Genomic DNA, 111,800 nt, shown 5'->3' on the forward strand with positions numbered 1-111,800 from the left:
CTACGAAGGACCGGGTCCTCGGACCATGACGGGCGTCAATCAACCGCGAAGCTCGGGGGTCAGGCCTCCGCTCCGGCGATCTCCGCCAGCCGGCGCGGGTCACGCACGGCAGTCCAGCGGCGGCCGGCGTCGATGACACCGTCCTTGCGCCACCGGCTCATCACCCGGGAGACGGACTCCGGGGTCGACCCGGTCATCCCCGCCAGATCCGCCCGCGACAGCGGCAGCTCGATCAAGGTCCCGCCCTCGCGGGCGGGCTCCCCGAACTTCTCCGCCAGGCGCAGCAGGACCGCCGCCAGTCGCTCGGCCACGGTGGCCGTGGACTGCCGGGTGACGTCGGTGCGGGCCTGGGCGAGCAGCGCTGTGGTGTCCTCGAGCACCCGCAGCCCCACCTCTGGGTGCTCGCCGAGGATCTGGCGGAACGCGTCGTCGCCGATCCGCAGGGCGCACACGGTGGTCAAAGCCTCGACAGTCTCGGCGTAGGCTTCCTGGCCGAGGGTGCGCAGCCCGCCGAACAGGTCTCCCGGCCCCAGTAGCTCCACCACGACCTCTTGCCCATTCGGGGCGGTCCGGTAAGCCTTGGCCCGTCCCGCGGCTACGAGGTAGAGGTGCTCAGCCGGTGCGCCCTCGACGTGGAGCGCGTCCCCCTCAGCCCAGGACAGGGAGGTCATCCTCCGGTCGATGTCCGCCAGCTGCTCCTCGACCAGCCCGGCGAACATCGGTGTCCGGGACAGCACCCGCATCCGCACCGGCGCCGGACAGACGTGGGGCTGCGCGCAGGTCGACCGCAACGGGATCCGCCGCCGAGAAGACACCGGGCTAGCATCCGGGGACATCCGCGCCGGCGACCCCTGCAGGCCCTCGGCGTGCGAGGAGGTGCTCATGCTGTTCCCTTCAGGCCAGGTAGGGGAAACGGCACCAGGTACGGGGCGCCCACCTGGTCACCGGATCGCGTCGTTCGAATTCCACCGTACTCCCACAGCATTCGGCCCCGGCCCCGCGTCCCGCTTTCACGGACCCCGGCCCGCATCAGCAACATGGCTTCTTCCCCCAGACCTTCTCCAATGGGGGTGCATCTCACAGACACCACCAGTGCGCGCAGAGCTTTCCCCGCTGACGTGTCGCTGGCGCCCGTTCGGCGTGGCGCGCGGGGAGTCCTGCAGCTTCCAGGAGGAGCGTGGACGCTGTGAACACCTCACGTCCCGAATCGACTCCTCCAGCCCATCAGCAGCGGAAGCCGCCCCGGGACTTCGCCGCCGTCCTGCCGCTGTTGGTGGGCTCGGCTGTGGGCGCGGCCGGGGGCAGCACCTTCGTGCTGGCCAACGCCTCCGCACTGGTCCCACCGCGGCCCGGACTGACCCTGGTTGCCTGGGGCGTGCTCGCGCTCGGATGGTTGGCCGCGACACTGCTGCACCGGCACGACCCCGCCGTAGCACGGCCGCGCCGGCATGCCCTGACGATTTACGTGACGAGTGTGGTGGCGACGCTGGTGCTGATCCCACTCGCCACCACGGCCTTCGGCACCCTCGAGGCAGAGCCCCTGCGTCCCGCGGCCATCGCCGCGGCGGTGGGTCTTTTCGTCACTCCCACGGCAGGGCCCGCAGCCGCAGTGCTGGCCGGGTTGACGATGCTGGCCTCGATCACGCTCTACAACCTCCGTCACTAGCCAGCACTCCACGGCCCGGAAAGCAACCCACAGTGCATCAGACCCGCCGGGTTCGGCGTGAGGTCGTTGCACGGAGGCTGGACTATGGACGAGGAGGTTCAGGAGGTGTCTCCGTCGACGGGTTCGACCTTAGGGTCCGTTGCCGGGGTGCAGCGAGTATGTGGGGGCAGTGCTGCGCTCAGGTGCGGGGCGATGTGTGCCAGGTGGGCGAGATAGCCGTGGGCGTCCAGCTCGGTCAACGCGAGGCGAACCTGGGCCTTGGCCGTGCTGGCGCGGGCGGCGAGCTCGGCCAGCGCCAGGGTGTGCTCGGGGCGGGTGCGGGCCACCGCGCGCAGCACCCGACGGGCCTCCGGGCTCAGCCGGGAGTCGGCGCTTGCCTGGTGGATCAGGGCCTCCAGGGCCGGGCGCAGGGCGGCAAAGGCCGCCGCCCGGGACAGCGGATCGGCCACGGGAGTCGCCCAGTTGGCGTGCGCTGCGGCAGGGTGGGCATCGTTCATGCGGGCCTCCTCAACCGGGGCAGCTACCTGCGATTGGACGATGTGCTGCCACAGGGACGGAGGGACGGTCATGAGTGCCGTAAGGGGCCGCCGGCCCGGCGGCAGAAGCGTCGCCCCCCGTTACCTTCTTCCCAACTCCTCGGTCCGACAGGATGGAGGGGTGCTGACCGGCCGGTCCTCGGCATGATCGTTTGCCCCCAGTCATCCATGATCCGGGGGGTGTAGTCACCGAGGACCGGTCCGGTGATCGCGGATCGCTAATAGAGGCAGGGCCCGCTGGATTAGGGCCTTCGTAACGTGGATGCCGAGCGTGATCACCATCCGGCCGGCCAGCATGCTCGTACAGCAGCGGATGAGAAGGGGCCCGGCCATGTCAGAGCAACCACAACCGGCGGTGTTCGTCGGCCTCGACGTCGGCAAGTCCGACCACCACGCCGTGGCGGTGACGGCTGCGGGGAAGACGGTCTACGACAAGGCCCTGCCTAACGACGAGACCCGGCTGCGGGCCATCCTCACCGACCTGGCCGCGGCCCATGGGCCGGTGCTGATGGTCGTGGACCAGCCGGCCACGATCGGGGCGTTGCCGGTGGCCGTCGCCGAAGGCACCGATGGCGTACAGGTGGCCTACCTGCCCGGGCTGGCGATGCGCCGGATCGCCGATCTGCACCCGGGCACGGCCAAGACCGACGCCCGCGACGCACTGATCATCGCCGAGGCCGCCCGGACCATGCCGCACACCCTGCGTGACATCCAGGTCGATGAGGCCCAGATCGCCGAACTGGCCGTGCTGGCCGGCTTCGACGACGACCTCGCCACCCAGATCACCGCCACCTCCAACCGCCTACGGGGCATGCTCACCCAGATCCACCCCGCCCTGGAACGGGTCCTGGGATCGCGGGTGACCCACCCGGCGGTCGCCGATCTGCTCAGCCGCTACCCGACCCCGGCCAAGCTCGCCGCGGCCGGCAGGGGCCACGTGCGGGCAAGGCTCAAGAAGCACGCACCCCGGCTGGCCGAGACCCTCACCGAGGAAATCTTCGACGCTCTGGGGCAGCAGACCGTGGTCGTGGCCGGCACCGAGGCCGCCGCCACCGTCGTGCCGATCCTGGCCGGGCAGCTGGCCGGCCTGATCCACCAACGGGCCACGGTGGCCGCCCAGGTCGAGGCCCTCGTGGAGGCCCACCCTCTTTGCCCGGTCCTGACCTCGATGCCCGGGATAGGGGTCAGGACCGCCGCGAGAATCCTCACCGAGGTCGTCGGCAAGGACTTCCGAGATGCCGGGCATTTGGCCTCCTACGCCGGGATCGCCCCGGTCACCCGAAGGTCGGGAACCTCGATCCGCGGCGAGCACGCCGCCAAGGGCGGCAACAAACGCCTGAAGCGGGCACTGTTCCTCTCGGCCTTCGCCTCACTCAACCACCCACCCTCGAGGGCCTACTACGACCGGAAACGCGCCCAGGGCAAACGCCACAACCAGGCGATCATCGCCCTGGCCCGCCGACGGACCGACGTCCTGTTCGCCATGCTGCGCGACGGCACCCTCTACCAAGACCCCACCGAGCCCCAGAACACGTCACCGGTGGCCCTGGCCGCTTGACGGAAACCATAGAGGCACCCCCCCCCGGCGACGGAGCCCAAGGCCCCAGCTCTTCTGCCGCCAGGACGGCGGCTATTCGACCGGTCTGGAATGGGCCAGCCCCCCGGCTGCGCCCTCTGACACGGTCCACACTAGGTGGCCCAGCCCCCCGACTGAGCACCGTGCGCGATACCCCAACCGTACCGACCGGTAAGGAAAAGATCGACTTTCATAATGTCCCCACTTCCGCCGGTGGGACGCCCCGCCGTGCTGACGAGGCGGTCCGGGGCCGGGTTGTCCGCCCAGAGGCGGTTTCCGCCGGCGCGTACGGCAGGCTGGAATTGCTGGGCCCCCCGGTCCTGCGGACACCGACTCCGACCGCATCGGCTAAGCCTTCCCCTGGGGATGCCGTCTGCGTGGTGCTGGCCCGGTGCCTGTTATGGGTTCCAGGCCATGACGCCATCGGCTGCACGTCCGGGGACGTCGACGAAGCCCTCCGCCGCATAGAGCTTCTTGGCGTAGTTGTCGGCCTCCACCGACAGGCTGAGCCGGGGCACCCCTCGAGCTCGCGCGTCGTCCTGCACCCGGCGCAGGAGCGCCCTGCCCACTCCCCGGCCACGCCAGTCGCCCCGCACCCACAGGCTCACCTCCGGGGTGTCCTCGGCGAGGAATCCGTAACCAGGATCATCCGGGGGCAGGAATTGGGCCCAGACAACGCCGATGGCGCCCTTCCCGACTTCGGCCACCCAACCGAAGTCGCCGCGCTGGGGATCAACGACCGTGTAGTGGGCGAACTCCGACCGCGTGCGCACATCGGCCGCTATGAACCGCTGCCCGCACCAGTTGAGGTTCCCGAGCGTGGCCGCGGCCAGCAACGCGTTCTCCGCTGCCATCAACGGTCGCAAGGAGAAGTCATGGAGCACGGGGTCATCGTAGGGCCGCAACCAGATGCCGAACCTCAACTGCATCATCATTCCCGCGGGCAATGTCCGGTAGCACCGCAGCCACCCTGATGCTCACCGAAGGCTGGGACGTGAAGGTCGTTGCCCAGCTGCTGGGTCACGCTTCGGTGACCACCACCTCCAAGTACCTCGACGAACGGGACTGCCGCACGAATAGGTGACAGGTTGACCTGACCTACGGTTTGGTTTCCAGTGGCGGTCGCTAGTCGAAGGCCTTCATGGAAGGCTCACCGCTATGCCCCGCCCCTACCCTCCTGAGTTCCGTGCACGAGCGATCGCTCTCGTGCGCGAGGGCCGCCAGGTCAAGCAGACCGCGGCTGATCTTGGTATCCACCCTGTCACGCTCCATTCCTGGCTGCGCCAGGACGACATCGACCAGGGCCGCCGGCCCGGGCGCAGCACCCAGGAATCGGCTGAGCTCCGCGCGGCCCGCGGCCGGATCCGCCAGCTCGAGCAGGAGATCGCGATCATCCGCCACGCGGCCACCTGGCTCGATGAGGAGGACGGACTCCCCCCAAAAGGGCGCACCCGGTGATCGACCGTCTCGTCGACGCCGGGGCTCCGGTCCACACCTGCTGCCGCCTCCTGGGCGTCTCCCGCCAGGGCTACTACCGGTACCGCAAGCGTCCGACCAGCGCCACGGAACTGCGCCGACGCTGGCTCACCGGGCTGATCCGCGAGATCCACGTGGCCTCTCGGGGCACCTACGGCTACCGCCGCATCCACGCGGAACTCACCATCGGCATGGGCATCCCCTGCTCCAGCCGGCTCATCTCCGCGCTGATGACGCGCGCCAGCATCGGCGGACTGCCCGGCCCGGCGCGCATCAAGCGGCTTCGAGGCGTGGCGACCGCAGACGACCTCGTCAACCGGAAGTTCCACCGCCTGGCGCTGAACGAACTGTGGGTCACGGACATCACCGAGCATCCCACCCGCGAGGGCAAGGTCTACTGCGCAGCGGTGCTCGACGCCTGCAGCCGCAAGATCATCGGCTGGGCCATCGACTCCAAGCAGGACTCCACCCTGGTCATCAATGCCCTGGACATGGCCATCCGCGCCCGGAAGCCCGGTGCCGGCGGAATCGTCCACGCCGACCACGGGGTCCAGTTCACCTCGTGGGTGTTCACGCAGAAGATCCGCTCGGCCGGGCTGCTGCCCTCGTTCGGCACGGTCGGCGACGGCCTCGACAATGCCATGATGGAATCGTTCTGGTCGACGATGCAGATCGAACTGCTGAACCGTCGGAAGTGGAAGACCCGGATCGAGCTGGCGAACGCGATCTTTGAGTACATCGAAGTGTTCTACAACCGACGACGACGCCACTCCGCACTCCAGTACGCCACCCCGCACGAATACGACCTCGCGCGAACACCACAGGCACTCACCACCGCTGGAAGCTAGTCACCACGAGTGGAAACCAAACCGTGGGTCAGGTCAGACTGTCACCTATCGGTGCATCAGTCCCTGGAGTGCGGTGTCAGTTGGGCGTGGACGACGTTGCGGAGGAGCACTTCGACATGTCCGATGAGCTCAAAGAACGCCCCCGTCAGTTCCGCGTTCCACATGTAGAGCGCCACCGTGTCCTCGGGAGCGGCGGCGTACTTGGACAGCCGATCGGTACTGACCCACCCCTCGAGCTGAGCCTGGCTGAGAGCGAAGGGCACTTGATGCCTCACTTCACGGTGGATAGACTGGACGGCGAAGACCCCAGAACGATCCCTGCTCTGAAAGATCGAGCACATCGCTGGGGTTTCAGCTTTTAACCCAGGCTATCGAGGTGCCGGCACATCCCTGGGATCAGGATGGCCCGACCAGCGCCTTCCTCGGTTCCCGCGGTGACGTGGAGCAGACGTGCACGATGTGCACGCCGGAACCGCAATTGCATCACCAGATCCGTGCATCGGAGCGGGTTCACGGTGCACGGCTGAGCGTCAGCTGCTGACGGTGGTGGTCGTAGTGCTGGGTGCCGTAGTGGTAGATCTCGGCCAGGCTCATCCAGCCCCGGAAGTAGGGATCCCCGTGCACCGGCATGTGCACCCCGCAGGCCAGCGCATCCTCCGACTCGGTCTTGAGTCGGGCCTGCAGAATGTCGAGTGTGCGGTCGAACCACCGGATCAGCCGCGGGCCGTGGATCACCCGGGCCGCACCCCGGTCGCTCTGATAGTTGATGACGTGGAAAGCTCCGGTGCCGGCCTCCAGTGCTCCGGCGAAGGTGCGGCTGACCGGATCGGGCAGCCGGCCCATCAGGCGCACCAGGGGTAGCAGGCGGCGCACGATGAGGTAGCCGAAGAACATGTGGAACAGCAGCTGCCCGTTGGCCCACCGGGTGCCCAACGAGAGCCGGCGCAGATCCGCAGGGGTCGCTTCAGTGACCAGGGCATGGAAGTCCGCGCGAACCCGCTCCAGCTCCTCATGGATGGCCCCGGGGGTGATGGGCGCGTTGCTCATCGGCTGCTCCTGGCAGTGATGTCGTGGCCGGGAGCGTCCTGGGCATTGCCCGGCTTGTGAGCGATAAAGCGCAGGACCCGACCGCCGAAGGACAGCCGGAGGGCGAGTGGGTCCAGGCCGGCCTGGTCGAGGACTGGTCCGAACGCTCCCGGTTCGATGAGCCGGTGCGGTGACCGGTCGGCACGGTGCACCAGGGATGCCATCGGTGAGGCCAGCAGGTCGTATCCCACGAAGGCCCCACCCGGTCGCAGGACTCGGGCCGCCGCGGTCACCGCGTGTTCCCACTCGATGACGTGGTGGAGCATCAAAAAGCTCACGACCGTGTCGAACGACTCGTCCTGAAAGGGCAACCGGGTGGCATCGGCCTGACGCGCCTGGGTCAGGGGGAACCCGGCCAGGCGGTCCTGGGCGGCCTGGACCATCACCGGATCGGCGTCGGTCGTGGTGAGCCGAACCCGGGAATGGGCTCGGGCGATGGCTTCGGCCATCGCACCGCTGCCTCCACCGATCTCCAGCACGTCCCCGGTGAGAGGGAACCCCTGGGTCGCCCACGGAACCATCCGCCGGGCCACAAGAGCCCATGGCGCGCTGCGACAGAAGGAGGCTTCCAGGGCGGACATCTTTGGCATGGTCTCCACCTTTCGGCGCACGCATCGTGTGCGCCGAGCTTAGTTCCACGATCGACGGCAGTGAACCGTCCGGGCAGGAGCGAGGCAATCTGGCCGTTCACGCCGCCCGGGGGCGGGGCCCGATGAAGCCGGGGTCCCCTCGTGGGGCTGAGCTCAGCCGGCAAGTGGGTTAGAGGCCGAAGGCGCCGCCTTCGAGGAGGATGACCACGTCCAGGCCTATCAGCACGATCGGGAACAGGATGTGCTCCCACCGTTCCAGGACCTCGGCGATGGGTTCGCGGGTGGCCAGGTACTTGGCGATGGCCACCAGCACCGCGACCATGGCCAAAAAGGCGATGCAGTAGGCCACCATCGTGGTCGGGCCCACGGTGACGAACACGGGCACGTAGACCCCGATGTTGCCCCCGCCGTTGGCGAAGGTGATCAATCCGACCGGGGCCAGATACGGGGCCTCAGACGCGGATGTCCTCGTAGAGGAGGGTGGAGATGTAGCGCTCGCCGAAGTCGCACACGATCGCCACGATCAGCTTGTCCCGGTTCTCCTCCTTGGCGGCCTCCTGGAGGGCGGCCCACACGATGGCTCCCGAGGAGATCCCGCCGAGGATGCCCTCCTTGGTGCCGAGCTCGCGGGCGACCCGCACGGAGTCCTCGACGGTGACGTCGTAGACGTCGTCGTAGATCGTACGGTCGAGGTTGTCGGGGATGAAGTTCGCCCCCAGGCCCTGGATCTTGTGGGGGCCGGCCTTGCCCTCGGTGAGCAGCGGCGAGTCGGCCGGCTCGACGACGACGAGGCGCACGTCCGGCTTCTGCTCGCGCAGGTAGCGGCCCGCGCCCGTGATGGTGCCGCCGGTGCCCACGCCCGAGACGAACACGGCGACCTCGCCGTCGGTGTCCTCCCAGATCTCCGGGCCGGTGGTCGCGTAGTGGATCGCCGGGTTGGCCTCGTTGGCGAACTGCTTGGCCAGGACGGCGTTCTCGGTGCTCTCGACGATCTCCTGGGCCTTCTCGACGGCGCCGCGCATGCCCTCCGCGCCCGGGGTGAGCACGATCTGGGCGCCGTAGGCGCGGAGCATGACCCGGCGCTCCGTGGACATGGTCTCGGGCATGGTCAGGATGACCTTGTAGCCGCGGGCGGCGCCGACCATGGCCAGGGCGATGCCGGTGTTGCCGGAGGTGCCCTCGACGATCGTGCCGCCCGGCTTCAGCTGCCCGGACTTCTCGGCGGCGTCGATGATGGCCACGCCGATGCGGTCCTTGACGGAGTGGGCCGGGTTGTAGAACTCCAGCTTCACGGCGACGTTGCCGGGCAGGCCCTCGTCGAGCCGGTTGAGGTGGACGAGCGGGGTGCGGCCCACGATCTCGGTGACGTCGTTGTAGATCTTCGGCATGTGTGCTCCTCGGGGATGGTGCGGTGGGTTCGTGGCTGCTGACTGGACAGTGAGTGGTTGTCAAAGGATCGCTGCGGGCAGAGAACCGAGAACATCTGGGGCGCATCGGTGCACTTCTTGAGAGCCCAGCCACATCCTTGCCGATCCCTGCGGTTCGTGCAGCCAGACCCAGGGATCAGACAGGCGTGAGATAGGTGCCGGAAAGGTTCTGGAGCTGATAGATCCACTGCACCCAGATCCCGGAGACCATGAGCACTCCCACGAGGATCAGCACGGAACCACCGGCGAGGTTGAAGGCGCGCATGTGCCGGCGGATGAACGCCAGGGTCTTGGAGACCCAGCCAATGCCCAGGGCGACCAGGACGAAGGGAATGCCGAGTCCGAGGCAGTAGACGAAGGCCAGCAGCGCCCCACGCCAGGCGGTGCCAGTGGTGGTGCTCAGGGCCAGCACCGCACTCAGGGTCGGTCCCATGCACGGGGTCCAGCCCAGGCCGAACACCACGCCCAGCAACGGAGAGCCGGCCAGGCCTCGGCGCGGCTGCCAGGAAGGCTTCGTCGTTCCCTGCAGGAAGGGCAGGCGCCCGATCAGGGCCAGGCCCATTCCGATGACGAACACGCCCAGGATGCGGATCATCAGGTCCTGCCACCGCAGCAACCACCCGCCGATGGCCCCGAACGCAGCCCCGTAGAAGGTGAAGACGAGCGCGAAGCCCAGGATGAACAGGCCCACACCGGTCAGGACCCTGCGCCGGTTACCGGGGGCGGTGGGATCAGTCAGCCCCGAGACGTACCCCAGGTAACCGGGCACCAGGGGCAGGATGCACGGGGAGATGAAGGAGACGATCCCCGCGATGAGCGCCAGGGGGATCGCTACGAGCAGGGCACCGGACTGGACGTTCTGGGCGAAGAACTCTCCGATGCTCAGCAGGATCACCGGCCGCTCCCCTCACGGGCGGCGCGGCCGGTGATGCAGGGATACGCCATCAAGTGCGCTTACTCCGCTACCGGAATCGTGGTGGAGAAGGTGGCCCCGCCGTCCTCGGAGAACTCGACACCTTCCTCGGTGGCGACCCAGATGTGCAGGCCCCCGTCTACCACCTCGGCGGCGACGGCCGCCGGCTGGGCGGTCTGACCTCCGGCCTCCTCCCAGGTCAACCCGGCGTCGCGGCTGACGTGCACGGCACCGTCCGGGTCGACCCCCACGGCCGTGTCCGCGTCGGCGAACCCGGTCACCAGCAGCACCGGGGCGCCCTCGGGCAGCTCCCAGGTGCGGCCGCCGTCGGTCGAGCGCTGCACGCCCGGTTCGGTCGTCGCCAGCACGACCGGGTCCTGCGGGGAGGCGGCCAGGTGTGCGGGCTGGATCTGCTCGTCCACCTCCGACCACTCCTGCCCGTCGGGAGTGAACCGCAGGGTCCCGTCGAAGCCGATGACGCCTTCGGAGGAGACGGCCATGGCGTGGAAGTCCGACTCGCCTTGGCGGGAGAGCACCTGCCAGGTCTCCCCACCGTCGGTGGACTCGATCAGGCCCGCCGGATTGGGCAGGTCTGATTCCGGGCCGGGGTGGCCGGAGGCGTAGTAGTGATCGGGGCCGGCAACGGCGAAACCCATGTAGTCGTTGGTCTCCCCGATTTTCTCTGGCTCCTCGCCACTGAGATCGAACAGACCGTTGTGGCCGGCGAGCAACAGCTCGTCGGTGCCCGGGTCCACGGCGAGACCATGGACATGGCCGAACGGGTTCTCCGATTCGCTCGCCGCCTGCTCGGAACTGGCTCCCTCGTCACCGCTCCCCTGGGCGCAGGCGGAGACGAGCAGGACGGTGACTGTGGCCAGCCCGGCGAGGCGGGCCGTGCGGCCGCCAAGTGCAGAAGTGTGTCGGATCATCGGGTCACTTTCAGAAGTTCAGGAACAAGAGACTGCGTAGACGCGCGCTTACTGCATGCCCATGTCGGAATCGCCCTCCATCATTCCCCCACCCATGCCACCCATCATCCGTTCGTGCATCTGGGCCATGTCGGGGTGGCCGGCGCTACCGTCGTGGCGGTGCTCCTGGGACGCTCCCAAACCCTGGGGCGGGTCCGTGGGCCCGGGTGCGGAGGTGCCGATGAGGGCCCCTGCGGCGAGTACGGCCGTGGCGGCCAGGGTCGACGTTGCAGCGGTGAACATGAGAGGTCTCCTTCGTCCTGTGTGGTGCCGGTCAACTTATTACTATGCCACATAGTAGTGCTTGGCGAGGGGCAGACTCAAAGCGCCCGTCAGGCCGACCTGCGCCCCGGTGGACGAGGGGTCGGCTATTGCTCTGCGGCCGATGCATCGCACCCGACCCTCGACCACGTCTCCGTGCCGAGCGACTCAGGACTTCTCGCGCGAACCGACCGGCACGGGTTCGACTGGCGCGGCGCATCAGGGCATTGATCGTGAGATGCAGTGAACGGCTGAGCTGCCAGGCAGGGGTCCCCGAGCGCTGCCGAAGTGAGGCTCTCATGATGGGAGAAACTCGGCGGGCCACCAGGAACCTCATGCTGGGCCTTCAAGGCCCGAAGGCGAGGGAGGCCCTACCCTCGCAGGTTCCGGATCTCCTGGCGCAGCTGCGCGATCTCTGCCTCATGGCTCATCGACGTGCTGGTGGGCATGCGGGACGTCATGGCGCATCGACCGCGCTTCATCGGGCGCAGGCAGAAGAAGTATGTGAAGACCACAGATGTGGCAAAAATGGCTGCGGCGATCCCGGTGCTGATCATCGGAGCATCCCGCTCCCCGTGCTCGATGCCTGCTGGGCCGCCCGCAGCTGATCGACCTCGCGGCGCAGCAACTGCAGCTCGGCCTCGGCGACAGGGTCACCGGCCGGGGCCGAGGCAGGAGCGGCCTGGTTGTTCCCCATGCCCCGCATCATGAACCACATCATCGCCCCCATGCCCAATGGGCACGCCAGCACAGCCAACCCCAACAGCAGTTCCGACATCTTCATCTCCTTGATCCACAAGCAGGCGGCCAGTGGCGGGATCCACCACCTCGTCAACGTCCTACTATGTAGAATAGTAGCAGTGGGTTTCACCGAGGACCATACCGGTCACCGGCAACCACGGACCCACCCACGGATCCCTGGTTGCGCCGCCGGCAGCAGGCGCTGGTGACGCCGGGACGTTGCCGGAATGCTCAAACGCCGTGATGCGGGGCCCAGGCCGCTGCCCTCGTTGTCACCCATGGCTGCGGTGGACCCGAAAGCTGTCACAGGGAAAGGAGACACGTCGTGACGAATGGATGGGACATGGGCGGTACGGGGTGCGCGGGCGGTATGGCCATGATGTGGCTGGCCGGGCTGCTGCTGCTCGGGGGCGTGGTGGTGCTGGCGGTCGTTGTGGTGAGGGCCTTCTCCGGCAGGTCCCAGGACAAAGGCAGGACCGGAACCGGCGCGGGCTTCGGCCGGGGGCGAGAGGTCCTCGAGGAGCGCTACGCCCGTGGGGAACTGAGCACCGAGGAGTACCGGGAGCGGTTGCGAGTCCTGGAAGACGACGGACGGTAAGCCCGTCGGTGCACCCTGCGCCCGCCCCTTTTCGAAAGGGGGCGGGCGCAGTCGTGCCGGGGTTGTCAGGCGGGGACGGTGGCGGCGGGTTCGTCGACGCCGCGGCCGGCACCCGGCCCCGGGCTGGGGTCGACGGAGACGGCGCGGAAGCCGCGCAGGCGCAGGCTGTTGCTGACGACGAACACCGAGGAGAAGGCCATGGCCGCCCCGGCGATCAGCGGGTTGAGGAAACCGGACACGGCCAGGGGGATCGCGGCGATGTTGTAGGCGAAGGCCCAGAACAGGTTGCCCTTGATCGTCGCCAGCGTCCGCCGCGACAGCCGCACCGCGTCCACGGCCGTGCGCAGGTCTCCGCGGACCAGGGTGAGGTCGGAGGCTTCGATGGCCACGTCGGTGCCGGTGCCCATGGCGATGCCCAGATCCGACTGGGCCAGGGCGGCAGCGTCGTTGACGCCGTCACCGACCATGGCCACCACCCGCCCGGATTCCTGCAGCCGGGTCACCACGTCGACCTTGTCCTCGGGCATGACCTCGGCGATGACCTCCCCGATCCCGACCTCGGCGGCGATCGCCCGTGCCACACGGGTGTTGTCACCGGTGAGCAGCACCGGGCGCAGCCCGAGGCCCTTGAGCTCGGCCACGGCCTGGGCGGAGGTGGGCTTGAGGGTGTCGGCCACGACGAGGACGCCGCGGATGCGCCCGTCCCAACCCACGGCCACCACGGTGCGCCCGGCCGCCTCGGCCTCCTCCAGCGCGGCCTCCAGGGTGGGATCGACGAGGGCCAGCGCCCACTGCTCGACCAACCAGGAGATCCGCCCGGCGGCCACGGCGTGGCCGGCGACCACACCGGTCACCCCCAGACCCTGGGTGCTGGTGAAGGACTCCACCGCCGGCAGGTCCCCAACCCTCTCGCGGGCACCGGTGGCGATGGCTTCGGCGATGGGGTGCTCGGAGGCGTCCTCCAGTGCCCCGGCCAACCGCAGCACCTGCTCGGCCTCGGTGTCCGGGGCGGGGACGACGTCGACCAGGCGCATCTTGCCTGCGGTGACGGTGCCGGTCTTGTCCAGCACGATCGTGTCGACCTGGCGGGTGGACTCCAGGACCTGCGGGCCCTTGATCAAGATCCCCAGCTGGGCCCCGCGCCCGGTGCCCACCATCAGCGCTGTGGGGGTGGCCAGTCCGAGCGCGCACGGGCAGGCGATGATGAGCACGGCCACCGCGGCGGTGAACGCCATCTCCGCCCCGGCCCCCACGAACAGCCAGAAACCCAGGGTGGCCAGGGAGATCGTGATCACGGTCGGCACGAAGACCGCCGAGACCCGGTCGGCCAGCCGCTGGACCGGGGCTTTGCCGGTCTGGGCCTGCTCCACCAGCCGCGCCATCTGCGCCAGCTGGGTGTCCGACCCCACCCGGGTGGCTCGTACCAGCAGGCGTCCGCCGACGTTGACGGTGGCCCCAGCCACCGCTTCGCCCGGGCCGACCTCCACGGGCACCGGCTCCCCGGTGAGCATGGAGGCGTCCACCGCCGAGGTGCCTTCGACCACGGTCCCGTCGGTGGCGATCTTCTCACCGGGGCGCACGAAGAACTCATCCCCCACCGTCAGTTGCTCCACCGGGATGCGCACCTGCTCACCGTCGCGGACCACGGTGACGTCCTTGGCGCCCATCTCCAGCAGAGCCCGCAGGGCCGCTCCGGAGCGCTTCTTGGCGCGGGCCTCGAAGTAGCGCCCGAGCAGCAGGAAGACCGTCAGGGCGGCGGCGACCTCGAGATAGATCTCATGGGCTCCCATGCCGCGTTGGGGGATGAGGGTGAAGTCCATGCGGAAGCCCGGCTGCCCGGCCGCACCGAAGAACAGGGCGTAGAGGGACCAGCCGAAGGCCGCGAGCACCCCGAGGCTGATCAGGGTGTCCATGGTCGCCGCACCGTGGCGGATGTTGGCCCAGGCGGCCCGGTGGAAGGGCCAGGCGCCCCAGGTCGCCACCGGAGCGGCCAATGCCAGCGACAGCCACTGCCAGTTGTCGAACTGCAAGGGAGCGATCATCGCCAGGACCACCACCGGCACCGTGAGCACAGCCGAGAGGATCAGTCGCTGCCGCAGGGGCGCGGTCTCATCTGAGCCCGCCACCTGCTCATCGGCCTGCTCGGCCCCGGGGGCGGCCGGCTGCCGCACCTGGGCGGTGTAGCCGGTGGCTTCCACGGTGGCCATCGCGTCTTCGGCCGTGGTGCCTTCCGGCAGGTCGACCTGCGCCTTCTCGGTGGCGTAGTTGACGCTGGCTTCCACCCCGGGCATCCGGTTGAGCTTCTTCTCGATGCGCGCCGCGCAGGAGGCGCAGGTCATGCCGCTGATCTCGAGCTCGAGGTGTTGCTGGTTCATCGACCCCTCTCCTTTCTGGTGTGGCCGTGGCCGGCCGAGCCGGCCGGTACTGACTCAGGCAGAGGTGTCCGTGAGTTCATATCCGGCCTCGTCCACGGCTTCCCGGACGTCCTCGCGCGCCGGTGCGGTGTCGCTGGTGATCGTCATTTCCGAGGCCCCGCCGGGGACCAGATCGACCTCGACGTTGCGCACGCCGGCGATCCTGCCCACTTCCTCGGTCACTGAGTGGACGCAGTGCGAGCAGGTCATGCCGGTGACGGTGTAGGTGGTGGTGGTGCTCATGCCAAGACTCCTTCGTTTCCGTGGTCGGTGCTGTCGGGGCCAGTTCGCCCCCACTTCCTTTATACCCCCTGGGGGTATCTATGTATACCCCGGGCGTATGTTTGTACCCACGTCCAACCGGGCATGGAGGGACTGGTCATGAGGTCACTGCTGAACGGGTGACCGGACATCGGCAGCAGCGGCATGATCTCTGCCGTTGCGGCGCCGACGGGTGCAGGTCATCAATACTATGGTTGATAGTATAGCTGGTAATGTTCACCAGCCGCAGGCGATGACGTCCGGCACAGCGAGGGGAAACGCGCATGGAAACGACCGTCGAAGACCGCAAGTGGACCTACACGCCGGGTCGCGGCCCGCGTCGGGGACCTGCGCGGTCCGGAAGTCCGCGCAGGCTGTGGAAGGCCTCTGCGTTGCTGGTGGTCTCCTCTTTTCTGCTGGCAGCATGCACGACTTCGGACCCGCTGGCCGAGCAGGCTTCGGCGGCGAACACGAACTACGTGGCGGGGGACGGCTCGGTGGCCGAGTATCCCCCCGGTGAGCGTGCTCCGATCAGCAGTTTCGAGGCGACCCTGGAGGACGGGACCGTCATCACCACGGCGGACCTTGAAGGGCAGGTCACCGTCTTGAACTTCTGGTACGCCGCCTGCGCCCCGTGCCGGGTGGAGGCTCCTGATCTGCAGGCACTGCACGAGGAGTTCAGCGCAGCCGGCGCTGCGGCCGAGAAGTCCGCGGCGAAAGAGGACCTGGACGCCCTGGACCAGGCGTTCGGCGGGCGGGAGGTGCAGTTTCTCGGCATCAACCTTCGGGACCAGCAGGCGACCTCCTCGGCGTTCGAGCGCAGTTTCGGCATCACCTACCCCAGCGCCCTGGACACGGACGGTTCGATCGCGATGGGGCTGAGCGAGTTCGTGCCCCCGCAGGCGGTTCCAACCACTGTGGTCATCGACAAGGACGGACGCATCTCGGCCAGGGTCCTGGGAATCGCCGAGAAGAGCACACTGCGCGCCCTCATCAACACGGCATTGGAGACCAGCGGCTGACCCCGGCACTGACCCCGTCCAGGTCTCCGGCCGCGTCTTGCGCCGCCCTCGGGCCCGATGAGACGGCGGCGACGGCACCGATCGGCCCGCCGAGAATGGTCGGGCGGACCCCCTCGGCCTAGGACTGAGCAGGCGGTGCCAGGGCCGTAGTCGTTGTGCTCGGCAGCCGGCTCGGGCGCTCGGGTGAGCCCAGGGTGCGCGTTGCGCCGCTGTGAGCTGGATGTGGGATACCGCGCGAACGGGACCGGGCCCGGACAATCCTCCTGCATCTTGGGATCGACAACCGTGGTGGTGCGAGCCTGATAGGTCAGGTGATCTCCGGCAGTTCCAGGGGGCACATCTGCGCCTGAGCCGTGGCCATGGCCGGTGTCGCCGCGACCCCCACGGGTAGGGCCAGCACGGTCGTGGCCGCGGCCACGGTCAGCGCCACCCGCACCCGGCGCAGCGGAGCGGCCGGTGCGGCCAGTCTGCGCACGCGCACCACCGTGGCCGTGCCGCTGGCGGCCAACGCCGAGGCCGGAGCACTTCCGGCCTCGGCCAGCCGTACGAGGGCAGTGGCCACGGCGAGCCGGTTGTTCTCTCCGGCAGCCGCTTTGTCATCGGCGATGAGTTCCACCAGCCGGCCCATCTCCGCGCGTGCGACGACGAAGAGGGGGACCTTGGGGAAGGCCCGAACCAGCGCGTCGGCACCCCCGAGAATCACGTGGTGCTGCCCTCGCAGGTGCGCCTGCTCGTGGCGCAGCACCGCGTCGCGCTGCTCCGCGTCCAGTGCGCCCAAGGCGGCGGTGGTGAAGACGATCTCGCTGCGGCGCCCCGGCAGGCAGTACGCGGCCGGCACATCATGGTCGACCACCAGCACGCCCGTGACCGGATCGCGGCGGGAGATCAACGACAACGACCCCAGCTGCTTGAGCCGGTCGCCACGTGCAGACAACAGCTCGGCGACCAGGCAGTAGAGCACGCGCCCCAGTACCAGGATCACCAGGATCGCCCCGGCCGTGCTGAGGGCGGCACCACCGGGGGTCGAGTACTGCTGACGCAGCACGAGCGCGCAGGCTTGCAGGAAGTCGGCCACCCCGGTTGTCGTGGGCATCACCGGCATCGCCAGAGACACGCCGGCCAGGATCACGCTCAACACGGCAGAAACGCTCACTGCCTGCCAGGCAAAGATCGCCAGTCGCGGCGACCGGTCAGCCCACGTCCCCTGGCGCAGCAACGGGCCTGCCACCACGGCCAAGACCGCGAAGCCGACGAGCAGCAGCGGCGCCGTCACGGGGCCGTCTCAGCCTCGGGACCGGCACCCCGGTTGAGCACCTCCCGCAGCTCGGCCAGATCCTCGGCCGGGATCTGATCCAGGAAGTGCAACAGTGTGGCCTTGCGGTCGCTACCACCGGCGAGGACCTCTCCCATGTGCGCGGCGGTGTACTGCTCACGGGTTTGGGTCGGGCGGTAGCGGAACGCGCGTCCATCCGGCTCCCTGGTCAACAGCCCCTTGCGGCGGAGGGTGTCCATGACGGTCTTCACGGTCATGTACGCGATCTCGCGCTCACGCTGCAGATCCACCAGGATGTCCCGGACCGAGGCCGACTCCGACCGCGACCACATGCGTTCCATGATGGTCGACTCCAACTGCCCCAAACGATGCACCGTGGCCCCTTTCCCGTGTCGCGCCGTTCCTCCGACACTAATCCTAGGCTCCATAGTAGAGCACGGTGGCGAACTGATATCTGGCACCGGTAACGCCAGGCAAATCACCGGACCAAGATCCGTGCTGGGGGGATGCCATCGGCGGGACGAGAGTTCACGCCCGTCGGTGCTCGCAGCCCCAAGGCCCTCAGATTCAGCGCCCCAGCAAGAGCGAGTTCCATCGGCGGTTCCGGACGGCGGGGCAGACGACGGGGTGGACGAGTCCGGCTCACAACCCGGAGTAGGAGTGCAGGCCGGTAAAGACGGTGTTGACCACGGCGAAGTTGAAGATGACGCACAGGTACCCGACGATCGACAGCCACGCCGAGCGGGTGCCGGTCCACCCGCGGGTGGCCCTAGCGTGCATGTAGGCGGCGTAGACCACCCAGATCACGAACGTCCACACTTCTTTGACGTCCCAGCCCCAGTACCGGCCCCAGGACTGCTCGGCCCAGATCGCACCGGCGGCCAGAGTGAAGGTCCAGAACGCGAAGCCGACAGCGTTGAGCCGGAAGGAGAGATTCTCCAGCGCCTGGGCGGAGGGCACCATCCGCAGAAATCCCATGCCCGGGGTCTCGCCGCCCAGGATCGCCTTCTCCCGGCGGGCCTGCAGCAGTTGCAGGATGGCCATGGCGAAGGTGATGGTGAAGATCCCGGAGGCGGCCACGGCGATGGACACGTGGATCACCAGCCACCAGGACTGCAGCGCCGGCACCAGTGGGCCCACCGGGGTGGGGAACCCGATGGTGGCCGCGGTCAGCATGATCACCACGAGCCCGGACACGAGCGTGCCCACGAAGCGCAGGTCGCGCACCACCAAGGAGACGAGGTAGACCCCGGTCACCACCAGGGCCCCGGTGGTGGAGAACTCGTACATGTTGCCCCAGGGCACCCGCCCGGCAGCAACCGCCCGGGTCACCACGGCCACGGCGTGGAGGGTGAAGGCCAGGACCATGACGGTCACGGCCGCCCGGGCCGCCGGGCGGCGGGTCCCGGTGTAGCGCATGGAGGAGTCAGCGACGTGGTCGGCCAGCACCGCCTGGGCGGAAGCCTGGTACCCGCGGCCGCGTTCACCGGTGCCCAACCCGGCCCGGGTGTCGGCGGCCTCCACCGTGTTCACGGTGGCAGTGGTCGCCGCGCCGACCAGCTGCCCTTCCTGTCCGCTGTGTTGCTCGGCTCGACGCAGGGTCTTGGAGTGGGAGGCCATGTCCCAAGCGAAGGCCACGAAGGCCACCAGGTAGGTCATGGCGGCCAGGAGCATGAACAGTGCGCTCCAGGCACCCAGGCTCTCGTTGACGGTCATCGGTGGTGTCCTCTCAGTCGTGGGCCGGACCGCTGCGGGCCCTGCTCGTCTTGTGGTGTGTAACAGCGCCGGCGGGCGGACGCGCGCTGCCCCACTGTTCGGTGAACAGCTCGCCCAGCCGCTGCGCCTCGGCCGTGAGCCGCGGGTCCTCCCCGCGGGCCAACAGACCGTACTCCAGGATTGTGGCTGGCTCCCCGTCCTTGTCGACGCCTTCCGATGCCCTCACCCACACGCGGCGGCGGGAGATGAACATCGACATCAGCAACCCCGTGAAGGCCAGCACGAAGGACACGAAGGCACCCGTCCTGCCGGGGTCGTAGACGATGTCCAGGCCCACGTAGCGCTTCACGTCGAGGAACTCCACGGTGCCCTTGCCTTCGGGCAGCTCGTAGACAGGGTCCGCGGCGTCCAAGGTGATCGGCCCGTCCGGGGCGAGCATGCCGTTGAGCTCGGTGAGACCTTCGACGTCGAGCACGTAGACGTTCTGCGGTACCCCCGAATCCAGCCCCAGGTCCCCGTAGTAGGAGGACAGAATCAGCTTCGGGTTGGCCAGGCCCGGATCCGCCGACCGCGGGAGCCCGTCTTCTCCGGTTACCGCGGTGGGCAGCAGCAGGCCGGTGAAGCCCAGCTGGTCCGGGGCGGCGTCCGGTGCCTTGAGCACGAGTGAGGAGGTATAGACCCCGTCGGAAGGAATTCCCACCACCGGCCCCTCGAAGGCGACGTCCCCGTTACCGTCGGTCACCCGGATGACCGGGGCGTAGCCGTTGCCGATCAAGAACGACTTCACCCCGTCGACGTTGACCGGGGCGTTGACCTTCAGGGTCTCCTGCCGCGGCTGTCCTCCGGGTTCCTGGACGGTGACCTCGGCGGTGAAGTCCACCGGGGTCCCGTACTGGCTGGGATCGACGGTGTCGCGGTAGAACTCGACCTCGAAGTTCTCCAGGGTGAGAGAGAACGGCTCCAGCTGGTCGGCGTCGTAGTTCGTGCCCGGGATGAACGCGTCGTAGTTGATCAACGAGTTGGCGAAAGACTCGCCCTCCACCAGAATCTTCTGCCCCTTGTAGCCGAACAGGGACCCCACCGCCACGGAGACCAGCACCCCCAGCAGCGCCAGGTGGAAGACGACGTTGCCGACCTCCTTCCACATCCCGCGCTCGGCGGCCACCGACGGCGCCGGTCCTCCTGTGTCGCGCACGACCACCCGGTAGCCGCGCTTGCGCAGCAGCCGGGCGGCCTCAGCCACGACCTTGTTCGGGGCCGGGGCATCCGCGGGCCCACCGAGGACCAGGCGGTGGTGCTCGGGCAGCCGCCCCAGCCGCTTAGGTGTGATGTCCAGGGAGGTTGTCCCGCCGCAAGGCGGTGAGTCGGGCTGACACGGGAAGGCCTCCGGTAGTGAAGTGGAGCTGTCTAGTTCACCGCTTCACCCACCGGAGGCCTTCATGTCCCACGTTAACGCCGTCCTGACCCCTCGTACACGCCTACGCCTGGCCCGGCTGATCGTCGAGGATCAGTGGACCTACGCCGCGGCGGCCAAGATGTTCATGGTCTCTGCCCGCACGGCCAAGAAATGGGCCGACCGCTACCGGGCCGAAGGCCAAGCCGGGATGGCTGATCGCAGCTCTCGCCCGCGCACCAGCCCGACCAAGACCGCCCCCGGGGTGGTCCGGAGGATCGTGGCCCTGCGGTGGCGACACCGGCTGGGCCCAGTGCAGATCGCCGGCCGACTCGGAATGCCGGCCTCGACCGTGCATGCGGTGCTGGTGCGCTGCCGGATCAACCGGCTCTCCCGCATCGACCGGGTCACCGGCGAACCCCTGCGCCGCTACGAACACGACCATCCCGGATCACTGATCCACGTCGACGTCACCAAGTTCGGCAACATCCCCGACGGAGGTGGCTGGCGCTACCTCGGTAAGCAGCAAGGCGACCGCAACCGCGCCACCACCGATACTCAACGCCGCAAAGGCCCAGTACGTGGCCCCCTGATCGGGACCGCCTTCGTGCATACCGTGATCGATGACCACTCCCGGATGGCGTACGCGGAGATCTGCACCGATGAGAAGGCTGCCACCGCGATCGGGGTGCTGCGCCGAGCCAGGGCGTGGTTCGCCGACCAGGGCGTCACCGTGGAGCGGGTGCTCTCGGACAACGGGTCCTGCTACCGCTCCCATGCCTGGGCCCAGGCCTGCGCCGAGCTGAGCATCAAGACCAAACGCACCCGCCCCTACCGGCCCCAGACCAACGGCAAGATCGAACGCTTCCACCGCACCCTGGCCGATGGCTGGGCCTACGCCCGGTTCTACCCCTCCACGGCAGAGCGCGACGATGCCCTACCGGGCTGGCTGCACTTCTACAATCATCATCGAGCCCACTCCGCACTTGGAGGCCAGCCACCGGTCACCCGCCTGACCAACCTCCCTGGACATCACACTTAGGGGTCCGCGGGGGCTGCGCCCGCCAAGCCCGCCAGTGCTTGGCGGCCCGGGGCAGCACGCACCCGACCAGAGAGACGAACAGCAGGATGTAGATGGCGGAGAACCACGCCGAAGAGAACACGTCGAAGAACTGCAGCCGATCCAGCCACGGCCCCAGGGTTGGGTTGGCATCGATGTAGTCGGCCACCGCACCCGGGTCCTGGATCCGCTGCGGGAAGATCGAGCCCGGCACCGCCGCGACCGCCAGTAGCAGCAGCAGGAACAGGGCGGTGTTCATCTTCGTCAGCTGCGTCCAGGCCCACCGGGCCATGCCCAGGGGCCCCAGCGCGGGCAGCTGGGTATCGTCTGCACGCTGCCCCGGGTCAGGGAAGGAGGGCCCCTCAACACCGTTGTCAGTGCCGTTCCGCCCGCTGCGGGTGGGAGTGCTCATATTGGCCTTTCAACTTTCGACAGGGGGTCGATGCTCGATTTCACTGAGGACACACTGGTCACTGGCCCCGCAGAGAAACCTGATCGTTCGTGAGTCCAGGCCATATTCCGGTGATAGATGAACAACCGGGTGGCCAGGCTCGCCACCTGAACGATGCCGAGAACGAGGATGTACCAGCCTCCGATCTGCTGATCCGCCAACGGATCAATGCCCCACGGCCGTTCCATTGCCGCATACCAATCCGCCGACAACAGGTGCGTGCCCGAAACCATCACGCCACCAAACAGAACGTAGAACCCAGCCACCAATAGCAGCGCGGCCCAGCAACGCCGCTGCTTCTGCGTCGAACCGTCGGGGTAGCGGAGCATCGACGTGGTGAACAAGCATCCGAGGGCCAAGAAGTAGATCACCGTCCACTGGTGGCCCAGAAGTTCCCGGGCGGACCATTCGACCAACGCTGAGAAGTAGAACGCCAGCACTGAGATCACCAGCACAGCGGTGGCCGCGGAAGGACGGACCAACAACTGGCCGAGGCGAGAGCCCCCTGCGATCTGGACCCATTCCCGCAGGCCCCGGCTGCCGTCGCGGCGGGCGTGTACCGAGCGCAGGATCAGTGTCACCGGGCGCGCTAGCGCCAGCAGCAGGCCAATGATCGCCATCAGTGCCATCTGGAGCAGTATCTGGGCGCTGAGCAGGAAGTTCTGGTACTGATTGACGCCGCCGTTGGTGACGTAGAACAGCGCCACCATTCCCGTCAGCCAAGACGTCGTCCTGGCCACGGGCCAGGTTCCGCCCTGGCGATGGATCCGCCGCACGCCGAGCCCATAGCAGAGCACGCCCGCCACAACCGCAGCCGACCACAGTGGGTCGAACGCCGTCTCGCTGAAGAACGTGGAGGCCTCGGGGGCCGGCGGCAGTGGTTCGTCGGCCATTTTCTCCGCCAGGAGACGGTAGTTCACCACCGGGTCGTCCGGGACGGGCTCATCCCGGCGCAGCAGTGTCACCGCGGACGCCGAGGCAGCACCCATCAGGACCAGGTCAAGGCCCACCAGAGCCCAGAACCACCGGACGCTGCCCGGAGCGCTACGGCCCATGCGAGTCAGAATCCACCGGCGCTGGAGGTATCCCGCCAAGCCCACGGCAGTGGCAGCGATGATCTTGATCAGCACGAGCACTCCGAAGGGGGTGAGCAGGTTCTCCGCGACCCCGACGGTGGCCTGGGCCCTGAGGTAACCCGAGAACACCAGGAGAAAGAAAGCGAACAGCGCCAGGGTCGAGTAACGTCCGGCCACCACGCGCAACCGCTCGACATCCAGGACCGGGCGCAAAACGACCAAGGCAATGAGCCCGCCCAGCCAGGCGGCGGCCGCGATGATGTGCAACGCGAAGGCGAGGATCCCGGCTTCGTGACCCTCTCCGTAGTTCGGGTGACCCATCAGCGCCAGGGGTACCCACCCCGCCAGTGCCAGCAGCGCCGCTACGGTCGTCACCGTAAGACTCCGGGCCCCGAGGCACAACAACGGGATGAGAGAGATGATCACCATGGTTGCCAGCCACAACTGACCCAGGCCCACGTGGGTGAAGAAGTAGCCCAGCTGGCGGGCGAAGGACTCGGTGAACGCCACCGGTTCGCCCCAGTTGTCCAGATAATCCATGAAGCCCGCCACGACCGCGGCAAGCATCCACACCACCGCCGATACGCCCGCAAGATTCAGCGCCCGGGCGTGCTCACGGCTGCCCGGCGCCAGCGCCAGACAGGCCAGGAGCAGGGCGCCGGTGACGGCCGCGCCCGAGGCGTTGAACACGAACTTCGCCGCAGGCAGCGCCCAGAACACGAAGTCGTTCGTTCCCCCGGACATCGATGAGTCACCGTGCGCAGGGATCAGCGCAGTGACCGCAGAAGCGGCAAGCCCAGCCCAGAGCACCGGTTGCATGAAGTGTTCGACTCTCCCCACGGTCTATCTACTATAGAAAACAGTAGTTGGATGGGTTTCACCGCACCAACTCGGGCGAGGAAGGAGCAAAGGAAGACCGGTCCTGGTGGAGGCCACCCATGGCTTATCCACGATCGACGTCCTCTTCGCCCTCTATGGCCCCGGGCGGCTGACCGAGGAGGCCGCCTCACCAGGGGGCCGCGGGCGGCCACGGGTCAATCCCAGATTCTGGTGGAAGAATGGGGAGGGCAACCAGCTACATCATCCTCCCCATCCCAGTGCGGCGGGACCGCAGGGGTGTCGCCACCGTGGCAGTGGTCTGCTCCGGTGGCCTCAGGTCGAGGGCGGTGCCGTCGCCTCCAGGCCGGTCCGGCGACGACGCATGGCGACGGCAATGAAAATGACAATGCCCAGCAGCACGAGACCCAGGGCAGTCCACACGTGCACCCGCAGACCCAGGACCATCAGGGCCGGGTCGATGCGCAGGAACAGCTCGATGAGCATCCGCCCGACCCCGTAGTGGATGAGGTAGAGGGCGAAGAGCCTCCCGCCGTCCAGACGGAACTTCCGGTCCAGCACCAGCAGCAGCACCACCCCGGCCAGGTTCCAGAGGGACTCGTAGAGGAAGGTGGGGTGGAAGAGGGTGTCGGCGGGTAACCCGGCGGGGAAGTTGGCGTTGGCGGGGTTGATCTCCAGGCCCCACGGCAGGGTCGTGGGGCGGCCGAAGAGCTCCTGGTTGAACCAGTTGCCCCACCGCCCGATCGCTTGGGCCAGCAGTAGCCCTGGAGCGGCGGCGTCGGCGAAGACCCACAGGGGGATGCCGTTGCGGCGGCACACCCACCACGCGGCCAGTGCCCCGAAGGCCACCGCCCCCATGATGCCCAGCCCACCCTCCCAGATCTTCAGGGCGTCCACGGGATTGGCGCCGGGGCCGAAGTAGCCGGCCGGGTTCGTGATGAGCACGTGGTAGACCCGGGCCCCGATGATCCCGATCGGGACCGCCCACATGACCACGTCCCACACGATCTCCGGATCCAGCCCGCGCGCTTTCCAGCGGCGCAGCGTCAGCCACATCGCCGCGGCGATCCCGGTCAGGATGGCCAAAGCGTAGGCGTGGATCGTCAACGGCCCGACCGAGAACCCCTGCCAGTCCGGGGATGGGATGCCCTGTCGGACGGGGACGGACATCAGGGCATGGATCGGGGAAGTGGCGCTCAGCAGCATGCGGGTTTCGCCTCGGCTCGTCGTGGGGTGGCAGATGGTGGAGGTCGTATGCCTCCGGACCGCCCGCGGCCGGTGCCGGCCGCGGCTGTGGGGTCGGGTCAGCGGTAGGTGTAGTAGCCGTCCAGGGGCATGTCGTTGACGGAGTGGACGAAGGTGCCCTGGGTGGGGTTCAGGGCAGAGATCATCTTGCCGCCGCCGATGTAGATGCCGATGTGGTTGCCTCCGCGCATGGAGACCAGATCCCCCGGCTGAGGGGCCGTGGTGGGAGTGGCTGCGGCGATCTGCTGGAAGCTGGTGCGGGGGATCTCGATGCCGTTCTGGGCGTAGGCCCACTTGGTGAAGCCGGAGCAGTCCCAGGCGCCGAAAGCGGTCCCACCCCAGACGTAGCCGGTGCCGGCTCCCTGCATCGCGGTGGCCACGATCCCGGAGGCGCCGGTGATCTCGGTGATGTCCGCCGACTGGGTGGACACCGTCGCGGTCGAAGCAGCCTGCTCGGGTGCCGCCGTGGCCTGGGAGGCGGTGGTGACGGTCTGCGGGGCGGCCACGGCCGGGGAGGCCGCCGAGGAATAGGTCGCCAGTGCGGAGGCGGGGGCCGCGTAGGCGGTGGCCGTGGCCGCGGGGACCTCGGCGTAGGCCTGGGCCGGAGCAATGGAGCCGATGAGTGCGGCACCGGCGGCGGCGGCGATCGTGGTGGTGCGCACCGCGTGCGAGGTGGTCTCGGCGCGGTGGCGGGCAGCGTTGTGCTTGAAAAGCGACATGGGTGAGTTCCTCCCTTTGCCTACGAGGTGAGCTGTCGGATGCGGGTGGGAGACACCCGGTCACTCCGGACGCATACGTCCTGGGCGACTTAACCCCAAGGCCCCGGATCACCGGGACCGAAAATGGTTCCCCCGCTTCTGCCAAGCGATTTCTCTTCAGGAACCTCGGGCACCGGCAGAATTCGGCGATGTGCACGAGGGCGCCGACCGGATCGATCATCGGCACAGACCGGATACTATCGGAGATAGTAGACAAGTGTTACACCCCGATAAAGACCGACATGGCGACCGTGCCGCAGGGCCGGCCACCCATTGGCGCAGGCCGCCGTAGCGCCACAACGATTGTGAGGCCAGGCGGAGGGGCAAGATCAATTTGGTCGCATGCATCGTCACTTACTTCGCGCATCCCCAGAGAGCTGCACCGACCGCACCGACGCACGCCTGTCCGCACACACCGTGCCGCATTGGCACCAGGACCGCCGCCGGCAACATATTTGCCCGGCACACCGATTCCGACGCCAGTCTTACTCGGCCGGCGCTCAAGACCTGCCAGAACGCATTCAACCCCCGCAACGAGGGGAGCGACAACCGCACGGAGAAGCATGCGCGCTGCCGGCCCCGGGCAGACCAACGAGGGATATGCGAACCCAGACGACCGTATACTATCTTCCGTAGTAAAAGCGGTCATCTGTTGAACCTCAGATCCTCGGAGAAGAAGGGTGGTGCCGGCATGGGCGGGACAGGCCTCGGGTCCTCCCCCGCCGATCCGGCTGGGACCTCTGCGTGGTTGGTCGCGGACAGGGATCTCAGCGAGGTCGATCCGCGGGGGTTACCCTCACAGATTCGTCGGATTAGGATCCTGGCCCCGGAGGCAGCGATCAGCTTTGCTTCGAGCTGCGCTATCGAGCTCGAGGCCGTCTGCGTGGGCCGGTTGAGCTGGGCCATCGACTACAACGGCAGCACCGGGTCCGGTGCGTCTTCTCGTCATAGACGAGGACTGACTGAATCCTTGAGGAGATCACACCATGGGTAGTGCCAAGAATTCCGGGCCGGCGAGGCAGGACCGTGCTGCCCTGCTCGAGGCGCACAGGGCCGCCGAAAACAAAGCGGCTCGCAAGCGGAAAATTCTTACGGGAACAGGTGCGGTTGCCGCCGTCGCCCTGGTCGGTTCCTTAGAGGTCATTTCATAATGAGTTCGACGTAGCCCTTGAGTGCTGACGGGGTCCTCGGTGACCCTGGTGGGCATGATGGGGGATCTCGTACCGGACTCGCTGTGGGAGCGAGTCGAGCCGTTGCTGCCACCACGCCCACCCCGGCGCCACCAGCACCCAGGGCGCAAGCCCGCCGATGACCGGACAGCTCTGGCCGGGATCGTGTTCGTGCTCAAGACCGGGCTCGGCTGGAACCAGCTGCCCCGGGACCTGCTCGGCGTCTCCGGAGTGACCTGCTGGCGGCGCATGAGGGACTGGACCGAGGCCGGAGTGTGGCCGGCGGTACACGAAGTGCTGTTGGCTGAGCTGCGCGCGGCCGGGGCACTGGACCTAGACCGGTGCGCTGTGGACGGCTCGCACGTGCGGGCCCTCAAAGGGGGGACCACATCGGGCCCAGCCCCGTCGATCGCGGCCGGCCCGGTTCCAAGCACCACCTGATCGTTGAGGCGAACGGCATCCCGCTACAGGTCACCCTCACCGGCGGCAACCGCAACGACGTCACCCAGCTGTTGCCCCTGGTCGACTCGATTCCGCCGATCCGCGGGTTGCGTGGTCGGCCCCGCCGCAAGCCCCGGGAACTGTTCGCGGACCGTGGCTATGACCACGACAAGTACCGGCGGCTGCTGCGCGCCCGCGGGATCACTCCGCGCATCGCCCGTCGAGGCGTCGCCCATGGTTCCGGGCTGGGCCGGCATCGCTGGGTGGTGGAGCGCGGCTTCGCCTGGCTGCACTCCTACAAGCGACTCCGGACTCGGTGGGAACGCCGGGCCGACCTCCATCTCGGACTGCTGCAACTGGCCTGCGCGCTGATCTGCCACAGACGCCTCACCGCATTATGAAACAAGTTCTTAGTGACCGTCGCGGTGATCAACGACCCGCCTCCGCCGGCGCGCCAGGACATTGAGATCGCGGGGCTGGAGACCTTCGAAAACCTCAATGCCGAGCATGTGAGCACCCCCGTTGACTATGAGCAAGAGCCTCCGGTGGGCGGTGATCACGCCAGCACCTGGCTCAACTGCGGGGTCTACACCCAAGAAGTGCCCCAGGAGAACGCTGTGCATGCCCTGGAACACGGCGCTGTCTGGGCCGCCTACGATCCCTCGGCCTTGACTGAGGACGAAGTCACCACCCTGCAAGAAATCTTGCCGGACACCCACGCTGTGGTCTCCCCCTCCGAGGGTCTGGACTCGCCTATTGCCCTCTCCGCCTGGGGCGCCCAGGTAACCGTGGAGACGCCCGATGACGAACGCATCGCAGATTTCGTCGCCAAGTACTGGCAGTCTCCCCAGGCGCCCGAACCCGGAGCAGCCTGCACCGGTGGACTCGACGGTCCCGGCCGCGTCGCATGAGTACGCAGGACGTGGCCAGCCGGCCAGCAGGACGCGGATCCCAACAGGCCCTGCTGGCTATCACCGCCGCCATACTCTTGGTGGCCGGCGGCTGGGCCGTAGGGCGACTGAGCGCCCCGATGCCTTCTGGCCTATCTGGAGGAAGCTCGGAGGCTGATTTTGCCCGGGACATACAGGCCCACCATCTGCAAGCCGTTGAGATGAGCATGATGATCCGGGACCGCACACAGGACCCGGAAATCCGTCAGCTGGCCTATGACGTCGCCCGCACCCAGCAACACCAAGCCGGGCAAATGTACGGATGGCTATCGGTATGGGACCTGCCCCAGGCCTCTCCCCAACCGGCCATGGCGCGGATGGAGGGAAGCGCCGGCCACAGCACCTCTCACGCAACCACGCAGGACGCACCCGCGATGTCGGGCATGGCCACGTCTGCCGAACTCGAAGCCCTCGAGGAGGCTGAGGGCCTTGAGGCCGAACGGCTCTACCTTGAACTGATGATCCCCCATCACAAGGCTGGCGTCACCATGGCCGAGGCCGCCTTGGCGGAGACGGATTTTCCAGCCGTCCGGTCGCTGGCACAGTCCATCGTCGCCAGCCAGCAGTCAGAAATCCGTTACCTGGAACAGTTGCTGTCGACCCGCTGAAGCCCGGCCCCACAACGCAGCGCCTGACTCCTCGGCCCATGTGGCTGCTCAACCGACATCGTTGACACGGACACTCCCGGCGTTGGATCCGCCGCCAGAGCTCTTCCTCGAACCCGTCTGGTCATGATCATCTGGTGGTGAACCGGCGTGTCGGCGGGGCCGGTGTCGCGCCGTTGGTGGGATGCCCGCGCAGCGAGGTGGCGCAGGCGACGCCCGCGGCGGCACCCTTGCCGATGGCGATCGGCACCAGCTGCAGTCCCGCGGTGATGTCCCCCGCGGCGTAAACTCCGTCCACGCTGGTGAGCTGGAACCCGTCGACGAGGATCCCTCCCTCGTGGTCGAGCTCGCACCCCAGGTCCCGGGCCAGGTGGTTGACAGGGTGGTGGGCGTAGGAGAAGAACACCTTGTCGCCCTCCACCAGCTCCCCGTTCGTCAGTTGCACCCCCACCAGGGCGCCAGGTGCCCCGACCAGCGCCTCGGCCACCCCGTCCACGACCTCGGCCCCGTGGTCGGCCAGCACCGCCCGCTGGTCCTCGTCGAAGGCCTGGCCGGTGCTGTCGGTGACGATCCGCACGGTGTCGGCCCAGTCGAGCAGTTCCGCGGCGTAGGCCGGCACCTGCTCGCCCGAGCCCAGCACGATCACCACCTGATCCCGGGCGGTGTACCCGTCGCAGGCCGGGCAGTGGTGCACGTCGGTGCCGTAGTGGTCGTGGAGTCCGGCGAGCTCCGGGAGCCGGTCCCGGACTCCGGTGGCCAGCACGACCCGTTCCGCGGACACCTCCGTGTCGTCGACGGTAGCCCGAAACGTCCCAGCCTCGTCCCGGCGCAGGGCCGTGACCGCCCCGTGATGGAGGGCCACCTCGGGGTACTGCTCCACTCCGGCGCGGGCCTCGGCCAGGAACTCCTGCGGGGTGGTCGGGTCCCGGCCCAGCAGGCCGTGGGCGCGGTCGGCGGGCAGGTTTCGCTGCTGCCCGGCGTCGACGACCAGTGTGGATCGCTGGTACCGGCCCAGCCAGGTCGCCGCCGACAGGCCGGCCGGGCCACCACCGACCACGAGGACGTCGACAGCGGTGGGAAGGTCGGTGCTCATTGGTACTCCTCGAGCTGTGGTGGGCCATTCGTCGTTTCCGGAGACCTGAGGTGAGACGCGCCGACACCCGGCGGCCCGCCCTACCCCAGGGCGCAACCCACGGGGGCGGTCCTCAGTGCGAGTGCCGGTGCGGCAGGTGCCGCACCGGTTGCTCCGGAGATCTCTGCTCAGCCGAGGGCGTCGACGAGCTCGGCGCAAGCCTGCGCGCAACGCCGGCACGCCTCGGCACAGATCCGGCAGTGCTCGTGCATGTCCGCGTGCTTCTCGCACTCGTCGGCACAGGCCTTGCAGGCGATCCAGCAGGCCTTGATCGTGTCGAGCGTGATGTTGGCGTCGTAGCCGGTGTGCCGCGACAGGGCCCGGCCGGTGGACTCGCAGATGTCCGCGCAGTCCAAGTTGGTGCGGATGCACTTGGCCAGCTACGCGACCATGTCCTCGGACAGGCACGCGTCCGCACACGCCGTACAGGTCTGGGCGCACTCGAAACAGGCGGCGATGCACGCGGCCAGCTTCTGCCGGTCCACCCCGCCCAGGTCCTTCGGGTAGGTCGCGAGCATCGAAGTCACGTTGTCGATCATGGCTTGCTCCTTCGTCGGTTAGATCCGGGAGACGAACCCGCTGGAGCCAGTCCGCCATGTGATCGACCGTAGACTGCCGATCTGGCGATTTGAAACGCTCGTCTTTGAAGATTTGGTGAAGATGCACCCCGGCCGTTCCCTCGGTGCATGCAGGGAGCACCTACCGCAACAGTTAAGGCTTGAAACGTGTGACAGACGGTATGGGTTAAGTAACGTCAATCGCGACGGTGCAGGCCCCGAAGGCGGCCGGCCGTCGCAAAGTCGTCCCGGGCGAACTTAGGAGTATCTCCTGCCGTCGGCGATCGATCCTGGTGAATGAACCAGGTGAAGGCTTCGGGCGGGGCCTGCTGCTCCGGGGAAGCTGTCTCGTGACTGTTCAGTGGGGATCGGGGCGAGTCCGGTTCCCTACCACGGTGCGGCCGGCTCCCTTGGCGGCCATACTGACGAGGCGTTCCAAGGGCCCTTGCCCGAAGGCACGCTGCCAACCCACCGCGAACAGGGCAGCCAGGAGGAGATAGGCCAGGAACCAGATCTCGGGCTGGTCGTAGTGCAGCTCGAAGGACAGCAGCACCAGCTGGGCCGAGTAGAGAGTCAGGGTCATCGCCCCCATCGCCGACAAGGGCAGCAGCCACGGCCCAATCGTGCGGGCCAGGAGAAGGAAGATCCCCAGCACGACCAGCCCGATCCCCAGGCTCCAAGCAATGGCCAGCGGCATGTTCGCGTGCGGGGTGGTGACAGCCAGCCACCAACCAGTGCTGGTCGGCAACCCCTCGTCGGTTCCCCACACGAGGATCTCGTCCACCACTTCCTCACTCTGTTCCGGGACGCTGGGCAACAACTGGTGGTAGCCCTCGGCAACGTAGAGCAGAACGTAGGAGCTCAGGTAGGCGAATGCGGCGAGCCCGGCCCCCACCAGCACGAGCAAGGTTTGGACCTGCGCATTGCGCAGGTTCAGACGCCCCAGGGCCAGGCCGGTCAGCAGATACGTCATGTACGGCAGGGCCGGGTACGTGCCGGTCAGCAACAACTGGGCCGCCGTCGCCCCAGGATCGGTGACCACGTCGTTGAAAGTGGGGTTGTAGGCGGTGAACTCCGGCAACCGACCCCGCAGGGTCTGCATCAGCACTGGTGCGATGACCCCGAACAGCACCGCGCACATGAACAGGGTCACGGGACGCAAGTGGAGGAAGGGAATGGTCAGCAGGAAGAACACCCCGTAGTAGACCAAGATATTGACGGCCGGGGGGTCTTCAGGCATCAGGTACCCGATGGACAGGCCCACTGCGGCGATCAGCAGGGCCCGGACCGCCACCCCGACCCGGGCGGCCGTCATCAAAGGCCCCTGCCGACGGGTGCGCCCACCCGAGCCGAAAGCCAGCCCCACCCCGGCCAGCAAGGCGAACAACGCCGCCGAGTCCCCGGCGAAGAGGATCCAGGACCAGGTCGGCTCGTGTGTCTCCTCATTGGAGGCGGGCAGGAAATGGATGGCAGTCAACCCGATCAGCGCCAGCCCCCGGGCAGCGTCGATCGCGACCAGCCGACCCCGCGTGGGGGGATCCTCTGGTGGAGTGGCCCGGTCGGGGGTTTCAGTTCCATGGCGGTCGCTCATCGTTTTCCTCGTCACTGTCCTCGTCGTCTCCCGAACCGCCACGTCCGTGGCGGAATCCGCTGTTGTTCCGCGGCAAGAGCGTGGGTGTTGCCCGTTACAGCAGTTGCTCGACGGTGTTTCCTCCGTCGGTGATGCGCAGGACGGTGGAGCCAGTCACTAGAAGGGTCTCCGCCGCCCCGTCGCCGGTCATGCTCGCCCCCAGGGCGGTGACCTCCCCGAAGGTTTTCCTGGTGGCTGTCCAGGTCTGCCCGGAGTCGTCGCTGATCAGCAAGCGACCGCCGGGCCCAGCACCCACCACCGTGTGGTCATCGGCCCAGGCCACCAGGGACATCAACTGCGGGGTGTTCACGCTCGTCCAGGTGGCCCCGTCGTCGGTGGACCGCAACAGGCCGTCCTCGGTGGTGGCCAGCGTCGCCCCGCCGCGCGGGGCGATGGCCAGGGCCGACGGGTCCGAGGGGATCGCGACGGTTCCCCAGGTGCGCCCGTCGGTGCTGGTGCGCAGTTGCCCGTCGAAGGCGAGAATCCGATCCGGGCCTGCGGTCAGGGCGTGGAAGTCCGACTCCCCGGCCCGCGACAGCACACTCCAGGTCTGGCCGCCGTCGGTGGACTCGACCAGTCCCAGCGGCTCGGGCAACTCCACCCCGGGTCCGGGGTGGCCCGAGGCCAGGTAGCGTCCGTCGCCGGTGGAGGTGAAGCCCATCAGGTCCACGGTCGGGCCGATCTGGGTGAGTTCCTTGTTCTCCAGCAGGAACAGGCCTTGGTGGGTGGCCAGCAGGATCACCCCGGTTGCCGTGTCCCGGGTGATGGTGTGCACGTGGGTGATGGCGGTGCCACCGTCGCTGCTGGAAGAGGACGAGGACTCTGACTGTGGTGACTGTGGTGAGCAGGCGGTGACAGCCCACCCCGTCCCGGCGACCAGGCCGACGGAGAACAGGGTGCGTCGGGTGACAACGGTCATGGGCGGTATTTCAGCTCGGTCGTCATGCCGGCCTCGGCGTGGTAGATGTTGTGGCAGTGGATCAGCCAGTTCCCGGGATTGTCCGCCTGCAGATCGATGGCCATCGACTGCATCGGGGCGATCAGGACGGTGTCCTTGCGCAGGCCGTTGGGCAACGCGAAGGTGTGCCCGTGCAGGTGCAGGGGATGGGCCATCATCGTGTGGTTGGCCACGTTGAGCCGCACCCGCTGTCCCTCTTGGATCTCCAGGGGGTCGTGCTGCCCGTAGGGGTCCCCGTTGAATCCCCACTCGTAAGGATTCATCTGTCCGGTCATGGCCAGCTCCAGGCGCACGTCGGGTTCCCGGGCCTCGAGCCGGGCGCTGTCCGCCGGTTTCAGGTCGGCGCCGATGAGCACGGATTTGTCCAGTTCCACCGGTCGCACTGACGACGGCGGTGGGCTGCCAGCCCCGGTGCGCACCAGGGCTATGGCCTGCCCAACCTTGCCCAGCGGAACGGCCACGAACGGGAAGACACCCTCGGCCAGGGTGACGGTCGCGTCGTAGCGCTCCCCCATGCCCAGATAGAGGGCATCGTTGTCCTGCGGCTGCACGGGGAACCCGTCGGTGTGAGTGACCGTCATCCGGTGCCCGCCCAGGGCGACCGTGAAGATGGTGTCCGCAGCAGCGTTGATGATCCGCAACCGCACCCGTTGGCCCGGCTTCGCAGTGAGCACCTCCGGGGCAGCCGGCACCCGCCCGTTGACTAGGTAGTGCGGGTAGGCCACGTCCCCGGCGTCATCGCCGTATGGGGAGTCACCGGAGCTCATGCTGCCGTGATCCATTCCAGCCATACCCTCCGAGGAGCCAGAAGACATGTCCATGCCGGCCATGTTCCCGTGGTCCATGCCACCTTCCCCTGAGGAGGTCAGGGTGGTCAGGATGTCGTCGGGGGTCCGGCCCGTGCCGTCGACCCAGTCGTCGAGGACCAGGATCCACTCGTGGTCGTAGTCCCCGGGTTCCTGGGGGTCATCAATGATCAGTGGGGCATAAAGGCCGCGGTCCAGCTGGACCCCGACGTGCGGGTGGTAAAAATAGGTGCCCGGATCCGGGACGGTGTAGTCGTAGGTGTAGGTGGCACCGGCTGCGATCGGGTCCTGGGTCACCCCGGGCACCCCATCCGCCGCCTGGTCCAGGGCGATCCCGTGCCAGTGCACGGTGGTCTGCGCCGGCAACTGGTTGTCGACGGTGATCCGCAGACGGTCCCCGGCGGTTGCGCGGATGAGCGGACCGGGGGCGCTGTCGCCGTAGGCCCATGTCGACACGCTCGGCCCGCCCAGGTCCAGGCGCACCGGCCGGGCGGTGAGCGTCTTGGCGACAACGCGCTGACCGGCGCCCGCAGAGGCAACCCTGGACCCCGTGCCGGCCGCGGAGGAGGTGGAAGGAGCGGAGCAGGCCGCTAGGGCACTGGAGCCGAACAGGCCCAGCCCACCGACCACCAGGCTTCTGCGGGAGAGGGTGTTCATGAATTCCTTTCCGGGTCATCAGGCAAGATGGGGATCCAGAACCATCTTCGGCGGGTCAGAAGCAGGAAAGAGTCCGATTCCCTTGAAGGTTTGACGAAGATTGTGGAGAATCCGGTCCCCGGCGGCGATCTGCCCGAGGCGACGGGGGACACTAGGGGGCATGACTTCCGGCACCGACTCCGCGGCCCCGGCCGGGCGCGTGCTCGTGGTGGACGACGAGAAGCCCCTGGCCCAGATGGTCGCCACCTACCTGACTCGGGCCGGCTTCGACGTCGCCGCCGCCCATACCGGCCCCGATGCCCTTCAAGCCGCCCGCACCCGGGAGCCCGACGTCGTCGTCCTGGACCTGGGGCTTCCCGGGCTGGACGGGATCGAGGTGTGCCGCCGACTGCGGGCCTTCTCGGAGTGCTACGTGCTGATGCTCACCGCCCGCGGGGACGAAGAGGACAAGCTGGCCGGGCTGGAGGTCGGGGCCGATGACTACATCACCAAGCCCTTCAGCGTCCGTGAGCTCGTCGCCCGGGTCCAAGCGGTGCTGCGCCGGCCCCGCACCACGATCGCACCACCGGAGCCGGAGCGAGTGATCGGGGATCTCGTCATCGACCTCGCCACCCACGAGGCCCGGGTGGCCCAGGCCCCGGTGGCATTGACCCGCACCGAGTTCGATCTGCTCGCGGCCCTGTCCGCCCGCCCGCACCAACCGCTCTCGCGCCGTCAGCTCATCGACACCGTCTGGGACCCGGCCTGGGTGGGCGATGAGCGGATCGTGGACGTCCACATCGGGCACCTGCGCCGCAAGCTCGGCGAGGACGCCAGCCGTTACATCGATACCGTCCGTGGGGTCGGTTACCGGATGGTGGCTCGATGATCCGCCGGCGACACCCCTACGGGCTGGCCTCTCGGTTCCTGATCGCCCAGCTGCTGGTGGTGGCCGCCAGTCTGGTCGCCGCCGTCGTGGTCGCTTCGTTTGCGGGCCCGCTCCTGTTTCACGAGCACCTGCTTCGTGCCGGGGTGGTGCGTGATTCCGCGCAACTACTCCACGCTGAGCAGGCCTACCGGGACACGAACCTGATCACCCTTGTGGTGGCTTTGGTTACCGCCCTGGCGTGTGCTGTGCTAGCCGCCTTCTGGTTGTCACGCCGCATCCAAGTCTCACTTGGGCGGCTGACGGAGGCAGCACAGAGCATGGCTCACGGTCACTACGACATCCGGGTCCCGGACATGGGGGCCGGCACTGAGGTAGAAGCCCTGGCTGCTTCGTTCAACACCATGGCTGGCCAGCTGGAGCGCACCGAGGACATCCGCCGACGGATGCTCTCGGATCTGGCCCATGAGATGCGCACCCCGATCTCCGTGCTCACCATCTATCTCGAGGCCCTCCAGGACGGGGTCACCTACTGGGACGAGACCACCAGCGAGCTCATGGCCGACCAGTTGGGCCGGCTGACCCGCCTGGTCGAAGACATTAACGACGTCTCCCGGGCCGAGGAGGGCCGCATCAATCTGGACCGCACCGAGCAGTCTGTAGGTGAACTCATCCGCGCTGCCGCCGAGGCCCACCGCGAAGCCTACGCCGCCAAGGGCGTTGACCTGGACATCGATGCCGACGGCCCTGCCCTGGACGAATCCGCGGTGGACGTGGACCGGCAGCGGATGGGCCAAGTGATGGGCAACCTGCTGTCCAACGCCCTGCGCCACACCCCGCCCGGCGGGCAGGTGAAAATTAGCACCGCGGCAGAGGACTCCGAGGGCATCGCCGTCCGCGTCACCGACACCGGTGACGGCATCAGGACCGAACAGTTGCCGCATATCTTCGAACGGTTCTACCGCGGCGACACCGCCCGCGACCGCGACCACGGCGGCTCCGGGATCGGCTTGACCATCTCCAAAGCCCTGATTGAGGCCCACGGCGGGACGCTGACCGCCACCTCGCCCGGCCCCGGCGCCGGAGCGGCTTTCACCGTGGAGCTACCCCGCCACCCACACAACGGCCCACGGTCGGCCGGAACCGCCACAGGTTCCCCACGCTTGCAGCATACCCCCCTTGGGTATATACCCTAGGGATGTAGCGACCCTCTGGGCCCCTCCTACCCCGCACGATCCGATCCAAGGAGCACCCCATGACGAACACCCCCCGCACCCCATTGCCGATGGCCTCCACCGGTTGCGCCTGCTGCGCCCCCGCCCCGGTCGTCGACCAGCCAGCTCCCGCCGCTAAGGCGTCCGCCTCGGCCGGCACCTCCACGACGTACCAGGTGGAGGGCATGACCTGCGGCCACTGCGCGACCAGCGTCACCGAGGAGATCACCGCCCTGGACAGTGTGACCGACGTGCACATCGACCTGGTGGCCGGTGGCGTCTCGGCCGTCACCGTCACCGCCGCCGGCCCGCTGTCGACGACGGAGGTCCGAGCCGCCGTGGAGGAAGCCGGCTACGCCCTCGTCAGCGCCTGACCAACCCTCGACTACTGGGCCCGCTCCCCACGCAGGCCCTGCCCGCCCCAGTTCCCTCACCCAGTAAGGACCCGACGTGAACCGTTCCACCACTCTTGCCGGCCTCACCCTGATCTCCGTCCTCGCTCTGGCAGGATGCGCCGGAGAGACCGAAGAGTCCGCCGGCAACACCGCCTCCGAGACCACTAGCTCCGCGCCCTCGAGCCCCGAGGCCGGCGCCGACCAGTCGGCCGCCCCGTCCGGCTCCGCCGCTGGGGCCGAGATCTCGGCCGAGCACAATGACGCGGATGTGATGTTCGCCCAGGAGATGCGCGTGCACCATGAGCAGGCTGTCGAGATGAGCCAGACGCTGCTGGCCAAGGAGGGCATCCCGGAGGAGGTCCGTCAGCTGGCCGAAGGCGTGATCGCTGCCCAAGGCCCCGAGATCGAGCAGATGGACCGGATGCTCCAGGCTTGGGATGAGCCGACCACGGCGGAGGCCGAGGAGATGGAGGGCATGGACCACGGCTCCATGGATTCCGGTTCCGAACCGGGTATGAACGGGATGATGAGTGAGGAGGACCTGGGCCAGCTCGAGGACGCCCAGGGGACCGAAGCGGCCCGGCTGTACCTGGAGCAGATGACCGTCCACCACGAAGGCGCGATCGACATGGCCCGGGAGCAGATGGAAAACGGCGCCAATCCTGAGGCGCTCGAGCTGGCCGAGGACGTCGTGGCCGCCCAGGAGGCAGAAATCGCCGAGATGAACCGGATGCTCGAGGAGCTGCCGGCTGGGTCCTGAGAAAGGGTTACGACAACCCAGGACTACCTCGACCGTGCAGTTGATCGAAGGATCGTATCGACGCAAGAAGGATCCCAGTCGTGATGGACGAGGGCAGCATGGACAGCATGACTGGCGGCGCCATGCCCAGCGCCGGCGCCGATGAGGCCATTGGATTCCTGGCCCTAGAAGCCTCCGGCGAGTCTGCCGGCACGCCGCCTCCCGTCCCGGCGGCGGCGCCCCTGAGCGATCTGCATGACGAGCCGGCCGCGGCCCGGCGTTCCCTGGGCATGGGCGTGGACGGGAGGGGCGGCGGGGTGACGGACAGTATGGGCGGGCCCGGGGCGGCGCTGTCCTTCCCCATCAACAGGGATGAGTTCGACGCTGGGCGCACCGATCAGACGGTTGCGGCCGGGTCGGTGGAGGAGTGGACGCTGACCAACTCCAGCCCCATGGACCACCCCATGCACCTGCACGTGTGGCCCCTGCAGGTCGTCCAGGACGGGGAGCGGGATCTTACCGAGCCGCTCTGGCTGGACGTGGCCAACATCCCCGCCTTCGGGTGGGTGACGGTGCGGGTGGCCTTCAACGACCACGGCGGCCCCACTGCCTGTCACTGCCACCTCCTCGACCACGGGGACCTCGGCATGGTGGGCACCGTCGAAGCCCGCAGGACCTACCCACTCCAATTTTGTCCGACAACCCCGCCGCCGGGAAGCGATCGAGGCCCGGCAGGAAGGACGTGCAGCTCCTTATGGACCACAGCACACAGACCCAGAAGAAGCTGTCCCTGACCGGATCCGTGGCCCTGGGAACCGGGGTGATGATCGGGGCCGGGATCTTCGCCCTCGTGGGGCAGGTGGCCGAGCTGGCCGGCGGCTGGGTGCCTTGGGCGTTCCTCGCCGGGGCCGTGGTCGTGGCGTTCAGCTCCTACTCCTACTACTCCTACATCCGCTACTCGGCCACCAATCCGTCCTCCGGCGGGATCGCGATGCTGCTCAAGGCCGCCTACGGCCCCGGGGTTCTCGCCGGGTCCTTCTCCCTGTTCATGTACGTGTCGATGATCCTGGCCGAGTCCCTGCTGGGCCGCACCTTCGGCACCTACCTGCTCCGTCCCTTCGGCCTGCAGGACTCCGCGGTGTGGGTGCCGGTGCTGGCGGTGGTGGCCATCGCGGCCGCCGCCCTGGTCAACCTGGTGGGCAACCGGTGGGTGGAGCGCTCGGCCACGGTGACCGCGGCGATCAAGATCGTGGGGATCGCCGTGCTGGCGATCGCGGGCATCCTCGCGGCCGGGGTGTCCTCCCTGAGCCGGCAGTTCACCGCCGCCGACCGCACCCCACCGGAGGCGGGATGGCTGGGCTTCCTGGCCGGGACCACCCTGTGCATCCTGGCGTACAAGGGCTTCACCACGATCACCAACCAGGGCGCGGACCTGGAGCAGCCGCAGCGCAACATCGGCCGTTCCATCATGATCTCCATCGCCCTGTGCACCGTGCTCTACCTACTGATCACCGTCGCGGTCACCGGCAGCCTGACCGTGCCGCAGATCGTCGAGGCCCGGGACTACGCCCTGGCCGAGGCCGCCGAACCGATGTTCGGCGCCTGGGGTGTGCGGCTGACCGTGGTGATCGCCGTCGTCGCGACGCTGTCGGGGCTGGTCGCGAGCCTGTTCTCGGTCTCGAAGCTCTACGACATGCTCCGCGACATGGGCCAGGCCCCCGGGCTGCCGGGCAAGGAGGGCCACCAGTCGCTGTACATCACCGCCGGGCTGGCGATCCTGATGGCCGCCTTCTTCGACCTGTCCCAGATCGCCTCCCTCGGCGCCATCCTGTACCTGGCCATGGACATCGCCATCCACTGGGGCATCATCCGCCATCTCAAGGACGACGTCGGGGCCAAGCCGTGGATCCCCTGGGTCGCGATCGTGCTCGACGTCGCGGTGCTCGTGCCGTTCCTGATCCTGAAGGCCCAGTCCGATCCGTTCACCCTGGTGATCACGGCCGTGGTGGCCCTGACCATCGTCGTGATCCAGTGGGTGGTGGTCCGCCGCCGGCCCGACGAAGCCTCGGAGGAAGGTGCGTCGGAGGAAGGTGCGTCGGAACGTCATTCCGCCCGCTGAGCCGGCCCCGGCTCCCGGAGGCCGGAGAATCCGCCTTCGAGCATGTCCCTCCGGGAGGCCGAAACGGTGTCCGGCCCGCCGATCGTTGATACCCGCGTTATAGGACCGGTGGGCGGGCTCAGAGAACCAGAACGAACAACGGAGGATGATAGTGGGCGTATTTCTGACAATCCTGGGGATCGTGGTCATCGTGGCCGGGCTGATGGACATGTTCCACACCCTGCTGCACCCCAGCGGCCGGGGGCGTCTGAGCCGGCTGGTGCTCTCGGCGGTGTGGAAGGTCTCGAAGGCGACCGGGCACCGGGCGGGCTCTGCCGTGGGGCCGGCGGCGATGGTCGCCGTCATCCTGCTGTGGGTGGCCTCGCAGGGGGTGGGCTGGGCCCTGGTCTACTACCCGCACGTCCCGGGCGGGTTCATGTACTCCTCGGGCGTGAACCCGGCGAACTACCCCGATGCCGTCGAAGCCCTCTACGTCTCCTTCGTGACGCTGTCGACGCTGGGATACGGGGACGTGGTGGCCACCGACCCTTGGATCCGGGCGGTCTCGCCCTTCGAGGCGCTGACCGGGTTCGCGCTGCTGACGGCCGCGCTGACCTGGTTCACCCAGATCTACCCGCCCCTGTCGCGGCGCCGGGCGCTGGCCCTGCAGCTGAAGGGTCTGGCCGATGCCGGCTGCGCCGAGGCGATCGGAGAGCTGGACGCGGCCACCGCCTCTCGGGTCCTGGACACCCTCGAGGCCGACGTGGGGAAGGTGTCCGTGGACTTCACCCAGCACACCGAGGGCTTCTACTTCCAGGAGAGCAACCCCGACCTGTCCCTGGCCCGGCAGCTGCCGTATGCGCTGCGGTTGGCCGATGCGGCCATGGCCCGGCCCGAGGCGGCGGTGCAGCTGAGCGCCCAGCGGCTGTCCTCGGCCCTGGAGCAGCTCGGGTCCGAGATCAAGGACGACTTCCTGGGCACCGGGAAGAACCCCGGTGAGGTCTTCACCGCCTATGCTGCCGAGCACGGCCAGAGCACCCGGACCTGAGCTTCACCTCCTCGAGGATCTCGCGCGGGTGGTCCAGGCCGCGGGGGTCGCCGCACCTACATGACCAGGGGACCGTCGAGGACCGCCCACAGGACCCCGGCAAGGATGCCGATCCCCAGGCTTGCCATGGCGGCGACCCCGGCAGTGGCCGCCGGCCAGGCGGCCGCCCCGCCGCGGCCGGGGAACCCCGCGGCGTCCCGGTCCGGACGGGCGAAGACGGGGGCGAACCAGCGCAGGTAGTAGAACAGGCTGAGCACGCTGTTGAGCATCACCACCAGGGCCAGCCAGCCGTGCCCGCCGTCCCAGGCCGCGGTGGCGGTGGTGAGCTTGCCGACGAACACGGCCAGCGGCGGGGTCCCCACCAGCCCCAGCAGCGCCACCAGCAGGGCCAGCCCCAGCCCGGGACGGGCGCGGGCCAGACCCCGGTAGGCGGCCAGCTCCCGGTGCTCGGGCAGCGCGGCGGTCACGGCGAACGCGGCGACGTTGGTGACGGCGTAGGCGGCGAGGTAGAACAGCAGAGAGGGCAGGGCCAGGTCGCTGCGCCCGGCCGCGGCCACGGGCACGAGCAGGAACCCGACCTGGGACACCGTCGACCAGCCCAGCAGCCTGCGTGGGTCGCTCTGCCAGTAGGCGGCGAGGTTGCCCAGGAACATCGAGGCGGTGGCCAGCAGGGCTGCGACGAGCAACCAGGAGTCGTCGCCGGCGGAGACCGTGGCCACGAGCCGGTACACGGCCACCAGCGCCCCCACCTTGGGCACGGTGGTGAGGAACGTGGCGGCGGTGGCCCCGGTGCCCTGGGCGGCGTCGGGCACCCAGAAGTGGAAGGGCACCCCGCCGGCCTTGAAGAGCAGCCCGGCGAGCACGCCCAGCACGCCCGCGCCCACGGCCGCGGCCGGGGCGGCGGGCAGGGTGTCCTGGAGCAGGGCGTAGTCGGTGCCGCCGGCCAGGGCATAGAGGACAGTGACCCCGGCCATGAGCAGGATCCCGGACAGTGCGCCCATGAGGTAGGTCTTCATGGCGGCCTCAGCTCCGGCGCGCCCGCCCGTGAGGCCGACGATTCCGTACAGGGGGATGCTGGCCAGCAGGAACCCCACGATCAGCACGAGCAGGTCGGTGGACCCGGCCAGGACCATCAACCCGGTGGTGGCGAAGAGCAGCAGCGCGTACGTGTCCGACTCCCGCGGGGACCCGGCGATCTCCCCGGAGGCCACCCCCAGGACCAGCAGGGTGGTCAGGGCGGCGATCACCCGGGCGGCCCCGGTGGCGGTGTCCACGGTGAAGGTGCCGCTGAAGGCGCTCTGCGCGGGCCCGGCCATGGCGAGGGCCGCGGCGGTCGCGGCGCCCAGCAGGGCCAGGGCCGCCGCGGCGCGGGCGATCCACTGCCGGTCGCGGGGCAGGAACGATCCGCCCAGCAGCACCACCAGCCCCCCGAGGAAGACGAGAATCTCGGGCAGCAGCAACTCCGGGCGCATCTGCATCGAGGCCTCCATCGGCTACCGTCCCACCAGGCCCACGAGGGCGGCCGAGGCCGGCTCGATCACCTCCAGCAGCACCCGGGGCAGCACCCCGATGAGCAGGGACAGTCCCAACAGCGGACCGGCGGACCACAGCTCCCGCGCCCGGAGGTCCACGAACCCGACGGTGTGCCCGGCCGCGGGGCCGGTGAAGACCCGCTGCAGGGCCCGAAGGAACAGGGCGGCGGTGACCAAGATGCCCAGCAGGGCAACCGCGGTGACCGGGGCGACCGCGATGCTGCCGGCGAAGATCTGGAACTCGGCGATGAACCCGGAGAACCCGGGCAGCCCCAGGGAGGCGAAGGCCCCGACCGCGAACAGCGCCGCGTAGCGCGGGGCGGGGGCGGCCAGCCCGCCGTAGGAGCCCATGTCGTAGGAGCCGGCCCGGTCCTGCATCACCCCGGCGAGCAGGAACAGGGCGGCGGTGATCAGCCCGTGGCTGACCATCTGCACGACTGCGCCGGTGACCGCCACGGACCGGGCCTGGGCGGCGCCCTCGGCGAGGACCCCGACCGCGCCCAGGGCCAGGACGATGTAGCCCATGTGGTTGACGGAGGTGTAGGCGATCATCCGCTTGAGGTCCGTCTGGGCCAGGGCCACGAACGCCCCGTAGAGCACCGAGACGACGCCGACGGCCACGATCACCCAGGCCCAGGCCCGCCACGCTTCGGGCAGGATCGGCATGGCGATGCGCACGAACCCGTAGGTGCCCATCTTCAGCAGCACGCCCGCCAGCACGGCCGAGCCGGTGGCCGGGGCGTCCGTGTGGGCCGGGGGGAGCCACGTGTGGAACGGCACGGTGGGGGTCTTCACGGCCAGGCCCACCAGGATCGCCGCGAGCACCAACCCCCCGGTGAGCGGATCGCCCGCCAGCGGCGTCGCGGCGACGAGCTCGGGGATGTCGAAGGTGTGCGGTGCCGCCGCCACGTAGAGCCCGATGAAGCCCAGCAGCAGGGCCAGGGAGCCCAGGAACGTGTAGAGGAAGAACTTCAGCGCCGACCGGACCGCGTTGCCGTGGCCCCACCCGGCGATCACGAAGTACATGCCCACGATGGACAGGTCGAAGAACACGAAGAACAGGATGAGGTCGGCCGCCACGAACACCCCGAGGCTCACGCCCTGCAGGAACAGGAACAGTGCGGCCTGCACGCGGGGGCGGTCCGCGTCCCGCAGGGCGTGGACGGCGCAGGCCAGGAACACGACGGCCGTCATGGCCAGCAGCGGCAGGGAGAGCCCGTCCACGCCCACGTGGTAGCTGCTGTTGACGCCGGGGATCCACGGCACCTGCTCCTCGTACGCCAGACCGTTGGGTCCCGGGTCCTCGTAGCCGGCCCACAGCACGCCCACGAGCAGCAGTTCCACGGCGCTCACCGCCACCCACGCCCAGCGGGCAGCCGCGGGCCCGATCGCGGGGACCACGGCCAGGGCGGCGGCGGCCAGCAGGGGCAGGAAGACGATCAGGCTCAGCATGTTCATCCCATCACGGCGTAGACGGACCAGGCCATGACGCCGACGGCGAGCACCGCGACGGCCTGGAGGAAGTACTGGTGGACGGCCCCGGTCTGCGGGGCCCGGGCCAGCTGCCCGAGCCGGCGGACCCGGCCGGCGAAGCCCTCGACGGCGCCGTCCACCACGTCGTCGTCGAGGCGGGCCGCGCCCCGGCCGGCCGCGGCGGCGGCGTGCGCGGTGGTGCCGACCCCGGCGTCGAGGACCCGGTCGTCGAACCGGGCCGCGGACCGGGCCAGCACCGGGACGGCACCGGCCGCGGCGGTCACGGCACGGTCCAGGACGAGGTCGTCGAACCGGGCCAGGGCGTGCGCCAGGCCCAGCGCGGGGCGCACGACGACGGCGTGCGCGGCGGCCTCCAACCCTAGCCACCCCGCGGCCCACCCCGGCTCGGGGGCGGGCAGGCGCAGCATCAGCAGCACCACGGCGGCCGCGATCGCGGCCGAGACGACCAGCTCGAGCGGGGCTACCTCACCGTGTCCGCCCAGAGCCCCGGCGAGCGTCCGGCTGACCGGGGGCAGGGCCAGAGCCCCCAGCACGGCCGCGCCGGCGGCGAGCACGACCAGCGGGGCCTGCTCCAGCGGCCCCACCCTCCCGGTGCCGCCTTCCGCGGCCTCGGTCCCCGTGGCCTCGGCGCGGCCGTCTCGACGCCAGATCGTCCAGAGGACCTTGCCCGCGTAGGCCGCCGACAGGGCCGCCGCCACGAGCCCGGCGGCGTAGAGCGGACCCGAGACCTCGAGGGCCCCGGCGAGCACCGCGTCCTTGGTGGCCCACAGGGACAGCGGGGCGATCCCGGCCAGGGCCAGCGCGCCCACGGTGGCGGTCACGCCCACGACGCGCCACCGGCGGCCGGCCCCGCGCAGTGCGGTGAGCTCCTCGGTGCCCAGCGCCGTCAGCCACGCCCCGGCGGCCAGGAACAGCAGGGCCTTGGTGGAGGCGTGGGCCACCAGGTGCGCCGCGCCGCCGCTGACCGCGCCCACCCCGGCGGCCAGCACCACGAAGCCCATCTGCGCCACCGTGGACGCCGCCAGCAGCTGCTTGAGCTCCCGCTGGGCCAGTGCCACGATCCCCATCAGCACCGCGGTGGCCACCCCGGCCCACGCGGCGGCCGGGCCCGCCCATCCGGTGGAGGCCAGCAGCGGCTCCACGCGCAGCAGCAGGTAGCCGCCCATGGCCACCATCGCCGCCGAGTGCAGCAGCGCGCTCACCGGGCTGGGGCCCTTCATCGCCCCGGAGAGCCAGAACGAGAAGGGCAGCTGCGCGGCCTTGCCCAGCGCGGCCACGAGGATCCCGGCCGCGATCACGTGGCGCCACGGGTCCTCGGCGGCCGGCAGGGCGGCCAGGGCCATCCCGGCGCCGCCGGCCAGGGCGGCGCCGGCGGCGACGTAGAGCCCCAGGTCCGCGGTGCGGGTCGTGACGAAGGCGGTCAGCCCGGCCGAGACACGATCGGTGTCTCGCCACCAGAACCCGATCAGGGCGTAGGAGGTCGCGCCCATCAGCTCCCAGGCGAACAGCAGCGCCGGCAGGCTGGCAGCCGTGGCGGTGGCCAGGGCCGCGGCGGCGAAGACCAGCATCAGCCCGTGGAAGCGAGGCTGTGCCGCCCGGATGTTGCCGGCCGCGAAGACCAGCACCAACAGGGTCACTCCCGCGACCATCGGGAGGGTGAGTGCTGCGAGGGCGTCGACCTCCAGGGCGAAGTCGGCGCCGGCCACGAACGGGTACGCCAGGGCCGGTCGCAGCAGGGCGGCGGCGGCCGCCAGCACCGTGGTCAGCGCAGCGGTCGCCATCGCGACCGGGGCCGCGGTACGCTCCGCCCGGGTGAGGGCGAGCACCGCGCCCACGGTGGCCGGGAGCACCACCACGGCCAGCAGTACGGCCTGGGACCCGGTCATCGGGAGAGCTCCTCGGCCATGTCGGTCATGTCGGTCTGGCGCCTGCGGTGCAGCAGCGTGGCCACGGCGAAGCCCATGGCCATCTCCACGGTCATGGCCGCCAGGACCACCAGCAGCAGCACCTGCCCGGAGGGGTCCGGGGCCAGGAACCACCAGAACCCGGCCGCGGCCAGCAGCACCCCGTTGATCATCAGCTCCAGGCCCATCATCACCATCACCACCACCTGCTGGGACAGGGCCCCGTAGAGCCCCACCGCGAACAGCGCGGCGGCCACCACCAGCACCGCTTCCAGGGTCACCGGCCCACACCTCCCGGCTGCGGGTCCTCGGCCGGGCGGCGGCGCAGGTCGTCACCGAGCCGGTCGTAGCGGGTGCGGTGAGCGGCCAGGACCACCCCGGCCACGATGGTGGCGACCATGACCGGGCCCACCACGGCCATGACCAGCATCTTCTCGCCCATGATCTCCAGGCCCAGCGCGTGCGTGAGGTCCTCGGGCGGGGCGCCGCGCCGTTGCGGCCACGGGACGAGCAGGGCGCCGGCGGCCAGCAGCACGAAGACCCCGGCCGAGGCGCCGATCGCGGTCTTCTTACCGTGGGTCATGTCCATGGGCATCAGCGCCGGGTTCATGCCCATGAACATCACCATGTAGACCGCCATCACCGCCATCTCCATCACCATCATGAGGATCGTGATGATCCCGAGGTAGCTCTGGCCCAGCAGCAGGATCTGCACCCCCACGGCGATGAAGGACAGGGCCAGGGCGTAGGTGGCCCGGGCCATGGAGTCCACCACGAACACGGCCACCCCGGCCGCCACCGCCACCACGGCGAGCACCCAGAACACGATTCCGACCAGCACGGCTCAGCCCTTCCAGACGACGACGAGGGACACGACCAGGTCCTGGAGCACAGTGGCCGGGAGCAGGACCACCCACCCGATCTCCATGAACCGGTCCGGGCGCAGCAGCGGAATCTTCCGCCGCAACCACACCAGCACCGCCAGCACAGCCACGGTCTTCACCAGCACCCACGCCCAGCCGGGCAGCACGGGACCGGCGCCTCCACCGAGGAACAGCGGCACCGAGAAGGCGGCCCCGGCGGACAGGAACAGGTAACGCCCCGCCTGCAGCACGAGCCGGTCGACCCCGGAGAGCTCGGCCAGCACCCCGCCGCCGATGTCTGCGGCCAGCGCCGGGGCGAACGGGCCCCACACGGAAAAGCCCGTCACACCGATGAGGAAGACGAGGAACGCCACCGGCATCCACACCACGAACCACACCCCGTCCTGCGCCGCCGCCACCTCGCCCACGGCCAGACTGCCGGCAGCGATCGCCGGGGCCACCAGGGCGAACATCAGCGGCAGCTCGTAGGCCAGGCCGTGCGCCAGGAAGCGGTAGCCGCCCACCAGGCTATGGGCGGAGTTCGCACCCCACCCCGCCAGCCAGACCAGCGCCCAGACCATCACGTCCACGGCGTTGAACCACACGACGCCGACGTCCAGGTCCGCCAGCGTCCACTCCCCCAGCGGGAGCACCGCGATCATCAAGAACGCCCCGACCAGCATGCCCGCGCCACCGATCCGCCACAGCAAGGTATCCGCGGCCACGGTGGTGCGGCGCCGTTGCCGCAACAACCTCGCCGTGCGCGCCGCAGGCGCTGACCAACCGCCGCTGCCGCCCTGGGCCCGGGCCGACAGTGCCGCGTCCAGTGCCGCCGCGAAGAAGGCCAGGCTGCACAGGATGATCCCGGCCAGCACCGCCCAGCCGGCGGCAACGGTCATCACCCCGCTCTCAACCATGCCCCACCTCTTGAAAAGCCGGGAACGGCTCCAGGTTCAGGCTCGCCACCGCCAACCGCACCGAAGCCAGCTCCAGCCCGGACACCAGGTGCGGCAACATCACCCACGGCACCCCGCCGACGTCCGCCGGCACCGGATCCGCGCCACGGACCTCGGCCCTGATCCGTTCCACCAGTGACAGCAACCGGTCGTGGGCGTCCCCCCGGCAACCTTCCGGCAGGCCGTGACGCTCCACATCGGACTGATCCAGTAGCAGCACTCCCCGCAGCGACCAGCGCAGCAGCCCAGACCTCCGGATCGTACGGTGCAACCGTTCCACCGCGCTGCGGGCCGCGTCCCGATCCCCGCGCAACAGCGCGTCGCGGGCCCGGCGGGCGCGGGACGCCGCGTCCTCGGTCCCGGCCAGGGCCAGCAGCGCCATGGTGCGGTCGCACCAGGTCACCGCAACAGGAGCAGCACCGGTCCGCGGGCCGGGTCCTCCAGCCCCCTGAAGCCCACCGTCGATGACGCAGACTTCAGCGTCGACCACGACATCCCCCTGCAGGGAGCAGCGCAGCACGAGTCCGGCCGGCCAGAACGGCAGGACGGGCCCGAGCGGAAGGTGGAGCACGTCCATCTCCAGCCCGTCACGGTCCTCCCCGCTCCCGGCCAGGGCGATTCCCCCCGGGGCCATGTCCATCCCGCCGTGGCCACTGTGGTCCATGCCGCCATGACCGCCGTGGTCCATCTCGCCGTGGTCCATCTCGCCGTGGCCCATCTCGCCGTGGCCCATCTCGCCGTGGCCCATGCCCCCGTGGTCCATCTCGCCGTGGCCCATCTCGCCGTGGCCCATCTCGCCGTGGCCCATGCCCCCGTGGTCCATCTCGCCGTGGTCCATCTCGCCGTGGTCCATGCCCCCGTGACCCCCATGCTCCATGCCGTCGGAAATCTGGGGTTTCTGCGCCCGCTTTTGGGCGTCCATCCGGTGGTGTGGGGTGTCGAGTAGACGGGTTGCGGTGTCGTCGAGGGCTGAGCTCACCGTTGTGGGCGAGGTGATGTCAGTGCGGACGCGGGGACCCGGCATTTGCTCCCAGAGGCGGTCCACCAGATCGGCGAGCTCAGGGCCGGGCACACCGCATACAGCGAGGACGTCCGCATCAGCTGGTGTCCATGCTGGGCGCCACCCGCGGCGGAGCAGCTGTTGCTCGAGTTCCATGCGAGTCGCCCACTGGCCGGGGACCTCGACGACGAGAACCTGGGTGGCCCGGAGCGCGAGGCGGGCGAGAACTTCGCTCAGGCCCATCGGAAGGCTCCTTCTCGCCATGCCCAGGCCACGGCGACCAGTAGAGCGCCGAGGAACAGGAACATTTCCACCACCGCGGAAATCCCCTTCTCAATTACCACCACAGCCCACGGGTACATGAACAGCATCTCGACGTCGAAGGCCAAGAACACGATGGAGGCGAGGTACCAGCGTGCGTGGAACCGCGACAGCGCGTGCTCCTGCGGTATCCACCCGGATTGGGCAGGCAGAACCGTCAACGGGTCAGCGGTGATGCCGACAACGCGGTGAGAGGCATAGAAGACAACGACGACAGACAGCGCCACTAGGGCCATGGCCACGATCCCGAAGTACATGACGGCCTCCCCTTTCGTGCGGTCGGATCATCGAAGTCTGTCGTTGATCGGTGGAAGGGGCCACCTTAACGGGTGGCCCCTTCCACCGATCGCGCGTTTTCAGCTCGGTGATCAGCCGCGACCGGCGAGCCAGGTGCGGAAGTCCGCGACCTGAGCCTGTTGCGTGGTGATCCCCGCGGTGGCCGCCACCCGCAATTGCGGGTGCACCGCGCGCGACTGCGGCTCCAGGAACTCGATGATCCCGGCCTGGTGATGCGGGATCATCTTCTGCACGAAGGCGACGTCAAAGTCCTTCCCGGCCTCAACGGCCGACAATTCCTCGATCATCATCTTGGTCTCCTGCTCCAGGACCTTCATCTCCTCCTGGGCTTCGGCCGGGGCCTGGGCCATGGCTTCCTCCGGTGTCAGCCCGTACCACTCATCGAGCCACCGGGTGAACTGGTCGATCTGGTGCTGCTGGTTGGCAATGATGTTCTCCGCATGGGTGCGGATGTCCGGGCTGACCCCGCGCTCGAGCTCCAGTTGGGACATCTCGATGGCGGCTCGGTGGTGGCCGATGATTTCGGCCAGGAAAGTGAGCTCCAGTTCCTCGCCCTCCAGGGTGGCCAAGGTCTCACCGAACTCATAGGCGGTCGGTGATGTCGGCTCCGGCTGCAGCATCTCCGGTTGAGTATCGGCGGAGATCGGAGTGACGGCGGTCCACTGGTGGGCGGAGGCCGGAACGGTTGCTCCGCCCAGCAAGGTTGCAGCGATGGCGAGGCTGGAAGCAGCTGCGGTGATACGACGGCCGCGGCTCAGGGTGTGATGCATGATCAGGTCTCTCTTTCGGTGCGAACAGGCCCGGAGGATAAAACCGGCTCAACCGTCAGCGGGGCGGCCTCGAACGCACCGTGGTTCGCCATGGTGAGAGGCACGAACCCGTCTGCGGTGCCGGAGACGGGGGGAGAAGAAACTAGGCAGAGCGCTTGGGCCGGGCGTCCAGCCCAGTTTCCTCTTGCACCGGTAGATGCCGCTCAGCGGCCTCCCCGGTCAGTGATGCACATCAGATACCGGCGTCCAGTAGCCCAGCCCAGGTCGGCACCCCCGTTCAACGGGTCATTCGTAGCGTTTAAGGATATTCTGCATTTGGGCGATTTCCTCCTGCTGGGGCTCCACGATGGTGGTGCACAGGTCTTGGATCTCGGGGTCGGTGATGTTGGATTCCTGGCAGACCAGGATGACCCGGAAATGGTGCGGGATCATCGACTTCAAGAACCCCTCGTTGCCTACTCCGGCCTCGACACGCCCGAGGAGCAGCGTCGCGGTGAACAGGGCGAGGAAGCCGATGAGCAAGGCGATGTTGGTCTTGGTGTTCTTGAACATCGACCACATGCCCACGACCATGAACACGGCCATCGTGGTGACCATGATCAACGCCATGTAGGTTGCTGGGATTGAAGTAAAAGGGGTCCCAGGTACGGATCGTCGACATCGTCAGGACCCATATCAACCCGAGATCGACCAACAGGATGGCCGCGAAAATCTAGTACATCCGGTTCGATGTGCCGTGGTGGTCGGCCTGATCCTCGTGGCTACGGTTGCGAGTACCCGCCTTCGTGGTTGTTGTCCTCACTCCTCTGGGAAGTTCTTCGAGCATTAGGTACACCACCCGGGCGGCAGGTGCGTCATGGCGGTGCCCTGACCTCTACAGGCCTGAGGTGGACCGTGGCGCCGATCCCTGTCGGCCACGAGCCTTTTCACCGCCCCTTCCGCCCGGGTGATGGGTCAGTGGGGGCCAAACTCAGCCCAGGGAGGCGACCAGTTCGGCGCAGGCGGCCTCGCAGCGACGGCAGGCCTCGGCACAGATCCGGCAGTGCTCGTGCATGGAGGCGTGCTGCTCGCACTCATCCGCACACGCCTTGCAGGCCATCTGGCAGGCCTTGATCGCATCCAAGGTGATGTTCGCGTCGTAACCGGTGTGCCGCGAGAGCACCCGCCCGGTGGCCTCGCACAGGTCCGCGCAGTCGAGGTTGGTGCGGATGCACTTGGTCAGCTCGGCAACCATGTCCTCGGACAGGCAGGCATCGGCGCAGGCGGTGCAGGTCTGGGCGCACTCGAAACAGGCCTCGATACAGGCGGCCAGTTTCTCCTTATCCACCCCGCCGAGGTCCTTCGGGTAGGTCTCCAGCATCGCGCTCACGTGATGAGTCATGGCTTGCTCCTTCGTCGGTTTTCTCCAGGAGACGAACCGGCCGGAAACCGCCCGCCATGCCATCGACAGTAGACTGCCTTTTCAGTGTGACGCGCCCCAGAATCTTGAAGATTTGATGAAGATTTACGCCACAGTGGCGCATAGTGGCACCCCCTCAGCTGCCCTTCACCGCGGTGGAGCCTGGCGATTATGGAGATCTCGTGAAGAAATCTCGCTGTGCGGTCCGAAAAGGCACGCCGAAATCCACCCAACCTGGAAGGAAGCTCAATACATTCTCGGAGGGTCCTCGGTGCCACCACTAGGGACGCTGAAGGTCGCGCACGGCCCCAAACCCCTTGTCCTTATTAGTTGTGTCCATGAAAAGACGTGCTAGGCTGCCGTTTTGCCTAGTCAGACGGTCTCTGACGCACCGCTAGCCGCGATGCGAGTCCAAACGAGCGACGAACCTACTGCTTCTGGGACGAGCCTTTTCAGGGTCAGCCGCCCCACGTCTCAGTCCCGACTGAAGCAAGAATCTGGGTCGTGATCTAAACGTGACACTTTCGTTATGGATGGGCTACTGTCCACTGCGTGCCGCTGATTGATCCGGTCGGCGCCCTCGTGCACATCGCCGAATTCTGCCGGTGCCCGAGGTTCCTGAAGAGAAATCGCTTGGCAGAAGCGGGGGAACCATTTTCGGTCCCGGTGATCCGGGACCTAGGGGTTAAGCCGACCAGGACGTCTGCGTCCGGGACGGCCGGGTGTCTCCCACCCGCATCCGACAGCTCACCTCGTAGGCAAAGGGAGGAACACACCCATGACTATTTTTAAGCGCAGCACTGCCCGCCACCGCGCCGAGACCACCTCGCACCTGGTGCGTACCACCACGATCACCGCCGCCGCCGGGGCGGCGCTCATCGGCTCCATCGCCCCGGCCCAGGCCTACGCCGAGGTCCCCGCGGACACCGCCAGCGTCTACTCGGCCCCCGCGTCGGCACTGACGGCCTACACGGCGACGGCCTCCCCGGCTGCGGTCGCCCCGCAGACCATCACCACCGCCTCCACCCAGGCCCCGGCCGCTCCGGAACAGAGCGCTTCGACCGCGACGGTGTCCACCCAATCGGCGGACATCACCGAGATCACCGGTGCCTCCGGGATCGTGGGCACCGCGATGCAAGGCGCCGGCACCGGCTACGTCTGGGGCGGGACCGCCTTCGGCGCCTGGGACTGCTCCGGGTTCACGAAGTGGGCCTACGCCCAGAACGGCATCGAGCTCCCCCGCACCAGCTTCCAGCAGATCGCCGCAGCCACCCCCACGACCACCCCGCAGCCCGGGGACCTCGTCTCCCAGAACGGCGGCAACCACATCGGCATCTACATCGGCGGCGGCAAGATGATCTCCGCCCTGAACCCCGCCCAGGGCACCTTCGTCCACTCCGTCAACGCCATGCCGGTGGACGGCTACTACACCTACCGCTGACCCGGCCCACCCTCCGCAACGGCCAGAAAGTCGTCGCGGAGGGCCCCGGCTGCTCCACCGACGGCATCAGTGAGCCCCACCCTCTCGAGTAAGCATCTCGTCCCTAGCGGACACAGCACTTCCCCCTCCACCCATCCGCCGCCCACGGTGTTTCCGATCCGGACCGTCGCGTCACCGTACGCCGCCGCACCTCGCATTCCCCGCGGGGTGATCCGTACTGCCACCGCACCGTTCCGGCAGATCCGCCCGACCCTCCAGAAAGCCTGCTCACCCCCTCATGAATCGTGACCTGAACTCCTCCAACGGCATTGGCTCCCTCCTCACCGGCAAGGCCCGCACCGTGGCCGCCGTCGCCGCCTTCTCCGGCCTGGCCCTGGCCACCACTGTCTCCGTGCAGGCAACCCCGGCCCAGGAGGGCGCCGCCACCGACGCCCCACTGTCGGCCGTCGCCGCAGCCACCCCCACCGCAGCGCCCACCCTGTCCCTCGAGCCGGTCGCCCACGTGACCACAGCCGAGAAGCAGACCGGCCAGAAGAAGACCGAGCAGAAGCCGGAGCAGCAAGTCGATGCCCCGGTCGTCGCGACACCCGCCGTGGCCTCTCCGGCACCGAGGGCCGTGGCCGTTGCGGCACCGAAGGCTGTGGCCGCACCCGCCCCGGCCGTCGCACCCGCCCCGGTGTCAGTTGTCCAGGAGCCAGTCGTCCAGGCGGTCCCGAAGCCTGTCGCCGCACCCGCCCCGGTGGCGGCCCCCGTCTCGAAGCCGACTGCGCAGGCGGCCCCGAGGCCCGCCGCCGCTCCCGCCCCAAAGTCGGCCGTGCAGGCCGCTCCGGCCGCCGAGCGCACGGTCACCCCGCAGAGCTCCTCTTCCGGCAAGGGCGCCACCATCGCCTCCGCGGCCATGGGACAGCTCGGCGTCGGACAGGACTGCACCGCAGCGGTGAGCAACGCCCTGCGGGCCGCCGGGATCAACTTCCGTGGTTGGCCGGCTGAATACTTCACGCTCGGCACCCAGGTCTCCGCCGGCCAGGCCCAGCCCGGCGACCTCGTCTACTACGCCGACGGCGGCATGGGCACAGCCCACATCGGCGTGTACATCGGCGGAGGCAAGGCCGTCCACGGCGGCTGGAACGGCGGCAGCACCGTCATCGACAGCGTCAACGTGGGCACCGGCCCCGTCTACATCCGCGTGCGCTGACCGCACGCGAGCACAGTTTCCGGGTGCGCGGTTCCTGGTCGGCCAGACAGGTGCCGCGCACCCGGTCTATCACTGTCTTAGCTTGCCGTTTAACCCTTGAGGCTGGTGCGCCAGGCGGATATGGGTCGGGCTCTGGCATAAGGGTGGACGCCGCATGATCCTTGGAAGTTGCGAGGTTTCAAGGAAACGGCGGTGGCCGCAATGAGCAGTATGGTCCTCAGTCATGGTGTTGGCCAGGGTCCGATGACAGTGGCCGCTGATCAGCTGCGCCAGTTCCGCGGCGGGTTGTACCAGTGAGTGCCTGACCCGGCGCGCTGATGAGCTGTTCGAACTCACCGACGCGCTGCTGTGCAGGGAGGGCCTGTCCCGTGACGGGTCTGTTGGAGGCTTTCATTCCACGGAAGGATGAGAGTCATGGGAGCACCGAGGAAGTACCCGGACGAGTTGCGTGAGCGTGCGACGCGGATGGCAGTGGAGGCCCGGCGGGACCCGGCGACGAAGTCCGGGGCGCTGGCCCGAGTCGGGCAGCAGCTGGGCATCAGTCCGGAGACGCTGCGGAACTGGGTCAGACAGGCCAATGTCGATGAGGGATACCGGCCGGGGACCACCAGTGATGATGCCCAGCGGCTGGCCGAGCTGGAGAGAGAAGTGCGGGAACTGCGCAGGGCCAACGCCATCCTGCGGTCGGCCTCGGCTTTCTTCGCGGCGTGAGCTCGTGCTACCCACACAACAGGTAGTGGCCTACATCGACGCCCACAAGGATGAGTTCGGGGTCGAGCCGATCTGTAGGGTCCTCCGGGACGCCGGTGTGCAGATCGCCCCGAGCACCTATTACGCCACCAAGTCCCGGCCGCCGTCAGCGCGGTCGGTCAGCGACGCGGCCACGACGGAAGTGATCCAGAAGGTGCACGCGGACAACTACGGGGTGTACGGGGTCATCAAGGTCCACGCGGAACTGCGTCGGAACGGTCACCGGGTGGCCCGATGCACGGTGCACCGGCTGATGCGGGCGGCCGGCCTACGTGGGGTCGCCCGGGCCAAGGGGCCGCGCACCACGGTGGCCGACACCGGACCGGAGACCCGCCCGGATCTGGTGGAGCGGACCTTCACCGCCACCGCCCCGGACCGACTGTGGGTCGCCGACATCACCTATTGCCGCACGTTCGCCGGGTGGGTCTACGCCGCCTTCGCCACCGATGTGTTCTCCCGCCGGATCGTGGGGTGGCAGCTGTCGACCTCGCTGCGCACGGACCTGGCCCTGGACGCCCTCGAGATGGGGTTGTGGACCCGCTCCCACCACGGCCATGACACCAACGGGGTCGTACATCATTCGGATAAGGATGTGCAGTACGTCGCGGTGCGGTACACCCAGCGGCTGGCCGAGGCCGGGGCGGTGGCCTCGGTGGGATCCACCGGCGATTCCTATGACTGTCAGTCTGTGAGGGTCGGACCCGGAGTAGGTTCGGAAGTCCTGACCGGTGCGGCTTGACCCTTGCTTATGACTGGCCCTTGAGGTGCCTTCGCGTTGATCTGTCAGCCGCCCGGTCGGGCAGTACCAAGCGCTGCCGCCGGACGGGCGTGACTTGATAAGGAGCCTGGAGCACACCCTGGAAAAGCGTCCCCATGACAGTCCTGTCCACCCGCCGGCGACAGCGTGAAGTCACCCTAACCGGCAGGAGGGCACGGGCCATGACCGTGACCACGCAGACCCCACCCACTACTCGCTCCGGGCACGTCGTGGTCGGTGTCGACACCCACAAGCACGTTCACGTGGCCGCGGTCCTGGACCCGGTCGGCGGGATCCTGGACACGTTGACGATCCCGACCGAGGCCGCCGGCTACCGGCGCCTGCTGGAGTGGGCGGCCTCCTTCGGGCAGATCATCGCCTTCGGCATCGAGGGCGCCGGCTCCTACGGGATCGCCCTGACCTCCTTCGTGCGCCGGGCCGGGCACAAGGTCGTGGAGGTCAACCGTCCCGACCGCCGCCTGCGGCGCATGAACGGCAAGTCCGACACCCTCGATGCCGAGAACGCCGCGAGGGCGGTGCTGGCCGGCTACGCCACAGCGATCCCGAAGACTGCCGACGGGTCGGTGGAGATGATTCGCCAGCTCAAGATCGCCCACGACACCGCGGTCAAGGCCCGGGCCGCCACCATGGTGACCCTCAAAGCGGTGCTGGTGCACGCCCCCGATAAGCTGCGCCACGCCGTGGCCCGCAAGACTCCGGTGATGCTGGCCCGGCACCTGGCCGCCCTGCGCCCGAGGGGTCTCGAGACGCCGGAGGACGCCAGTCGGCACACGCTGCGGTCCTTGGCCCGGCGGTGGCAGTACCTGCAGGAGGAAACCCACGAGCTGGCCGAGATGATCGAGGAGCTCGTGCTCGCGACCGCGCCGCAGCTGGTGGAGCCCTTCGGCATCGGGGTCGACACCGCCGCGGAGATCCTCATCGTGGCCGGGGACAATCCTGAGCGCATCCACTCCGAGGCCGCCCTGGCCAAGCTGGCCGGGATCAGCCCGATCCCGGCCTCCTCGGGGATGAGCACCGGGCGGCACCGGATCAATCACGGCGGGCACCGCCAGCTCAACGCCGCGATCTACCGCACGGTGATCGTGCGGATGCGCTTCCACGAACCGACCATCGCCTACGTCGCCCGGCGTACCGCCGAGGGTAAGTCCAAACGAGACATCATCAGGTGCCTCAAGCGCTACGTCATCCGCGAGGTCTACCACCTCATCAGACCCCGCCCAGTAACCGGTCGAATCAGGGGTTGACGACTATAGGAGCATCAACGCCCTCGCCGAGGCCTTCAACTCGCTGTTCAAGGCCGAGCTGATCCGCAACAAAGGTCCCTGTAAGTCGATCGAGGACCTGGAGATCGCGGTGGCCGAGTACGTCGACTGGTTCAATCACCGGCGCCTGCACGGCGAGATCGGGCTTGTACCCCCGGCCGAGTTCGAGGACGCCTACTATCGTCACCACACCGCCTCGGCGACCGCCGGAGCGGCACTACCGAGCCTCCACTGAACCCGACACGGGACAAAAAGGGGGCGAAATAACGGGGCCGAACCCCACTGATTGCGGCAAACTCGGCACCAAGTACCACCTGCTCGTCACCGCTGACGGGTTGTCCCTGGCGGTGGCGATTACCGGGGCTAACCGCCATGACTCCATGCTGGTCGAGTCGATCCTGGACGGGCTGAGCCCGGTGGGGGCCGAGGCCGGGGGTGTCCTCGGAGCCGAAGCCCAGTTCGGTGCGGTTCCAGCAACTCTCACAACTGATCACTGACCAACCTCTCGGGTGCTCTCTGACTCGCCATGGCAACCATGATCATCAGCCCGGCCGACCCCACTCAACGCCTCAGCCATAACTATCGAAACCAGTTCCGACAAGGGTCACTTCAGAGCATTCCGACCCGGCCACTGGTCGCGTGTTAGTTACGTCGCATTACCCGCATCAACATAGTTGTGGATTATGTAATCTCATCGAATACTGCGCGCAGCGTGGATCTGCGCTCACCCCGAATCTACGGTTCGCGCAATGCCGAGACGGAGCATTTCGACGGCCAAAACCTTGTGATCAGCATGATTCCAAAAAACTTACTAGTCAGAAACTAATTGTCGGCAGTGGAGCTGCGCTAGGCGCTGGTCGCCTCGGCAGGTGTCGTTGCTCGCGGGAAAATGTCCGACATGCAGTCGTAACAGTGTTTGCCCTTGTCAGGGCCTTGCAGATGGTGCGGCGCGCTCCTACGGTTGTCTCACCTATGACACAGGAAAGACCCACACCTGAGGCCTTGACAGATTATCTATTGCACGCATGACCATCTCAGAGTCATGCCCTTCATGGGGGACAAAAATGGAAGATTGGCGCAAGACCCTTGCTAGCGCGTTCATCGCGACGGCCCTCCTCGGCGGAACAGTGGCCGCTCCGGCCGTCGGGAATGATGACTCCAGCAAGAGCGGGTATTCCAAGGTTGAAGACAAGAAGCACGAGGACGACAAGATGAACGGGGGGAAGCACGACCACGAGAAGGACCACTACTGGAAGTGGCACAAGCACGATAAGTGGCACAAGCACGATAAGTGGCACAAGCACGATAACGGCAAGCAGCATAAGCACGAGTCGTGGCACAAGCACGAGAAGTGGCACAAGCACGACGAAGGCAAGAAGGACAATTACGGCAAGTGGCACGATCACGACGGCGACAAGAAGTTCGACCACGAGCACGATAAGAAGGAAGAGCACAAGCACTAGGCATGCTGACTCACCAGGTTGTTGATGACAGGAGAGACCTCCGGGTCGAGTGCGGAGTTGTCTAGATTCCCGCCCGATCACGGGGGTCTCCCATGTCCCACGCTAATGCCCCGCTCACTCCGGCGGGACGGCGCATCCTGATAGATCGCATCACGACCGGACCCTCGGCGGCCCACGTGGCCGCCGAGATGGGGATTTCGGCGATCACAACCTGGCGGTGGTAGCGCCGCTTCCAGGACGAGGGACCAGCCGGTTTGGCCGGCCGACCCTGCCGGCCCCATTCCTGCCCGCCCCGTACCCGCCCGTGCACCAAGACGGGGATCCGCATCGCACGGTTCCTGCTGCACCGGGGGCCGCTAGTAATCTCCCGGGATACCGGGGTGCCGACCGCCACGGTGGCCCGGGTCCTGGACCGCTACGCTACCCCTTGGCTGTCGGCGGTGGATCCGGTCCGTTTCCGGTGACGCTCGGGCAATGCCCAGCTTGTGTTCCTACGGTGTGGGTGGGCGAGGGTGCCGTTCGCCACTGCGGCATCCTCGCTCCCCGGCCCCTTGCTGCGTCGGGGGTAGGCTACGCCGTTTCAACACCCCTGCAGGGCCAGAAGAGGCGGGACTGATGCCGCGGCCCCCACGCTGCAGCGCACGACGTCGGGCGCCGGGCAGGCGCGGATCGTCGTCTGCTCGGGTCCGGACGTTGCGACTGTGACCGCGCGCATGGGCTGAGCTGCACCGTCGGGCAGGGAACGGACAGCGCTACCGCGCCGCGTTCTCGCCGGCCCAGGCCTCCGTGTAGAACTGGGGGGAGTGCGAGTCCAGCAGCTCGGCGTAGGGATCCGGCTCCATCGCCTGCGCCGAACCGGCAGGGACGTCCGAGGCGAAGGCGGACACGCCCAGCCCGGCCGCATGGTCCGCCAGGGTCAGCCCGGCGGCCTCCAGGATCGTGGGGTACATGTTCAGCTGGTCCACGCGGGGACGCAGCGTGCTGTTCTCGTCCTCGCCCGGGATCCAGATCCGGTTGAAGATCGTGCGGTTGTCGTGGTCGTCGAGCTGCTCGTGGAAAGCGTCGCCGGCGCTCATGTGCTTGAGGTGGTCGCCCATGATCACCACGGCGGTGTCGTCGAGGTAGCCCTTCTCCTCCATGTGCTCCACGAATCCGGCCACCTGGGTCATGGAGCAGGAGAACACGGAGGTGACCTCGTCCTCCGTGTCCACGGTGCAGTAGTCGTAGACGTGCACCGGCTCGTGGGTGTCCAGCGTCAGCACGGAGAGGTTGAACGGCCGGCCGGTCCTCTCCGCCTCGGCGTGCAGCTCGTCGATCTCGTCCTTGGCGTGGGCCATGAGGCGTTCGTCGCTCAGGCCCCAGTCGCTGCGGAAGCTCTTCTCCGGTTCGCCGGCGGCCCGCCAGTCGGGGAGGTCCTTGATCTCGGAGTAGCCGTGGCTGCCCAGGAAGTCGTCCTTCGCGGCGAAGGAGGCGTTGGCCCCGCCCAGGAAGACGTTGTGGTAGCCGTGCTCGTCCAGGACATCGCCCAGGCAGGTGGCTCCTCCCAAGTAGGTGTCGACGTCGCCGCTGAGCTCGTCGGAGGCGCCGCTGCCCGCGGCGGAGCCAATGCCCTTCAGCGGCACGCCGCACTGCGTCGAGGTGAGACCGGCCATGGTCCAACCTCCACCCTGGTACTGCTGGAGACCGTCCACGCTCTGCCAACCGTCCGAGGCCCTGGTGACCTCCTCCAGAGGGACGAACGCGTCCTTCTCGAAGAGCTGGTCGTCCGCGAGGGTGGCCTCGCCGGACTCGAGGTAGATCAGCACCAGGTTGCGCTTGCGCTCGGCGCTGGAGACGGTGGGCTCCACGTAGTAGTCGCCGAGGTCGTACGCGGAGTTCGTCGCCCTGAGGTAGTCCCCCACGCCCACCGTGGTGGCGAAGGCCGTGGTGCCGCCGACGACCACCGCGGCCACCAGAGCGGTGGAGACGGTGCGCACGATCCACTGCGGGCGACGCGGACGCATGTCGTCGCCGTCGCGGCGGCGCTCGCGGCGCCGGGAGGACTGCCACAGGGCGATCCCGACGGTGATGAGCAGGGGCACGACACCGATCCCCAGGACGCCCATCCAGACGATGGCTCCGCCCCCGCCGTCGATCTGCACGGAGACGAGGTTCAGAAGCATCTGCCCCACGGAGATCCTGCCCCAGAAGAAACGGATGCCGGCGGCGGCGATGAGCAGCGCGAGCCCGGCCCAGATCAGGACGTAGACCCAGGTGCGTCCCACCACGACGCCAACCCGTCGGACCACGTGCGGAATCCGGCCGGACATGGCAACACCTCGCGATCCGGATGCCCGCGTGCTCGTCGAACACCCTTGACACCCCACCCGTACTCGGGCCCGTAGAAGACTAGTACCGCCACGCTACCCGTTCACCAGTTGTTCACCCATTAGACCTGGACTCAAGACCTGATCCGTCGTTGCCGGTCCTCCCACGGCTGGTTCACAATGCCTGCATGACGACGAGAACGCAGTCGTGGATGGTCGATAACCAGCTGTGGGAGCTGGTCACCCCTCAATCTCGCACTGCCCACCGCCTCGAGGACCCGGTGGGCGGCCGCGAATCAAGGATCGGGCGACCCGGGAGGGCACCCTGTTCGTGTTCCACACCGGGTACCGGTGGCGGGGGAACTACCCGTAGAACTCGGATGCGGGTCCGGACACACCGCCTGCCGACGGCTGTGCCCTGGCAGGAAGCCCAAGTGTGAAAGCAACTCCACCGGGCCATGCTCGAGGAGAAGATCCTCGGTTGGTTGCGGGCCAGCGTCGACTCAGTGTCGGTGCGGGTCACAGGGGCGAAATGACCGACCTCAATCCCACCGACCGCGCGAAACCAGACACGAAGTATCACCTGCTCACCGACCGCAACGGCCTGCCGCTGCATGTCTTGGCCTTAGCTGTCAACACCCACGACAGCCGACTCTTCGAACCTTCGCTGGAGACGAACCCCAGTGTGTCCGGGCGCCCGGGGCGACCCCGGCGCCACCCGGAGAAGCTACACGCGGATAAGGGCTTCCGCATTCCCGAGGTGCCGGCGTTATCTGCACCGCCGGGGCATCAAGGTCCGTGTTACCCGCCGCGGAATCGAGGACTAGATGTACTGACCGGACACGTTGGTCAATCGTGAGAAGGGCGGCTGGTTGCTGCAGGCTGTGTGGGGCCGGTGATGGTTGTAGTAGTGCAGCCAGCCGTCGAGTTCGCCGCGACGCTCCGTCTCGGAGGTGTAGCAGCGGGCGTAGGCCCAGCCGTCGGCCAGGGTGCGGTGGAAGCGCTCGATCTTGCCGTTGGTCTGCGGGCGATACGGCCTGGTCCGTTTGTGCCTGATTCCCAGCTCGGCGCAGGTGTCGCGCCACAGGTGTGAGCGATAGGCGCCACCGTTGTCCGACAGGACCCGCTCGACGGTCACCCCGCGGGCGTTGAACCACTTGACGGCCCTGGCCAGGACCGCTGTGGCGGTGTGGGCTGTTTCGTCGTCGTGGATCTCGGCGTAGGCGACGCGGGAGTGGTCGTCGATGACGGTGTGGACGTAGGCCTTGCCCATCAACGGGTCGTAGTGCTTGTTCTTGGGCTTGTCGGGTGTGGCTGCGCGGTTCTTCTCGCCTTGTCGTCGGCCGACGTAGCGCCAGCCTCCGCCGTCTGGGATGTTGCCGAGCTTCTTCACGTCGACGTGCAGCATCGCCCCGGGGTGGTCGTGCTCGTAGCGACGAACAGGCTCTCCAGTGGCACGGTCGACGTGCGACAGGCGGTTCAAGTGGACGTCGACCAAGATCCGGTGGACTGTCGACGGAGCAACGCCAATCCGGTATGCCAACTGAACCGGACCTTCCCGCAGACGCAGCCGGAGCTGGATACAGCGCTTCGCAGTCGTGGGGCTGGTCTTGTTCGGGGAGCGGTGAGGCCGTGAGCTGCGGTCCTGCATGGACTGACCGGCCCGGTAGCGGTCAGCCCAGCGCTTCACGGTGGGCCAGGAGACCTGGAACCGGGCAGCGACCTCGCTGATCGGCCATCCGTGGTCAACAACCAGCTGGGCAACCTTGAGGCGGTGACGCGGAGTGAGGGCGGCATTGGCGTGGGACATGGTGGTCTTCCTGGTGACGAGCGGGTGGAGACAGTGATGGGGCTGCACCCTGTGGTGCAGCCCCATCGATTCGGTATGTCAGTTGCCGTCCGTGTCCTCGCTGTTCGGCGCTGAAGAGGCAGCCGTCTCGGTGGGTGTTCCCTGCTCGCTCTGGGGCTGGTCGTCATCGTCGGGCACGATCTGGGCCCCGCAGCAACTGCTGTCCTGCTTGCGTGCGGTGAAGAGGTCCTTGAGTCCCATGGTTGCTTGTTCTCCTCGTGTGGTTGGGAATGTGGTGGTTGGGTCAGGCGATCAGTGGGATGAGGTAGCCGGCGGCGATGGCCGTGCCGATGACAGTGACCACGAAAGTGACGACCAGTCGGGGCTTGAACAAGGTGGTGAGCATCGAGATCTCGGGGATCGAGGCTCCGGCGCCGCCGATCATCAGCGCGAACACTGCACCTAGCCCCATGCCGGTCGAGCTGAGGGCCAAGCCGATGGGCAGCATCGTCTCGATACGCACGTAAAGCGGAACGCCAAGCACGGCGGCCAACGGCACGGCCCACGGTTTGTCGTCGCCAGCGACCGCGGCGAGTTGGTCCTGAGGCACGAAACCGTAGATAAATGCACCGACCGAGACACCCAGCACCATCGGGACGAGCAGCGGTCTCAGATCGGCCCAGGCCTCGCCGAGTGCGGGCCGGATCTCGTTGCGCAGGCCTGCCCAGGGGTGGGGGGTGCTGTCGTCGCCGACGACCTTGACTCGCTTGAGCTGGCTGGCCATGCCGAGTCGTTCCCATACTAGGGGGGCGAGCAGGGACCATGCGGCGGTGACCACCGTGTAGACCAACGCGATACGCCAGTCGAACAGCAGCACCACCCCGGCCACGATGATGGGATCCAGCAGCGGTGACGAGATCAGGAAGGTCATCGACGTCCGGAACGCCACCCCCGACTTCAACATCCCAGCCAGCACCGGCAGCGTCGAACAGGAACAGAACGGCGTGATCGCCCCCAGCAGTAGCCCCTTGAGCGGGCCGGGAAGGCGCCCATCGGCCATCCAGCTCTGGATCCGATCCGGCCCGAACCGCCGGTTCACCAGCGCAACGAGCACCGAGATCAGCGAGAACAGGACGAGCAACTCGACCAGGATCAACCCGAAGGTCTGTACCGCATGAATCACCGCGCAGCACCCTCAGTCGATGCCTGACCCTCCCCTGCTGGGGCAGTGCAGCACGCCTTCTGTCCCTCTGGAGTGAGAGTCGCCAAGTGAGCGAGCCACTGCACCGGCGCCGCCAACTGCTCACAACACAGCGCGTAGATGTTGGACCGGCCCTCGGCCCGCACACTGATCAGCTGCGCTTGCCGCAAGGCTGCCACATGGTGACTCACCAGCGCCTGGCTCAACCCGGTGGCCTCCTGCAACTTCTTGTTCGAGCACGCCCCCGCCGCAAGCGTCAGCACGATCATCAGTCTGTTCTCGTCTGACAAAGGCTTCAACAACGGAGCAAGCATCCGCGCGTGATCCCGCGCCGACAGGTCCGTGCGCGGCAGGGCAACATCCAGTGAAACTGTCATACCCACACTATAGACAAGCGTGGCCTTCTGTCACAAGTGGCGACTTGTCTATCGATCAACGTGTCCGGTCAGTACAACTAGACCCACCTGGGCCGGCACCGCTGGGTTGTAGAACGCACCATTTCCTGGATGCTGCGCTTCAAGCGCCTCGGGCTGCGCGACGACCCCACCGTAGCCACCGTGATGGCACTGACCACGACCGCCTCGGTGGCGGTTGCCCTTGTCGTGGCGCTGAATGTGGCACTGCTCGCCCTGACACCCACCGGTCAGGGTTGACCCACGACAGCGCCAGGTAGCGTGAGCCCCATGGACTTGAGCAAGATCACCCCGGTCACCCAGGACTACCTCAAGGTGATCTGGTCGGCCACCGAATGGGGTGACCCACCCATCACCACCACGGGCCTGGCCGAACGCTTCGGCACCACCGCCCCTAGTGTCTCCGAAACACTTCGACGTCTGGGGGATCAGGAACTGATCTTGTACCGGCCCTACAAACCGGTCGTTTTGACCGCACTGGGTGAGCAGTACGCCATCGCCATGGTGCGTCGGCACCGATTGTTGGAGGCCTTCCTGGCCACCACCCTGGACTACCCGTGGGAGGAGATTCACGACGAGGCCGAACGCCTCGAACACGCCGCCTCCGAGGCCATGATCGAACGCATCGACACCCAACTGGGTCATCCCAGCGCCGATCCGCACGGTGACCCGATCCCCACCGCAAAAGGACAGATCCGGCGCCCAATAGGGGTTACCCGGCTCACCGAGGTGGAAGCGGGACGGTACGAGATCGTCCGCCTCTCAGATGCCGATCCTCAACGTCTGGTCCGGTTCCGTGACTGCGGTCTCACCCCGGGCAAGCCGGTTCAGGTCATCGCCCACGGGCCCCGCGGGACCACCGGCCTACTAGGAGACCAGCCCAGGTCGATCGTTTTGGCCCCGGTGGAGGCTCAGGCCATTTGGGTAGCACCACCGCGCACCCGAGCCATCAGACGAACTCTTCGATAACCCGTAAAAGTGATGCTCCTATTGATGTCAAAGGGTGAGTAGCCATTGTCGGTAGGCGATGGCCAGCTGGGCGTTGGGGCGTGTGCCGCGTTCGAGTTCGCTGATGCGTGCGGTGACGGTGCCGAGGTGGTGAGCTGCTTGGGCGAGGGTGAGTCCGCGGGCGTGGCGCATGGGCCGGAGGTCGTTGGTGCGCGGGACGGGGGCTGGGTGGACGAGCAGGTGCCAGGCTTCTCGGGCGATGGCGCGCTTGAGGCAGCGGAGCACGTCCTTGGTGTTCTTTCCGGTGGTGCGGAGCTTTTCGGCGTAGGCGCGGGTTCTCGGATCGGTGGCCAGTCGCACGAGGGCGATCTGGTGCAGGGCCCAGTTCGCCTGCCGATTGCCGCCGCGATTGAGGCGATGCCGGTTCGTTCTGCCTGAACTGGCGGGGATGGGGGCGGCGCCGCACAGTGCTGCGAAGGAGGCCTCCGAACGCAAGCGGGCCGGGTTGTCACCGGCCGCGGTGAGCAGGGTGGCGCCGGTCACCACACCGTAGCCCTTGGTCGCCAGCAGCGCGGGGGCGACGTCGGTGAGGAGCTTGCGCAGCTCGAGGTCGATGTCGGTGACCTCTGCGGTGAGTGCCTGGTGGCGGCGGGCCAGGCGGCGCAAGGCTTGACCGGTCGTGGTCGTGACGGTCTCGCAGGCGTCACCGGGCCGGGTCGCGGCCAGGGCCCTGACCAGGGCGTCGCCGTCGAGGTCGGCCCAGCGGGTGCGGACGGGATCGGGTGCGGTGATCAGCAGCGATTGGATCTGGCGCAGCGCGGCGACGCGGGCTTTCATCGCGCTGCGTCGGACGGTCAGCAGGACCCGGATCTGCTCGACCCGGCCGTCGCCGGCCTTGGCCACGGGCAGGCTCTCGGGCTCGGCGAGGGCTTGTTGGGCAGCCGCGTAGGCGTCGATCGGGTCGGACTTCCCGCGCCGCCGCTGGGCGCGTTTGGGACGGATCACCTCGCGGATCGGGACGCCGGCAGCAGTCAGGAACCGCGCGAGGCCGGCGCCGTAGGAGTTCGTGCCCTCGAGGCCGATCAAGGTGAGCGGCCCGTATGAGGTAACGAACGCGAGTAGCAGCTCGTAACCGGCCGGCGTTGCCGGGACCTTCAGATCCCCCAGGCGCGCACCGGTCGCAGCGAGCACCGCGACGTGATGGGTGTCTTTGTGCGTGTCGACACCTGCGACGACGCCGACGGGGGCGACCGTAACGATCGGGGCCGTGCGTTCCGGGGCTGTTGTTGTCATGATGATCCCGTGCCTTCCTCACCAGTGGGCACGTCGGTCAGGGGCCGGGCAGACAGGACGTTGATGGGGCTCTCCAGGCTCATATGAAGTCATGCCCGCCTCTGACCGACGCAGATCGGTCACCCCACCGTCGGGAGCGTGGACTGATCAGATCAAAGGCAGACCCGCATGAGCCGCCAGTCAAGGCCAGAGTCACACGCCCCCGACGACGAGGCACTTCCATCATCAACGTCAACGGCGAGTGAAAACTGACCCCTTTTCGGCATCTGAAGGTTGACCCCCTGATCACTCGTTTTCTTGGGTTCCGGCCGCGGGCACGCGGCCGAGGTCTCGGTTCTTCAGCCGGTAGGAGTCGCCCTTCAGGGCGATGACTTCGGCATGGTGCACGAGGCGGTCGATCATGGCCGCGGCCACGACGTCGTCGCCGAAGACCTCGCCCCACCGGCCGAAGGGCTTGTTGCTGGTCACGATCAGCGAGGCCCGCTCGTAGCGGGAGGACACCAGCTGGAAGAACAGGTTCGCGGCCTCGGGCTCGAAGGGGATGTAGCCGACCTCGTCGATGACCAGCAGCGGGATCCGGGCCAGCTTGCGCAGCTCGGCCTGCAGCACCCCTCCCTGGTGGGCCGCGGCCAGGCGGTCGACCCATTCGGCGGCGGTGGCAAAGTGCACCCGATGCCCGGCCTGGCAGGCGCGGATGGCGAGGCCGGTGGCCAGGTGCGTCTTGCCCGTGCCCGGGGGCCCGAGGAAAACCACGTTGTCCTTGGCCGCGACGAAGTCCAGGGTGCCCAGATGCGCGATCTGCTCCCGGCGCAACCCGCGGGCGTGATCGAAGTCGAAGTCCTCCAGCCCCTTGCGCGCCGGGAAGCGGGCCGCACGTATGCGGCCCTCCCCGCCGTGTGCTTCCCGGGCGGCGACCTCGCGCTGCAGGCAGGCCAGCAGGAACTCCTGGTGGCTCCACCCCTCGGTGTGGGCGCGCTCGAGCAACCTCGGCACGGCCTCGCGCAGGGTGGGGGCTTTCAGCGCCCGGGTCAGATAGGCCAGTTCCGCACCCCAGTCCCGGGCGGTGGCCGATGTCCTGCTCGTCATCTCAGGCCACCCCCTCATCGATCAGGGCATCCCCGGTCAGGGCGTCGTAGACGCTCAGATCCCGCTGCTCGACCTCGGTGGCCGCCGGCGGCACGGGCACGGCCAGCCGGCCCCGGCGCAGCGCGACCGCGGCGGCCGCGTGGGCCGGGTCGGTGAAGCTCTGATGCTTCGCCCAGGAGCGTGGGTGCTCGGCCACCACGACCCCCTCGCACCGCACCACGACCCGTTCCAGGTCCGCGGCCACCTGTATCCGCCGCCCGATCGCGGTCGGGTTCACGGAGTAGTCGTTGGAATCCAGGCGCACGTAGTGGTCCCGCGGCAACCGGGTCGACCAGGCCCACCCGGTGGCCGGGGCCACCGGGGGCAGGGGCAGCATTCCCGTCCGGTCCGCGGCGACACGCTCGGCCGGGGTGCATCCGAGCACCCGCATCGAGCGGTGGTTGCTGCCCGCCACCCACCGGCCGATCTGGGTGTTGAAGTCGGCCGGGGACGTGAAGGTCCGCCCGGGCAGGAACGAGGTCTCCAGGTGGTCGTGGAAGCGCTCGACCATGCCCTTGGCCTCGGGGTCGGCGGGCTTGCAGATGATCACCTTCGCCCCCAGCACCCCGCGGAAGGCGTGGGTGGCCGCCGTGAGTTCCGGGGCCCGGGCCCGCCACCGGCCCACCGCGCCCTCTCCGTCCCACACCAGCGTCCTGGGCACCGCCCCGAGGGTCTGCAGGTTCGCCCACCACCCGGCGAACAGATCCTGCTCGCCCCGTGAGGGCACCAGCACCGCGGCCCGAAACCGGGAGTACCCGCTGACCATCGTCAGCACCGGCAGCCGCGGAGCCGTGCGGGTCTGCCCGCACCCCACGGGCAGAGTGATGTCGGGGAACCAGAAGTCGAACTGCGCCAGCTCCCCGGGCCGGTAGACCGTGCGCGAGGCCGGATCCGGGGGCAGATACACCGGGCGCAGCTCCGCCACCCGATCGCGCAGCACCCGGATGGAGCGGTCCCACCCGATCCGCTCGGCGATCACCGTCGCCGGCATCGACGGATACGCCTGCAGCAGCTCGCGGATCTGCGGCTCCACCGCGTCCACGATCGACCCGCCCGGCACCCGCTGGTAGCGCGGCGGCTCGTGCGCTGCCAGCGCCTTCTTCACGGTGTTCTTCGAACACCCCATCATCCGCGCGATCGCCTTGATCGGGATGCCCTCACCCCGGTGCAACCGCCGGATCTCCGCCCAGTTCTCCACGCTCAACACCCGCTTCCTCCCGTCCTCGTCGTGAGAACAGGGTCCAGCAGGGGGTCAAACTTCGCCTGCCGCCACGGGGTCAGTTTTCACGTGCCGCCGACAAAAAGGTCCATCTCGTGACGGACGTCAGACTCAGCCAGCAGAAAGCATCTCGACGATGCGCTCCGGGTGGCGGGTGGAAGTCAGCCAGTATGGAGTGGGGTCCACCGGGTCAGTGATCTCAATGCGCACCACCGGGCCCACGGAAACCCGGAAGTTCATAAAGGCCCTACCGTCCAGCCCGGGCCCGCGCACTAGACGCACCTCGTCACCGCGGAACGCCTCCGCCTCCCCGACGAACCGGCGCTCGATACGAGCCCGGCCGACCTGCAGGTAATCGCCGGTGATGACGATGGAAGTTGTGGAGACCACGAGCGCCACAGCGGTGCCCACGGCGGCTACCGCTGTGGCAGCCACGGCGACCCAGAGATTGATCGGGGCCAAGGCGAGGAAGGTGGTGATACCCGTGAGCAGCACGAGCAACCACATCCACCAGGCCGCGGAGAGATTCTCCTTGTATAGGATCTCGGCCCCGGAGCCTCCGAACGAGGAGGGGCGGTGGCCACGGGAGCTGTTGAGCGGATCGCCAGCCGGGGTAGCAGATTCGGACATGCTTTAACCCTCTCATGACCGTCACCCTCACCCCGTGCGAAAGAGCCCGTCCGTGATGCTCTGAGCTGCTGGTGGCAGACCCCGCCCGCGACCGCCGCGACGTCGGAAGACGATCTAGACGCTATGAGGGTCCACGCTGAGTGCAGGCCAGGAGCCCTGCTCGCAAGTTAGCGTGGGTTGCCCGGGCCAGGGGGACTGTCCGATAAACGGTGTGTGGCCCGGCGACTCGCTGCAGCAGCGCGGCATGTTGACGCTTCGATGGCCCCGCGGTGGCCGTGCTGGACACCACCATTTGGCTCCAACTGTGAGGGGATATGTCTGGTTTGCGGGCTGGAGCGAGAGGTAAAATTGAGGGGCAAGACTGGCGTATCCCCGTGATGGATCGGGCAAGGATCCAGAGCGATATTGCTCCCGCTCAAGGGCAACGTCAGGAGTTGGGGGACAACCACCCTGCACGCACCGCAGAGCGTGCAGGGTGGAGTGCTCCTCGACTGAGAGCGCGCCGACCGTCTTTGCAAGGGGGCGCGCCCTCTTTGTCTTTCTGCCGGTCAATCCGTGCCCTCGGGTGGGGACCGGCTTACTCGGTTAGGCACCTAGCGAAGCGCTTTCCCTACGGAGCGCCCGCCGCCGGTATTGGTGTTCGGCCCATGAGCACTAAGAAATGGTTTCAATAGTTATGGGTGAGGCATTGAGCGGTGTCCACCCGGCTGGTGATCATGGCTGCTATGACGAGTCAGAAGACCTCCAGGCGGCTGGTCAGCGACCAGTTGTGGGAGTTGCTGGAACCCTTGATCCCACCGCCCCCGCGGGCGAAGAACGGGCGCACCGGGCGACCGCGCGTGGATGACCGAGCGGCCCTCAACGGCATCCTGTTCGTGGCCGAGCACGGCATCGCCTGGAAGAAACTGCCCGTGGAGCTGGGCTTCGGCTCCGGGATCACCTGCTGGCGCCGACTGCGCGCCTGGCAGGAGGCCGGAGTATGGGAGAAGCTCCACCACGCCGTCCTCGACCAGCTTGGGCAGGACGGGGCGCTGGACTGGTCGAGAGCGTCTTTGGACTCGGTCAGTGTCCGGGCGAAAAAGGGGGCGAGCTGACCGGGCCCAACCCCACTGACCGCGGCAAACTCGGCACCAAGTACCACCTGCTGGTCACCGCCGACGGGCTGCCTTTGGCAGTGGCGATCACCGGGGCCAACCGGCACGACTCCATGCTCGTGGAGCCGATCCTGGACGGACTGAGCCCGGTCAAAGGCCCAGTCCGTGGCCGGCCACGGCGCCGACCGGTCAAGTTGCACGCGGACAAGGCCTACGACAACAAGAGGGTGCGCCGCTACCTGCGCCGACGCGGAATTACCGCCCGCATCGCCCGGATCGGGGTGGACTCCAGCGAACGCCTGGGCCGCTACCGCTGGGTCGTGGAACGCACCATCGCCTGGTTGCTGGCCTTCCGCCGCCTGGCCATCCGATACGACCGCAGCGCGGCCACGGTCACCGCCGTAGCGACCCTGGCCATCACCGTCATCTGCGCCCGGCGACTGCCCCGCAAAGACTATTGAAACCACTTCTAATTGTAAGAGGGCATGACGTTCTTGACACCGGTCGTGAGCGGTGGGTCAGGACGGAAAGTCTCGGCCCGCCGCTCATGGCCGGCTCAGGAGCTGGCGTCCACCCCCGCGGCGTCCGGCCGGACGGCCTTGGCCGCCAGGAGATAGGCGAGGATCCACGGCTCGACGAGGTATCGGTGGCCCAGCCGCCGCGGCTGGGTGGCCAGCCGGTAGGCCCATTCCAGGCCCATGGGCCCGAGCCAGCGCGGGGCCGATTTCTGGATACCGGAGTACTGGTCGATCACCCCGCCGACGGCCGCGTAGATCGCCGTGGGCAGCTCCTCCCAGTGCCGGCTCAGAAACTCCTCCTGCAATGGCATGCCCAGGCCCACGATGACAAAGTCCGGTCGGAACTCCTGCAGGGTTCCGACGGTGCGGTCCTCGAGGGCGGGGCCCCACCCTTCGCCCGGCCAGCCCTCGACCGTGCGCTCCGGGTCCTCCGCACGAAGCAGGGCGACCGTGGCGGCGTTGCTCTCGGGGCTCGCGCCGATGACGGCGATGCGGCGCACCGGGGTGCTCCGGATCAGGCCGGGCAGCCAGTCCATGGTGCCGATACGGTGCCGCCTGGCGCTGAGCGGCCGCCCGGACTGCCACTTGGCCATTTTCAGGATGGGAAAGCCATCCGTCAGCACCACGTCGGCCTTGTCGTAGAAGGCGCGGAACGTCGGGTTGACCTCCCACGTGTAGAGACTGTGCAGATTGTGGCCGAGGATCACGGTCTTGCGCCGCTCCTCCCATGTGGCCGCAATCCACTGGTGCAGCTCATTGGTGTCCATCGGTGTCACCCGGATGCCGCTGACCGGGATCTCGATCTTGCCCAGCCTGTCCGTCTGAGTCTGGTACTTAAGCATGTGTTCCCCCACTGGTTCGGCAGTTGCTGCCTCATCGTTCGTCAGTCGGCACATTCGCCCACCGCCGTGGGATCCCCCAGATCCTGATTGGCACACGAGACACCGTCCCGTGGGCGCAGCATTCGGGAACACCAGCCCGTGTTCCCCCCAAATACCCGCCAATATTCACATTAGCAACACTTGACTTTCCCGAATGCCCCCACTTCCGTGCTGCACTGTCCCCCAAGATGCAGCTATTTGCATGGATGGAGGTCGGTCAAAAGGTCATTCAGACGCTGGCATGCTCCCACCAGCCGGCCAACAACGCCTGCAACGGTGCCGTGCCGTGTCCGGGCGCGGAACTACCGGTCGCATGGGTCGGCTGGGGGCCTGACCTGCCTCGACTCCACGCCGCGGCACGCCTACGGGCTCTGTGCTGCGCGGACCCGTGGCGACCTGGCCGAGCCCTCGACTCCCAGTCACGGAACCGGATTTGCTATCCAAAAGTGTTTTCCGCCCTTAGCCTGAACGAGTACGCGGGGGCGTACTCGAGGACACTGCGGGGGAATCATGGAAGGAATCATCCGAGACACCTCTTCCACGGTCAGACGACGCGGCTGGGGGCGGCGGGGGTTGCTGGGGTTGCTGAGCGCGCTGGCGCTGGTGGTCGCGCCGCTGACCGTTCCGGCGTTCGGTGCCACCCCGATCGCCGCCGAGTATCAACGCCTCGGCGGTACGGCCGGGCGGCTGGGTCCGGCCGTGTCCTCGGAGGTCTGCGGGATCCGCGACGGCGGCTGCTACCAGCGCTTCCGCGGCGGTGACATCCACTGGTCCGCGAAAACAGGGGCGCGGGCGACCTGGGGAGGAATCAAGGGCGCCTGGGCGGCACAGCGATACGAACGCGGCGAACTCGGTTACCCGACCGGCAGGGAGACCTGCGGGCTGCGCGACGGCGGGTGTTCCCAGTCCTTCCAGGGTGGGTCCGTCGTATGGTCCAAGGCGACTGGGGGCCGCCCGATCTGGGGTGGGATTCGTGCGCGGTGGATGCGCGAGGGCGCCGAGCACGGTGCGCTGGGGTACCCCACCACGGCCGAGAGGTGCTCGGGGGGAACCTGTCGGCAGGGTTTCCAGCGCGGCACCATCACCTGGAGCGCCGGCTCCGGCACCCATGCGGTCCGAGAGGTGGACCGGGCCGGATCTCTTTACGTCGTCGTCAACAAGCGGCGCCCGCTGTCCCCGAAGAGGTACGTGCCCGACAACCTCGTCGACGTCGGCAACGACCAGCGTTTGCGCGCGGAGGCAGCGGCCGCGTTCGGCCGGATGCAGGCGGCCGCGGGGGCGGCGGACGTGCCCATCATCGCCGTCAGCGGCTACCGGTCCTACGACTACCAGGTCGACTTGCACCAGTACTACCTGAACCTGCACGGGCCCGAACTTGCGGTGATGTACTCGCTGCGGCCCGGCCACAGCGAGCACCAGACCGGTCTGGCCGTTGACGTGGGCAACGCCGACGGCACGTGCGCGGTGGACTTCACCTGCTTCCAGGATACCCCGGCAGGGATCTGGGCCAAGAACAACGCCCACAAGTACGGCTTCATCATCCGCTACCCCCAGGGCCAGACCGCCACGACCGGACTCAACTACGAGGCCTGGCACCTGCGCTACGTCGGCACCGCGATCTCGACCGGGATGGTGAAGCAAAACATCCCCACCCTGGAGCACTACATGGACCTGCCCGCCGCACCCACCTACTGAGCACCCGGCACCCACACCGGAGAAGTCGGGCCCACCGACTGCGCGGTTCCCACCGACCCGACACCTACGGGAGACCACATGTTTGAGAGGACCCTCGATGCCCTGGGCGACGTCGTCTGGGGACCCTACGCCCTCATCCCGCTGCTGCTGCTGACCGGCCTGTACCTGACCATCCGGCTGGGCGGGCTGCAGTTCCACAAGCTGGTCCCCGCGCTGCGGCTGGCCCTGGTCGACCGCAAGGACGCGGACGCCCGCGGCGGTGACGTCTCCCAGTTCCAGGCTCTGACCACGGCGTTGGCTGCGACGGTGGGGACCGGCAACATCGTGGGCGTGGCCACCGCGATCTCGATCGGCGGGCCCGGCGCCCTGTTCTGGATGTGGGTCACCGGCCTGCTCGGCATGGCCTCCAAGTACTCCGAGGCGTTCCTGGCCGTGCGGTTCCGCACCACGGATGCCAAGGGTGAGATCTCCGGCGGCCCGCAGTACTACCTGGAGCGCGGCATCCGCAACGGGTTCGGCAAGTTCCTGGCGATCTTCTTCGCCATCGCCGCCGCGCTGGCCGCCTTCGGCATCGGCAACCTGGTCCAGGGCAACTCCATCGCGGGCAACCTCCAGCGCTCCTTCAGCGTCCCCGTCGGGGTGACCGGTGCGATGCTCACGGTGCTGACGCTGGCCGTGCTCGTGGGTGGCATCAAGTCCATCGGGAAGGTCACGGTGGGCTTCGTGCCCGTCATGATCGTCTTCTACGTCCTGGGCGCCCTGTTCATCCTCATCGTCAACGTCGCGGCCATCCCGCAGGCGATCGTGCTGATCTTCACCGACGCCTTCTCCGGCACCGCGGCGGTCGGCGGGTTCGCCGGATCGGCCATCATGCTCGCCGTGCAGATGGGCATCGCTCGGGGCTCCTTCTCCCACGAGTCCGGGATGGGCGCAGCCGCGATCGCCGCGGCCGCGGCCCGAACCACCCACCCGGTCCGGGCGGGCCTGGTGGCCATGACCCAGACGTTCATCGTCACCCTCGTGATCTCCTGCACCGGCCTGGTGCTCATCACCACCGGGGTCTGGGAGCAGGGGGCGGACTTCGCGGGGACCATGACCGGCGACGCGTTCAGCCAGGGCCTGCCCGGGCGGTGGGGCCACTACGTGGTCACCATCGGGCTGGTGATGTTCGCGTACTCGACGATCCTCGGGTGGGCCTACTACGGTGAGCGCTGCATGGAGCGGCTCTTCGGCGCCGCGGCCGTGATGCCCTACCGGGTGGTCTTCTCCCTGGTCGTCTACGTGGGCTGCACCGTGCCCCTGACCACGGCCTGGAGTCTCGCCAGCGCCATGAACGGCCTCATGGCCCTGCCCAACATCCTCGGACTGCTGCTGCTCTCCGGGCTGGTCGTACGGGAGACGAAGCACTATCTGGACCACGACCCCGAGCTACGGGCGGACCGCCGGCAGGTCGAGGCGTTCATGCAGGGCCACCCCGGGGCGATCGACTCCTACCAGCGCACCAGCCTCCAACGCTCCCCAGCGCCCAAGGGCCCGGCCTCCTGACGGGGTCCGGGCTCTGCGCTGGTGTGCAACTGAGGAAGCCCTCAGACAACGACTTTGGGGTCTTTTGCCGGAGGCATCTGCAAGGTCTCTCCCCGCCGAGGGCGCAGAACTGCCCCCCCCCGCTCCTGCCTTCCCTTTGCTCCTCTTCGCCGTGGAGCGCCCGCAGAACACCCCGCCCGAGGGTGTACAGCACGTTGCACTGCGGGAGAGCTGGCCTCGGTGCGGGTGGGACTGGGTTGGCAATAGGCCCGTCCCCCCACTACCTTTAAAGTGCACATTTATGCACATATGCACTAATGGGGGTGGGGTCATGCTCACGGTTTTGTGGAACCGGACCTACCGGCACCTGTTCACCGCCCAGGTGGTGGCGCTGCTGGGCACCGGGCTGCTGACGGTCGCCCTGGGATTGTTGGCCTTCGACCTGGCCGGAGCCAATGCGGGGGCGGTACTGGGCACGGCGTTGACGATCAAGATGGTCGCCTACGTCGGGCTCGCCCCGGTGGTCAACGCCCTGGTGGCCAAGCTTCCGCCGAAACCGGTGCTGATCGGCGCTGATGTGGTCCGGGCGGGCATGGCCTTGTGTCTGCCGTTCATCTCCGAGGTGTGGCAGATCTACGCCGTGGTGTTCGTGCTGCAGGCGGCCTCGGCGACTTTCACCCCGGCCTTCCAATCGGTGATTCCCGCGGTGTTGCCGGGCGAACGTGACTACACGAACGCGCTGTCGCTGTCGCGGTTGGCCTATGACCTGGAGGCTCTGGTCAGTCCGGTCGCAGCCGCGGTGGCGCTGAGCGTGCTCAGCTACCACGACCTGTTCCTGGGCACAGCGGTCGGGTTCGTGGTCTCAGCCCTGATGGTGGCCACCACCGCCCTGCCCGCCTCCCGCACGGTGACCGGGGTTCTGGGTTCGGTGTGGCACCGCACGACCCTGGGGGCCCGAATTTTCTGGTCCACCCCGCGGCTGCGGTCCCTGCTGGCCCTGGACCTGGTGGTGGCCGCCCCCACCGCTCTGGTGCTGGTAAACACGGTGGTCTACGTCCGTGACGTGCTGGGCCGGGCGGAGACGGATCTGGCGATCGCCCTGGCCGCCTACGGCATCGGCTCCATGGCCGTGGCCCTGGCCGCCCCGAGCGTGCTCGAGCGGTGCGGGACCCGGGCGGTGATGCTCACCGGGGCGGCCGTGCTCCCGGTGGTAATGGTCACTACCACCGTGTTCTCCTTCCAGCCCGGTACGGGGTGGGGGGTGCTGCTGGGCCTGTGGCTGGTGCTGGGGGCGGGGACCTCCAGCATCCTCACCCCCTCGGCGCGGGTGCTGCGCGATGTCTCCGATGAGCACACCCGCCCCTACGTGTTCACCGCCCAGTTCTCGCTGTCTCACGCCTGCTTCATCCTCACCTACCCGGTCGCCGGGTGGGTCGGGGCCCAGGCCGGGCTCGGAGCCGCGGCGACCACCCTGACCGTGATCGCAGCCGTGGCCGCCGGCACCGCCCACATCTCCTGGCCCCGCCCCGTGATTCCAACCCCGGCGGCGGAGACGGTAGGGAAGGATGGGTTCCGTGAACACCGCTCCTGAGGCCCCCACGCCGGCCCCTGCGGCACCCTCCTTGGTGCATCCGGTCAGCCCGGGCCCGGAGTTGCTGGACAGTGCCGCGGCCACGTTGCGGATGCTGGCCGAACCCACCCGGCTGCACCTGTTGTGGCAGCTCACCCACGGTGCGCGCACCGTCACCGAGCTGGTCGAGGCCACCGGGGCCGCCCGCACGGTAGTCTCCCAGCACCTGGCCAAGTTGCGCCTGTCCGGGCTGGTGGACTCCCGCAAGGAGGGACGGCACGTGATCTACTCCGTACCCGACGGCCATTTGAACCGCTTGGTGACCGAGATCGTCAACCACACCGACCACCGACTCACCGGCGAACCCGTCCACGACTAGCCCGCCATCCCGGACCCTGTGACACGGCCAACCGGGGCACCGAGGCTCACACCACAGCACGCACAGCACAGCGATCAGGACAGGGAGGACAGATGACGGATCCGCTCACCGGGCGTGTTCTGGTGGTCGACGACGAGGTCGATCTGGCGCAGTTGGTCGCGGAGTATCTGCGCAAGGCCGGGCTTCAGGTCGCGGTGCGCCACGACGGCGCGCACGCGGTGGCCGCGGTGCGAGATTTCGCCCCGGACGTGCTAGTGCTCGATCTCGGGCTGCCGGGGATCGACGGGATCGAGGTGTGCCGTCAGGTGCGGACCTTCTCCGACTGCCACGTGCTGATCCTCACCGCCCGCGACGACGAGATCGACAAGATCGTGGGCCTGTCCGTGGGAGCCGATGACTACGTGACCAAGCCGTTCAGTCCGCGCGAGCTCGTGGCCCGGGTGCAGGCCATGCTGCGCCGGGCCCGCACCCGGCCCGCACCCACCCCAGCGCCGGCGCCGGCGGATCCGGGGCGGGGGCTGGTGATCGGGGATCTGGTGGTGGACGAGGCCGCCCGGGACGTGCACCTGGCCGGGGAGCCGGTCCTGTTGACCCGGATCGAGTTCGACCTGCTGGCCGCCCTGGCGGCCCACCCGCATTTGGTGCTCTCGCGCCGGCAGCTGGTGGAGATGGTCTGGGACACCGCCTGGACCGGGGACGCGCACCTGGTGGACGTGCACATCGGGCGGATCCGCAAGAAGCTCGCCGACGAGGCCGCCAGCCCGCGGTTCATCCACACCATCCGCGGGGTCGGCTACCGGATGGGCACCGGACGATGAGCGCCACCACCTCAACAGACCAACGCTGGACCTGGAGCCCGTTGACGGTGCGGCTAATGCTGGCCCAGACCGCGGTGCTGGCCATCGGGCTGATCATCGTGGTGATCACTGCGGTGCTGGTCGGGCCGCGGATGTTCTACCACGAGCTCGTCGAGACCGGCCACGCCGATGCGGCCACCGGCTTGGTGCACCTGGAGGACGCCTTCCGCTCGGTGAGCCTCACCGCCCTAACCATCGGAGGGCTGCCGGCGCTCTACATCGCCGGGATGCTCACCTTCTACCTCTACCGCACGATCGGGCGGTCCCTGACCTCCTTCAGCGCCGCAGCCCAGGAAGTGGCCGCCGGCAACTACGACGTGCGCGTCACCTCCACCAAACTGGGCCCGGAGTTCGACTCCCTGGCCGGGTCCTTCAACGACATGGCCGCCAAGCTCGACGCCGTGGACACCACTCGGCGCCAGATGCTGGCCGATCTGGCGCACGAGATGCGCACCCCCCTGGCCAGTCTCAAAGGCCACCTGGAAGGCATCGAGGACGGAGTGGTCGAACTCGACGAGCACACCACCGGGATCCTCTCCGCCCAGATCGCCCGCCTGGAACGCCTGGCCCGCGACATCCGCCAGCTCACCGCCGCCGAAGAAGGCATGACCCGCCTACAAATCACGCCCCAGGACGCTGAGCGCCTGGCGGCCCAGGCGGTCGCGGCCATCGAGCCCGACGCCGCCGGTAAGGGCGTGTCGATCACCTCGTTGAGCACCGGCATGGACGTCACCCCGATCCCGTTGGACCCGGAGCGGATGGGTCAGGTGCTGAGCAACCTGCTGGAGAACGCGCTGCGCCACACCCCGCCCGGGGGCACCATCGTCCTGCATACTGACCACACCCCGGAGGCCGTCACCTATACGGTCACCGATTCCGGGGAAGGCATCAGTGAGGAGAACCTTCTGCACGTCTTCGAGCGCTTCTACCGCGCCCACACCGGCCGGGAGGCCCACCGGGGCGGCTCGGGGCTGGGGCTGGCGATCAGCAAGGCCCTGGTCGAGGCCCAGGGCGGGACCCTGGATGCCGCCAGTGCCGGCCCCGGGCGCGGGGCCAGCTTCCGGATCCACCTGCCCCGCCACCGGCCCACCGACTGAGCCCCCAGGGAGCACTCAAGCTCGAGGTCTGGGAACGACAACGGGCCGTGCCCGCCACCGCAGCTGTTCAGCTGCGGTGGCGGGCACGGCCCACAGGGGGTGCAGTGGCGTCTACCCGTGCGAGGACCCGGACGTTCTGTCCAGGACGAGCCGGCGGGTGCCCTTCACGCTGAGCCCGATGACCCGCTCCAGCGGGCCCTGGCCGAGGGCCCGGTGCCAGGCCACCGCGAACAGCGCCGCGACCACCAGGTGGATGATGAACCACAGGTAGGGCTGGTCGTAGTGGATCTCAAAGGACAGCGCCACCAGGTGGGCGGTGTAGAGGGTCAAGGTCATCGCGCCCATCGCCGCCAGTGGCATCAGCCAGGCCTCGGCCTTGCGGGCGATCAGCAGGAGGGCTCCGAGCACGGCCAGGCTCACGCCCAGGCTGGCCGCGATGGCCAGCGGGGTGTTGGTGTGTGGGGTGGCGATCGCCAGCCACCACACCGTGGAGGTGGGCAGCGAGTCCGGGCCCCACACCAGCACTTCCTCCAGCTCGTGTTCGTCCATCGAGGAGGCGTCCAGCAGCCGCTGGTAGCCGCCGAAGGCGTAGAGCAGGAAGTAGGAGGTGGCCTGGGCGAAGATCGCGACCCCGATGCCGACGACGAGCAGCCGGATCTGGACCTCCTGCTTGCGCAGGTTCAATCGGCCGAGCCCCATTCCGACCAGCAGGTACGTCATGTAGGGGAGAGCCGGGTAGGACCCGGTGAGTAGTAGCTGGGAGGCCGTGGCCCCCGGTTCGGCCAGCACGGTGGTGAGGGTGGGGTTGTAGGAGCTCCACTCGGGTAGCTGATCGAGCAGGCCCTGCATCAGCAGCGGGGACACGATCCCGAAGACCGCCGCACAGATGAACAGCGCCTTCGGGCCGGCGTGCAGGAAGGGGATCGCCAGCAGGAAGAACACCCCGTAGTAGATCAGGATGTTGTAGGCCGGCGGGTCCTCCGACATCAGGGTCCCGATCCACAGACCGACTGCGGCGATGAGCACCGCCCGTACCAGCAGTCCGATCCGGTCGGCGGTCATCCTCTGGCCCTCGTGCGGGTGGCGCCCACCGGAGGTCAGCGCCAGACCCACCCCGGCCAGTAGGGCGAACAGGGCTGCGGAGTCTCCGGAGAACACCCGCCAGGTGAAGCTGGCCTCTCCGGTTTCCTCGTTCCAGGAGGGCAGGATGTGGATGGCCATCAGCCCGATTAGCGCCAGTCCCCTCGCCGCGTCGATCCCCATCAGCCGGCGTGTGGGCCGGATCAGTGCATCGTCGAGTCCCCCTGGATCGGTTTTCTCCGCTCGTGACATCGCGCTCATGACTCCCCCTGATCGAGCCGGCCCTCTCCGGGCCGGCGAAGCGTGCGGCCCGTAGGACCACGTCCGTGGCCCCGGGGCGTCCGGAGCCGATCTGACTTCAGGGTCTCGTCCACATTTGGCGCTGACCTCGCGGGATCCTCAAGATTCCGTAAAGACTTCGACGGGGTCTCACCCCAGGTGAGCCCGGCCACGGGCCGGTCTGTCGACGCCCGGGGCCCACGCAGCATCGCTCAGGCTCGTCACAGTCACCGCAAAAGCATCTTCTGGACGGCGAGGGTTTGCGCCGTGCGCCTTGCGGTTCCCAGGATGGGATCACGCGGTGCCCGTTGCACCCGTGGAGCAGCCCGCTCCCGACAGGGCCGTTCGGAGTTGGGGGACCAATGAGCGATACCACCATGGGCCGGGCCACCAGTGGCGAAGCGAGCCGATGGGCCGTGGAGGCCTCCGTGAGGACCACCCACCGGGTGGACGAGCCCGTGATCGCGGCGGTGAGGGCCTCCATCGCCTCCTGTCACGGTGTGGCTCGTAGCACGGGTGCGCCCGGTGTGTTCCTGCGGATACGGCTCGAGGCCGAGACCCCAGCGGCCGCCTACAGCACCGCTCTGGCTCTGCTGGCACGGACGGTGTTGCCGGTGCTGGAAGGATCCACGCTGATGGATCTGCGCGTCACCGCCGACGAGACCCTACCGGGGCACCCCGTGGCCCCCACCCCCAGCGCGGTCCTGGGAACGGCTCCGTGATTCTCGCCTCGGACCGCAGGCACCCGGTGGAGGAGATCTTCCCGGTCTCCATGCCGACAGTGTCGCTCGACCCGGTGGCCGTCTCCGCACCCGCTCCCTGAGCACACGCCACGGTACGGGTGCGGAACCGGTTCAGGTCTGCCGTTTCCGGCCGAGCACGAGCCGGCGGACGGTGCGCACGACCCCGGCGACGACCCGCTCGAGGGGGCCCTGCCCGAAGGCCAGGTGCCAGATCAGGGCGAAGACCAGGGCGACGCCGATGTGGATGAGGAACCACAGGGGCTGGTCGTAGTGCACCTCCGCAGCTAGGCCCAGCAGGTGGGCGGAGTACACGGTCAGCGTCATCGAGCCCATCGCCGACAGCGGCAGCAACCAGCGCCCGGCCCCGCGGGCCAGCAGCAGGAACAGCCCCAGCACCGCCGTCGCCGAGCCCAGGCCCAGCAGCAGGGCCAGCGGGGTGTTGGTGTACGGGCCGGTGATCGCCAGCCACCACCAGGTGGTGGTGGGCAGGGTGGGATCCGGGCCGAAGTTGATGATGTCGTCGATCAGTTCTTCGTTCAGGGCGGGGGTCCGGGCCAGCAGCTGGGCGTAGCCCCCCGCCTGGAGGATCAGCACCCAATAGGCGAACCACGCCGTCACCGCCAGGAACGCCCCCAGCAACAGCAACGACGTCTGGATCTGGACGTCAGCCAGATCCAGCCGGCCGATCGCCAACCCGGCCAGCAGATAGGCCAGATACGGCAGGGCGGGAAAGGTCCCGGTCAGCATCAACTGGGCCGCCGTGGCCCCGGGGCTGTCCACCAGGTCGAGGACGGTCGGGTTGGACCGCTCGATCGCGGGCAGGACGTCGCGCAGCAGGTGCATCAGCACCGGACCGGCCAGGGCGAAGAACCCCGCCCAGACGAACAGGGCCCGGGCGGTCAGGGACAGGAACGGGATCGCCAGCAGGAAGAACACCCCGTAGTAGACCAGGATGTTCACCGCCGGGACCTCGGCCAGGCTCTCTCCCGGCAGTGCTTCGTTGATCGCCAGTCCCAGGCCCGCGATCAGTACCGCGCGCACCGCCACCCCTACCCGGTCAGCCGTCATCGCCCGCCCGGTGTGCCGGGTGCGCCCGCCCGTGCTGAAAGCCAGGCCCACCCCGGCCAGCAGGGCGAACAGGGCCGCGGAGCGGCCGGCGAACACAGCCCACTGCGCGGTGGGCTCGAAGGTCACCGGGTCCCAAGACGGCAGGATGTGGACGGCGATCATCCCGATCAGCGCCAGCCCGCGGGCAGCGTCGATCCCGAGCAGACGCCGCTTGCGCGGGCCTGCCTCCGCGGTGCTTGTCCCGTTCGCCGCAGGTTCGCCCGCAGCATCAGAAGTGACCGAACGTGGACCGCTTCGTGTCCATGGGGCGCTGCGCGCCGGGCGTCCGTGAAAATCTGTCATGACGAGCTCTACCCCCCCTGTGCTGCACCGGCGGGCCCCCTGCCCGCTGAACCGGAACACGACCCCGGTACAGGATTTACTAAAGCAAGGGCGGATATAGCTGAGGTATTCGCTGTCTGGCAGTTGTCTGTGAAGGTAGGCGGGTCGGTCCAGAGCGACTCCTGCGGCGGGACCACGCATGGACGAGCCTTCCGACACTTTGCCCGAACACTTCAGGACGGAAGGTGCGACAGTGCGCTTCATGAAGACTCGCAGGTACCCCTGGGCATAGAACCTCAAGCCGGACAGCGAGGAAGGGGCCTCAGGCCACTCCGGGAGGCCGAGACTGGTGCGCCGCCCAGATGGAAGGCACCGCCTCGGCGAGGCAGCCCCGAACTTCACCGGGTACGCCAATCGGTCCCTCCAGCGAATCCAGAGTGACCGGACGTCGCTCGTTTTCGGGCCCGCGCCGGCTGATCCTGCCGTCCGCGATACGGCCCGGTTGCCTCAGGAGAACCAGCGCCGAGCAACGGAGCTGGAGAGGGCGAAGGCGGTGACCGAGGTGCCGGGAAAACTCTCGACGCTGCTGGACACGCCTGCAACCGCCGTCAACGGCAACGCACAGTGACCGACGCCGGAACCACCGAGCTGGGGGGTGCCCCCACCACGCCCAGGCCGCATTCGTCCTATGGGAAAGGGTGCCCTGGCTTCAAAGGGATGCTGAGCCAGGGCACCCTCACACCGCTACCCCGAGGCATTGCCCGGGGTAGCGGCCGATGAGAACTGGGGGTTCCCAAAGGGAAAGCTACGTCGTCTTCACCCCAGAAAACAGGGCTCGGAGCCGATGGCGACCATGCTTGATGGAAACTACACACCCCCTTTACCTAAGCTCAACGAACGGCGCCGGAGCCAACCACAAGAGTCCTCGATCACCGGGTCAAGCCCCGAGAAGTGGTGTAGCGATCTTTCGTAGGGGTCAGGCAGTGAGGGCGGTCAGGGGGTCGGGGATCACCTCGCTTCCGGTGCGGGCCACGGGGGTGAGCCGGCAACGGGTGAGGACCTCGAGTCCGAGGTAGCGGCGGCCCTCGGCCCACTCATCGGTCTGCTCGGCCAGCACCGCGCCCACGAGGCGAACGATGGCGGCTCGGTTGGGGAAGATCCCGACCGCGTCGGTGCGCCGGCGGATCTCCTTGTTCAGCCTCTCGGCGGGGTTGTTGGACCAGATCTGCATCCACACGTCTTTCGGGAAGCCGGTGAAGGCCAGCAGGTCCTCCCGGGCGTCGGCCAGGTGCTCAGCCACCTCGGGCAGCTTCTCGGCGACGTAGTCGATCAGCCGGTCGAACTGGGCGTTCACCGCGGCGGCATCGGGCTGGTCATAGACCGAGTGCAGCATCGCCTTCACGGCCGGCCACATGCTCTTCGGGCAGATCGACATGAGATTGGCCGCGTAGTGGGTGCGGCACCGCTGCCAGGACGCCCCGGGCAGGTGCGCGGCGATCGCGTCCTTGAGACCGGCGTGGGCGTCACTGGTGACCAGGCGGACTCCGCCCAGGCCCCGGGCCACCAGGTCGGCGAAGAACTCGTTCCACGCCGCCCCGGTCTCGGCCGTGGCCACCCGCATGCCCAGGACCTCCCGGTGGCCGTCGCCGTTGACTCCGGTGGCCAGCAGCACGACCGCGTTGACCACGCGCCCGCCCTCTCGGACTTTCATGGTCAGTGCGTCGGCGGCGACGAACGTGAACGGGCCGGCCTCGTCCAGGGGTCGGTGGCGGAAGGACTCCACGTGCTCGTCGAGGTCGGTGGCCATGCGCGAGACCTGGGACTTCGACAGGGAGTTGATGCCCAGGGTCTTCACCAGCTTGTCCATCCGACGGGTCGAGACCCCGGCGAGGTAACAGTCGGCGACCACGGTGATCAGCGCGGACTCAGCCCGTTTGCGCCGCTCCAGCAACCACTCGGGGAAGTAGGTGCCGGTGCGCAGTTTCGGCACGGCGACGTCGATCGTGCCGATGCGGGTGTCGAGGTCGCGGTGCCGGTAGCCGTTGCGCTGCGCAGACCGGGTCGGGGTGGGCTTGCCCCATTCGGCGCCGACCACCGCCTCGGCATCAGCAGACAAGAGAGCGTTGATCACCGTCTGCAACAAGCTGCGCATCAGATCCGGGGACGCGTCGGACAGGGCTTCGCCGAGCAGGCCAGCAGGGTCGACAATATGAGGAGCGGTCATCGTGATGATGTCCTTTCGAGGGTGCTGTGAGAGGTGAACTCGAAAGATCTCACGGTGGCCGCGCTCTCGTCGGCAACGACGAGCAGGGCCACCGCGCTACACCACTATCGGGGGCTCAACTGATCACCGTTGCGCCCTCCTGCGGGTGACACCAGCATTGGGCCGGCACCGAAGAGCAACCCGGTCAGAAGCTCAGAACTAGCAGGTCTTGGTTGCGCCGAGGGAGCGTGGCCCTGAACATTCCGAGGTCGCGGGCGCCCCGGGTGACCGGCTCCCCGTCTCGATGAGCTAGGCGCGTTCCGGGGCGGGAATCCGATGACGGTCTGGCGCCGTCCGCCGACATCCGCTCCGGCGGCCCGACGCTGGGGCCCCGAGTCGGTAATGCGTTTCTACTTGATCTCCGGCTCCCCTGGGCCGCGGCGGCCATGACGGTAAAGATCGTCGCCCCCTGTGGGTACGGGGGCTCCACACCCCCGCCCAGGGTCAGCACCCGTAGACCAGCACTCTGGGTGCTGGAGGTCATGTGGGATGGCTTGTGTCGAGTGTCCTGGGATGTCGGATCAGGTGAAGACCGAGCCGCAGGGGGCGCCAGCGCCCCGATCGCGAAGGCCCGCTCGATGCGGTGTATTCGTCATCACCGTCCGGCAACCCACGACACTCTTGGCATGATCATGTGGGGTTTTTCCTTGCCAGAGGGGTCGCGGCCCGATCTACAGCTCGTTGTCCCGCCGTCATCTTAAGTAAACAGGCACTTGTCTTGTCCGCTCTTTTGCGGACGTTTGCCATTGATAATGCGGTTTGCAGAGGGCAACGTCCGGGGGGCCCTCGGGTTCGGGTCGCCGACCACATACTCTGCAAAAGATCTGTGCGAGCGGCGCCCCGGTGTCCAGGGATTGACGGTCGCACCAGGAAGGTCTGCGGGGGCAGGCCGTCACAGTGGGGGCAACATCATGAAATACATTTCTGTGTTCAAGGCTGGGTACGCTCCGGATCGGCCTCACGGGGGAACCCGTCGAGGGGTGAGGGGCGCCGCGCTGATCGGCGCGCTGTTGCTGCTGGCGGGTCCGGTGGCACAGTCGGTTCCAACATCCGCGGAGGCGGCGCAGGATGTGGCCGTCTCCAAGGCCGTCAACCCGAAAATCGATCTTAAGGTGCTCGTCGTATCCGACGGTTCGCCGATGGTCAGCGCGTACCAGGATCGACTCATCCGGGAGGGCATTCCCTACGAGGTTCTCGACCTAAACGCAGCCGGCCGGCCCGTGCTCGACAACGCCTTCCTGACCGTGCCGGACATCGAGGCTCCGCACGCCCGCTTCCAAGGCGTCATCATGCCGAACTCCGCGCCGGGTGGACTCGCCTCAGTCGAGCTCGACGCTCTGCATGACTACCAGGCGAAGTTCGGGGTGCGCCAGATCAGCGCCTACGTGTGGCCCAGCGCCCAGCACGGCATGAATACGCCGGTCTACTCCGGGGCCGTGGACGGCCAGACCGGGACGGTGACGGCCGCCGCCAAGCGCGACGGCCACGAGTACCTCAAGGGCGCGGTCAAGCTCGACAACATCGACACCGCGGTTACCGAGTCTTACGGCTACCTGGCCACGCCGGCGAACACGCCCGGCGTCACGGTCACCCCGTTTGTCACGACCCCCGTGCCCGGCACCTCGACCCAGGGTGTGCTCAGTGGCGTCTTCAACGACGGCTCGCGTGAGGAACTGTTCAACACCTACGCCTCCAACCAGTACCAGCAGCATTTCCAGGTGCTCAGCCATGGCCAGCTGGAGTGGTTAACCCGTGGTGTGCGCCTGGGCGAGTATGCCAACTGGTTCTCGGTCCACTCCGATGACGTCCTCCTGCCCGACGCCCTGTGGAATCCGGCGGGCAACTGCACCTACGGCGACGACTGCGACGAAAGGAAGTATCCCTCGACCACCCCGGGATCGACCGCGCGCATGACGGCAACCGACGTGTTGTACCAGAAGGACTGGCAGCAACAATGGAATTTCAAGATTGACGTTGTCTACAACGGTGCCGGTTCCGCCGAGTACATGCAGGAGAAGAACACCACCTCAGACCCCGTGCTTACCGCTTTCCGCAACAACGCAAGTGCGTTCCGGTCCATCAACCACACCTATTCGCATTCCTACCTCGGGTGCGAGCAGATCAGCACCGGGCTGGGGACGTGGGAATGTGCCCGGGACGCCTCGGGCGCCACCAGGTACGTCCCTCGGGCCACAATCGTCCAGGAGATCAATCAGAACAAGACCTTTGCGGCTCGCAACGGCTTTAAGCCCGAGGCGGCCGCTCTGGTCACCGGTCAACACTCCGGGCTCAAATCGTTGCCGCAGATGACACGGGACAACCCTAACCTCGCCCCTGCATTCTCCGAGACCGGGATTCGGTGGGTCGCATCCGACGCCTCCCGAGAGTCAGAGCAGCGGTCCGTCGGCTCGGCGCTCACCGTCCCGCGTTATCCGATGAACATCTTTTACAACACGGCCACCCGCACGCAGGCGGTCGACGAATACAACTGGATCTACACCTCACGGGCTAACGGGGGATCGGGCCTGTGCGAGGACAATCCCGCCACTTCGACGTGTATCAAACCGTTGTCCACCACCACCGGTTTCCAGAACTACATCGTCCCGATCGAGGCGCGCATCGCCCTGGGCCATATGGTCGGCAACGACCCGCGACCGCACTACGTGCACCAGTCGAACCAAACCCAGGACAGGATTATTTACCCGGTGCTACAGCGGATCCTGTCGTCCTACCGTGAGACCTTCGCCGTGAACACGCCGCTGGTCAACCCGACCATGACAAAGGCCGGGACCGAGCTCCAGGAACAACGCCTCTGGGCCGCAGAGAGGGACGCCACCGCCTTCTATTGGAAGGGCCAGGTACACATCTCAGCCACCGGTAACGGCGCGAGCGTCCCGGTCTCGATGCCAGACGGCTCCACGACCGGGGGGGCCGCCCTGCCGGAGACCTACGCCGGCAAGGACACCGGGCGGCTGGCCGTGGCGGCCGGCAACGTCAAGACGGTCCAGGTCGGCCAAATCGCCTGGGGCACGACGGCGCCCACCACGGTCGAAGCGCCGAGCCAGTTCAGCGATGCCTCTGTCCCGGAGGGCCCCTCCACGAAGGTGATCGTTCCGGACGAGCCCATCGTGGTCGAGGCGCCCACCACCTCGGACGCCGAGCCGGTCGCGGCGGCCCGGTAGGGGTGAAGATCACGCGGTGCCGGTCGGTGCGCTGGGGGGCGCGCCGACCGGCACCGCTCTCGGGCCATCGCCGCAGGAGCGAGTGGCCGTACTGCTATGGGGGAGTAGGAAAATGCGGATAGCAATGATCACGGAAGGCACCTACCCGGTCAATACCGGCGGCGTCAGCACGTGGTGCGACCAGCTCGTCTCGGGTATGGACGAGCACGAATTCGAGGTCACGGCGATCGTGGCCACCGGCCGGGAACCCATAACCTGGAAGCTTCCGCCGAACTTGCGCGAGGTGCGCCGGGTGCCGATGTGGGGTGATCAATCCATGCCGCTGCGGTTCCGCACCGCCGGACGACGCCGGGCCGAGGAGTTGCTGGACACCATGTGGGACGCCGCCCTCGGGGCGGACACCGCGGCCAACCACGAACGCTTCGGCGAGGCCGTCCACGGATTGGTCGAGGTCTCCCAGACCGTCTCCATCAGCCGGATGCTCGCCGCCAGGGGCTCGATTCCGGCGCTGCTGGCAGCATGGACGACCCAGCAGGTCCCCGGAGGCGCCCGCCCCCTGCACGTGGGTGAGGCCGTGATGGCCTGCGGCCTTGTGGACCGGGTGCTGTCCCTGGTCGACACTCGGCTAGGTGGCGTAGACGTCGTTCACGCCACCGGCAACGGCCCGTCCGCACTCGTAGGCCTGGCGCATATGTGGCGCACGGGCACCTCCGGGATCATGACCGAGCACGGTGTCTACCTGAGAGAACGCTACCTGGCCATGGCCAAGTCCGACTTGCCGTGGGCCGCCCGACGCGCGGTCATGGCGTTCACCTCGGCACTGTGCCGGCTCGCCTACCGGGAGTACTCCAAGATCCTGCCGGTCAACCGATTCAACGCTCGGTGGGAGAAGCTGCTCGGGGCGCCCGAGAACCGGGTCGAGACGATCGTTAACGGAGTCAACCCCACCACTTTCACCGCCGTGGAATCCGAACCGAAGGTCCCGACGATCTCCTTCGTGGGACGGATCGATCCGCTCAAGGACCTGGAAACACTGATCCGGGCCTTCGCTTTGGTCCGGGGGGACATCCCCGAGGCGCGGCTACGGATCTTCGGCCCAGTCCAGAGATCGAATATCCCGTACCAGCAACAAATGGTGGCGTTGGCTACCAAGCTCGGAGTCACCGGTGCGTTGACCTGGGAAGGCCCCTCCGCCGGCAGCCGGCCAGCAATCGAGGCCGGCAGCATCGTGGCGCTGTCGAGCATCTCCGAGGGACTGCCCTTCACCGTCGTCGAGGCGATGATGTCTGGTCGTGCGACGGTAAACACCGACGTCGGCGGGATCTCGGAGTGCCTTGACGATGAGCAGCGCACCGGCAGGGTCGTGCCCGCCAGGGACCCCAGAGCTTTCGCGGACGCCTGCGTAGAACTGCTTTCCAACGACCTGCTGCGTAAGCGCACCGGTCGACTTGCCCGCCAGCACAGCATGGCTAGATTCGACCTGCAGACCTGTCTGGACCACTACCGCGCCGAGTACCTTCGCGCCGCGCCCGTGGCGGCCGGTGACTCGCCCGTCGTCCAGACGGTGCCCACCACAGCTCACGGCGCCCCGACCGCCCCGGCCCTTGAGCGGGTGAGCTAGCAGTGGAGTCGCCGAAGGAACCAATCACCCAGCCCTTGCCCCAGCGCCAGAACGGCCAGGGGCGGATCTTGCCCCGCGAATTCGACGCCGACGAGGGCCAGGTCGTCGACCTCTTCGACGCCGCAGCACGGATCGAGTCCCGCGGTTACAGCGACCGTTCCCTGTTCACCAGGTACGGCTACGACTCCGTGTTCGCTCTCGCGGGCGAGATTGCCGACCGCGGACCCCTGCACCGGACGCCGGAGGAGGTGACGCCCGTGGCGTACTCAGTGATCAGGGCCTGGATGCGTGCAGCACTGCTCGTCAGCGGCGCCGTGCTAGCCGGACTCGTCCAGGCCCAGCTGGGGGCGGGGTCTCTGGAGATGATCGTGGCGGGCTGCGCAGGATGGGTCCTTGGCCAGGCCGTCGCGGGCGTGACCTGGTATCGATTACGCTTCGACTCGAAGGACCGTGCCGCCCGCTACGGCGGTGTCGTCGCCGTGGCCTGCGCAGTGCTCGCCCTGGCCGCAGCAGGCGCCCTGGTGCTCACGGGCCAGCTCGGAGCACCAGGGTTCTACCTTATCCTCGGCTGGGTCGCCTACGCCTTGGCGGTGTCCCTGCTCGCGGTGCTGGACCGGATCACACTGCCGTTGACGGTGATGAGTGTGGCCGTCGTCGTGCAGCTGACCGCCTGGCTAGCCATGCCGCAGGGCAATGAGGCCACGGGACTTTTCACCGTCCTGCCGGCGATCGCGGCCGTCACAGTGATTGTCCTCTACACCGTATACACCGTGCGCTCCGGTGAGGATGCCGACCAGACAGACCTCGCGGAGATCCGGGGTATCGCCGTGCCAGTGACACAGGCCGTGCTGCTGTCCGGAGCGCTGGTCATCGCGCTCTCCGTGGTGCCCGACAGCCACGGCACGGCCTTCGTGGCCACCGCCGTGCTGATGGTGGCCATCACCGATCCTGGCATCGTCGTGCTGCGGCGACGTCTCTCCTGGTTCGCCCATCGATCCTCGTCCTTGTTGTGGTCTCGCCGGTTCGCCTGGGGCCTGGCCTCGTTCGCCATTCTGAGCGTCGCCCTCCTAGCGGCAGGGCTGGTCGTGCTCATCGTGGCGGTTACGGGCGCCGAAGAGGAGCGGCTGACCAGCACCGTCCTGGGCAGTGTGCTGTTCACCGTGCTCGCCACCCTGTCCTCGGTGCTCACGGCCTTCGGAGCACAGGTAAAGGGATTGGTCCCGGCCCTCCTGGCCGTGCTCGTCATGGTGGTGGTGGCAGCGATGACCGGCGGACTGGTCCTGGCGGTCAGCGCGCTGGCCATCGCCGTTGGGTTGGCACTGCTCATTCACCAGTTCTCCGACGCACGGGTCTTCACATGAGCCCCCGTTCGCCGTTGCGACTGGGGATCCCCTGGTACCTCCATCCCGCCGAAGGCGCTGACGCGTGGGACCAGCTCGCGGAGCGCTTCGCAGGAGCCGACGGACTCGCAGACGGGTTCGCCGTGGTCAACGTGCACGACGGCCCCGGCGACGAGCACGACCCCTACTACGGTCCCGCGCTGTTCCGGCTGAGCGCCGCCGCTCCCGGTCTCCTGCTGCTCGGCTACATCGACTTCGACTACGGTATGCGTTCACTCGAAGACGTCCTGGACGACGCCGCCGCTTGGGAACAGCGCTACGGGATTCGCGGGGTGATGCTCGACCGCTTCCCGTCGGGTTCCGAGCCCGGATCCTCTCGCGCCGTCGACGATGCCCTGGAGACCGTGGCCCGGTTGCGTGAAGCCGGGGTCCAATACGTGGCTGGCAACCCGGGAACGGTTCCAGCCCCTGAACTGGCGCACATCCTAGACATCACTTGCGAGTTCGAAGGGACCGGCCACGACTACGCCGCCCTGGAGCTTTCCGGCGGACCAGGTAGCTGGCACCTGGTGCATAGCTGCACCCCGGACGAGCTGCGTGCCGCCCAGGCCATAGCCGTCACAATCGGTGTGGACCACGTGTTCTTCACGGACGTACCCATGCCCCACCCCTGGAATGGCTTCCCCGGGAACTACACGTGCTGCAGCGACGCACCATGCTTGAGGCACTCATCGCCGCCCTAATACTGCTCGTCACCGCAGTACCCCTGACCCCGCCTTTTGGGCGGGGCCAGGGGTTCACAGGACGGGAACCGCCCAGACATGCCCGCGTGCAATCGGAGTGGATGCTGGTCCCTGATGTGTAAGGCTTCAGGACTTGTTTGACCGATCGCCTCCCCGGCGGTTCTGCCCTCCAGCACGCCGGAGTCGCACAGCCACCGCCACTCGGAGATCAGCGAGGAGTACAGCTCCTCCCGGGGCAGGTACTCCCCGCCCTGCTGCTGCTCACAGGGGTGCTCGTAGGCGCCCGATGGGCCCGCTTCTGCTACGGGGTGAATGGTCGGCGCCCGGACAAGCCACCGGCACGAGGGGAAGAATTGCTGATCACCCCATCATCGGCGACCGCGGACAATGATGACGAGAACGTGGAACTGATCATGGTGATCGATCCTGATCTCGCCCTGCGTCAGGCGGACTTGCTGTGAACCAGTGGACTCAACTCACCCTGACACGCAGGGGCGCCGTTCTCAGCCGCCGGTGGAGAGCACCTCGACGATGCGCTCCGGGTGCCGCGTGGACGTCAGCCAGTACGGGGTCGGGTCGACGGGGTCGGTGATGTGAATCCGCACGACTGGACCCACGGAAACCCGGAAGTTCATGAAGGCCCTGCCGTCGAGCTCGGGCCCGCGCACTAGGCGCACCTCGTCGCCGCGGAAAGCCTCCGCCTCCCCGACGAACCGGCGCTCGATGCGGGCCCGGCCGACCTGCAGCGACTTGCCGGTGATCACAATGGAGGTCATGGAAGCCAACAGCGCCACGGCGGTGCCCCCGGCGAGCACCGCCGCGGCAGCCGAGGCGGCCCAAAGGTTGATCGGGGCCAGGGCGAGGAAAGCTGTGGTTCCCGCAAGCACCACGAGCAACCACATCCACCAGGCCGCGAAGAGCTTCTCCTTGTAAAGAATCCCGGCCCCGGAGTCTCCAGACGAGGGCGGGCGGTAGCCGCGGGGACCGTCGGGCGGGGCGCCAGCCGGGGAAGCAGAGTCGGACATGCATTAATCCTCTCATGACGGCCACCACCCCTAATCGCAATGCTGGAGGAGCGAAGCCGAAGCTTGTTGGGACCCGCTCTTCGGAGGAGGAATAGGGCCCGCGCGGGTACGGACCAGAACGATTGGACCCCACCGGGGAACATGATCCAGTACCGATGCCGATCCAAGGGCCCGTCGGTGCCGGTCATCGGGTTGCAAAATCGACGGGAAGCTCAACGAGGCGCAGAAGCTACTCTGATGCCGGCACCTCGCGTGGCCATCGATACGAGCCGCTCGAGGGGGCCTTGACCGAGGAGGCGTCGCCAGATCATCGCGAACAAGACAGCGGCGGTGAGATAGATCGTGAACCACAGTACGGGCCGGTCGTCGTGGACCCCGAAGGACAGCAGCACCAACAGGGCCGAATACAAGGTCAAGGTCATGACCCCGATCGATGAGATCGGCAACAACCAGGCGCCGGCCCGCTGGGCGAGGAGCAAAAAGAGTCCGAGAACGGTTAGACCTGCTCCCAGGCTCGAGGCGATGGCCAGAGGAGTGTTGGCGTGCCGGGTGATGACCCCCAACCACCACGAGGACACCTCGAACGTGGTGTCCGGGCCGAAGGCGAGGATGCGCTCCAACTCCTCCCGACTTCCGGACGGAACGTCTCGCCTTAGTACTACAGTCGCGCTTGTGAAGGGGTAGTGGCCGGTCTCATCATGGTGTGATAAGCGAGGACGTGGCGGTGGCCGAGGGTCTGGAGGAAGTTGCGGAGCTGATCGGTGGCCGGTTCGCGAGGGCGGAGCCCCGGGCCAACGCGATGGCCTACCTGCAGGGGTTGCTCACAGGGGCGGAGCGGAAGAACTCCTGGACGATCTCGGAACAGGCTGGCCAGAAGACCCCGAATGCGATGCAACGGCTGCTCTCGACCACGGACTGGGACCCGGACGCGCTGCGCGATGACCTTCGGGCCTACGTGGTGTCCTATCTCGGGGACCGGGGCGGAGTGTTGGTGGTGGACGAGACCGGGTTCCTCAAGAAAGGAACCCGCTCTGCCGGGGTCGCCCGGCAGTACTGAAGGCACGGCGGGGCGGACGGAGAACTGCCAGGTCGCGGTGTTCCTCACCTACGCCACCGCCTTCGGGCGCACGTTCCTGGACCGGGAGTTGTACCTGCCCAAGGCCTGGACCGAGGACCCCGACCGTTGCGCTGCCGCGGGCATCCCGGAGGAGCGGGGCTTCGCCACGAAGCCGGAACTGGCCGCGACCATGTTGGAACGGGCCGTGGCCGCCCACGTACCGGCCACATGGGTAACCGCCGATACCCTATTACGGCCAGGCCAGGCCTGGGCCTTCCGCCGGGCCGTGGAGGAGACCGGGCTGCACTACGTGCTGGGCGTGCTGGCCAGCCAGGCCGTGTGGCCGAAGGCCGGGCCCCTGGCCTGGCACCAGGTGCGGGCCAAGGAGCTGATCGCGTCCTTGCCGGGGCAGGCTTGGCGGGTGCGCGCGGCCGGGGACGGCGCCAAGGGGCAGCGCCGCTACGGGTGGGCCCGGGTGCGGGTCAACGGGATGCTCGACCCGGCCGGTGAGTACTGGCTGCTGGCCCGCCGGTCGATCAGCGACCCCACTGAGATCGCCTACTACCTGTGCTTCGCCCCGCCCCGGGTCGGCCTGACCGAACTGGCCCGGATCGCCGGGACCCGGTGGGCGATCGAGGAGACCAACGAGGCCGCCAAGGGTCAGACCGAACTCGATCAGTACCAGGTGCGCCAGTACACCGGGTGGTACCGGCACAGCACCTTGGCGATGCTCGCCCACGCCTTCCTCACCGTCACCCGGACCCGGGCGGCGGCAAAAAGGGGGGCCACCCCGGCAGCGACAGCCAGCTCATCGCCTTGAGCCTGCCCGAAATCCGGCACCTGCTCGTGCTGCTGATCTGGGCCGCACCACCAGAGCCACAGACCGTCCTGAACTGTTCCCGGTGGCGCCGCAAACACCAGCACCGCGCCAAAGAACGCCACTACAGAGCCCACGGCCATGCCTTACAAACGCGACTGTAGTACTAAGAGGTCATTTCATAATGAGTTCGACGTAGCCCTTGAGTGCTGACGGGGTCCTCGGTGACCCTGGTGGGCATGATGGGGGATCTCGTACCGGACTCGCTGTGGGAGCGAGTCGAGCCGTTGCTGCCACCACGCCCACCCCGGCGCCACCAGCACCCAGGGCGCAAGCCCGCCGATGACCGGACAGCTCTGGCCGGGATCGTGTTCGTGCTCAAGACCGGGCTCGGCTGGAACCAGCTGCCCCGGGACCTGCTCGGCGTCTCCGGAGTGACCTGCTGGCGGCGCATGAGGGACTGGACCGAGGCCGGAGTGTGGCCGGCGGTACACGAAGTGCTGTTGGCTGAGCTGCGCGCGGCCGGGGCACTGGACCTAGACCGGTGCGCTGTGGACGGCTCGCACGTGCGGGCCCTCAAAGGGGGGACCACATCGGGCCCAGCCCCGTCGATCGCGGCCGGCCCGGTTCCAAGCACCACCTGATCGTTGAGGCGAACGGCATCCCGCTACAGGTCACCCTCACCGGCGGCAACCGCAACGACGTCACCCAGCTGTTGCCCCTGGTCGACTCGATTCCGCCGATCCGCGGGTTGCGTGGTCGGCCCCGCCGCAAGCCCCGGGAACTGTTCGCGGACCGTGGCTATGACCACGACAAGTACCGGCGGCTGCTGCGCGCCCGCGGGATCACTCCGCGCATCGCCCGTCGAGGCGTCGCCCATGGTTCCGGGCTGGGCCGGCATCGCTGGGTGGTGGAGCGCGGCTTCGCCTGGCTGCACTCCTACAAGCGACTCCGGACTCGGTGGGAACGCCGGGCCGACCTCCATCTCGGACTGCTGCAACTGGCCTGCGCGCTGATCTGCCACAGACGCCTCACCGCATTATGAAACAAGTTCTAAGGCCACGCATCATGATGTGACTGGGCCCCTCGGTGCGGGGCTCGCGGACCGTTTACGGCGGCGGCGCGTGGTGAGGGCCGCAAACAGTGCCAAGCCGAGCAGCACGACCCCCAGGGCGGTCCACACGTGCACGCGCAGGCCCAGCACCATGAGGGACGGGTCGATCCTCAGGAACAGCTCGATGAGCATCCGGCCCAGGCCGTAGTGGATCAGGTAGAGCGCGAACAGGCGGCCGCCGTCCAGGCGGAACCGCCGGTCCAGGGCCAGCAGCAGCACCACGCCGAGCAGGTTCCACAGGGACTCGTAGAAGAACGTGGGGTGGAAGAGGGTGTCCGCCGGCAGCCCGACCGGGAAGTTCGCGCTGCCGGGGTCGATCTCGAGTCCCCACGGCAGGGTGGTGGGCCGTCCGAAGAGCTCCTGGTTGAACCAGTTGCCCCAGCGCCCGATCGCCTGCGCGAGCAGCAGGCCGGGCGCCGCGGCGTCGGCGAACACGGCCAGGGAGACCCCGTGCCGGCGGCACACCCACCACGCGGCCAGAGCGCCGAACGCCACGGCGCCCATGATCCCGAGACCGCCCTCCCAGATCCGCAGCGCGTCGACGGGGTCCGCGCCCGGGCCGAAGTAGCCGGCCGGGTCGGTGATGAGGACGTGGTAGACGCGGGCGCCCACGATCCCGGCGGGGACGGCCCACATCACGACGTCCCACACGATCTCCGGGTCCAGCCCCCGGGCCGCCCAGCGGCGGGTGGTCAGCCACAGGGCCGCCGCGATGCCCGCGAGGATGCACAGGGCGTAGGCGTGCACGGTCAGCGGGCCGACCGAGAAGCCGGACCAGTCCGGGGAGGGGATGCCCTGCCGGACGGGGACAGACAGTAGGGCCGGGAAAAGCAGCATGGAACGGTCGCCTCGCGGGATTGGGGTCGGGGCGGGCCCCGCGCGGGGCCCGCCGGTGAGAGTAGCAGTCGCGCCCAGACAGTTCCCCAGCGGCGCCGGAACCCTCATTCCCTGGGCCAGTTCTTGTCTTGCCAGCTACGGGGAGGCGGCCAGGATGAGCGCTCGTGTATCGACCGTTGCCGGTGCGCAAGCCACCCGTACGGGACTGTCGTGTCCAGTCAACGCAGGGGCGCGCGCACCGCCTCGCCAGCGGACGCAAGCTGGTGGGCGGGCGCTGTAGGGCGCGTAGCTTCCAACCTTTGCACATCAATATCACAAGGCACAGGCCGCCGAAGCACAGCCCCGCGGCGCACCGACATCAGGGGTCGGCTCGAGGAGGCAACCCCTCCCTCAACAGTCCCCATCCCGGGCACAGCACTGGGAACGCGCTCTCTCCGCGCTGGTTCCTCAGCATCGGAGGTAGGTATAACCAGATTCGTCTTCCGGGACGAGGTCGCGGTCCCGGACGATTGTGCTGTCCGGGGTGGAGTCGCGGCCACAGACCTCCTCGGCGCTGCCCCGGAGGTCGTCGGTGTACTCGATGTCGAGCACGTGCTCGCCGTAGATCTCGGTGAAGTCCTCGCACTCCTCCCATCGGTCGCACTCCTCCGTCACGGCGAAGTCGTAGCCGATTTCGTCCCGGCCGCGCGTCCCAAGCTCGGCGGTGTTTTTCTGGGCGGCCGCCAGGCCCTGCTCGTGGGCCTTGTCCACGAGCAGGGCCGCGTGGGGGACGGCGTCGTCGAGGTCCAGCCGTCCCTCCGAGCGGCTGTAGGAGTCCAGGTTGTCGAACTCCACGGCCTGGTATCCGGCCTCGGCGCACTGCTCGATCGTCTCGGCCTGGCGGTCGGCGATGGCCTCGCGGTTCTCCGCCGTGGAAATGTCGAGTAGGTACTCGTCGGGCCAGTTCGGGTCGACGAGCGGTTCCCCGGAGTCCTCGCGCACGAGCAGGTCTTCGGGCCAGTCGGCTCCGGGTTGGGTCTGGAAACCGTTGACATAGCACACCGAGTAGGCGCCCTCGGCCGGGGGTGCGGTGCTGTCGCGCACGACCACGGCCGCGCCCGGCGGTGGGTCGTAGGCTCCGCCGAGCTGGTAGTCGAAGCCCGCCCCGGCCGGGGGCAGGGCCACGTCCTCCGGCGCGGAGGGGGCACCGGTGGGAGTCCCCGTCGTGGCCGGCGCCGGCTCGCCCGGAGGCTCCTCCGAGCAGGCGGAGGTCACCACACCGATCAGCACGGCGGCGGCCATCCACCGCATGGACCGTCTCCCGAGTCGATGATTCATGGCGGTCACATAAGCACAGAAAGCTGGGAATGAAACTCAAAACTCACTGTGGCCACCCGGAGACGCAACCGGTGTCCTATCCCGGGGACCCGGACGGGGTACGGGTGGTGGACGAGACCGGACTCCTCAAGAAGGACACCCGCTCGGCCGGGGACGCCCGCGAGTACTTGGGCACGGCGGGGAGGATTGAGAACTACCAGATCGGGGTGTTCCTCACCTACGCCACCGGTTCCGGGCGGACGTTCCTGGACCGGGAGCGGTATCTGCCGAAGGCGTGGACCGATGACCGCTCCCGGTGTGCAGCCGCGGGCATCCTCGACAGCCGCGGCTGCACAATGAATCCAGAACTGGTCGCAACCATGATCGAGCGCGCCGTTCAGTGTCACGTGCCGGCGGCGTAGGTGTCTGCTGATGCGGTCCACAGCCAGCCCTGGGCGTTCCGCCGGACCGTAGAGAAAACCGGTTTGCACTACGTGCTGGGCGTGCCGGCCAACCAGTGCGTGGTGCCCCAGGGGGTGCCCCTATGAAGCTTCTATATCCAGTCCCTGCTTCAATGACCAGCAAAGAGCGCGCACCCGGTCCTCACTTCCCATCCCAGGCCTTGGATCTCCTCCGTCGTCGACAGTCGATAGCCGCCCGAGGATGCGCCGTTCCTGCGCTCGAGCAGGCACACCCGCCGACGTGTCCACGGGTGGGGAGTCGACAATCTCCCGAAGAAGGCCTTGTAGGAAAGGCCCAGCACAGTGCGCTACCATCCTGCCCGTTCATTAGGAGCAGAACCCTTTTTAGCCCCTTGGAGGAGACCGCATGGCGGATGGTACGGACCCGGAGCGGGCGCGGCAGGAACGTGCTGCGCTGCTGGATCAGCACTGGGCTGCCGATGCCCGGGCCACCCGCAGGCGGCGGGTCCTGGCAGGTGCGGGTGCGGTGACGGCTGTCGCGGCGGTGGCGGCTCTGGTGGCCGTCGCGGTGATCAACGATCCCCCGCCCCAGGCTCGGGAGGACATCGAGATCGCCGGGCTGCAGACCCTCGACGGCCTCGGCAACTCCCATGTGGAAACCGCGGTGGACTATGAGCAGTCCCCTCCGGTGGGCGGGGACCACGCTAGTGATTGGCTCAACTGCGGGGTCTACACCGAGCCGGTGCCCGAGGAGAACGCTGTGCATGCCCTGGAGCACGGGGCTGTGTGGGCCGCCTACGACCCCTCCGCCCTGTCCGAGGACCAGGTTGAGGCCCTGCGCCAGGCTGTCCCGGACACCTACGTGGTGCTCTCCCCCTACGAGGATCTGGGCGCCCCCATCATGGTCTCGGCGTGGGAGGCTCAGGTGGCCGTGGACTCCCCGGAGGATGAGCGACTGGAGCAGTTCGTGACCAAGTACTGGCAGTCCCCCGAGGCCCCGGAGCCCGGGGCGGCCTGCACCGGTGGCATCGATGCCCCCAGCCGGATTGCATGAGCACTGGCACCGCCTCCAGGAGCTTGGCAGGGCATCAGGGACGGTGGATCCTGCTGGTGCTGGCGGCCGTGCTACTGGCAGCTGCCGGCTGGGCGGTGGGGCAGCTGAGCGCTCCGACGTCGTCCACCCCGGCGGAGGGCAGCCCGGAAGCCGGGTTTGCCCGCGACATGCAGACCCATCATTTGCAGGCGGTGGATATGAGCTCCTTGGTCCGCGACCGCACGGAAGACCCGGACATCCGCCGGTTGGCTTACGACATCTCCCGCACCCAGCAACAACAGGCTGGGCAGATGTACGGTTGGCTATCCGTATGGGGGCTGCCTCAGGCCTCGTCCCAGCCGACCATGGCATGGATGGACGACGGCGCGCAGGACCACACGTCCATGCCTGGCATGGACTCCACGACACCGGGTCTAGACGCGCAAATGCCGGGCATGGCCACCGCCGAGCAGCTGGCCGAGCTGGAGGACGCCGAAGGCCGGGAGGCCGAACGGCTCTACCTCGAGTTGATGATCCCCCATCACCAGGCAGGTGCGATCATGGCCCAGGCCATCCTGGATCGCACCGACAATCCCGTGGTGACGTCCTTGGCGCAGCCGATCGCCACCAGCCAGACCTCCGAGATCGAGTACATGGCGGACCTGCTGGCTGAGCGACGCACCCCATCATGATCTCCATGCGCACACGTGGCCGGGCCCGTGAAAAGGCTGACGGGCTCAGACGTGAACCGGTCTCCATGGCCGGCCCAGCTGTGCGCCGCGACCGAAATCCACCAGATCGATCGGGAGCGGATGGGCCAGGTGCTGGGCAACCTGCTGGAGAACGCGCTGCGCCACACCCTGTCGGGAGGGGTCATCACCGTGCGCACCGACCACACCTCCGAAGCGGTCACGATCACGGTCTCCGACACCGGAGAAGGCATCCCCCAGCCAACCTGCCGCCCCACGTCTTCGAACGCTTCTACCGCGCCGACACCGGCCGGGAAACCCACCAGGGCGGCTGAGGTCTGGGCCTGACCATCAGTATGGCCCTGGTCGAGACCCAGGGCGGGACCTTGGAGACCCCGGATCTGGGCGCGGAGCTGGCTTCTGGATCCGCCCCCGGCACCCACTCGAGAACTGACCGGAGCCAACAGCTCCGGGCCGCGCCCGCCCCGGAGGAATTCACCTGCTGTGGCTGGCATGGCGCGTGAGAGTCTGCCTCGACTGGTGCTCACATCCGGTGGAGCCAGTGAGGGCGGTGGAGCAGGGACTGCCCCGACTTCCGTTGACTCTCTGACCTGCCCCATGCCGTTTCGCCCCAACCCTCATCGCGGGCGGCTCACAGCCGCAGCCGACCAGCCAACCTTGAGGTGATTGCAGCCTCGCGATTCAGGTTCGTGGCCGTGCAGGTGGCGCAGATAGGGCGATCCGCTCACGTCGGCGGCGCCACCCGTAGCGGGTCATCCCCCTTGGCTTGTACACCGCCAGCACCGTAGCCGCCAGCAACACCAGCAATGCGGCCCCGGCATGGAGCACCGGGGAGGGGTTGCGCACCACCTCGAGATCTACCCCTGGATCAGCAGCCATCCGGGCCATGAGCTCGAATGTCTGCATGTACGCCAGCAGGATGAGGGTGGCGACGACGGTGATCCCCAGCTTGAAGATTACCCAGTAGTGGTGGAACAGCCCCCATGTGGTGCCCAATGACTGCACGATGCCCGTGACCAGGGAGGCCGCGGCCAGCGGCACCAGGGCGAACCACGCGGCCTGCTCCATCACCAGATACGCCCCTCGCACCGTGAGTGCGTTTGAGCTGAACAAGCCGATGAGGGCCAAGGCCAGGAAAACCAGCACCGCCCCGAACCAACCGACCGAGGACAGCACGTGCGCGAGCAGGGCGGCCTTGCGCACCCGCGGTCCCATCGTCATGTCGACGGGACGTGGCCGTGGGCCAGCACGAGGACGCTGGAGCCGGCGGCCAGGCCATGACGGCCGGGGCCATGATCGCCCGGCCCCCCCAGTAGCAGGAGGATCACGGCCAGCACGGCCACCAGCAGCACGACGAGCCCGGAGACTTTCACCCAGCGTGGCATCCCTTCCCCAGGACGATGGTCGGGGGCCATGCCGGGATCACCCGGACCTGAAGCGCGGGACTGGTGGGCCATCGGGGTCTCCTCGATTGCGGGCGGATGTCAGGCCCCACCGGAGCCGACACGATTTATCAATACAGTATGTCTTCCTCAAATCATTCTGTCTTCATGGTGGCGATACGTAGACTGAAGTGATGCCGAAGCTGTGGAGCGAGACGATCCAGACGCATCGTCGGGCAGTTCGCGATGCCGCCCTGGATGCCGTGGCATCGCTGGTGGCCCAGCACGGGCTGACCTCGGTGACGATGTCGCGCGTAGCCGAGCAGAGCGGTATCGGACGGGCCACCCTGTACAAGTACTTCCCCGACGCGCAGGCCCTCCTGGCCGCCTGGCATGAGCGCCAGATCGCCGACCACCTCCAACGGCTCACTGCGATCCGCAGCCGATCGGGGACTCCTGCGGAGCGGCTCGAGGCCGTCCTGGAGGCCTACGCCGTGATTACTCACGACCACCCCGGCACTGAACCGGCGGTACTGCTCCACCAGGGCGACCACGTCCACCGAGCACAGCGACATCTTCTGGAATTCCTCCAGGACCTGCTCACCGAAGGCGCCCACGCCGGGGAGATCCGCGACGACGTCCCGCCCGAGGAGCTGGCCACCTACTGCCTACACGCTCTCACTGCCGGCGGCAGGCTGCCCTCCAAGGCGGCCGTGCACCGCCTCGTGACGGTCACGCTGGCCGGACTGCGCCCCCTGCACTGATGGGGCCCCGGGCGAGCCCCTCGCTCCACGTCCTCTCGATCTGGTGGGGCCGTCAAGGGCCACCACATAATGGTCTCGCCGAGTCGACCGGCCGGTGATGTGAGGGAAGTGAAGGCGTGAGCGCACGGGCTCTCGGGTGGACCGGAGCCGCGATTGCCACCGCCTTTGCCGCCGCGTCCCACGTGGCCGCCGGCGGCCAGTTTCCTCCGGTGCTGTTGATGTTGCTGTCCCTGGCGCTGTCCGGGCCGGTGTGGATGGCTCTGGCCGGCTGGGTGCTTTCTCGCTCTTTGTTGCTCGCTGGCGTGCTGGTCAGCCATGACGGTGAAGACCGTCGACCCCCGGGTACGAGGGCTCCACACCCCCACCCAGGGTCAGTACCCGCAGACCACCACCCCTGCCCCGCATCACCTCCGAGAGGACCGGCATGTTCGGGCTCAGCTGCCCTGGGCGGTACCGCGCAGGGATCCTCGAGGTGCCGTCCTCTTCGCTGGAGGCCCGGTTCAGGGCTTCCGGTTCCTCACCGGCCAGTGAGTCCGGTGAGCCGGGCGAGAACGGCCTCGGGCGCCCCGGTGGCGTCCACGACGACCCAGCCGCAGGCATCGGCGAACTCCAGATAGGCCGCCCGGGCCGCGCGCAGATACTCCAGCGGTTCGTGGTCCTGCCCGCGGGCGAGGATCCGTGCGTGGGCGGTCTCGGCCGGGACGTCGAGGACGACCACGACGGCCCCGCGCAGCACGGCGGCCGCCCACCACGGCAGGATCCTTCCCGGCGGCAGACCCCGGGCCCGTCGCAGCACCAGCTGGCACACCAGGTGGCGGTCGATCACCACCAGCCCGTGCCGGCGTGCAGCCCGCACCTGGCAGACCAGGACGTTGGCGGCGCGGACCATGGTCTCGAACCGGTCCGCCCACCGCACCGGCACCTGAACCCCGAGGCGAGCGGAGGTGCGGGCCAGCCAGCGGCGACCGGACCGGTTGCGCAGCACGACCGCCTCCCGCCCCGCCGCCTGCTCCACCGCCACCAGCGCCGAGGCCGCCGTCGTCTTCCCGGCCCCGTCGATGCCCAGCAGCACCACGGTCCGGGCCTGGCGTGCCGGCAGCTCCCGGGGCTGCCGCCCTCGAGGCGCCCCAGCGGCAGGGCGCCTACGGCGCCCCTTCATCGAGATATTCCTGATGCTGTTGAACGGGACACTGCTCCGCCTTTCCGGCTGTTAGGGGCGTCGCGTACCTCGTGCCGATCGGGCCCACGAGAGCGCCAACACCGGCCGAGAAGCCCACCAGGACGGCTCGGGTCTGGGCCTGACCATCAGTAAGGCCGTGGTCGAGGCCCAGGGCGGGACCCTGGAGACCCCGGACCGGGGCGCGGAGCCGGCTTCTGGATCCGCCTCCCCCGGCACCCACTCGAGAACTGACCGGAGCCAACAGCTTCGGGCCGCGCCCGCCACCGAGGAATCCACCTGCTGTGGCTGGCACGGCGCGTGAGAGTCTGCCCCGACTGGTGCTCACATCCGGTGGAGCCGGTGGGGGCAGTGGAGCACGGTGCGGCGGGTCGTTTCCACGCTGGTGCTCAGCACCCGCTCCAGCGGTCCCTGGCCCAGTCCTCGTTGCCAGGCCACCGCGAGCAGTGCCGCGACCACCAAGTGGATGACGTACCACAGGTGGGGCTGGGCGTAGGGGACCTGAAAGGACAGGGCCACCAGGTGGGCGGTGTACAGGGTCAGGGCCATCGCGCCCATCGCCGACAGCGGCAGCAACCATGCCTCAAACTGTTGAGAGACCAGCAGGAAGCTACCCAGCACCAGCAGCCCCACGCCCAGGCTGGCGGCGATCTCCCACAAAGGGTTGGTGTGCGGGGTAGTGATCGCCAGCCACCAAGTCGTGTCGGTGGGCAAGGAATCCGGGCGCCTCACCAGCACCTCCGCCAGCTCGTCCTGGCCCATCCCACCGGTGGTCAGCGACCGGTCATACCCGCCGAAGGCGTATGACACGAAGGCGGAGGTGGTCTGGGCAAAGAGTACCAGCCCCGCTCCCACCGTCAGCAGCCGACCCTGGATCCCCGTGTCGCGCAGTTGCACCCGCCCCAAGCCCAGCCCAACCAGCAGATAGGTCAGGTACGGCAGGGCCGAGTAGGTGCCGGTCACCAACAGCTGGAAGACCGTCTTCGCAGGCTCGCCCACCCCCTCGGTGAACGTGGGGTCGGAGGAGGTATATGCGGGAAGAACATCCATCAGGCCCTGCATCAGCAGCGGACCCACGATCCAGGAAATCGCTGCGCAGACGAACAACGCCGTCGCGGACAGGTGCAGGAACGGGATCGCCAGCAGGAGGAACACCCCGTAGTAGATCAAGAGGTTGTCCGCCGGGGCGTCTGCGGGCATCAGCGCCCCGCTCCCCAGGCCCACCACGGCGATCAGCACCGCCCGCACGGCCACCCCCACCCGATCTGCGGCCAACCACCTGCCGGTGTGCGGGAACCGCCCCCCGGAACCGAGTGCCAGTCCCACCCCGGCCAGCAGGGCGAACAGTGCCACCACATCCCCCAAGGAGATGAAGTGCGACCAGGTCGAGTCCTGGGTCGCATCGTCATACTCGGGCAAGATCTGCATCGAGATCAGCCCGATCAAAGCCAGCCCGCGGGCCGCGTCAATGCCGACCAACCACCTCGCGGGCCTGCAGGCACCGCCCGTGGCACCCACCCGGGCAGGTTCTTCCGTTCTGGACGTCCAACTCATGACTCCCCCGACCTCCCAGGCCCGCCCCGGCACCCCAGAGTCCAAAGTCGAGCCGTATCTAAGGTCCCAGCACCCCCGGGACCATCCCGGACCTAGGATCTCTGCTGCACCTGTCGCTCCAGTTGAGCAATCCTCAAGATTCCATGAAGTCCCGCAAGCCCCACCGTGCCCGTCAGGGGACATCCACCGTGCCCGTCCAGCACGCTACGGTCGTCGAACGGATCCGCCAGTCGATGCACATGTGTCCTGGACGATGTCAGGCCCACTGACGACGAAACTGACGCATCACTCAATGCGTCGACGACCGTTCGCTCACATGATTGTCGGTATCGGAAGCTCCCGGATCCGCCGATAAAGGGTGGCCGATTCCCCGCCGTCGATCAGCCGGAGGGCATTTCGGATCTGGGAGTCGGTGAAGGTCTGGCGGCGCCCGCCGAGGTCCTTGCCGGCGGCCCGGTGCTTAGCCACCGAGTCGGTGATGCGTTCTCGCCTGATTTCCCGTTCCATCTGCGCCAAGACGGACATGACGGTGAACACCATCGAGCCCATCGGAGTGTGAGTGTCCAGGTCTCCGCCCCTCAGGTTCAGCACCCACAAGCCCGCCTCTCTCCTCTGCAGCGCTTCGGCGAAGGCCAGCATGTTCTGTGTCGACCGGTCCAGACGATCCAGCGTAGTGATGACCAAAGTGTCACCCTTTTCGAGCGCAGCCACCGCCATATCGAACGCCGGACGCGAGGCACGCCCCAATGAGCGACACCACCATCATCACTGTCAACCGAATTTTTTGCGGAATCCCTGTCCAAGGCACGGTCCGCACGCGGACGCCCCCGGCTCTTACTCCTACAGGGAACGGCGGATTCTGGCGGTCATTGCAACAGCAGGTCGCCGATCAGTTCGATCGGTTTCTGGAACTCTAGGCGTTTGCGGGGACGGTCGTTGAGCTCCTCGGCGACCGCGTCGAGCTCTGCGGCAGTGAACGCTGAGAGGTCGGCGCCTTTCGGGAAGTATTGGCGCAAAAGGCCGTTGGTGTTCTCGTTGATGCCGCGTTGCCAGGGCGAGTGTGGGTCGCAGAAGAAGATCTCGATCCCGGTGTCCACCCGCACCTGCTTCCAGTCGCGCATTTCCGTGCCTTGATCCCACGTCAGCGATCGTCGCAGGGCATCCGGGAGTGTCTTGATCTTCGCGGCCAGCCCGTCACGGACCTGTTCGGGTTTGTAGCCCTCCGGCAGGTGAACAAGCATCGTGTAGTTGGTGGTGCGTTCCACCAGGGTTCCGATGGCGCTCTGGTTGTTCTTGCCAATGATCAAATCGCCCTCCCAATGGCCTGGCACCGCCCGGTCCTTGGCCTCGGCGGGCCGGTCGCTGATGTTGATCATGTCCGGGACCCGGTTCTTGCGTTGCCCGGCCTTGCGGCAGGGCCGGCGCACGGCTCGTCCGGTGCGCAAATATCGGGTCAGCTCCTGTTTCAGGGCCCCACGGGACTGCACGTAGAGGGACTGGTAGATCGTCTCGGTCGACACCCACATCTCCGGCTTGTCGGGGAATTCTCGTCGCAGGCGCCCAGCGATCTGCTCCGGCGAATACTTCTTGGCGAGGTCTCTCACGACGATCGCACGCACCTCGGGATGGGTGTGCAGCTTCGCTGGCTTCGGGCGCGCTGCTCTTTCATAGGCCAGCACGTGCGCTGTCGTGGCCCGATAGCCGCCTTGGGCGGTGGCGTTACGTCGCAGCTCTCGAGAGATCGTCGACGGTGATCGGCCGATCGCCGCCCCGATCTGCCGCAAAGACTGTCCCTGAACGCGCAACAGGGCGATCTCCTCCCGCTCGGCGAAGCTCAGGCACCGGCCCTTGAGGTTGCGTCCGCGGCGTGGCCGCACCCCACCGGCCTCCTCCAGGACCCGGGCCCCGGTGCGCCGGCTTGTACGGATAGCTGCCACCGCCCCGGTGATGAACTCCCCGGCCTGCATCCGCTCCCAAAACACCTGGAGCAGATCCGGCCTGATCAAGATCGAGTACCCACCCACAACACCACCCCCACCGCTCAGTGTTGCAACCACCGCAAGAACCCGGGGAACCCGTATCGCGCACCGTGGTCCCAGCAACCAATCAGCGCTTCAGCAGTCCACGCAGTCATGGGGATACCCAGGGCTCAATGCGCTGCTCGCCACACTTTGGGACATGACTCTCAGCGGATCTGGTCGCGGTCTTGCCGTTTCTGTTCGTTTTTCACTTGCCACCAACCGATCAAGCCGACAACTAGGCTGCAGGAAGCACTCAGAGCCGCCCACCACGCGCGCGTAGAGCCTGTTTTGATGGCGTTCGTCAAAGTGAGCACCACAATCACAGCAATCACGGCCGAGAGGATCTGGATAAAGGGACTGTAAGAACAACGGTGTGTGAGGGTCCGGCCTGATCCGAAAGGAGACGGCCGTGTCAGAGTCCACGACCGAGATGACAGGCACGATGATCGATCCCGTGACCGGAGAGATCATCGATCAGAAGGACCTCGCTGAACGGCTGCTCGCCCAGGCCAAAGAGCAAGGCGTGAGCCTGGTCGGGCCAGGCGGTCTGCTGAACCAGCTCACGAAGAACGTCCTCGAGACCGCCCTAGAAGCCGAACTGACCGAGCACCTCGGTCACGACCACGGGCAGACCCCGATCGCGGCCAACATGCGCAACGGCACTAGGTCGAAGACCGTGCTGACCGAGATCGGCCCGGTCGAGATCGAGGTGCCCCGGGACCGGGACGGGTCCTTCGAGCCGGTGATCGTGCCCAAGCGGAAGCGGCGCCTGGATGGGATCGACCAGATCGTCCTCTCCCTGTCGGCCCGCGGGCTGACCACCGGGGAGATCGCCGTGCACTTCGAGGAGGTCTACGGGGCGAAGGTCTCCAAGGACACCATCAGCCGGATCACCGAGAAGGTCGCCGGTGAGCTGGCCGAGTGGTCCTCCCGTCCGCTGGACCCGCTCTATCCGGTGCTCTTCGTCGACGCGATTGTGGTGAAGGTCCGCGACGGGCAGGTGCGCAACACCCCGTTCTACGTCGTCATGGGCGTGACCGTGCACGGGGAACGCGAGATCCTCGGGATCTGGGCTGGCGACGGCGCCGAGGGCGCCCGGTTCTGGCTGCAGGTCTTCTCCGAGCTGAAGAACCGGGGCGTCGAGGACGTGCTCATCGCCGTTTGCGACGGGCTCAAGGGCCTCCCGGAGGCGATCAGCACCACCTGGACGCAGACGGTGGTTCAGCAGTGCATCGTGCACCTGATCCGCAACTCCTTCCGCTACGCCGGCCGCCAGCACCGCGACGGGATCGTCAAGGCGCTCAAGCCCGTCTACACCGCCCCGAGCGAGAACGCGGCGAAGGACCGGTTCGCCGAGTTCAAGGCCGAGTGGGGCCAGCGGTATCCGGCGATCGTGCAGCTGTGGGAGTCCTCGTGGGCGGAGTTTGTGCCCTTCCTGGAGTACGACGTGGAGATCCGCCGGGTGATCTGCACGACGAACGCGATCGAGTCGATCAACGCCCGCTACCGCAGGGCGGTGCGGGCGCGCGGACACTTCCCGCACGAGCAGGCCGCGCTGAAGTGCCTGTACCTGGTCACTCGGTCCCTTGACCCCACCGGCGGAGGCAGAGCACGGTGGGTGATGAGGTGGAAGCCGGCGCTGAACGCGTTCGCGATCACCTTTGCCGGACGGTTCGAGAGAACCGCTCACTGATGAAAACCGCCGGGCCCCACACACCGTTTATCGGACAGTCCCGACCCCGGGTCACCCTGTGAGCACGAGAAGGCGATGCCCAGCTTCCAGCGGATGTCCGGGGCTGTGCAAGCCTTTTCGGGACGGGGCCGGGTCTTGACCCCGGGTCTTGGACACGGTGTCGTTTCGGTTATGCCGCTTCCGGGAGCGTAGCGGACGCAGCGGTCTCGTAGGCGTTCGGGGCGATGTTGCCGATCGCGGAGTGGCGGCGGCGGGTGTTGTAGCGGTTCGCCCACCGGAACACGGCCCGGTAGGCCGTGGCCTGGTCGGGGAACGCGGGGCGACCCTCGAGCAGCTCGCGCTTGAGAGCCGCGTTGAACGATTCGGCCAAGGCGTTGTCCGCGGACGAGCCGATCGCGCCCATCGACTGGGTCACCCCGAGCCGCTCGCAGAGAGTTGCGTACGACTTCGAGGTGTAGACCGACCCGTGGTCCGAGTGGAAGATCGCGCCGCGCAGAGTGCCGCGCTCGCGCCGCGCGGTCCTGAGCGCGTCCTCGACGAGTTCGGTGCGCATGTGCCCGGCCATGCTCCACCCTGCCAGCTTCCGCGAGCCCAGATCGATGCAGGACGCGAGGTAGAGATTCGTGCCGTCGGCGATGGGCAGGTAAGTGATGTCGCCCACGTAGCGGCGGCCCGGCTCCCCAGCGGTGAAGTCTCGGCCGACCAGGTCGGGGAACTTCCGGTCGGACTGGTCCGGCACCGTAGTCTTCACGCGCTTGCGCAGGCGGATGCCGGCCAAGCCGTGCTGACGCATCACGCGGGCCACCCGCTTGTGGTTGACCCGCTCGTCGGCAGGCGCGTCCTCGTTGAGGTCGGCGGTGATCCGCGGCGCCCCGGATGCGCGGTCCCCGCCCTGCTGCGGGTCTTGCAGCGCCCGGATCCGCGCCGCCAGCGCCGCGTCCGCTGCCACCCTCGCGGCCCGTTGCGGCGCGGCGGCCAGCCATGCGTAGAACGACGACCTCGCGATCTCCACGACCTCGCACAACCGCTTCACGCTCCAGGCGTCCTTGTGGTCCTCAACGAACTGGAAGCGGTTCACCAGTTCGTCTCCCCGGCGAAATACTTCGCCGCCTGGCGCAAGATGTCCCGCTCCTCGGCGAGCTTGGCCTGCTCGGTCCGCAGCGCCGCGTTCTCGGCCTCCAGCCGGGCGATCCGCGCAGCCTGCGACTCCGGCCGACCGGCCGGCGCGGCCGTGGGCGCCCCCGCGGTCGTGGTCCTAGAGCCGAGCTTGTCGACCCACTCCTTCAACGAGCCCCGGGACACGCCCAGATCCGCCGCGATCCCCTTGAGCGTCGCGCCCGGCGTGGACTCGTACAAGTCCACCGCCCGGCGACGGAACTCGTCGGTGTAGTTCTTCCTGGCCATCCTTGGATTCTCGCTTCCCCAGCATCGTGCTGGATACCGCGTGTCCAAGATCAAGGGTCAAGCCCCGCCCGTGGCTGTCTCCTGCGCCCATGATTGGCTGTTCCTGTCTTTGTCGCTGTGTGCTTGATGCGGTCGGGATGGAAAGGGAAGCCGGTTCTGATGGGGTTTCAGCCCGGCCACAAGGTCGAAGTCGCCGGTGAGACTGCGAAGTCAGACCATTCCGCCGACATCAACGAGGTCGCGGCCACGGCAGCCGTCCGCTCGGGTCAGCTCCCGGGGGATCAGCCTGTCGTGGCCATGGTGATCAGGCAGCGACAGCGAGAACCCGGAGGCCCTGCCCTCCACGCGTACCCGCACCAATCCGCAGTCGCGCAGACAGGCCAGATGCTTGCTCACCGTGGACTGCGCCAGGTGCATGTGATCCACCAGATCCCGCACCCGATGCTCCCCGCTGCCCAGATGCCCCACCCGCGCCAACCGAGTCAGCTTTTCCAGCGCATGGAACAGCGCGGCACAGGCGATGCAGTTTTCGAGCCGAGGCGACTCTGCACTTATCATCTTCATCGTCGTACAGCGATGAGAGCGTCCAGTAGCGATCCCATCAAAGCGGCGGGCACTGTCTGTTCAGTTCAGCGGTGACTGTATAGTTCATCATATGCTGACCAATGCCGCCCGACTCGACGTCATGAATCGGTTGGGTCGAGCCATGGCCGACCCCACCCGGTCCCGAATCCTGATGACTCTGCTGGAGGGCCCGGCCTACCCGGCGGATCTGGCCCGGGACCTGGGACTGACGCGGTCGAACGTGTCGAACCATCTGGCATGCCTGCGGGACTGCGGGATCGCCACCGCCACGTCCGAGGGCCGCCAGACCCGGTATGAGATCGCCGATGCGCACCTGGCGCGGGCGCTGAACGCGCTGGTTGAGGTCACCCTCGCGGCCGACGAGAGCGCCCCCTGCCTGGACCCGGCCTGCTCGGTGCCCGGCTGCTGCGACACGGGGGCGGGCGCGTGATCCTGTCCTCGGTCCTGCAGGCCATCGGCTTGTTCATCGCCACCAACATCGACGACATCATCGTGCTCTCGCTGTTCTTCGCCCGCGGGGCGGGACAACGCGGAACCACGACCCGGATCGCCCTCGGCCAGTACCTGGGGTTCGCCGGCATCCTGGGCGCTGCCGTGCTCGTGTCTCTGGGCGCCGGGGCGTTCCTGCCCCCGGATGTCATCCCGTACTTCGGGCTCATTCCCCTGGGTCTGGGGCTGTGGGCTGCTTGGGAAGCCTGGCGTGGGGACGATGACGATGACGACGATGAGGCCAAGGTTGAGGGAAAGAACGTGGCCGTGTGGACCGTGGCCGGGGTGACCTTCGCCAACGGCGGGGACAACATCGGGGTCTACGTCCCGGTCTTCCTCAGCGTCGGCCCGGCCGCGGTG

105 protein-coding genes, 9 pseudogenes, 2 riboswitches and 1 other annotated feature (1 of these 117 running past the window's edge) are annotated in these 111,800 nt (G+C 68.0%); of the genes and pseudogenes, 49 read left to right on the top strand and 65 right to left on the bottom strand.

The window, feature by feature from the left end; genetic code table 11:
- Window positions 1–59: 59 nt before the first annotated feature.
- Window positions 60–743: a Crp/Fnr family transcriptional regulator gene (locus ACZ2G1_RS10465; RefSeq protein WP_229587753.1), complete on the bottom strand. Its 684-nt coding sequence runs from the start codon at window positions 741–743 to the stop codon at window positions 60–62.
- Between the two features lie 434 nt (window positions 744–1,177).
- On the opposite strand from ACZ2G1_RS10465, the gene ACZ2G1_RS10470 reads away from it, so the two are divergent.
- Complete coding sequence (locus ACZ2G1_RS10470) at window positions 1,178–1,666, top strand: hypothetical protein (RefSeq protein WP_017834498.1); 489 nt, start codon at window positions 1,178–1,180, stop codon at window positions 1,664–1,666.
- Between the two features lie 98 nt (window positions 1,667–1,764).
- Here the strand turns inward: ACZ2G1_RS10470 and ACZ2G1_RS10475 are convergent, their stop codons facing one another.
- Entirely contained in the window at window positions 1,765–2,163 is a 399-nt protein-coding gene (locus tag ACZ2G1_RS10475) for a hypothetical protein (protein ID WP_017834499.1), read from the bottom strand.
- Between the two features lie 370 nt (window positions 2,164–2,533).
- Between ACZ2G1_RS10475 and ACZ2G1_RS10480 the strand changes: the two genes are divergently transcribed.
- A complete protein-coding gene (locus tag ACZ2G1_RS10480; protein ID WP_058857733.1) occupies window positions 2,534–3,760 on the top strand; it encodes an IS110 family RNA-guided transposase in 1,227 nt (408 codons plus the stop codon).
- Between the two features lie 416 nt (window positions 3,761–4,176).
- On the opposite strand, the gene ACZ2G1_RS10485 is transcribed toward ACZ2G1_RS10480, so the two are convergent.
- Window positions 4,177–4,713, bottom strand: a complete 537-nt coding sequence (locus ACZ2G1_RS10485; protein ID WP_017834500.1) for a GNAT family N-acetyltransferase — start codon at window positions 4,711–4,713, stop codon at window positions 4,177–4,179.
- A 38-nt stretch (window positions 4,714–4,751) separates the two neighbouring features.
- Here ACZ2G1_RS10485 and ACZ2G1_RS10490 point away from each other — a divergent pair, with 38 nt between their 5' ends.
- Window positions 4,752–4,862: a tyrosine-type recombinase/integrase gene (locus ACZ2G1_RS10490; protein WP_244296706.1), complete on the top strand. Its 111-nt coding sequence runs from the start codon at window positions 4,752–4,754 to the stop codon at window positions 4,860–4,862.
- A 74-nt stretch (window positions 4,863–4,936) separates the two neighbouring features.
- Window positions 4,937–6,102 (top strand): IS3 family transposase gene (locus ACZ2G1_RS10495; protein WP_470376693.1). Its coding sequence is split into 2 segments (ribosomal slippage): window positions 4,937–5,213 and window positions 5,213–6,102, totalling 1,167 coding nucleotides; the frame shifts between segments, so codons are not numbered across the junction.
- A 56-nt stretch (window positions 6,103–6,158) separates the two neighbouring features.
- On the opposite strand, the gene ACZ2G1_RS10500 is transcribed toward ACZ2G1_RS10495, so the two are convergent.
- From ACZ2G1_RS10500 to ACZ2G1_RS10545, 10 genes and pseudogenes are all read right to left on the bottom strand, one after another.
- The gene (locus tag ACZ2G1_RS10500) at window positions 6,159–6,377 is read right to left on the bottom strand and encodes a hypothetical protein (RefSeq protein ID WP_470376694.1); all 219 of its coding nucleotides are present in this window, start codon (window positions 6,375–6,377) and stop codon (window positions 6,159–6,161) included.
- A gap of 235 nt (window positions 6,378–6,612) precedes the next feature.
- Window positions 6,613–7,149: a DinB family protein gene (locus ACZ2G1_RS10505; protein ID WP_470376695.1), complete on the bottom strand. Its 537-nt coding sequence runs from the start codon at window positions 7,147–7,149 to the stop codon at window positions 6,613–6,615.
- On the bottom strand, window positions 7,146–7,667 hold the full coding sequence (locus ACZ2G1_RS10510) for a class I SAM-dependent methyltransferase (protein WP_470376696.1): 522 nt from the start codon (window positions 7,665–7,667) through the stop codon (window positions 7,146–7,148). The genes ACZ2G1_RS10505 and ACZ2G1_RS10510 overlap by 4 nt, the downstream gene beginning before the upstream one ends.
- 280 nt (window positions 7,668–7,947) lie before the next feature.
- Window positions 7,948–8,202: pseudogene (locus ACZ2G1_RS10515) on the bottom strand (cadmium resistance transporter); the annotation flags it as partial.
- A gap of 28 nt (window positions 8,203–8,230) precedes the next feature.
- Entirely contained in the window at window positions 8,231–9,166 is a 936-nt protein-coding gene (cysK, locus tag ACZ2G1_RS10520; RefSeq protein ID WP_470376697.1) for a cysteine synthase A, read from the bottom strand.
- A 175-nt stretch (window positions 9,167–9,341) separates the two neighbouring features.
- Window positions 9,342–10,091 (bottom strand): cytochrome c biogenesis CcdA family protein, encoded by a 750-nt coding sequence (locus tag ACZ2G1_RS10525; RefSeq protein WP_470377722.1) that lies wholly within the window; start codon window positions 10,089–10,091, stop codon window positions 9,342–9,344.
- Between the two features lie 68 nt (window positions 10,092–10,159).
- A complete protein-coding gene (locus tag ACZ2G1_RS10530; RefSeq protein WP_470376698.1) occupies window positions 10,160–11,047 on the bottom strand; it encodes a F510_1955 family glycosylhydrolase in 888 nt (295 codons plus the stop codon).
- Window positions 11,048–11,095: 48 nt separating this feature from the next.
- Window positions 11,096–11,329: a hypothetical protein gene (locus ACZ2G1_RS10535; RefSeq protein WP_470376699.1), complete on the bottom strand. Its 234-nt coding sequence runs from the start codon at window positions 11,327–11,329 to the stop codon at window positions 11,096–11,098.
- Between the two features lie 389 nt (window positions 11,330–11,718).
- A complete protein-coding gene (locus ACZ2G1_RS10540) occupies window positions 11,719–11,904 on the bottom strand; it encodes a hypothetical protein (protein ID WP_470376700.1) in 186 nt (61 codons plus the stop codon).
- Window positions 11,901–12,131, bottom strand: a complete 231-nt coding sequence (locus ACZ2G1_RS10545) for a hypothetical protein (protein ID WP_470376701.1) — start codon at window positions 12,129–12,131, stop codon at window positions 11,901–11,903. The genes ACZ2G1_RS10540 and ACZ2G1_RS10545 overlap by 4 nt, the downstream gene beginning before the upstream one ends.
- A gap of 282 nt (window positions 12,132–12,413) precedes the next feature.
- On the opposite strand from ACZ2G1_RS10545, the gene ACZ2G1_RS10550 reads away from it, so the two are divergent.
- Window positions 12,414–12,686: an SHOCT domain-containing protein gene (locus ACZ2G1_RS10550; RefSeq protein WP_470376702.1), complete on the top strand. Its 273-nt coding sequence runs from the start codon at window positions 12,414–12,416 to the stop codon at window positions 12,684–12,686.
- A 65-nt stretch (window positions 12,687–12,751) separates the two neighbouring features.
- Here ACZ2G1_RS10550 and ACZ2G1_RS10555 read toward each other — a convergent pair whose 3' ends face one another.
- Complete coding sequence (locus ACZ2G1_RS10555; protein WP_470376703.1) at window positions 12,752–15,061, bottom strand: heavy metal translocating P-type ATPase; 2,310 nt, start codon at window positions 15,059–15,061, stop codon at window positions 12,752–12,754.
- Between the two features lie 54 nt (window positions 15,062–15,115).
- On the bottom strand, window positions 15,116–15,343 hold the full coding sequence (locus ACZ2G1_RS10560) for a heavy-metal-associated domain-containing protein (protein ID WP_470376704.1): 228 nt from the start codon (window positions 15,341–15,343) through the stop codon (window positions 15,116–15,118).
- A 302-nt stretch (window positions 15,344–15,645) separates the two neighbouring features.
- On the opposite strand from ACZ2G1_RS10560, the gene ACZ2G1_RS10565 reads away from it, so the two are divergent.
- Complete coding sequence (locus ACZ2G1_RS10565) at window positions 15,646–16,383, top strand: TlpA family protein disulfide reductase (protein ID WP_470376705.1); 738 nt, start codon at window positions 15,646–15,648, stop codon at window positions 16,381–16,383.
- A gap of 307 nt (window positions 16,384–16,690) precedes the next feature.
- Here ACZ2G1_RS10565 and ACZ2G1_RS10570 read toward each other — a convergent pair whose 3' ends face one another.
- The 4 genes from ACZ2G1_RS10570 to resB form a co-directional block, all read right to left on the bottom strand.
- The gene (locus ACZ2G1_RS10570; protein ID WP_470376706.1) at window positions 16,691–17,656 is read right to left on the bottom strand and encodes a M56 family metallopeptidase; all 966 of its coding nucleotides are present in this window, start codon (window positions 17,654–17,656) and stop codon (window positions 16,691–16,693) included.
- Window positions 17,653–17,997, bottom strand: a complete 345-nt coding sequence (locus tag ACZ2G1_RS10575; RefSeq protein ID WP_470376707.1) for a BlaI/MecI/CopY family transcriptional regulator — start codon at window positions 17,995–17,997, stop codon at window positions 17,653–17,655. The genes ACZ2G1_RS10570 and ACZ2G1_RS10575 overlap by 4 nt, the downstream gene beginning before the upstream one ends.
- 301 nt (window positions 17,998–18,298) lie before the next feature.
- On the bottom strand, window positions 18,299–19,372 hold the full coding sequence (gene ccsB, locus ACZ2G1_RS10580; protein ID WP_470376708.1) for a c-type cytochrome biogenesis protein CcsB: 1,074 nt from the start codon (window positions 19,370–19,372) through the stop codon (window positions 18,299–18,301).
- 13 nt (window positions 19,373–19,385) lie between these two features.
- Window positions 19,386–20,708: a cytochrome c biogenesis protein ResB gene (gene resB, locus ACZ2G1_RS10585; RefSeq protein ID WP_470377723.1), complete on the bottom strand. Its 1,323-nt coding sequence runs from the start codon at window positions 20,706–20,708 to the stop codon at window positions 19,386–19,388.
- Window positions 20,709–20,811: 103 nt separating this feature from the next.
- Here resB and ACZ2G1_RS10590 point away from each other — a divergent pair, with 103 nt between their 5' ends.
- Window positions 20,812–21,807, top strand: a complete 996-nt coding sequence (locus ACZ2G1_RS10590) for an IS481 family transposase (protein WP_109222098.1) — start codon at window positions 20,812–20,814, stop codon at window positions 21,805–21,807.
- On the opposite strand, the pseudogene ACZ2G1_RS10595 reads toward ACZ2G1_RS10590, so the two are convergent.
- The 4 genes and pseudogenes from ACZ2G1_RS10595 to ACZ2G1_RS10610 all read right to left on the bottom strand — a co-directional run.
- Window positions 21,803–22,117, bottom strand: a pseudogene (locus tag ACZ2G1_RS10595) (cytochrome c biogenesis ResB family protein); the annotation flags it as partial. The gene ACZ2G1_RS10590 and the pseudogene ACZ2G1_RS10595 sit on opposite strands and share 5 nt — an antisense overlap.
- Before the next feature lie 116 nt (window positions 22,118–22,233).
- Window positions 22,234–24,171 (bottom strand): bifunctional copper resistance protein CopD/cytochrome c oxidase assembly protein, encoded by a 1,938-nt coding sequence (locus ACZ2G1_RS10600; RefSeq protein ID WP_470376709.1) that lies wholly within the window; start codon window positions 24,169–24,171, stop codon window positions 22,234–22,236.
- A gap of 333 nt (window positions 24,172–24,504) precedes the next feature.
- A complete protein-coding gene (lgt, locus tag ACZ2G1_RS10605) occupies window positions 24,505–25,359 on the bottom strand; it encodes a prolipoprotein diacylglyceryl transferase (RefSeq protein ID WP_470376710.1) in 855 nt (284 codons plus the stop codon).
- Window positions 25,360–25,493: 134 nt separating this feature from the next.
- Entirely contained in the window at window positions 25,494–26,153 is a 660-nt protein-coding gene (locus ACZ2G1_RS10610; protein ID WP_470376711.1) for a C40 family peptidase, read from the bottom strand.
- Between the two features lie 5 nt (window positions 26,154–26,158).
- Window positions 26,159–26,351: riboswitch (cyclic di-AMP (ydaO/yuaA leader) on the bottom strand.
- Between the two features lie 1,046 nt (window positions 26,352–27,397).
- On the opposite strand from ACZ2G1_RS10610, the gene ACZ2G1_RS10615 reads away from it, so the two are divergent.
- From ACZ2G1_RS10615 to ACZ2G1_RS10625, 3 genes are all read left to right on the top strand, one after another.
- A protein-coding gene (locus ACZ2G1_RS10615; RefSeq protein WP_470376661.1) for an IS5 family transposase occupies window positions 27,398–28,203 on the top strand; the annotation gives its coding sequence in 2 pieces (ribosomal slippage) (window positions 27,398–27,737 and window positions 27,737–28,203; 807 coding nt in all).
- A gap of 12 nt (window positions 28,204–28,215) precedes the next feature.
- A complete protein-coding gene (locus ACZ2G1_RS10620) occupies window positions 28,216–28,713 on the top strand; it encodes a DUF3105 domain-containing protein (protein ID WP_470376712.1) in 498 nt (165 codons plus the stop codon).
- 200 nt (window positions 28,714–28,913) lie between these two features.
- Window positions 28,914–29,360, top strand: coding sequence for a DUF305 domain-containing protein (locus tag ACZ2G1_RS10625; RefSeq protein WP_470376713.1), 447 nt, complete (start codon window positions 28,914–28,916; stop codon window positions 29,358–29,360).
- 127 nt (window positions 29,361–29,487) lie between these two features.
- On the opposite strand, the gene ACZ2G1_RS10630 is transcribed toward ACZ2G1_RS10625, so the two are convergent.
- The 5 genes and pseudogenes from ACZ2G1_RS10630 to ACZ2G1_RS10650 all read right to left on the bottom strand — a co-directional run bounded on the left by ACZ2G1_RS10630 (window position 29,488) and on the right by ACZ2G1_RS10650 (window position 35,097).
- Entirely contained in the window at window positions 29,488–30,450 is a 963-nt protein-coding gene (locus ACZ2G1_RS10630; RefSeq protein ID WP_470376714.1) for an NAD(P)/FAD-dependent oxidoreductase, read from the bottom strand.
- A 167-nt stretch (window positions 30,451–30,617) separates the two neighbouring features.
- Window positions 30,618–31,028: pseudogene (locus ACZ2G1_RS10635) on the bottom strand (four-helix bundle copper-binding protein).
- Between the two features lie 376 nt (window positions 31,029–31,404).
- Entirely contained in the window at window positions 31,405–32,637 is a 1,233-nt protein-coding gene (locus ACZ2G1_RS10640) for a heparan-alpha-glucosaminide N-acetyltransferase domain-containing protein (protein ID WP_470376715.1), read from the bottom strand.
- Between the two features lie 94 nt (window positions 32,638–32,731).
- Window positions 32,732–33,595, bottom strand: coding sequence for a F510_1955 family glycosylhydrolase (locus ACZ2G1_RS10645; protein WP_470376716.1), 864 nt, complete (start codon window positions 33,593–33,595; stop codon window positions 32,732–32,734).
- Window positions 33,592–35,097: a multicopper oxidase family protein gene (locus tag ACZ2G1_RS10650; protein WP_470376717.1), complete on the bottom strand. Its 1,506-nt coding sequence runs from the start codon at window positions 35,095–35,097 to the stop codon at window positions 33,592–33,594. Before ACZ2G1_RS10650 ends, ACZ2G1_RS10645 begins: the two co-directional genes overlap by 4 nt.
- 160 nt (window positions 35,098–35,257) lie before the next feature.
- On the opposite strand from ACZ2G1_RS10650, the gene ACZ2G1_RS10655 reads away from it, so the two are divergent.
- The 7 genes from ACZ2G1_RS10655 to ACZ2G1_RS10685 all read left to right on the top strand — a co-directional run bounded on the left by ACZ2G1_RS10655 (window position 35,258) and on the right by ACZ2G1_RS10685 (window position 41,456).
- A complete protein-coding gene (locus tag ACZ2G1_RS10655; protein ID WP_470376718.1) occupies window positions 35,258–35,965 on the top strand; it encodes a response regulator transcription factor in 708 nt (235 codons plus the stop codon).
- Window positions 35,962–37,158, top strand: coding sequence for a sensor histidine kinase (locus ACZ2G1_RS10660; RefSeq protein ID WP_470376719.1), 1,197 nt, complete (start codon window positions 35,962–35,964; stop codon window positions 37,156–37,158). The genes ACZ2G1_RS10655 and ACZ2G1_RS10660 overlap by 4 nt, the downstream gene beginning before the upstream one ends.
- Window positions 37,159–37,217: 59 nt before the next feature.
- Window positions 37,218–37,550, top strand: a complete 333-nt coding sequence (locus ACZ2G1_RS10665) for a heavy-metal-associated domain-containing protein (protein WP_470376720.1) — start codon at window positions 37,218–37,220, stop codon at window positions 37,548–37,550.
- A 76-nt stretch (window positions 37,551–37,626) separates the two neighbouring features.
- Window positions 37,627–38,331 (top strand): DUF305 domain-containing protein, encoded by a 705-nt coding sequence (locus ACZ2G1_RS10670; protein WP_470376721.1) that lies wholly within the window; start codon window positions 37,627–37,629, stop codon window positions 38,329–38,331.
- Between the two features lie 98 nt (window positions 38,332–38,429).
- The gene (locus ACZ2G1_RS10675; protein WP_470376722.1) at window positions 38,430–39,104 is read left to right on the top strand and encodes a multicopper oxidase domain-containing protein; all 675 of its coding nucleotides are present in this window, start codon (window positions 38,430–38,432) and stop codon (window positions 39,102–39,104) included.
- A complete protein-coding gene (locus tag ACZ2G1_RS10680) occupies window positions 39,065–40,429 on the top strand; it encodes an APC family permease (RefSeq protein ID WP_470376723.1) in 1,365 nt (454 codons plus the stop codon). The genes ACZ2G1_RS10675 and ACZ2G1_RS10680 overlap by 40 nt, the downstream gene beginning before the upstream one ends.
- 145 nt (window positions 40,430–40,574) lie before the next feature.
- Window positions 40,575–41,456, top strand: coding sequence for a potassium channel family protein (locus ACZ2G1_RS10685; protein WP_470376724.1), 882 nt, complete (start codon window positions 40,575–40,577; stop codon window positions 41,454–41,456).
- Between the two features lie 56 nt (window positions 41,457–41,512).
- On the opposite strand, the gene ACZ2G1_RS10690 is transcribed toward ACZ2G1_RS10685, so the two are convergent.
- From ACZ2G1_RS10690 to ACZ2G1_RS10740, 11 genes are all read right to left on the bottom strand, one after another.
- A complete protein-coding gene (locus ACZ2G1_RS10690) occupies window positions 41,513–42,934 on the bottom strand; it encodes an NADH-quinone oxidoreductase subunit N (protein WP_470376725.1) in 1,422 nt (473 codons plus the stop codon).
- 15 nt (window positions 42,935–42,949) lie between these two features.
- Window positions 42,950–44,440 (bottom strand): complex I subunit 4 family protein, encoded by a 1,491-nt coding sequence (locus ACZ2G1_RS10695; RefSeq protein ID WP_470376726.1) that lies wholly within the window; start codon window positions 44,438–44,440, stop codon window positions 42,950–42,952.
- 2 nt (window positions 44,441–44,442) lie between these two features.
- A complete protein-coding gene (locus ACZ2G1_RS10700; RefSeq protein ID WP_470376727.1) occupies window positions 44,443–46,368 on the bottom strand; it encodes a proton-conducting transporter transmembrane domain-containing protein in 1,926 nt (641 codons plus the stop codon).
- The gene (locus ACZ2G1_RS10705) at window positions 46,365–46,667 is read right to left on the bottom strand and encodes an NADH-quinone oxidoreductase subunit NuoK (protein ID WP_010534530.1); all 303 of its coding nucleotides are present in this window, start codon (window positions 46,665–46,667) and stop codon (window positions 46,365–46,367) included. Before ACZ2G1_RS10705 ends, ACZ2G1_RS10700 begins: the two co-directional genes overlap by 4 nt.
- Window positions 46,664–47,227 carry an NADH-quinone oxidoreductase subunit J gene (locus ACZ2G1_RS10710; RefSeq protein WP_470376728.1) on the bottom strand — a complete coding sequence of 188 codons (564 nt, stop codon included), beginning with the start codon at window positions 47,225–47,227 and terminating at the stop codon, window positions 46,664–46,666. The genes ACZ2G1_RS10705 and ACZ2G1_RS10710 overlap by 4 nt, the downstream gene beginning before the upstream one ends.
- A gap of 3 nt (window positions 47,228–47,230) precedes the next feature.
- Entirely contained in the window at window positions 47,231–48,166 is a 936-nt protein-coding gene (locus ACZ2G1_RS10715; protein WP_470376729.1) for a complex I subunit 1 family protein, read from the bottom strand.
- Window positions 48,159–49,448: a hypothetical protein gene (locus ACZ2G1_RS10720; RefSeq protein WP_470376730.1), complete on the bottom strand. Its 1,290-nt coding sequence runs from the start codon at window positions 49,446–49,448 to the stop codon at window positions 48,159–48,161. The genes ACZ2G1_RS10715 and ACZ2G1_RS10720 overlap by 8 nt, the downstream gene beginning before the upstream one ends.
- Window positions 49,439–49,783 (bottom strand): NADH-quinone oxidoreductase subunit A, encoded by a 345-nt coding sequence (locus tag ACZ2G1_RS10725; protein WP_470376731.1) that lies wholly within the window; start codon window positions 49,781–49,783, stop codon window positions 49,439–49,441. The genes ACZ2G1_RS10720 and ACZ2G1_RS10725 overlap by 10 nt, the downstream gene beginning before the upstream one ends.
- 111 nt (window positions 49,784–49,894) lie before the next feature.
- A complete protein-coding gene (locus tag ACZ2G1_RS10730) occupies window positions 49,895–50,593 on the bottom strand; it encodes a DUF305 domain-containing protein (protein WP_470376732.1) in 699 nt (232 codons plus the stop codon).
- 285 nt (window positions 50,594–50,878) lie between these two features.
- A complete protein-coding gene (locus ACZ2G1_RS10735) occupies window positions 50,879–51,202 on the bottom strand; it encodes a DUF305 domain-containing protein (RefSeq protein ID WP_470376733.1) in 324 nt (107 codons plus the stop codon).
- A gap of 361 nt (window positions 51,203–51,563) precedes the next feature.
- Window positions 51,564–51,974 carry a four-helix bundle copper-binding protein gene (locus tag ACZ2G1_RS10740; protein ID WP_062737214.1) on the bottom strand — a complete coding sequence of 137 codons (411 nt, stop codon included), beginning with the start codon at window positions 51,972–51,974 and terminating at the stop codon, window positions 51,564–51,566.
- 598 nt (window positions 51,975–52,572) lie between these two features.
- Window positions 52,573–52,765, top strand: a riboswitch (cyclic di-AMP (ydaO/yuaA leader).
- Between the two features lie 5 nt (window positions 52,766–52,770).
- Between ACZ2G1_RS10740 and ACZ2G1_RS10745 the strand changes: the two genes are divergently transcribed.
- The 8 genes and pseudogenes from ACZ2G1_RS10745 (at window position 52,771) to ACZ2G1_RS10780 (ending at window position 58,881) form a co-directional block, all read left to right on the top strand.
- A complete protein-coding gene (locus tag ACZ2G1_RS10745; RefSeq protein ID WP_470376734.1) occupies window positions 52,771–53,433 on the top strand; it encodes a C40 family peptidase in 663 nt (220 codons plus the stop codon).
- A gap of 277 nt (window positions 53,434–53,710) precedes the next feature.
- Entirely contained in the window at window positions 53,711–54,628 is a 918-nt protein-coding gene (locus ACZ2G1_RS10750) for a C40 family peptidase (protein WP_470376735.1), read from the top strand.
- A gap of 414 nt (window positions 54,629–55,042) precedes the next feature.
- On the top strand, window positions 55,043–55,339 hold the full coding sequence (locus tag ACZ2G1_RS10755; protein WP_470376736.1) for a transposase: 297 nt from the start codon (window positions 55,043–55,045) through the stop codon (window positions 55,337–55,339).
- Window positions 55,321–55,451 (top strand) — a sequence feature (AL1L pseudoknot). Its footprint overlaps the gene before it by 19 nt.
- On the top strand, window positions 55,365–56,117 hold the full coding sequence (locus ACZ2G1_RS10760; protein WP_470376737.1) for an IS3 family transposase: 753 nt from the start codon (window positions 55,365–55,367) through the stop codon (window positions 56,115–56,117). Its footprint overlaps the feature before it by 87 nt.
- 200 nt (window positions 56,118–56,317) lie before the next feature.
- Window positions 56,318–57,400 carry an IS110 family RNA-guided transposase gene (locus ACZ2G1_RS10765; RefSeq protein WP_470376738.1) on the top strand — a complete coding sequence of 361 codons (1,083 nt, stop codon included), beginning with the start codon at window positions 56,318–56,320 and terminating at the stop codon, window positions 57,398–57,400.
- Window positions 57,401–57,416: 16 nt separating this feature from the next.
- Window positions 57,417–57,653: pseudogene (locus ACZ2G1_RS10770) on the top strand (IS3 family transposase); the annotation flags it as partial.
- Window positions 57,654–57,666: 13 nt separating this feature from the next.
- Window positions 57,667–57,869 (top strand): annotated as a pseudogene (locus ACZ2G1_RS10775) (IS5/IS1182 family transposase); the annotation flags it as partial.
- Between the two features lie 574 nt (window positions 57,870–58,443).
- The gene (locus ACZ2G1_RS10780; protein WP_470376739.1) at window positions 58,444–58,881 is read left to right on the top strand and encodes a hypothetical protein; all 438 of its coding nucleotides are present in this window, start codon (window positions 58,444–58,446) and stop codon (window positions 58,879–58,881) included.
- Window positions 58,882–59,633: 752 nt separating this feature from the next.
- On the opposite strand, the gene ACZ2G1_RS10785 is transcribed toward ACZ2G1_RS10780, so the two are convergent.
- The 5 genes from ACZ2G1_RS10785 to ACZ2G1_RS10805 all read right to left on the bottom strand — a co-directional run bounded on the left by ACZ2G1_RS10785 (window position 59,634) and on the right by ACZ2G1_RS10805 (window position 64,554).
- On the bottom strand, window positions 59,634–61,190 hold the full coding sequence (locus ACZ2G1_RS10785; protein ID WP_470376740.1) for an LTA synthase family protein: 1,557 nt from the start codon (window positions 61,188–61,190) through the stop codon (window positions 59,634–59,636).
- 820 nt (window positions 61,191–62,010) lie between these two features.
- Window positions 62,011–62,997 carry an IS481 family transposase gene (locus tag ACZ2G1_RS10790; RefSeq protein WP_048896402.1) on the bottom strand — a complete coding sequence of 329 codons (987 nt, stop codon included), beginning with the start codon at window positions 62,995–62,997 and terminating at the stop codon, window positions 62,011–62,013.
- 78 nt (window positions 62,998–63,075) lie between these two features.
- Window positions 63,076–63,237 carry a hypothetical protein gene (locus ACZ2G1_RS10795; RefSeq protein ID WP_154676754.1) on the bottom strand — a complete coding sequence of 54 codons (162 nt, stop codon included), beginning with the start codon at window positions 63,235–63,237 and terminating at the stop codon, window positions 63,076–63,078.
- Between the two features lie 43 nt (window positions 63,238–63,280).
- The gene (locus ACZ2G1_RS10800) at window positions 63,281–64,132 is read right to left on the bottom strand and encodes a permease (RefSeq protein WP_217905942.1); all 852 of its coding nucleotides are present in this window, start codon (window positions 64,130–64,132) and stop codon (window positions 63,281–63,283) included.
- 23 nt (window positions 64,133–64,155) lie between these two features.
- Window positions 64,156–64,554, bottom strand: coding sequence for an ArsR/SmtB family transcription factor (locus ACZ2G1_RS10805; protein WP_048896403.1), 399 nt, complete (start codon window positions 64,552–64,554; stop codon window positions 64,156–64,158).
- 87 nt (window positions 64,555–64,641) lie between these two features.
- On the opposite strand from ACZ2G1_RS10805, the pseudogene ACZ2G1_RS10810 reads away from it, so the two are divergent.
- Window positions 64,642–64,830, top strand: a pseudogene (locus tag ACZ2G1_RS10810) (hypothetical protein); the annotation flags it as partial.
- A 30-nt stretch (window positions 64,831–64,860) separates the two neighbouring features.
- On the top strand, window positions 64,861–65,559 hold the full coding sequence (locus ACZ2G1_RS10815; RefSeq protein ID WP_470376741.1) for a metal-dependent transcriptional regulator: 699 nt from the start codon (window positions 64,861–64,863) through the stop codon (window positions 65,557–65,559).
- A gap of 27 nt (window positions 65,560–65,586) precedes the next feature.
- Here ACZ2G1_RS10815 and ACZ2G1_RS10820 read toward each other — a convergent pair whose 3' ends face one another.
- The 4 genes from ACZ2G1_RS10820 to ACZ2G1_RS10835 form a co-directional block, all read right to left on the bottom strand.
- Window positions 65,587–66,831, bottom strand: a complete 1,245-nt coding sequence (locus ACZ2G1_RS10820; protein ID WP_470376742.1) for an IS110 family RNA-guided transposase — start codon at window positions 66,829–66,831, stop codon at window positions 65,587–65,589.
- A 285-nt stretch (window positions 66,832–67,116) separates the two neighbouring features.
- Window positions 67,117–67,917 carry an IS21-like element helper ATPase IstB gene (istB, locus tag ACZ2G1_RS10825; protein WP_470376743.1) on the bottom strand — a complete coding sequence of 267 codons (801 nt, stop codon included), beginning with the start codon at window positions 67,915–67,917 and terminating at the stop codon, window positions 67,117–67,119.
- Window position 67,918: 1 nt separating this feature from the next.
- Window positions 67,919–69,163 (bottom strand): IS21 family transposase, encoded by a 1,245-nt coding sequence (gene istA, locus ACZ2G1_RS10830; protein ID WP_470376744.1) that lies wholly within the window; start codon window positions 69,161–69,163, stop codon window positions 67,919–67,921.
- A 123-nt stretch (window positions 69,164–69,286) separates the two neighbouring features.
- Window positions 69,287–69,805 carry a DUF3093 domain-containing protein gene (locus tag ACZ2G1_RS10835; RefSeq protein ID WP_470376745.1) on the bottom strand — a complete coding sequence of 173 codons (519 nt, stop codon included), beginning with the start codon at window positions 69,803–69,805 and terminating at the stop codon, window positions 69,287–69,289.
- Between the two features lie 725 nt (window positions 69,806–70,530).
- Here ACZ2G1_RS10835 and ACZ2G1_RS10840 point away from each other — a divergent pair.
- A protein-coding gene (locus ACZ2G1_RS10840) for an IS5 family transposase (RefSeq protein WP_470376678.1) occupies window positions 70,531–71,360 on the top strand; the annotation gives its coding sequence in 2 pieces (ribosomal slippage) (window positions 70,531–70,882 and window positions 70,882–71,360; 831 coding nt in all).
- A gap of 95 nt (window positions 71,361–71,455) precedes the next feature.
- Here ACZ2G1_RS10840 and ACZ2G1_RS10845 read toward each other — a convergent pair.
- Complete coding sequence (locus tag ACZ2G1_RS10845; RefSeq protein WP_470376746.1) at window positions 71,456–72,259, bottom strand: WecB/TagA/CpsF family glycosyltransferase; 804 nt, start codon at window positions 72,257–72,259, stop codon at window positions 71,456–71,458.
- Window positions 72,260–72,808: 549 nt separating this feature from the next.
- On the opposite strand from ACZ2G1_RS10845, the gene ACZ2G1_RS10850 reads away from it, so the two are divergent.
- From ACZ2G1_RS10850 to ACZ2G1_RS10875, 6 genes are all read left to right on the top strand, one after another.
- Window positions 72,809–73,993, top strand: coding sequence for a D-alanyl-D-alanine carboxypeptidase family protein (locus ACZ2G1_RS10850; RefSeq protein WP_470376747.1), 1,185 nt, complete (start codon window positions 72,809–72,811; stop codon window positions 73,991–73,993).
- A gap of 78 nt (window positions 73,994–74,071) precedes the next feature.
- Entirely contained in the window at window positions 74,072–75,538 is a 1,467-nt protein-coding gene (locus tag ACZ2G1_RS10855) for an alanine/glycine:cation symporter family protein (protein ID WP_470376748.1), read from the top strand.
- A 310-nt stretch (window positions 75,539–75,848) separates the two neighbouring features.
- The gene (locus ACZ2G1_RS10860; protein ID WP_470376749.1) at window positions 75,849–77,108 is read left to right on the top strand and encodes an MFS transporter; all 1,260 of its coding nucleotides are present in this window, start codon (window positions 75,849–75,851) and stop codon (window positions 77,106–77,108) included.
- On the top strand, window positions 77,092–77,466 hold the full coding sequence (locus ACZ2G1_RS10865) for an ArsR/SmtB family transcription factor (protein WP_470376750.1): 375 nt from the start codon (window positions 77,092–77,094) through the stop codon (window positions 77,464–77,466). The genes ACZ2G1_RS10860 and ACZ2G1_RS10865 overlap by 17 nt, the downstream gene beginning before the upstream one ends.
- 92 nt (window positions 77,467–77,558) lie before the next feature.
- The gene (locus tag ACZ2G1_RS10870; RefSeq protein ID WP_470376751.1) at window positions 77,559–78,284 is read left to right on the top strand and encodes a response regulator; all 726 of its coding nucleotides are present in this window, start codon (window positions 77,559–77,561) and stop codon (window positions 78,282–78,284) included.
- Window positions 78,285–78,340: 56 nt separating this feature from the next.
- Window positions 78,341–79,420: a sensor histidine kinase gene (locus tag ACZ2G1_RS10875; RefSeq protein ID WP_470376752.1), complete on the top strand. Its 1,080-nt coding sequence runs from the start codon at window positions 78,341–78,343 to the stop codon at window positions 79,418–79,420.
- A gap of 111 nt (window positions 79,421–79,531) precedes the next feature.
- Here ACZ2G1_RS10875 and ACZ2G1_RS10880 read toward each other — a convergent pair whose 3' ends face one another.
- Window positions 79,532–80,641: a heparan-alpha-glucosaminide N-acetyltransferase domain-containing protein gene (locus tag ACZ2G1_RS10880; RefSeq protein ID WP_470376753.1), complete on the bottom strand. Its 1,110-nt coding sequence runs from the start codon at window positions 80,639–80,641 to the stop codon at window positions 79,532–79,534.
- Between the two features lie 566 nt (window positions 80,642–81,207).
- Between ACZ2G1_RS10880 and ACZ2G1_RS10885 the strand changes: the two genes are divergently transcribed.
- Window positions 81,208–81,501 (top strand): hypothetical protein, encoded by a 294-nt coding sequence (locus ACZ2G1_RS10885; protein ID WP_470376754.1) that lies wholly within the window; start codon window positions 81,208–81,210, stop codon window positions 81,499–81,501.
- Between the two features lie 132 nt (window positions 81,502–81,633).
- On the opposite strand, the gene ACZ2G1_RS10890 is transcribed toward ACZ2G1_RS10885, so the two are convergent.
- Both ACZ2G1_RS10890 and ACZ2G1_RS10895 read right to left on the bottom strand, forming a co-directional pair.
- Window positions 81,634–82,752: a heparan-alpha-glucosaminide N-acetyltransferase domain-containing protein gene (locus tag ACZ2G1_RS10890; RefSeq protein WP_470376755.1), complete on the bottom strand. Its 1,119-nt coding sequence runs from the start codon at window positions 82,750–82,752 to the stop codon at window positions 81,634–81,636.
- Between the two features lie 1,135 nt (window positions 82,753–83,887).
- A complete protein-coding gene (locus ACZ2G1_RS10895; protein ID WP_031282481.1) occupies window positions 83,888–85,135 on the bottom strand; it encodes an IS256 family transposase in 1,248 nt (415 codons plus the stop codon).
- Window positions 85,136–86,154: 1,019 nt separating this feature from the next.
- Between ACZ2G1_RS10895 and ACZ2G1_RS10900 the strand changes: the two genes are divergently transcribed.
- The 4 genes from ACZ2G1_RS10900 (at window position 86,155) to ACZ2G1_RS10915 (ending at window position 92,060) form a co-directional block, all read left to right on the top strand.
- Window positions 86,155–88,356 carry a hypothetical protein gene (locus tag ACZ2G1_RS10900; protein WP_470376756.1) on the top strand — a complete coding sequence of 734 codons (2,202 nt, stop codon included), beginning with the start codon at window positions 86,155–86,157 and terminating at the stop codon, window positions 88,354–88,356.
- Window positions 88,357–88,480: 124 nt separating this feature from the next.
- Window positions 88,481–89,977, top strand: a complete 1,497-nt coding sequence (gene pelF / locus ACZ2G1_RS10905; RefSeq protein WP_470376757.1) for a GT4 family glycosyltransferase PelF — start codon at window positions 88,481–88,483, stop codon at window positions 89,975–89,977.
- Window positions 89,978–90,012: 35 nt separating this feature from the next.
- On the top strand, window positions 90,013–91,338 hold the full coding sequence (locus tag ACZ2G1_RS10910) for a hypothetical protein (RefSeq protein ID WP_470376758.1): 1,326 nt from the start codon (window positions 90,013–90,015) through the stop codon (window positions 91,336–91,338).
- Window positions 91,335–92,060: a spherulation-specific family 4 protein gene (locus tag ACZ2G1_RS10915; protein ID WP_470376759.1), complete on the top strand. Its 726-nt coding sequence runs from the start codon at window positions 91,335–91,337 to the stop codon at window positions 92,058–92,060. The genes ACZ2G1_RS10910 and ACZ2G1_RS10915 overlap by 4 nt, the downstream gene beginning before the upstream one ends.
- 503 nt (window positions 92,061–92,563) lie before the next feature.
- Here the strand turns inward: ACZ2G1_RS10915 and ACZ2G1_RS10920 are convergent.
- Window positions 92,564–93,085 (bottom strand): DUF3093 domain-containing protein, encoded by a 522-nt coding sequence (locus tag ACZ2G1_RS10920; protein ID WP_470376760.1) that lies wholly within the window; start codon window positions 93,083–93,085, stop codon window positions 92,564–92,566.
- Between the two features lie 212 nt (window positions 93,086–93,297).
- The gene (locus tag ACZ2G1_RS10925) at window positions 93,298–93,705 is read right to left on the bottom strand and encodes a hypothetical protein (protein ID WP_470376761.1); all 408 of its coding nucleotides are present in this window, start codon (window positions 93,703–93,705) and stop codon (window positions 93,298–93,300) included.
- A gap of 86 nt (window positions 93,706–93,791) precedes the next feature.
- On the opposite strand from ACZ2G1_RS10925, the pseudogene ACZ2G1_RS10930 reads away from it, so the two are divergent.
- Together ACZ2G1_RS10930 and ACZ2G1_RS10935 are read left to right on the top strand one after the other, a co-directional pair.
- Window positions 93,792–94,962 (top strand): annotated as a pseudogene (locus tag ACZ2G1_RS10930) (IS701 family transposase).
- Window positions 94,963–95,198: 236 nt separating this feature from the next.
- Window positions 95,199–96,004, top strand: a protein-coding gene (locus tag ACZ2G1_RS10935; protein ID WP_470376661.1) for an IS5 family transposase whose coding sequence is annotated in 2 segments (ribosomal slippage) — window positions 95,199–95,538 and window positions 95,538–96,004 — 807 coding nt in all. Because the reading frame shifts where the segments join, the coding sequence is not laid out codon by codon here.
- Window positions 96,005–96,025: 21 nt separating this feature from the next.
- Here ACZ2G1_RS10935 and lgt (ACZ2G1_RS10940) read toward each other — a convergent pair.
- On the bottom strand, window positions 96,026–96,910 hold the full coding sequence (gene lgt / locus ACZ2G1_RS10940; RefSeq protein WP_470376762.1) for a prolipoprotein diacylglyceryl transferase: 885 nt from the start codon (window positions 96,908–96,910) through the stop codon (window positions 96,026–96,028).
- A gap of 447 nt (window positions 96,911–97,357) precedes the next feature.
- Window positions 97,358–98,191: an endo alpha-1,4 polygalactosaminidase gene (locus tag ACZ2G1_RS10945; RefSeq protein WP_470376763.1), complete on the bottom strand. Its 834-nt coding sequence runs from the start codon at window positions 98,189–98,191 to the stop codon at window positions 97,358–97,360.
- 119 nt (window positions 98,192–98,310) lie between these two features.
- Between ACZ2G1_RS10945 and ACZ2G1_RS10950 the strand changes: the two are divergent.
- The 4 genes and pseudogenes from ACZ2G1_RS10950 to ACZ2G1_RS10965 all read left to right on the top strand — a co-directional run.
- A pseudogene (locus ACZ2G1_RS10950) lies at window positions 98,311–98,611 on the top strand (transposase); the annotation flags it as partial.
- Window positions 98,612–99,034: 423 nt separating this feature from the next.
- Window positions 99,035–99,682, top strand: a complete 648-nt coding sequence (locus ACZ2G1_RS10955; RefSeq protein WP_470376764.1) for a DUF3105 domain-containing protein — start codon at window positions 99,035–99,037, stop codon at window positions 99,680–99,682.
- Window positions 99,679–100,353, top strand: a complete 675-nt coding sequence (locus tag ACZ2G1_RS10960) for a DUF305 domain-containing protein (protein ID WP_470376765.1) — start codon at window positions 99,679–99,681, stop codon at window positions 100,351–100,353. The genes ACZ2G1_RS10955 and ACZ2G1_RS10960 overlap by 4 nt, the downstream gene beginning before the upstream one ends.
- 51 nt (window positions 100,354–100,404) lie before the next feature.
- Complete coding sequence (locus ACZ2G1_RS10965; protein WP_470376766.1) at window positions 100,405–100,698, top strand: ATP-binding protein; 294 nt, start codon at window positions 100,405–100,407, stop codon at window positions 100,696–100,698.
- Between the two features lie 354 nt (window positions 100,699–101,052).
- Here ACZ2G1_RS10965 and ACZ2G1_RS10970 read toward each other — a convergent pair whose 3' ends face one another.
- Window positions 101,053–101,574, bottom strand: coding sequence for a DUF2269 domain-containing protein (locus tag ACZ2G1_RS10970; RefSeq protein WP_470376767.1), 522 nt, complete (start codon window positions 101,572–101,574; stop codon window positions 101,053–101,055).
- Window positions 101,575–101,588: 14 nt separating this feature from the next.
- Entirely contained in the window at window positions 101,589–101,744 is a 156-nt protein-coding gene (locus ACZ2G1_RS10975) for a hypothetical protein (protein WP_470376768.1), read from the bottom strand.
- A gap of 203 nt (window positions 101,745–101,947) precedes the next feature.
- Here ACZ2G1_RS10975 and ACZ2G1_RS10980 point away from each other — a divergent pair, with 203 nt between their 5' ends.
- On the top strand, window positions 101,948–102,517 hold the full coding sequence (locus tag ACZ2G1_RS10980; RefSeq protein WP_470376769.1) for a TetR/AcrR family transcriptional regulator: 570 nt from the start codon (window positions 101,948–101,950) through the stop codon (window positions 102,515–102,517).
- A gap of 517 nt (window positions 102,518–103,034) precedes the next feature.
- On the opposite strand, the gene ACZ2G1_RS10985 is transcribed toward ACZ2G1_RS10980, so the two are convergent.
- The 5 genes and pseudogenes from ACZ2G1_RS10985 to ACZ2G1_RS11005 form a co-directional block, all read right to left on the bottom strand.
- Window positions 103,035–103,592: a dTMP kinase gene (locus ACZ2G1_RS10985; RefSeq protein WP_470376770.1), complete on the bottom strand. Its 558-nt coding sequence runs from the start codon at window positions 103,590–103,592 to the stop codon at window positions 103,035–103,037.
- A gap of 426 nt (window positions 103,593–104,018) precedes the next feature.
- Entirely contained in the window at window positions 104,019–105,173 is a 1,155-nt protein-coding gene (locus ACZ2G1_RS10990; protein WP_470376771.1) for a heparan-alpha-glucosaminide N-acetyltransferase domain-containing protein, read from the bottom strand.
- Window positions 105,174–105,560: 387 nt separating this feature from the next.
- Window positions 105,561–105,992: pseudogene (locus ACZ2G1_RS10995) on the bottom strand (recombinase family protein); the annotation flags it as partial.
- Window positions 105,993–106,114: 122 nt separating this feature from the next.
- Window positions 106,115–107,215, bottom strand: a complete 1,101-nt coding sequence (locus ACZ2G1_RS11000; RefSeq protein ID WP_470377724.1) for an IS30 family transposase — start codon at window positions 107,213–107,215, stop codon at window positions 106,115–106,117.
- Window positions 107,216–107,433: 218 nt separating this feature from the next.
- On the bottom strand, window positions 107,434–107,601 hold the full coding sequence (locus ACZ2G1_RS11005) for a hypothetical protein (protein ID WP_470376772.1): 168 nt from the start codon (window positions 107,599–107,601) through the stop codon (window positions 107,434–107,436).
- Between the two features lie 110 nt (window positions 107,602–107,711).
- Here ACZ2G1_RS11005 and ACZ2G1_RS11010 point away from each other — a divergent pair, with 110 nt between their 5' ends.
- Window positions 107,712–108,962: an IS256 family transposase gene (locus ACZ2G1_RS11010; protein ID WP_470377714.1), complete on the top strand. Its 1,251-nt coding sequence runs from the start codon at window positions 107,712–107,714 to the stop codon at window positions 108,960–108,962.
- Between the two features lie 169 nt (window positions 108,963–109,131).
- On the opposite strand, the gene ACZ2G1_RS11015 is transcribed toward ACZ2G1_RS11010, so the two are convergent.
- Both ACZ2G1_RS11015 and ACZ2G1_RS11020 read right to left on the bottom strand, forming a co-directional pair.
- Window positions 109,132–110,366 (bottom strand): IS3 family transposase gene (locus ACZ2G1_RS11015; RefSeq protein ID WP_272028149.1). Its coding sequence is split into 2 segments (ribosomal slippage): window positions 109,132–110,057 and window positions 110,057–110,366, totalling 1,236 coding nucleotides; the frame shifts between segments, so codons are not numbered across the junction.
- Window positions 110,367–110,576: 210 nt separating this feature from the next.
- Window positions 110,577–110,924 carry an ArsR/SmtB family transcription factor gene (locus tag ACZ2G1_RS11020; protein WP_470376773.1) on the bottom strand — a complete coding sequence of 116 codons (348 nt, stop codon included), beginning with the start codon at window positions 110,922–110,924 and terminating at the stop codon, window positions 110,577–110,579.
- Between the two features lie 97 nt (window positions 110,925–111,021).
- Between ACZ2G1_RS11020 and cmtR the strand changes: the two genes are divergently transcribed.
- Window positions 111,022–111,381, top strand: a complete 360-nt coding sequence (gene cmtR / locus ACZ2G1_RS11025; protein WP_470376774.1) for a Cd(II)/Pb(II)-sensing metalloregulatory transcriptional regulator CmtR — start codon at window positions 111,022–111,024, stop codon at window positions 111,379–111,381.
- On the top strand, window positions 111,378–111,800 hold the 5' portion of the coding sequence (locus tag ACZ2G1_RS11030) for a cadmium resistance transporter (RefSeq protein ID WP_470376775.1). It continues 180 nt past the right edge of the window; the window shows 423 of its 603 coding nt (coding positions 1–423); the start codon lies at window positions 111,378–111,380; its stop codon lies off the right edge, out of view. Before cmtR ends, ACZ2G1_RS11030 begins: the two co-directional genes overlap by 4 nt.

The sequence above is a fragment of the Kocuria sp. KKT182 genome, from assembly GCF_055635395.1.

What these genes read in the sequence shown, in the direction of transcription:
- ACZ2G1_RS10465 (WP_229587753.1), bottom strand. Translation starts at nt 743, where the DNA reads ATGCGGGTGCTGTCCCGGACACCGATGTTCGCCGGGCTGGTCGAGGAG.
- ACZ2G1_RS10475 (WP_017834499.1), bottom strand. Translation starts at nt 2,163, where the DNA reads ATGAACGATGCCCACCCTGCCGCAGCGCACGCCAACTGGGCGACTCCC.
- ACZ2G1_RS10480 (WP_058857733.1), top strand. Translation starts at nt 2,534, where the DNA reads ATGTCAGAGCAACCACAACCGGCGGTGTTCGTCGGCCTCGACGTCGGC.
- ACZ2G1_RS10485 (WP_017834500.1), bottom strand. Translation starts at nt 4,713, where the DNA reads ATGATGATGCAGTTGAGGTTCGGCATCTGGTTGCGGCCCTACGATGAC.
- ACZ2G1_RS10490 (WP_244296706.1), top strand. Translation starts at nt 4,752, where the DNA reads ATGCTCACCGAAGGCTGGGACGTGAAGGTCGTTGCCCAGCTGCTGGGT.
- ACZ2G1_RS10505 (WP_470376695.1), bottom strand. Translation starts at nt 7,149, where the DNA reads ATGAGCAACGCGCCCATCACCCCCGGGGCCATCCATGAGGAGCTGGAG.
- cysK (WP_470376697.1), bottom strand. Translation starts at nt 9,166, where the DNA reads ATGCCGAAGATCTACAACGACGTCACCGAGATCGTGGGCCGCACCCCG.
- ACZ2G1_RS10530 (WP_470376698.1), bottom strand. Translation starts at nt 11,047, where the DNA reads ATGATCCGACACACTTCTGCACTTGGCGGCCGCACGGCCCGCCTCGCC.
- ACZ2G1_RS10535 (WP_470376699.1), bottom strand. Translation starts at nt 11,329, where the DNA reads ATGTTCACCGCTGCAACGTCGACCCTGGCCGCCACGGCCGTACTCGCC.
- ACZ2G1_RS10540 (WP_470376700.1), bottom strand. Translation starts at nt 11,904, where the DNA reads ATGATCAGCACCGGGATCGCCGCAGCCATTTTTGCCACATCTGTGGTC.
- ACZ2G1_RS10545 (WP_470376701.1), bottom strand. Translation starts at nt 12,131, where the DNA reads ATGAAGATGTCGGAACTGCTGTTGGGGTTGGCTGTGCTGGCGTGCCCA.
- ACZ2G1_RS10555 (WP_470376703.1), bottom strand. Translation starts at nt 15,061, where the DNA reads ATGAACCAGCAACACCTCGAGCTCGAGATCAGCGGCATGACCTGCGCC.
- ACZ2G1_RS10560 (WP_470376704.1), bottom strand. Translation starts at nt 15,343, where the DNA reads ATGAGCACCACCACCACCTACACCGTCACCGGCATGACCTGCTCGCAC.
- ACZ2G1_RS10565 (WP_470376705.1), top strand. Translation starts at nt 15,646, where the DNA reads ATGGAAACGACCGTCGAAGACCGCAAGTGGACCTACACGCCGGGTCGC.
- ACZ2G1_RS10575 (WP_470376707.1), bottom strand. Translation starts at nt 17,997, where the DNA reads ATGGAACGCATGTGGTCGCGGTCGGAGTCGGCCTCGGTCCGGGACATC.
- ccsB (WP_470376708.1), bottom strand. Translation starts at nt 19,372, where the DNA reads ATGACCGTCAACGAGAGCCTGGGTGCCTGGAGCGCACTGTTCATGCTC.
- ACZ2G1_RS10590 (WP_109222098.1), top strand. Translation starts at nt 20,812, where the DNA reads ATGTCCCACGTTAACGCCGTCCTGACCCCTCGTACACGCCTACGCCTG.
- ACZ2G1_RS10600 (WP_470376709.1), bottom strand. Translation starts at nt 24,171, where the DNA reads ATGCAACCGGTGCTCTGGGCTGGGCTTGCCGCTTCTGCGGTCACTGCG.
- lgt (WP_470376710.1), bottom strand. Translation starts at nt 25,359, where the DNA reads ATGTCCGTCCCCGTCCGACAGGGCATCCCATCCCCGGACTGGCAGGGG.
- ACZ2G1_RS10610 (WP_470376711.1), bottom strand. Translation starts at nt 26,153, where the DNA reads ATGTCGCTTTTCAAGCACAACGCTGCCCGCCACCGCGCCGAGACCACC.
- ACZ2G1_RS10625 (WP_470376713.1), top strand. Translation starts at nt 28,914, where the DNA reads ATGAGCATGATGATCCGGGACCGCACACAGGACCCGGAAATCCGTCAG.
- ACZ2G1_RS10630 (WP_470376714.1), bottom strand. Translation starts at nt 30,450, where the DNA reads ATGAGCACCGACCTTCCCACCGCTGTCGACGTCCTCGTGGTCGGTGGT.
- ACZ2G1_RS10640 (WP_470376715.1), bottom strand. Translation starts at nt 32,637, where the DNA reads ATGAGCGACCGCCATGGAACTGAAACCCCCGACCGGGCCACTCCACCA.
- ACZ2G1_RS10645 (WP_470376716.1), bottom strand. Translation starts at nt 33,595, where the DNA reads ATGACCGTTGTCACCCGACGCACCCTGTTCTCCGTCGGCCTGGTCGCC.
- ACZ2G1_RS10650 (WP_470376717.1), bottom strand. Translation starts at nt 35,097, where the DNA reads ATGAACACCCTCTCCCGCAGAAGCCTGGTGGTCGGTGGGCTGGGCCTG.
- ACZ2G1_RS10655 (WP_470376718.1), top strand. Translation starts at nt 35,258, where the DNA reads ATGACTTCCGGCACCGACTCCGCGGCCCCGGCCGGGCGCGTGCTCGTG.
- ACZ2G1_RS10660 (WP_470376719.1), top strand. Translation starts at nt 35,962, where the DNA reads ATGATCCGCCGGCGACACCCCTACGGGCTGGCCTCTCGGTTCCTGATC.
- ACZ2G1_RS10665 (WP_470376720.1), top strand. Translation starts at nt 37,218, where the DNA reads ATGACGAACACCCCCCGCACCCCATTGCCGATGGCCTCCACCGGTTGC.
- ACZ2G1_RS10675 (WP_470376722.1), top strand. Translation starts at nt 38,430, where the DNA reads ATGGACAGCATGACTGGCGGCGCCATGCCCAGCGCCGGCGCCGATGAG.
- ACZ2G1_RS10680 (WP_470376723.1), top strand. Translation starts at nt 39,065, where the DNA reads ATGGACCACAGCACACAGACCCAGAAGAAGCTGTCCCTGACCGGATCC.
- ACZ2G1_RS10685 (WP_470376724.1), top strand. Translation starts at nt 40,575, where the DNA reads ATGATAGTGGGCGTATTTCTGACAATCCTGGGGATCGTGGTCATCGTG.
- ACZ2G1_RS10690 (WP_470376725.1), bottom strand. Translation starts at nt 42,934, where the DNA reads ATGCAGATGCGCCCGGAGTTGCTGCTGCCCGAGATTCTCGTCTTCCTC.
- ACZ2G1_RS10695 (WP_470376726.1), bottom strand. Translation starts at nt 44,440, where the DNA reads ATGCTGAGCCTGATCGTCTTCCTGCCCCTGCTGGCCGCCGCCGCCCTG.
- ACZ2G1_RS10700 (WP_470376727.1), bottom strand. Translation starts at nt 46,368, where the DNA reads ATGACCGGGTCCCAGGCCGTACTGCTGGCCGTGGTGGTGCTCCCGGCC.
- ACZ2G1_RS10715 (WP_470376729.1), bottom strand. Translation starts at nt 48,166, where the DNA reads ATGGTTGAGAGCGGGGTGATGACCGTTGCCGCCGGCTGGGCGGTGCTG.
- ACZ2G1_RS10720 (WP_470376730.1), bottom strand. Translation starts at nt 49,448, where the DNA reads ATGGGCCTGAGCGAAGTTCTCGCCCGCCTCGCGCTCCGGGCCACCCAG.
- ACZ2G1_RS10725 (WP_470376731.1), bottom strand. Translation starts at nt 49,783, where the DNA reads ATGTACTTCGGGATCGTGGCCATGGCCCTAGTGGCGCTGTCTGTCGTC.
- ACZ2G1_RS10730 (WP_470376732.1), bottom strand. Translation starts at nt 50,593, where the DNA reads ATGCATCACACCCTGAGCCGCGGCCGTCGTATCACCGCAGCTGCTTCC.
- ACZ2G1_RS10735 (WP_470376733.1), bottom strand. Translation starts at nt 51,202, where the DNA reads ATGGCGTTGATCATGGTCACCACGATGGCCGTGTTCATGGTCGTGGGC.
- ACZ2G1_RS10740 (WP_062737214.1), bottom strand. Translation starts at nt 51,974, where the DNA reads ATGACTCATCACGTGAGCGCGATGCTGGAGACCTACCCGAAGGACCTC.
- ACZ2G1_RS10745 (WP_470376734.1), top strand. Translation starts at nt 52,771, where the DNA reads ATGACTATTTTTAAGCGCAGCACTGCCCGCCACCGCGCCGAGACCACC.
- ACZ2G1_RS10750 (WP_470376735.1), top strand. Translation starts at nt 53,711, where the DNA reads ATGAATCGTGACCTGAACTCCTCCAACGGCATTGGCTCCCTCCTCACC.
- ACZ2G1_RS10755 (WP_470376736.1), top strand. Translation starts at nt 55,043, where the DNA reads ATGGGAGCACCGAGGAAGTACCCGGACGAGTTGCGTGAGCGTGCGACG.
- ACZ2G1_RS10765 (WP_470376738.1), top strand. Translation starts at nt 56,318, where the DNA reads ATGACCGTGACCACGCAGACCCCACCCACTACTCGCTCCGGGCACGTC.
- ACZ2G1_RS10780 (WP_470376739.1), top strand. Translation starts at nt 58,444, where the DNA reads ATGACCATCTCAGAGTCATGCCCTTCATGGGGGACAAAAATGGAAGAT.
- ACZ2G1_RS10785 (WP_470376740.1), bottom strand. Translation starts at nt 61,190, where the DNA reads ATGTCCGGCCGGATTCCGCACGTGGTCCGACGGGTTGGCGTCGTGGTG.
- ACZ2G1_RS10790 (WP_048896402.1), bottom strand. Translation starts at nt 62,997, where the DNA reads ATGTCCCACGCCAATGCCGCCCTCACTCCGCGTCACCGCCTCAAGGTT.
- ACZ2G1_RS10795 (WP_154676754.1), bottom strand. Translation starts at nt 63,237, where the DNA reads ATGGGACTCAAGGACCTCTTCACCGCACGCAAGCAGGACAGCAGTTGC.
- ACZ2G1_RS10805 (WP_048896403.1), bottom strand. Translation starts at nt 64,554, where the DNA reads ATGACAGTTTCACTGGATGTTGCCCTGCCGCGCACGGACCTGTCGGCG.
- ACZ2G1_RS10815 (WP_470376741.1), top strand. Translation starts at nt 64,861, where the DNA reads ATGGACTTGAGCAAGATCACCCCGGTCACCCAGGACTACCTCAAGGTG.
- ACZ2G1_RS10820 (WP_470376742.1), bottom strand. Translation starts at nt 66,831, where the DNA reads ATGACAACAACAGCCCCGGAACGCACGGCCCCGATCGTTACGGTCGCC.
- istB (WP_470376743.1), bottom strand. Translation starts at nt 67,917, where the DNA reads ATGACGAGCAGGACATCGGCCACCGCCCGGGACTGGGGTGCGGAACTG.
- ACZ2G1_RS10835 (WP_470376745.1), bottom strand. Translation starts at nt 69,805, where the DNA reads ATGTCCGAATCTGCTACCCCGGCTGGCGATCCGCTCAACAGCTCCCGT.
- ACZ2G1_RS10845 (WP_470376746.1), bottom strand. Translation starts at nt 72,259, where the DNA reads ATGCTTAAGTACCAGACTCAGACGGACAGGCTGGGCAAGATCGAGATC.
- ACZ2G1_RS10850 (WP_470376747.1), top strand. Translation starts at nt 72,809, where the DNA reads ATGGAAGGAATCATCCGAGACACCTCTTCCACGGTCAGACGACGCGGC.
- ACZ2G1_RS10855 (WP_470376748.1), top strand. Translation starts at nt 74,072, where the DNA reads ATGTTTGAGAGGACCCTCGATGCCCTGGGCGACGTCGTCTGGGGACCC.
- ACZ2G1_RS10860 (WP_470376749.1), top strand. Translation starts at nt 75,849, where the DNA reads ATGCTCACGGTTTTGTGGAACCGGACCTACCGGCACCTGTTCACCGCC.
- ACZ2G1_RS10870 (WP_470376751.1), top strand. Translation starts at nt 77,559, where the DNA reads ATGACGGATCCGCTCACCGGGCGTGTTCTGGTGGTCGACGACGAGGTC.
- ACZ2G1_RS10875 (WP_470376752.1), top strand. Translation starts at nt 78,341, where the DNA reads ATGCTGGCCCAGACCGCGGTGCTGGCCATCGGGCTGATCATCGTGGTG.
- ACZ2G1_RS10880 (WP_470376753.1), bottom strand. Translation starts at nt 80,641, where the DNA reads ATGGCCATCCACATCCTGCCCTCCTGGAACGAGGAAACCGGAGAGGCC.
- ACZ2G1_RS10890 (WP_470376755.1), bottom strand. Translation starts at nt 82,752, where the DNA reads ATGATCGCCGTCCACATCCTGCCGTCTTGGGACCCGGTGACCTTCGAG.
- ACZ2G1_RS10895 (WP_031282481.1), bottom strand. Translation starts at nt 85,135, where the DNA reads ATGACCGCTCCTCATATTGTCGACCCTGCTGGCCTGCTCGGCGAAGCC.
- pelF (WP_470376757.1), top strand. Translation starts at nt 88,481, where the DNA reads ATGATCACGGAAGGCACCTACCCGGTCAATACCGGCGGCGTCAGCACG.
- ACZ2G1_RS10915 (WP_470376759.1), top strand. Translation starts at nt 91,335, where the DNA reads ATGAGCCCCCGTTCGCCGTTGCGACTGGGGATCCCCTGGTACCTCCAT.
- ACZ2G1_RS10920 (WP_470376760.1), bottom strand. Translation starts at nt 93,085, where the DNA reads ATGTCCGACTCTGCTTCCCCGGCTGGCGCCCCGCCCGACGGTCCCCGC.
- lgt (WP_470376762.1), bottom strand. Translation starts at nt 96,910, where the DNA reads ATGCTGCTTTTCCCGGCCCTACTGTCTGTCCCCGTCCGGCAGGGCATC.
- ACZ2G1_RS10945 (WP_470376763.1), bottom strand. Translation starts at nt 98,191, where the DNA reads ATGGCCGCCGCCGTGCTGATCGGTGTGGTGACCTCCGCCTGCTCGGAG.
- ACZ2G1_RS10955 (WP_470376764.1), top strand. Translation starts at nt 99,035, where the DNA reads ATGGCGGATGGTACGGACCCGGAGCGGGCGCGGCAGGAACGTGCTGCG.
- ACZ2G1_RS10960 (WP_470376765.1), top strand. Translation starts at nt 99,679, where the DNA reads ATGAGCACTGGCACCGCCTCCAGGAGCTTGGCAGGGCATCAGGGACGG.
- ACZ2G1_RS10980 (WP_470376769.1), top strand. Translation starts at nt 101,948, where the DNA reads ATGCCGAAGCTGTGGAGCGAGACGATCCAGACGCATCGTCGGGCAGTT.
- ACZ2G1_RS11000 (WP_470377724.1), bottom strand. Translation starts at nt 107,215, where the DNA reads ATGCAGGCCGGGGAGTTCATCACCGGGGCGGTGGCAGCTATCCGTACA.
- ACZ2G1_RS11010 (WP_470377714.1), top strand. Translation starts at nt 107,712, where the DNA reads ATGATCGATCCCGTGACCGGAGAGATCATCGATCAGAAGGACCTCGCT.
- ACZ2G1_RS11020 (WP_470376773.1), bottom strand. Translation starts at nt 110,924, where the DNA reads ATGATAAGTGCAGAGTCGCCTCGGCTCGAAAACTGCATCGCCTGTGCC.
- cmtR (WP_470376774.1), top strand. Translation starts at nt 111,022, where the DNA reads ATGCTGACCAATGCCGCCCGACTCGACGTCATGAATCGGTTGGGTCGA.